This window comes from Dactylosporangium sp. NPDC049140 (genome assembly GCF_040648435.1).
This window is the reverse complement of sequence record NZ_JBEZDS010000013.1, coordinates 1-111,288: the sequence shown is the minus strand read 5'-3', so window position 1 is coordinate 111,288 and position 111,288 is coordinate 1. Positions and strand designations below refer to the sequence as shown.

At 71.1% G+C, this 111,288-nt stretch carries 111 protein-coding genes, 5 tRNA genes and 1 pseudogene (1 of these 117 only partly in view); 68 read left to right on the top strand and 49 right to left on the bottom strand.

The window, feature by feature from the left end; all coding sequences use genetic code 11:
* A protein-coding gene (locus AB0B76_RS22660) for a type II toxin-antitoxin system PemK/MazF family toxin (protein ID WP_360378306.1) crosses the window boundary here: on the bottom strand, positions 1 to 652 show its 5' portion. It extends 323 nt beyond the left edge of the window; the window shows 652 of its 975 coding nt (coding positions 1–652); the start codon lies at positions 650 to 652; the stop codon falls past the left edge of the window.
* A 703-nt stretch (positions 653 to 1,355) separates the two neighbouring features.
* Between AB0B76_RS22660 and AB0B76_RS22655 the strand changes: the two genes are divergently transcribed.
* Complete coding sequence (locus AB0B76_RS22655; RefSeq protein WP_360378303.1) at positions 1,356 to 2,555, top strand: FxsB family cyclophane-forming radical SAM/SPASM peptide maturase; 1,200 nt, start codon at positions 1,356 to 1,358, stop codon at positions 2,553 to 2,555.
* Between the two features lie 6 nt (positions 2,556 to 2,561).
* Here AB0B76_RS22655 and fxsT (AB0B76_RS22650) read toward each other — a convergent pair whose 3' ends face one another.
* Both fxsT (AB0B76_RS22650) and AB0B76_RS22645 read right to left on the bottom strand, forming a co-directional pair.
* Positions 2,562 to 6,437 (bottom strand): FxSxx-COOH system tetratricopeptide repeat protein, encoded by a 3,876-nt coding sequence (gene fxsT, locus AB0B76_RS22650; protein WP_360378301.1) that lies wholly within the window; start codon positions 6,435 to 6,437, stop codon positions 2,562 to 2,564.
* Between the two features lie 10 nt (positions 6,438 to 6,447).
* Complete coding sequence (locus AB0B76_RS22645; protein ID WP_360378299.1) at positions 6,448 to 7,710, bottom strand: TIR-like protein FxsC; 1,263 nt, start codon at positions 7,708 to 7,710, stop codon at positions 6,448 to 6,450.
* A gap of 462 nt (positions 7,711 to 8,172) precedes the next feature.
* Between AB0B76_RS22645 and fsxC the strand changes: the two genes are divergently transcribed.
* Complete coding sequence (gene fsxC / locus AB0B76_RS22640) at positions 8,173 to 9,465, top strand: FxsC protein (protein WP_360378296.1); 1,293 nt, start codon at positions 8,173 to 8,175, stop codon at positions 9,463 to 9,465.
* Positions 9,466 to 9,532: 67 nt separating this feature from the next.
* Positions 9,533 to 13,456: an FxSxx-COOH system tetratricopeptide repeat protein gene (gene fxsT, locus AB0B76_RS22635; protein WP_360378293.1), complete on the top strand. Its 3,924-nt coding sequence runs from the start codon at positions 9,533 to 9,535 to the stop codon at positions 13,454 to 13,456.
* 2 nt (positions 13,457 to 13,458) lie between these two features.
* On the opposite strand, the gene AB0B76_RS22630 is transcribed toward fxsT (AB0B76_RS22635), so the two are convergent.
* Both AB0B76_RS22630 and AB0B76_RS22625 read right to left on the bottom strand, forming a co-directional pair.
* Positions 13,459 to 14,976, bottom strand: a complete 1,518-nt coding sequence (locus AB0B76_RS22630) for an HEXXH motif-containing putative peptide modification protein (RefSeq protein ID WP_360378290.1) — start codon at positions 14,974 to 14,976, stop codon at positions 13,459 to 13,461.
* 364 nt (positions 14,977 to 15,340) lie between these two features.
* Positions 15,341 to 15,637 (bottom strand): muconolactone Delta-isomerase family protein, encoded by a 297-nt coding sequence (locus AB0B76_RS22625; RefSeq protein ID WP_360378288.1) that lies wholly within the window; start codon positions 15,635 to 15,637, stop codon positions 15,341 to 15,343.
* A 394-nt stretch (positions 15,638 to 16,031) separates the two neighbouring features.
* On the opposite strand from AB0B76_RS22625, the gene AB0B76_RS22620 reads away from it, so the two are divergent.
* Both AB0B76_RS22620 and AB0B76_RS22615 read left to right on the top strand, forming a co-directional pair.
* On the top strand, positions 16,032 to 16,292 hold the full coding sequence (locus AB0B76_RS22620) for a hypothetical protein (RefSeq protein ID WP_360378285.1): 261 nt from the start codon (positions 16,032 to 16,034) through the stop codon (positions 16,290 to 16,292).
* 141 nt (positions 16,293 to 16,433) lie between these two features.
* Complete coding sequence (locus tag AB0B76_RS22615) at positions 16,434 to 16,991, top strand: hypothetical protein (protein ID WP_360378282.1); 558 nt, start codon at positions 16,434 to 16,436, stop codon at positions 16,989 to 16,991.
* Here AB0B76_RS22615 and AB0B76_RS22610 read toward each other — a convergent pair.
* The 3 genes from AB0B76_RS22610 to AB0B76_RS22600 all read right to left on the bottom strand — a co-directional run bounded on the left by AB0B76_RS22610 (position 16,988) and on the right by AB0B76_RS22600 (position 20,233).
* Complete coding sequence (locus AB0B76_RS22610; protein ID WP_360378279.1) at positions 16,988 to 18,163, bottom strand: FAD-dependent oxidoreductase; 1,176 nt, start codon at positions 18,161 to 18,163, stop codon at positions 16,988 to 16,990. The genes AB0B76_RS22615 and AB0B76_RS22610 overlap by 4 nt on opposite strands.
* Before the next feature lie 92 nt (positions 18,164 to 18,255).
* Positions 18,256 to 19,203, bottom strand: a complete 948-nt coding sequence (locus AB0B76_RS22605; RefSeq protein WP_360378276.1) for an RNA polymerase sigma-70 factor — start codon at positions 19,201 to 19,203, stop codon at positions 18,256 to 18,258.
* A gap of 28 nt (positions 19,204 to 19,231) precedes the next feature.
* Entirely contained in the window at positions 19,232 to 20,233 is a 1,002-nt protein-coding gene (locus AB0B76_RS22600; protein ID WP_360378273.1) for an RNA polymerase subunit sigma-70, read from the bottom strand.
* Between the two features lie 40 nt (positions 20,234 to 20,273).
* Here AB0B76_RS22600 and AB0B76_RS22595 point away from each other — a divergent pair, with 40 nt between their 5' ends.
* Positions 20,274 to 21,065: an alpha/beta hydrolase gene (locus tag AB0B76_RS22595; protein ID WP_360378270.1), complete on the top strand. Its 792-nt coding sequence runs from the start codon at positions 20,274 to 20,276 to the stop codon at positions 21,063 to 21,065.
* Between the two features lie 12 nt (positions 21,066 to 21,077).
* Here AB0B76_RS22595 and AB0B76_RS22590 read toward each other — a convergent pair whose 3' ends face one another.
* Both AB0B76_RS22590 and AB0B76_RS22585 read right to left on the bottom strand, forming a co-directional pair.
* Entirely contained in the window at positions 21,078 to 22,058 is a 981-nt protein-coding gene (locus AB0B76_RS22590) for an aldo/keto reductase (RefSeq protein WP_360378267.1), read from the bottom strand.
* Positions 22,059 to 22,097: 39 nt separating this feature from the next.
* The gene (locus AB0B76_RS22585) at positions 22,098 to 23,054 is read right to left on the bottom strand and encodes an NAD(P)-dependent alcohol dehydrogenase (protein ID WP_360378265.1); all 957 of its coding nucleotides are present in this window, start codon (positions 23,052 to 23,054) and stop codon (positions 22,098 to 22,100) included.
* A gap of 64 nt (positions 23,055 to 23,118) precedes the next feature.
* Between AB0B76_RS22585 and AB0B76_RS22580 the strand changes: the two genes are divergently transcribed.
* The gene (locus tag AB0B76_RS22580) at positions 23,119 to 23,823 is read left to right on the top strand and encodes a TetR/AcrR family transcriptional regulator C-terminal domain-containing protein (protein WP_360378263.1); all 705 of its coding nucleotides are present in this window, start codon (positions 23,119 to 23,121) and stop codon (positions 23,821 to 23,823) included.
* Positions 23,824 to 23,890: 67 nt separating this feature from the next.
* Here the strand turns inward: AB0B76_RS22580 and AB0B76_RS22575 are convergent, their stop codons facing one another.
* Entirely contained in the window at positions 23,891 to 25,555 is a 1,665-nt protein-coding gene (locus AB0B76_RS22575; RefSeq protein WP_360378260.1) for an MFS transporter, read from the bottom strand.
* A 62-nt stretch (positions 25,556 to 25,617) separates the two neighbouring features.
* Here AB0B76_RS22575 and AB0B76_RS22570 point away from each other — a divergent pair, with 62 nt between their 5' ends.
* Genes AB0B76_RS22570 through AB0B76_RS22555 form a run of 4 tightly spaced genes read left to right on the top strand, consistent with a single transcriptional unit; the run spans position 25,618 to position 28,272 of the window.
* Positions 25,618 to 26,067: a MarR family transcriptional regulator gene (locus AB0B76_RS22570; RefSeq protein WP_360378257.1), complete on the top strand. Its 450-nt coding sequence runs from the start codon at positions 25,618 to 25,620 to the stop codon at positions 26,065 to 26,067.
* Between the two features lie 53 nt (positions 26,068 to 26,120).
* Complete coding sequence (locus AB0B76_RS22565) at positions 26,121 to 26,513, top strand: hypothetical protein (RefSeq protein ID WP_360378255.1); 393 nt, start codon at positions 26,121 to 26,123, stop codon at positions 26,511 to 26,513.
* Positions 26,514 to 26,531: 18 nt separating this feature from the next.
* On the top strand, positions 26,532 to 27,215 hold the full coding sequence (locus AB0B76_RS22560; protein WP_360378253.1) for a response regulator transcription factor: 684 nt from the start codon (positions 26,532 to 26,534) through the stop codon (positions 27,213 to 27,215).
* Positions 27,208 to 28,272 (top strand): HAMP domain-containing sensor histidine kinase, encoded by a 1,065-nt coding sequence (locus tag AB0B76_RS22555; protein WP_360378250.1) that lies wholly within the window; start codon positions 27,208 to 27,210, stop codon positions 28,270 to 28,272. Before AB0B76_RS22560 ends, AB0B76_RS22555 begins: the two co-directional genes overlap by 8 nt.
* On the opposite strand, the gene AB0B76_RS22550 is transcribed toward AB0B76_RS22555, so the two are convergent.
* Positions 28,208 to 28,990, bottom strand: coding sequence for an S-methyl-5'-thioadenosine phosphorylase (locus tag AB0B76_RS22550; protein WP_360378248.1), 783 nt, complete (start codon positions 28,988 to 28,990; stop codon positions 28,208 to 28,210). The genes AB0B76_RS22555 and AB0B76_RS22550 overlap by 65 nt on opposite strands.
* Positions 28,991 to 29,186: 196 nt before the next feature.
* On the opposite strand from AB0B76_RS22550, the gene AB0B76_RS22545 reads away from it, so the two are divergent.
* Positions 29,187 to 29,741 carry a YqgE/AlgH family protein gene (locus AB0B76_RS22545; RefSeq protein WP_360378245.1) on the top strand — a complete coding sequence of 185 codons (555 nt, stop codon included), beginning with the start codon at positions 29,187 to 29,189 and terminating at the stop codon, positions 29,739 to 29,741.
* A gap of 73 nt (positions 29,742 to 29,814) precedes the next feature.
* A tRNA-Ala gene (locus tag AB0B76_RS22540) sits at positions 29,815 to 29,890 on the top strand.
* A gap of 388 nt (positions 29,891 to 30,278) precedes the next feature.
* On the opposite strand, the gene AB0B76_RS22535 is transcribed toward AB0B76_RS22540, so the two are convergent.
* The 5 genes from AB0B76_RS22535 to AB0B76_RS22515 are packed head-to-tail and all read right to left on the bottom strand — an operon-like array spanning position 30,279 to position 32,475.
* Entirely contained in the window at positions 30,279 to 30,671 is a 393-nt protein-coding gene (locus tag AB0B76_RS22535) for a DUF1801 domain-containing protein (protein ID WP_360378243.1), read from the bottom strand.
* 10 nt (positions 30,672 to 30,681) lie between these two features.
* Positions 30,682 to 31,161, bottom strand: a complete 480-nt coding sequence (locus tag AB0B76_RS22530) for a hypothetical protein (RefSeq protein ID WP_360378241.1) — start codon at positions 31,159 to 31,161, stop codon at positions 30,682 to 30,684.
* 26 nt (positions 31,162 to 31,187) lie between these two features.
* Entirely contained in the window at positions 31,188 to 31,664 is a 477-nt protein-coding gene (locus AB0B76_RS22525) for a macro domain-containing protein (RefSeq protein WP_360378238.1), read from the bottom strand.
* Positions 31,661 to 32,161, bottom strand: a complete 501-nt coding sequence (locus AB0B76_RS22520) for a hypothetical protein (RefSeq protein WP_360378236.1) — start codon at positions 32,159 to 32,161, stop codon at positions 31,661 to 31,663. The genes AB0B76_RS22525 and AB0B76_RS22520 overlap by 4 nt, the downstream gene beginning before the upstream one ends.
* A gap of 20 nt (positions 32,162 to 32,181) precedes the next feature.
* Positions 32,182 to 32,475: a metal-sensitive transcriptional regulator gene (locus AB0B76_RS22515; RefSeq protein WP_360378234.1), complete on the bottom strand. Its 294-nt coding sequence runs from the start codon at positions 32,473 to 32,475 to the stop codon at positions 32,182 to 32,184.
* Positions 32,476 to 32,570: 95 nt separating this feature from the next.
* Here AB0B76_RS22515 and AB0B76_RS22510 point away from each other — a divergent pair, with 95 nt between their 5' ends.
* Together AB0B76_RS22510 and AB0B76_RS22505 are read left to right on the top strand one after the other, a co-directional pair.
* Positions 32,571 to 32,945 (top strand): hypothetical protein, encoded by a 375-nt coding sequence (locus AB0B76_RS22510; protein WP_360378231.1) that lies wholly within the window; start codon positions 32,571 to 32,573, stop codon positions 32,943 to 32,945.
* Positions 32,946 to 32,974: 29 nt separating this feature from the next.
* Positions 32,975 to 33,157, top strand: a complete 183-nt coding sequence (locus AB0B76_RS22505) for a hypothetical protein (RefSeq protein WP_360378229.1) — start codon at positions 32,975 to 32,977, stop codon at positions 33,155 to 33,157.
* Here AB0B76_RS22505 and AB0B76_RS22500 read toward each other — a convergent pair.
* Entirely contained in the window at positions 33,154 to 33,729 is a 576-nt protein-coding gene (locus AB0B76_RS22500; RefSeq protein WP_360378227.1) for a thymidine kinase, read from the bottom strand. The two genes, AB0B76_RS22505 and AB0B76_RS22500, sit on opposite strands and share 4 nt — an antisense overlap.
* An 81-nt stretch (positions 33,730 to 33,810) precedes the next feature.
* Between AB0B76_RS22500 and AB0B76_RS22495 the strand changes: the two genes are divergently transcribed.
* From AB0B76_RS22495 to AB0B76_RS22480, 4 genes are all read left to right on the top strand, one after another.
* Positions 33,811 to 34,119, top strand: coding sequence for a hypothetical protein (locus AB0B76_RS22495; protein WP_360378224.1), 309 nt, complete (start codon positions 33,811 to 33,813; stop codon positions 34,117 to 34,119).
* Positions 34,120 to 34,167: 48 nt separating this feature from the next.
* Complete coding sequence (locus AB0B76_RS22490) at positions 34,168 to 34,926, top strand: hypothetical protein (RefSeq protein ID WP_360378221.1); 759 nt, start codon at positions 34,168 to 34,170, stop codon at positions 34,924 to 34,926.
* Between the two features lie 204 nt (positions 34,927 to 35,130).
* Positions 35,131 to 35,331: a hypothetical protein gene (locus tag AB0B76_RS22485; protein WP_360378219.1), complete on the top strand. Its 201-nt coding sequence runs from the start codon at positions 35,131 to 35,133 to the stop codon at positions 35,329 to 35,331.
* Between the two features lie 4 nt (positions 35,332 to 35,335).
* Positions 35,336 to 35,986: an MOSC domain-containing protein gene (locus AB0B76_RS22480; RefSeq protein ID WP_360378216.1), complete on the top strand. Its 651-nt coding sequence runs from the start codon at positions 35,336 to 35,338 to the stop codon at positions 35,984 to 35,986.
* Here AB0B76_RS22480 and AB0B76_RS22475 read toward each other — a convergent pair.
* From AB0B76_RS22475 to AB0B76_RS22450, 6 genes are all read right to left on the bottom strand, one after another.
* Positions 35,969 to 36,832, bottom strand: coding sequence for a class III extradiol ring-cleavage dioxygenase (locus tag AB0B76_RS22475; RefSeq protein WP_360378213.1), 864 nt, complete (start codon positions 36,830 to 36,832; stop codon positions 35,969 to 35,971). The two genes, AB0B76_RS22480 and AB0B76_RS22475, sit on opposite strands and share 18 nt — an antisense overlap.
* Before the next feature lie 125 nt (positions 36,833 to 36,957).
* Positions 36,958 to 37,176 carry a hypothetical protein gene (locus tag AB0B76_RS22470; RefSeq protein WP_360378210.1) on the bottom strand — a complete coding sequence of 73 codons (219 nt, stop codon included), beginning with the start codon at positions 37,174 to 37,176 and terminating at the stop codon, positions 36,958 to 36,960.
* A gap of 132 nt (positions 37,177 to 37,308) precedes the next feature.
* Positions 37,309 to 37,971: a phosphotransferase gene (locus tag AB0B76_RS22465; RefSeq protein ID WP_360378207.1), complete on the bottom strand. Its 663-nt coding sequence runs from the start codon at positions 37,969 to 37,971 to the stop codon at positions 37,309 to 37,311.
* Positions 37,972 to 38,193: 222 nt separating this feature from the next.
* Positions 38,194 to 38,802 (bottom strand): response regulator transcription factor, encoded by a 609-nt coding sequence (locus AB0B76_RS22460; protein WP_360378205.1) that lies wholly within the window; start codon positions 38,800 to 38,802, stop codon positions 38,194 to 38,196.
* 272 nt (positions 38,803 to 39,074) lie between these two features.
* Complete coding sequence (locus AB0B76_RS22455; RefSeq protein WP_360378203.1) at positions 39,075 to 39,887, bottom strand: M20/M25/M40 family metallo-hydrolase; 813 nt, start codon at positions 39,885 to 39,887, stop codon at positions 39,075 to 39,077.
* Between the two features lie 357 nt (positions 39,888 to 40,244).
* Positions 40,245 to 40,763 (bottom strand): hypothetical protein, encoded by a 519-nt coding sequence (locus tag AB0B76_RS22450; protein ID WP_360378200.1) that lies wholly within the window; start codon positions 40,761 to 40,763, stop codon positions 40,245 to 40,247.
* Positions 40,764 to 40,839: 76 nt separating this feature from the next.
* Between AB0B76_RS22450 and AB0B76_RS22445 the strand changes: the two genes are divergently transcribed.
* The gene (locus AB0B76_RS22445) at positions 40,840 to 41,046 is read left to right on the top strand and encodes an RNA-binding S4 domain-containing protein (RefSeq protein ID WP_360378197.1); all 207 of its coding nucleotides are present in this window, start codon (positions 40,840 to 40,842) and stop codon (positions 41,044 to 41,046) included.
* A gap of 366 nt (positions 41,047 to 41,412) precedes the next feature.
* Here the strand turns inward: AB0B76_RS22445 and AB0B76_RS22440 are convergent, their stop codons facing one another.
* The 3 genes from AB0B76_RS22440 to AB0B76_RS22430 all read right to left on the bottom strand — a co-directional run bounded on the left by AB0B76_RS22440 (position 41,413) and on the right by AB0B76_RS22430 (position 44,010).
* Entirely contained in the window at positions 41,413 to 42,246 is an 834-nt protein-coding gene (locus tag AB0B76_RS22440) for an NADP-dependent oxidoreductase (protein WP_360378195.1), read from the bottom strand.
* The gene (locus tag AB0B76_RS22435; RefSeq protein ID WP_360378192.1) at positions 42,243 to 42,872 is read right to left on the bottom strand and encodes a transcriptional regulator; all 630 of its coding nucleotides are present in this window, start codon (positions 42,870 to 42,872) and stop codon (positions 42,243 to 42,245) included. Before AB0B76_RS22435 ends, AB0B76_RS22440 begins: the two co-directional genes overlap by 4 nt.
* A 139-nt stretch (positions 42,873 to 43,011) precedes the next feature.
* Positions 43,012 to 44,010, bottom strand: a complete 999-nt coding sequence (locus tag AB0B76_RS22430; protein WP_360378190.1) for a LacI family DNA-binding transcriptional regulator — start codon at positions 44,008 to 44,010, stop codon at positions 43,012 to 43,014.
* A gap of 253 nt (positions 44,011 to 44,263) precedes the next feature.
* Here AB0B76_RS22430 and AB0B76_RS22425 point away from each other — a divergent pair, with 253 nt between their 5' ends.
* The gene (locus tag AB0B76_RS22425; protein WP_360378188.1) at positions 44,264 to 44,599 is read left to right on the top strand and encodes a hypothetical protein; all 336 of its coding nucleotides are present in this window, start codon (positions 44,264 to 44,266) and stop codon (positions 44,597 to 44,599) included.
* Between the two features lie 130 nt (positions 44,600 to 44,729).
* Positions 44,730 to 46,463 carry a cytochrome c oxidase subunit I gene (gene ctaD / locus AB0B76_RS22420; RefSeq protein WP_360378186.1) on the top strand — a complete coding sequence of 578 codons (1,734 nt, stop codon included), beginning with the start codon at positions 44,730 to 44,732 and terminating at the stop codon, positions 46,461 to 46,463.
* Between the two features lie 388 nt (positions 46,464 to 46,851).
* Here the strand turns inward: ctaD and AB0B76_RS22415 are convergent, their stop codons facing one another.
* From AB0B76_RS22415 to AB0B76_RS22400, 4 genes are all read right to left on the bottom strand, one after another.
* Positions 46,852 to 47,226, bottom strand: a complete 375-nt coding sequence (locus AB0B76_RS22415) for an STAS domain-containing protein (protein ID WP_360378184.1) — start codon at positions 47,224 to 47,226, stop codon at positions 46,852 to 46,854.
* Between the two features lie 215 nt (positions 47,227 to 47,441).
* Positions 47,442 to 48,014, bottom strand: coding sequence for an isochorismatase family protein (locus tag AB0B76_RS22410; RefSeq protein ID WP_360378182.1), 573 nt, complete (start codon positions 48,012 to 48,014; stop codon positions 47,442 to 47,444).
* Positions 48,011 to 49,309: a nicotinate phosphoribosyltransferase gene (locus tag AB0B76_RS22405; RefSeq protein WP_360378180.1), complete on the bottom strand. Its 1,299-nt coding sequence runs from the start codon at positions 49,307 to 49,309 to the stop codon at positions 48,011 to 48,013. The genes AB0B76_RS22410 and AB0B76_RS22405 overlap by 4 nt, the downstream gene beginning before the upstream one ends.
* A 191-nt stretch (positions 49,310 to 49,500) precedes the next feature.
* A complete protein-coding gene (locus AB0B76_RS22400; protein ID WP_360378177.1) occupies positions 49,501 to 52,125 on the bottom strand; it encodes a LuxR C-terminal-related transcriptional regulator in 2,625 nt (874 codons plus the stop codon).
* Between the two features lie 198 nt (positions 52,126 to 52,323).
* Here AB0B76_RS22400 and AB0B76_RS22395 point away from each other — a divergent pair, with 198 nt between their 5' ends.
* The 6 genes from AB0B76_RS22395 (at position 52,324) to AB0B76_RS22370 (ending at position 56,529) form a co-directional block, all read left to right on the top strand.
* A complete protein-coding gene (locus AB0B76_RS22395; RefSeq protein ID WP_360378175.1) occupies positions 52,324 to 53,841 on the top strand; it encodes a hypothetical protein in 1,518 nt (505 codons plus the stop codon).
* Positions 53,842 to 53,856: 15 nt separating this feature from the next.
* Positions 53,857 to 54,153: an ATP-dependent Clp protease adapter ClpS gene (gene clpS / locus AB0B76_RS22390; RefSeq protein WP_360378173.1), complete on the top strand. Its 297-nt coding sequence runs from the start codon at positions 53,857 to 53,859 to the stop codon at positions 54,151 to 54,153.
* Positions 54,129 to 54,650, top strand: a complete 522-nt coding sequence (locus tag AB0B76_RS22385) for a DUF2017 domain-containing protein (RefSeq protein ID WP_360378576.1) — start codon at positions 54,129 to 54,131, stop codon at positions 54,648 to 54,650. The genes clpS and AB0B76_RS22385 overlap by 25 nt, the downstream gene beginning before the upstream one ends.
* A 55-nt stretch (positions 54,651 to 54,705) precedes the next feature.
* Positions 54,706 to 55,197: a M67 family metallopeptidase gene (locus AB0B76_RS22380; RefSeq protein ID WP_360378170.1), complete on the top strand. Its 492-nt coding sequence runs from the start codon at positions 54,706 to 54,708 to the stop codon at positions 55,195 to 55,197.
* A 66-nt stretch (positions 55,198 to 55,263) separates the two neighbouring features.
* Positions 55,264 to 55,575, top strand: coding sequence for a MoaD family protein (locus AB0B76_RS22375; RefSeq protein WP_360378168.1), 312 nt, complete (start codon positions 55,264 to 55,266; stop codon positions 55,573 to 55,575).
* A gap of 3 nt (positions 55,576 to 55,578) precedes the next feature.
* On the top strand, positions 55,579 to 56,529 hold the full coding sequence (locus AB0B76_RS22370) for a cysteine synthase (protein ID WP_360378165.1): 951 nt from the start codon (positions 55,579 to 55,581) through the stop codon (positions 56,527 to 56,529).
* Positions 56,530 to 56,535: 6 nt separating this feature from the next.
* On the opposite strand, the gene AB0B76_RS22365 is transcribed toward AB0B76_RS22370, so the two are convergent.
* Positions 56,536 to 56,883 (bottom strand): hypothetical protein, encoded by a 348-nt coding sequence (locus AB0B76_RS22365; protein ID WP_360378162.1) that lies wholly within the window; start codon positions 56,881 to 56,883, stop codon positions 56,536 to 56,538.
* Between the two features lie 262 nt (positions 56,884 to 57,145).
* On the opposite strand from AB0B76_RS22365, the gene AB0B76_RS22360 reads away from it, so the two are divergent.
* The 6 genes from AB0B76_RS22360 (at position 57,146) to rdgB (ending at position 62,480) form a co-directional block, all read left to right on the top strand.
* On the top strand, positions 57,146 to 57,898 hold the full coding sequence (locus AB0B76_RS22360) for an MBL fold metallo-hydrolase (RefSeq protein WP_360378159.1): 753 nt from the start codon (positions 57,146 to 57,148) through the stop codon (positions 57,896 to 57,898).
* 67 nt (positions 57,899 to 57,965) lie between these two features.
* Positions 57,966 to 59,114: a glycosyltransferase family 1 protein gene (locus tag AB0B76_RS22355; RefSeq protein ID WP_360378157.1), complete on the top strand. Its 1,149-nt coding sequence runs from the start codon at positions 57,966 to 57,968 to the stop codon at positions 59,112 to 59,114.
* A 64-nt stretch (positions 59,115 to 59,178) separates the two neighbouring features.
* Entirely contained in the window at positions 59,179 to 60,321 is a 1,143-nt protein-coding gene (locus AB0B76_RS22350) for a glycosyltransferase (RefSeq protein WP_360378154.1), read from the top strand.
* Positions 60,318 to 61,121 (top strand): SGNH/GDSL hydrolase family protein, encoded by an 804-nt coding sequence (locus tag AB0B76_RS22345; RefSeq protein ID WP_360378151.1) that lies wholly within the window; start codon positions 60,318 to 60,320, stop codon positions 61,119 to 61,121. The genes AB0B76_RS22350 and AB0B76_RS22345 overlap by 4 nt, the downstream gene beginning before the upstream one ends.
* A gap of 34 nt (positions 61,122 to 61,155) precedes the next feature.
* Positions 61,156 to 61,884 carry a ribonuclease PH gene (gene rph / locus AB0B76_RS22340; protein ID WP_360378149.1) on the top strand — a complete coding sequence of 243 codons (729 nt, stop codon included), beginning with the start codon at positions 61,156 to 61,158 and terminating at the stop codon, positions 61,882 to 61,884.
* The gene (gene rdgB, locus AB0B76_RS22335) at positions 61,881 to 62,480 is read left to right on the top strand and encodes an RdgB/HAM1 family non-canonical purine NTP pyrophosphatase (protein ID WP_360378146.1); all 600 of its coding nucleotides are present in this window, start codon (positions 61,881 to 61,883) and stop codon (positions 62,478 to 62,480) included. Before rph ends, rdgB begins: the two co-directional genes overlap by 4 nt.
* Positions 62,481 to 62,572: 92 nt before the next feature.
* Here the strand turns inward: rdgB and hutH are convergent, their stop codons facing one another.
* From hutH to AB0B76_RS22305, 6 genes and pseudogenes are all read right to left on the bottom strand, one after another.
* The gene (gene hutH, locus AB0B76_RS22330; protein WP_360378143.1) at positions 62,573 to 64,093 is read right to left on the bottom strand and encodes a histidine ammonia-lyase; all 1,521 of its coding nucleotides are present in this window, start codon (positions 64,091 to 64,093) and stop codon (positions 62,573 to 62,575) included.
* Positions 64,090 to 65,259: an imidazolonepropionase gene (gene hutI, locus AB0B76_RS22325; protein WP_360378140.1), complete on the bottom strand. Its 1,170-nt coding sequence runs from the start codon at positions 65,257 to 65,259 to the stop codon at positions 64,090 to 64,092. Before hutI ends, hutH begins: the two co-directional genes overlap by 4 nt.
* Positions 65,260 to 65,561: 302 nt before the next feature.
* Positions 65,562 to 66,878, bottom strand: a pseudogene (locus AB0B76_RS22320) (formimidoylglutamate deiminase); the annotation flags it as partial.
* Entirely contained in the window at positions 66,875 to 68,080 is a 1,206-nt protein-coding gene (locus AB0B76_RS22315) for an allantoate amidohydrolase (RefSeq protein ID WP_360378574.1), read from the bottom strand. The gene AB0B76_RS22315 and the pseudogene AB0B76_RS22320, both read right to left, overlap by 4 nt.
* On the bottom strand, positions 68,080 to 69,762 hold the full coding sequence (gene hutU, locus AB0B76_RS22310; protein ID WP_360378571.1) for a urocanate hydratase: 1,683 nt from the start codon (positions 69,760 to 69,762) through the stop codon (positions 68,080 to 68,082). The genes AB0B76_RS22315 and hutU overlap by 1 nt, the downstream gene beginning before the upstream one ends.
* Before the next feature lie 9 nt (positions 69,763 to 69,771).
* Complete coding sequence (locus AB0B76_RS22305) at positions 69,772 to 70,635, bottom strand: MurR/RpiR family transcriptional regulator (RefSeq protein WP_360378137.1); 864 nt, start codon at positions 70,633 to 70,635, stop codon at positions 69,772 to 69,774.
* 95 nt (positions 70,636 to 70,730) lie between these two features.
* Between AB0B76_RS22305 and AB0B76_RS22300 the strand changes: the two genes are divergently transcribed.
* From AB0B76_RS22300 to AB0B76_RS22270, 7 genes are all read left to right on the top strand, one after another.
* Positions 70,731 to 71,531, top strand: a complete 801-nt coding sequence (locus tag AB0B76_RS22300) for an MOSC N-terminal beta barrel domain-containing protein (protein WP_360378135.1) — start codon at positions 70,731 to 70,733, stop codon at positions 71,529 to 71,531.
* A 241-nt stretch (positions 71,532 to 71,772) separates the two neighbouring features.
* Positions 71,773 to 72,309 (top strand): hypothetical protein, encoded by a 537-nt coding sequence (locus AB0B76_RS22295; RefSeq protein ID WP_360378133.1) that lies wholly within the window; start codon positions 71,773 to 71,775, stop codon positions 72,307 to 72,309.
* A 137-nt stretch (positions 72,310 to 72,446) separates the two neighbouring features.
* Positions 72,447 to 74,021: a circularly permuted type 2 ATP-grasp protein gene (locus AB0B76_RS22290; protein WP_360378130.1), complete on the top strand. Its 1,575-nt coding sequence runs from the start codon at positions 72,447 to 72,449 to the stop codon at positions 74,019 to 74,021.
* Between the two features lie 12 nt (positions 74,022 to 74,033).
* Positions 74,034 to 74,981, top strand: coding sequence for an alpha-E domain-containing protein (locus AB0B76_RS22285; protein ID WP_360378127.1), 948 nt, complete (start codon positions 74,034 to 74,036; stop codon positions 74,979 to 74,981).
* Positions 74,978 to 75,817: a transglutaminase family protein gene (locus tag AB0B76_RS22280; RefSeq protein WP_360378124.1), complete on the top strand. Its 840-nt coding sequence runs from the start codon at positions 74,978 to 74,980 to the stop codon at positions 75,815 to 75,817. Before AB0B76_RS22285 ends, AB0B76_RS22280 begins: the two co-directional genes overlap by 4 nt.
* A 21-nt stretch (positions 75,818 to 75,838) precedes the next feature.
* Positions 75,839 to 75,911: transfer RNA gene (locus AB0B76_RS22275), tRNA-Leu, on the top strand.
* Positions 75,912 to 75,967: 56 nt separating this feature from the next.
* Positions 75,968 to 76,702, top strand: a complete 735-nt coding sequence (locus tag AB0B76_RS22270; RefSeq protein ID WP_360378121.1) for a hypothetical protein — start codon at positions 75,968 to 75,970, stop codon at positions 76,700 to 76,702.
* A 1,222-nt stretch (positions 76,703 to 77,924) separates the two neighbouring features.
* On the opposite strand, the gene bcp is transcribed toward AB0B76_RS22270, so the two are convergent.
* On the bottom strand, positions 77,925 to 78,398 hold the full coding sequence (gene bcp, locus AB0B76_RS22265; protein WP_360378118.1) for a thioredoxin-dependent thiol peroxidase: 474 nt from the start codon (positions 78,396 to 78,398) through the stop codon (positions 77,925 to 77,927).
* A gap of 138 nt (positions 78,399 to 78,536) precedes the next feature.
* On the opposite strand from bcp, the gene AB0B76_RS22260 reads away from it, so the two are divergent.
* The 3 genes from AB0B76_RS22260 to AB0B76_RS22250 all read left to right on the top strand — a co-directional run bounded on the left by AB0B76_RS22260 (position 78,537) and on the right by AB0B76_RS22250 (position 81,491).
* A complete protein-coding gene (locus AB0B76_RS22260) occupies positions 78,537 to 80,378 on the top strand; it encodes a copper resistance protein CopC (RefSeq protein WP_360378115.1) in 1,842 nt (613 codons plus the stop codon).
* A 345-nt stretch (positions 80,379 to 80,723) separates the two neighbouring features.
* Positions 80,724 to 81,362: an oligoribonuclease gene (orn, locus tag AB0B76_RS22255; RefSeq protein WP_360378112.1), complete on the top strand. Its 639-nt coding sequence runs from the start codon at positions 80,724 to 80,726 to the stop codon at positions 81,360 to 81,362.
* A 53-nt stretch (positions 81,363 to 81,415) separates the two neighbouring features.
* Positions 81,416 to 81,491 (top strand) — tRNA-His (locus AB0B76_RS22250).
* A 50-nt stretch (positions 81,492 to 81,541) separates the two neighbouring features.
* Here the strand turns inward: AB0B76_RS22250 and AB0B76_RS22245 are convergent.
* The 4 genes from AB0B76_RS22245 to AB0B76_RS22230 form a co-directional block, all read right to left on the bottom strand.
* Positions 81,542 to 82,051 carry a hypothetical protein gene (locus AB0B76_RS22245; protein WP_360378109.1) on the bottom strand — a complete coding sequence of 170 codons (510 nt, stop codon included), beginning with the start codon at positions 82,049 to 82,051 and terminating at the stop codon, positions 81,542 to 81,544.
* Between the two features lie 106 nt (positions 82,052 to 82,157).
* Positions 82,158 to 82,574, bottom strand: a complete 417-nt coding sequence (locus AB0B76_RS22240; RefSeq protein WP_360378106.1) for a globin — start codon at positions 82,572 to 82,574, stop codon at positions 82,158 to 82,160.
* 4 nt (positions 82,575 to 82,578) lie between these two features.
* Positions 82,579 to 84,087 carry an MFS transporter gene (locus AB0B76_RS22235; protein WP_360378103.1) on the bottom strand — a complete coding sequence of 503 codons (1,509 nt, stop codon included), beginning with the start codon at positions 84,085 to 84,087 and terminating at the stop codon, positions 82,579 to 82,581.
* Positions 84,088 to 84,360: 273 nt separating this feature from the next.
* On the bottom strand, positions 84,361 to 85,395 hold the full coding sequence (locus AB0B76_RS22230) for a mechanosensitive ion channel family protein (RefSeq protein WP_360378100.1): 1,035 nt from the start codon (positions 85,393 to 85,395) through the stop codon (positions 84,361 to 84,363).
* Between the two features lie 214 nt (positions 85,396 to 85,609).
* Between AB0B76_RS22230 and AB0B76_RS22225 the strand changes: the two genes are divergently transcribed.
* Positions 85,610 to 86,152, top strand: coding sequence for an HNH endonuclease (locus AB0B76_RS22225; protein ID WP_360378097.1), 543 nt, complete (start codon positions 85,610 to 85,612; stop codon positions 86,150 to 86,152).
* Positions 86,153 to 86,321: 169 nt separating this feature from the next.
* Here the strand turns inward: AB0B76_RS22225 and kynU are convergent, their stop codons facing one another.
* Entirely contained in the window at positions 86,322 to 87,572 is a 1,251-nt protein-coding gene (kynU, locus tag AB0B76_RS22220; RefSeq protein WP_360378095.1) for a kynureninase, read from the bottom strand.
* Between the two features lie 96 nt (positions 87,573 to 87,668).
* On the opposite strand from kynU, the gene AB0B76_RS22215 reads away from it, so the two are divergent.
* Both AB0B76_RS22215 and AB0B76_RS22210 read left to right on the top strand, forming a co-directional pair.
* A complete protein-coding gene (locus AB0B76_RS22215) occupies positions 87,669 to 87,977 on the top strand; it encodes a hypothetical protein (protein ID WP_360378093.1) in 309 nt (102 codons plus the stop codon).
* Positions 87,964 to 88,368: a DUF5130 family protein gene (locus AB0B76_RS22210; protein ID WP_360378091.1), complete on the top strand. Its 405-nt coding sequence runs from the start codon at positions 87,964 to 87,966 to the stop codon at positions 88,366 to 88,368. The genes AB0B76_RS22215 and AB0B76_RS22210 overlap by 14 nt, the downstream gene beginning before the upstream one ends.
* Positions 88,369 to 88,572: 204 nt before the next feature.
* On the opposite strand, the gene pepN is transcribed toward AB0B76_RS22210, so the two are convergent.
* Complete coding sequence (pepN, locus tag AB0B76_RS22205) at positions 88,573 to 91,116, bottom strand: aminopeptidase N (RefSeq protein WP_360378088.1); 2,544 nt, start codon at positions 91,114 to 91,116, stop codon at positions 88,573 to 88,575.
* A 185-nt stretch (positions 91,117 to 91,301) separates the two neighbouring features.
* Between pepN and AB0B76_RS22200 the strand changes: the two genes are divergently transcribed.
* From AB0B76_RS22200 to AB0B76_RS22165, 8 genes are all read left to right on the top strand, one after another.
* Positions 91,302 to 91,931, top strand: a complete 630-nt coding sequence (locus AB0B76_RS22200; protein WP_360378086.1) for a disulfide bond formation protein DsbA — start codon at positions 91,302 to 91,304, stop codon at positions 91,929 to 91,931.
* 15 nt (positions 91,932 to 91,946) lie between these two features.
* Entirely contained in the window at positions 91,947 to 92,309 is a 363-nt protein-coding gene (locus AB0B76_RS22195) for a hypothetical protein (protein ID WP_360378084.1), read from the top strand.
* A gap of 5 nt (positions 92,310 to 92,314) precedes the next feature.
* Positions 92,315 to 92,644, top strand: a complete 330-nt coding sequence (locus AB0B76_RS22190) for a DUF3817 domain-containing protein (protein WP_360378081.1) — start codon at positions 92,315 to 92,317, stop codon at positions 92,642 to 92,644.
* An 87-nt stretch (positions 92,645 to 92,731) separates the two neighbouring features.
* Entirely contained in the window at positions 92,732 to 93,145 is a 414-nt protein-coding gene (locus AB0B76_RS22185) for an ATP-binding protein (protein WP_360378568.1), read from the top strand.
* A gap of 134 nt (positions 93,146 to 93,279) precedes the next feature.
* Positions 93,280 to 93,549: a hypothetical protein gene (locus tag AB0B76_RS22180; protein WP_360378078.1), complete on the top strand. Its 270-nt coding sequence runs from the start codon at positions 93,280 to 93,282 to the stop codon at positions 93,547 to 93,549.
* 17 nt (positions 93,550 to 93,566) lie between these two features.
* Entirely contained in the window at positions 93,567 to 94,745 is a 1,179-nt protein-coding gene (locus tag AB0B76_RS22175) for a DUF1015 family protein (RefSeq protein WP_360378076.1), read from the top strand.
* Positions 94,746 to 94,799: 54 nt separating this feature from the next.
* Positions 94,800 to 94,994 (top strand): hypothetical protein, encoded by a 195-nt coding sequence (locus tag AB0B76_RS22170; protein ID WP_360378073.1) that lies wholly within the window; start codon positions 94,800 to 94,802, stop codon positions 94,992 to 94,994.
* Between the two features lie 13 nt (positions 94,995 to 95,007).
* Positions 95,008 to 95,475: a ribose-5-phosphate isomerase gene (locus tag AB0B76_RS22165; RefSeq protein ID WP_360378070.1), complete on the top strand. Its 468-nt coding sequence runs from the start codon at positions 95,008 to 95,010 to the stop codon at positions 95,473 to 95,475.
* Between the two features lie 4 nt (positions 95,476 to 95,479).
* Here AB0B76_RS22165 and AB0B76_RS22160 read toward each other — a convergent pair whose 3' ends face one another.
* Positions 95,480 to 95,950, bottom strand: a complete 471-nt coding sequence (locus tag AB0B76_RS22160; protein ID WP_360378068.1) for a hypothetical protein — start codon at positions 95,948 to 95,950, stop codon at positions 95,480 to 95,482.
* 87 nt (positions 95,951 to 96,037) lie between these two features.
* Positions 96,038 to 97,258, bottom strand: coding sequence for a GNAT family N-acetyltransferase (locus AB0B76_RS22155; protein WP_360378066.1), 1,221 nt, complete (start codon positions 97,256 to 97,258; stop codon positions 96,038 to 96,040).
* A gap of 106 nt (positions 97,259 to 97,364) precedes the next feature.
* Here AB0B76_RS22155 and AB0B76_RS22150 point away from each other — a divergent pair, with 106 nt between their 5' ends.
* Positions 97,365 to 99,035 (top strand): hypothetical protein, encoded by a 1,671-nt coding sequence (locus AB0B76_RS22150; RefSeq protein WP_360378064.1) that lies wholly within the window; start codon positions 97,365 to 97,367, stop codon positions 99,033 to 99,035.
* Positions 99,032 to 99,754, top strand: a complete 723-nt coding sequence (locus AB0B76_RS22145; protein ID WP_360378062.1) for a tyrosine-protein phosphatase — start codon at positions 99,032 to 99,034, stop codon at positions 99,752 to 99,754. The genes AB0B76_RS22150 and AB0B76_RS22145 overlap by 4 nt, the downstream gene beginning before the upstream one ends.
* Positions 99,755 to 99,839: 85 nt before the next feature.
* On the opposite strand, the gene AB0B76_RS22140 is transcribed toward AB0B76_RS22145, so the two are convergent.
* Positions 99,840 to 100,682 (bottom strand): SDR family oxidoreductase, encoded by an 843-nt coding sequence (locus AB0B76_RS22140; RefSeq protein WP_360378059.1) that lies wholly within the window; start codon positions 100,680 to 100,682, stop codon positions 99,840 to 99,842.
* A 120-nt stretch (positions 100,683 to 100,802) separates the two neighbouring features.
* Between AB0B76_RS22140 and AB0B76_RS22135 the strand changes: the two genes are divergently transcribed.
* The 5 genes from AB0B76_RS22135 (at position 100,803) to AB0B76_RS22115 (ending at position 104,723) form a co-directional block, all read left to right on the top strand.
* The gene (locus AB0B76_RS22135; RefSeq protein WP_360378056.1) at positions 100,803 to 101,453 is read left to right on the top strand and encodes a DUF2625 family protein; all 651 of its coding nucleotides are present in this window, start codon (positions 100,803 to 100,805) and stop codon (positions 101,451 to 101,453) included.
* The gene (locus tag AB0B76_RS22130) at positions 101,450 to 102,127 is read left to right on the top strand and encodes an alpha/beta hydrolase (protein WP_360378054.1); all 678 of its coding nucleotides are present in this window, start codon (positions 101,450 to 101,452) and stop codon (positions 102,125 to 102,127) included. Before AB0B76_RS22135 ends, AB0B76_RS22130 begins: the two co-directional genes overlap by 4 nt.
* 65 nt (positions 102,128 to 102,192) lie before the next feature.
* Entirely contained in the window at positions 102,193 to 102,600 is a 408-nt protein-coding gene (locus AB0B76_RS22125; protein WP_360378051.1) for a YciI family protein, read from the top strand.
* A 27-nt stretch (positions 102,601 to 102,627) separates the two neighbouring features.
* A complete protein-coding gene (locus tag AB0B76_RS22120) occupies positions 102,628 to 103,986 on the top strand; it encodes a sigma-70 family RNA polymerase sigma factor (protein ID WP_360378049.1) in 1,359 nt (452 codons plus the stop codon).
* 59 nt (positions 103,987 to 104,045) lie between these two features.
* Positions 104,046 to 104,723 (top strand): GntR family transcriptional regulator, encoded by a 678-nt coding sequence (locus AB0B76_RS22115; RefSeq protein ID WP_360378047.1) that lies wholly within the window; start codon positions 104,046 to 104,048, stop codon positions 104,721 to 104,723.
* 421 nt (positions 104,724 to 105,144) lie between these two features.
* Here the strand turns inward: AB0B76_RS22115 and AB0B76_RS22110 are convergent.
* A tRNA-Gly gene (locus AB0B76_RS22110) sits at positions 105,145 to 105,215 on the bottom strand.
* A gap of 145 nt (positions 105,216 to 105,360) precedes the next feature.
* Here AB0B76_RS22110 and AB0B76_RS22105 point away from each other — a divergent pair.
* From AB0B76_RS22105 to AB0B76_RS22080, 6 genes are all read left to right on the top strand, one after another.
* Positions 105,361 to 105,434, top strand: a tRNA-Pro gene (locus AB0B76_RS22105).
* Between the two features lie 62 nt (positions 105,435 to 105,496).
* A complete protein-coding gene (gene tig, locus AB0B76_RS22100) occupies positions 105,497 to 106,867 on the top strand; it encodes a trigger factor (protein WP_360378045.1) in 1,371 nt (456 codons plus the stop codon).
* Between the two features lie 131 nt (positions 106,868 to 106,998).
* Positions 106,999 to 107,649, top strand: a complete 651-nt coding sequence (locus AB0B76_RS22095) for an ATP-dependent Clp protease proteolytic subunit (RefSeq protein WP_360378043.1) — start codon at positions 106,999 to 107,001, stop codon at positions 107,647 to 107,649.
* Positions 107,650 to 107,660: 11 nt separating this feature from the next.
* A complete protein-coding gene (locus AB0B76_RS22090; RefSeq protein ID WP_360378040.1) occupies positions 107,661 to 108,320 on the top strand; it encodes an ATP-dependent Clp protease proteolytic subunit in 660 nt (219 codons plus the stop codon).
* 236 nt (positions 108,321 to 108,556) lie between these two features.
* Complete coding sequence (gene clpX / locus AB0B76_RS22085) at positions 108,557 to 109,855, top strand: ATP-dependent Clp protease ATP-binding subunit ClpX (RefSeq protein ID WP_360378037.1); 1,299 nt, start codon at positions 108,557 to 108,559, stop codon at positions 109,853 to 109,855.
* A gap of 10 nt (positions 109,856 to 109,865) precedes the next feature.
* Positions 109,866 to 110,660, top strand: a complete 795-nt coding sequence (locus AB0B76_RS22080; protein ID WP_360378034.1) for a carbon-nitrogen hydrolase family protein — start codon at positions 109,866 to 109,868, stop codon at positions 110,658 to 110,660.
* Positions 110,661 to 111,288: the final 628 nt, after the last annotated feature.

Sequence of the window (111,288 nt, the reverse complement as noted above, 5' to 3'; positions counted from 1 at the left end):
AGTGCCGTCCGTTGAGGGTGCTGTCGAGCTGCTGCCCGGAGGAGCCCACGTCGCTCGCGGCGATCGGCATGCGGTGCAGCGGGCGGTCGGCATCGTTGGATGCCTCGCTGTCCGAGCGGACACGGTCGAGCCAGGGGACCACGGTGGCGCCGGCGCATATCGCGACCAGGCCGACGACGGCGGCGACACTGCCGAGGGCGGTCAGCGCCCGGCCGGCCAGACGCGGGACCGAGCCGGGGCCCGGGTTCGCGACCGCAACGGTGCCGACCGGGTGGACCTGGAGCACCCGGTGCCAGGTCGCCGCGTCGATCGGGCCGGCGTAGTTGTGGAAGTCCTGGCGCCTCAGCTGGAACGAGGCGGACAGGTCGAGGAAGCTGTTGGTGGTCGCGCGCCGGTCCCAGGCGTGGGTCGGGATCTGCACGTGATCGTGGCGCTGGCTCTTGTCCTTACTGGTGATCTTCAGGACGTCGAAGTTCTGCCCGTCGCCGCGCAGCACCAGGCAGGGGCGGACCTTCTCGCCCTCGGTCTCGCGGAATGGCACCGCGGCCCACCAGATCTCGCCGGGCTGCGGGTACTGCGGCGTCCGCCGCGGACCGCGACCCTGCATCGACCGGCCGGCGAACCAGCCGACCACCCCGGCTACGAGCAGCACGATCCCGGCCGTCAGGACCCAGTTCGCGTGAATGTCTTCCTCCCCGTGGCGTACGTCGATCAGGGCGCCGAACCGGGATCATCGCAGAGCAGGCCGGAAACTGAAAGGTGTGGATTGGAGCACCTCTATGCGCCGGCCGGAGCTGAGACGAGTGGCTCGGCGCCGCCGGGACGGGCGCTTGCCGAGTAGGCCATTGTTGGCTCCACCATTGGCGCCCGTTTGCGCAGCGCAGGGGGCGCTTCGCTTTGTGGTTCCGGATTCTTCGTGCACGCTCCGCTTGCTCCCCAGCGCGGGGCTTCACCCACCCGCGTCCCCCGGGAATCTGCGCCGTTGTCTACGGCGGGCGTTGCCTGGCGTCCGGGCGGTTGTCGCCGTACGGCCCCTGAACTGCCGGTCTCCCTTCCGGGGGTGGGATTCGGCCCCGCTACGCCGGGAATGCGCTACCGTATCCGCGCGGAAGCCCGTTCTGGGTCGAGCGGTACCTCCGCAATTCTTGTGGTTGACGTCATCTCATCGACCTGGACACCCCTGTGACACGGTAGCCTTGTCGCAAGCATCGCAGCGGAGGACGAGTACGACATGAAAAGCAACGGTCCCGCCCCCGAGCCGCGGTCCCTCCGGGACGACGATATTCCGCTGCACCTTTTGCTTGCCGTGCGGGACGAGGAGTCGGCCCTGGCCAAGTCGATCCGGAGGGTGTCCGATGCCGCTCGACGGAATCCCGCAAACTCGGTCGCTGCGTTCAACAACTACATCTGACGCCGTCGAAAATGCTCGTGACCAGCCGATCAGTCAGGTTCTGCTGAAGATCCACAGTCGCTGCAATCTGTCTTGCGACTATTGTTACGTATACACTCATATCGATCAAAGCTGGCGAAATCAGCCGACCGTGATGTCGGATCACGTGATCGATCTGGCCGCCCGTCGCATCGCCGAGCACGTTGACGCCCATGACTTGCAAGCGGTGACGGTGATCCTGCACGGCGGCGAGCCACTGCTTGCCGGACCGGCCGTGATCGAGCGCGCGATCACCGCCGTGCGAGCGCAGGTGCGCCCCGAGACCCGCATCGCCCTGCACGTGCAGACGAACGGGCTGCTGCTGGACGACGAGTTTCTGCGCTTGTTCGCGCGCTACGGCGTGCGGGTCGGAGTGAGCCTCGACGGCGGCCCGGTGCACAACGACCGCCGCCGGGTATTCGCCAACGGACGGGGCAGTTACGCGGACGTGGCGGCTGCGTTGCGCAGGCTCGCCGCGCACCCGGAGCGGTACGGCGGTATCCTGTGCACCATTCATCTGGACAATGAACCGCTGGCCGTCTATCGGGAACTGTTGTCGTTCGCGCCGCCGCGCATCGATTTTCTGCTCCCACACGGGAATTGGACCACGCCTCCGCCCGGAAGGGACCCGGAAACCGTCGAAACGCCATACGCCGACTGGTTGATCCCAATCTTCGATGAATGGTTCGACGCGCCCGCCCAGCCCATCGGCATCAGGCTTTTCGAGTCGATACTCGATCTCCTTCTCGGCGGGCCCAGCGGCACGGAGGCGCTCGGCCTCGGCCCGATCGATCTCCTCATTGTTGAAACGGACGGATCGATCGAGCAGGGTGATGCTCTGAAAACCACCGAGTCCGGCATGGCGGCGACCGGGTTGCATGTGCGTTCGGCCACCTTCGACGAAGCGCTGGCCCATCCCGGCTTCCGCGCCCGGCAGGCCGGGATCAATGGGCTCTCGGCCACGTGCCGGACCTGCCCGGTGGTTCGGGTCTGCGGAGGCGGGCACTACGCGCACCGGTACCGGGCCGGCAACGGTTTCGACAACCCGTCCGTCTACTGCCCGGACCTGATGCGCCTGATCCGTCACGCGCAGCGGCGGCTGACGGCGCGGCTCACCGCGAGCTGATGTGGCTCACAGCTGCGACAGATCGATCTCGCAGTCCCAGCGCTCGAACCCGGCGATCGCCATGGTCATCGGATGGTCCCGGCCGAGTGATCGGACCGCGAGCGCATGGATGTCGGACCGGAAATCCTCGAGGCCGTCCGTGTCCGCAAGGGCGGCCCGGCTGGCCGCGATGTTGCAGCCGGCGACCAGCCGCTCCGGATGGGCCGTGCCCAGCACGCGCTCCATGCGGGCGAACGCGTCGAGCTCCAGCTCCAGCGCTCGAGCCGGCTCTCCGGCCGCGAAACGGGTGTTCGCCAGGATGATCATGCACTGCAGCACGTAGGGGTAGTCGGGCCCGATGATCGCTGTCAGTCGGCTCAACGTGTCCTCGGCGGTGAACCGTGCCGCGTCGATCTCGCCGGCTCGGCGGAGCACGACGGCCAGATTGCAGGCGGCCCCGAGCGAGAACAGATTCTGCGCGCCGAACTTGTCGCGGTGCCGGTCGACGCACTCCTGCTGCAGCCGAAGCGCCTCGGTCTGGTTCCCGAGTGCCGAGTACGTCATGGCGAGCGTGTTGAGGCAGTTGAGCCGGTCCGGGTGATCCAGTGGCCGATTCGCCACGAATGCATCGTGGACCAGGTCCCGGGCGATTCCCAGTTCGCCGAGGCGGCGATGGGTGGCGGCCAGCTCGACGGCCGACCGCAGCGTCGTCGGATCGTCCTCGCCGAGCAGGCTTCGGCAGCCGTTCAATGTGCTCTCCAGCAGCCGGCGCGAGGCGCGGTAGTCGCCGCTGAAGCGCATCGTGCGGCCGTAGCTCACCGCCGAGAACAGCGAGTCGGGGTGCCGGTCGGACAATGTGCGGCGTCGCCCCGTGTAGGCGCTGGTGTGGAGGCGGAGCGCCACTGTGTAGTCGCCCATCCGCTCCAGATGTACCGCAAGGTTGTTCATGGCCCGGTAGGTCCGCCGGTGCTCCACCCCGAACAGGTCGATCGAGTTGTTGAGCGCCTCCTCCAGCAGGGCACGGGTGCGTTCGAAGTCACCGCGCGCCCACAGGTCGGCGGCGAGGCCGGCCATGGACATGATGCTGTACTGGTTGCGCGGCCCGACCGTCGCCATCAACCCGGCGTACGCCTCCTCGCTGAGGTCGCGGCTGCGGTTCAGGTCGCCCGCCGCCCGCAGCGCATTGGCCAGGAAGACCTTGGCAATGAGCGCCTTCTCGTCCTCGGCGGGCCACTGCGACGACCAGACCCGCAGCGCCGCGTCGCCCAGTTCGGCGCTGCCGATGAAGTCCGAACGACGATAGAGGTATCGAATCACATCGAGGATCAGCTGGCGGGTGGCGTCGACGGTGGCGTGGAGCGCGTCCGAGGTCACGACGTGCGGCCAGAGGCCGTCCCAGCGGTCCCAGGTCTCGGGCCGGTCGGAGTCGCCCGGGGCCGCCTCCACCAGGATTTGGTGGACCTGGCGGCGGTACACGTCGGCGACCTCGATCGGCAGACTTTCACGGATGACCGCCAGCACCAGGCGGTGCATCTGCAGGCTCTCGTCGACCTCGTCGAAGCTCGCCAGGCCGAACCGGCGCACCTCCGTGATCAGGTTGCCGAACGCCACGTCGTCGCGCAGCGCCGGGTCCTCGCCGGCGACGAAGTCGATTAGGTCATGGCTGTAGAGCAGGGACGCGGGCACCGGCTCGGGGCCGAAGAAGGCCAGCAGCTCGACCAGCCGGGCGGCCCCGGGCGAACGTTCCCGCAGCTGGTCCAGCGACAGTAGCCAGGTGATCGCGCCGGCCCGCTCGTAGCCGGCCGGCGGGTTCTCGGCGAGCATGCGTGACAGTTGGTTGTCGACCAGCGTGAGGTAGCGCTCGATCGGCATCCGGGTGGCGGCCAACCACGAACCGGCCTGTTCGATGGCGAGCGGCAGGTCGCCCAGCCGCTCGGCGATGCGGTCGGCCTCGGCGGGGCTGAGCGCGGGCAGCCGCAGCCGCAGCAGGTCGATGCTCTCTTTCCGGCTGAACGGCATGATCTCGATGCTCTGCACGGGCACCGGCCAGGCCGGGCTGCGCGACGTGATGAGCACGTGACCCGAACCGTCCGGGATCAGGCCCTCGAGGTCGGCCGGATCGCGGGCCGAGTCGAAGATGACGAGCCAGCGGGCGTACGGTCGCCCCTGTCGCAGGGCGTCGAGCAGAAGACGAATCCGCTCCGCCGTGGTGTCGGTGGCGGGCACATGCAGTTCGTCGGCGAGGTCGACCAGGTTGGCGCGGACGATGCCGCTCTGGGCGGCCGGCACCCACCACACCGCGTCGTAGTCGGCGGCGAATCGGTGCGCGTACTCGGTGGCGATCTGGGTCTTGCCCACGCCACCGAGGCCGCTGATGGCCACCGGCACGGTCGAGTCCGAGCGGGGTGACAGCTGCTCGCGAATCGCGGCGAGCACCTCACGGCGGCCGGTGAAGCTCACGTTGCGCAAGGGCAGGCGTTGCACGGCGGGCGGGTTGCCCGGAAAACGGGGCTCGCCGAGCGCCCCGGCCCGCGGCTCGCTGGCCGGCCAGTTGAGCGCCGTGAGGAGGGCGGTGCGCGCCCGCTCGGCCGTCATGCCGGACAGCTCGATGGCGCCGAACCCCTCGAGTTCGGTCGGCGGATTGGTGCCGTCCAGCGAGATCGGCAGCACCGCCGGCCGGCGCGGGCCGGTGCTCGCCGAGCCCCGCAGCCAGCCCGTGCTTCCCGCCGGGATCTGATATGAGGCGGACACCAGCACCGCGATGAGGTCGATGTGCGGGTCGGACTCGGGCGCGGCCGCAATGGTCTCGCGGAGCACCGTCGGCAGACCGACCTCGTTCAACACGCCCGAGACCCACTCCGCCCACATCCGGTCCTCGGCGGCGTGGCTGATGAGTACCCGGGTCATCGCCCGCGGCCGGGTGCGCTCGAACTTCGCGAGCCAGAAGCGCCGTACCGACTCCTCCATGGGCGTGATGTCCGGCAGCCGAGCGGCGCCCGCTATCCGGCGGGCGAGCCGCTCATAGGCGGCGAGCAGCGTGGTGGGCTGGCCCGGCCGGTCGCCGAAGACGCTGAGGATCTCCTCGTACGCGTAGTACACCCGGTACGGGATCTCCATCTCCGCCCAGTACCGCGTCATCGCCTCGATGTCGAAGCCGTCGAGGAACTGGGCGAAGCGCAGCCAGGCGTAGTCGCGCCCGGCATCGAGCTTGCCCTTCTCGCCGTCCTCCACCCGCATGGGCACGGGGAGCTGGCGGACCGGTGTGTCGACGCGCTGGTTCTGGATCGATCGGGCCACCGTGACGGCCCCGTCGATGCTCTGCGTACTGAGGGTGAAGCAGTTGACCACGAGATCGGGCAGCAGGACGGTGCAGATGCCGGCGCTGTCACTCAGCCCGGTGCGGCTGTCGATCAGAACGAAGTCGTAGAGCTCGCGCATGTTGTCGCGCAGCGCGGTGAGGAACGCCGCGCCGCCGAGCCCGTCGTAGAAGCTCGGCCAGTCGAACGTGCTCACCGTTGCCGAGTACGCCGGGCCTTGCCGGCCCGCGGGCAGCAGGTCGAGCTCCCCCTTTCCGCCGGCGAACCGCCAGTCCAGCGAGACCGCATAGCGCCGCACATCGGCGGCCGGCAGGTCGCGGGGGTCCGGCTGATGGGCGGCGACGTCGGCGTACTCCCGGATCAGGTCGATGACCCCGTCGGACGTGTGCAGCTGCGGGTCCTTGAGGAACGGATGGAAAAACCGGTGCACGCCGGGCGACTCGAGGTCCCAGTCGACGACGAGCACCCGGTGTCCGGCGCTGGCCAGGATCCAAGCCACGTTGGCCACGGCCATCGTGCGCCCGGTGCCGCCCTTGTAGGAGTAGAAGGTGACGACCTGGCCGCCGCCGTGCTGGTCCTGGGTCATCGTTCCCCTCTCAGGGTCCCTCGAGGATCGGGCGGGCCATTCCAGAGCCCGCCGGTGGGGACGGCACGCCGCCCCGGGCGGCGAACACGCGGTTGCGTGCGGTCTCAAGGACGATCTGCAGGTCTTCGTCGAAGGCCCGGTGCGACAGGATGTCCTGGCGGTAGGCGAGCGAGTCACGGGTGGCGATCCGGTCGAGGAAAACGCTGCGCAACCCGTCGGACAGCAGCCGCCAGCGCTCCTCGGTCTCGGAGTCCTCGGTGTTGCGGGGCACCAGCGCGGCGGCGGCCGTGCGGCGTTCCTCGTGCCGCTCCAGCGCCTGCCGGTACACGTCCATCTGGCTGGCCCAGGCGTCGACGAGCAACACGATGATCCGGGCGCCGCCCTCTGAGTCCCCGGCCCCCGCCGAGTTCAGCGATATCGACGACGCGCCGGCCGTAAGACCACGGCGGGCGGCGATCTCGCGGGCGTATCCGGCCAGCGGCACGGTGTGCGTCGACGCGTACGGTATCCAGTCCACCGACCGCTCGCCGTAGAAACTTACGTCCTGGCGCACCCGGCGAGCCTCGTCGCGGTTCGGCGCGGCGACGATGAAGTGCACATCGTCAGGCTTCGGAGGGCTGGGCGGCCTCTCGGCCTCCGACTCCGGGTGGAACGCGCTCGGGGCGGATGCGAACTCGGTGCGTTCCGAAATGGAAAGGGGCGGCAGCCGGTTCACCTCGGCGTTGTCGACGACGTGCTGGGCCAGCAGGGAAATGGCCTCGAGGTACTCGTCGCGGTAACGGGTCAGCCGCATCAGCTGGCGCAGGCCGTCGCGCCGGTACGCGGCGCTGAAGTGCTCCTGGTCGTACTGGACCCGCTGCACGGCCGGCGGCATGCGTCGCGGCGGCAGCCACAGCGCCGGCAGCAGCGCGGTCGAGCGGCGGCCGGACCGCTGCTCGAACTGGTCGCACCGCTTCGCGAAGAGGTGCCACTCCTGGCCGCACGGCTCGCTCAGGATGTACCGCGGCGAGCACAGGCCGATGAACGTGGTGCACGTCGCCAGCGCGTCGACCAGCTCCTTGGACCAGATCGTCCCCATCTCCATGTTGCGGTCGAAGAAGCCGACGTTCTCGCCGCTGTGCAGCCCGGCGCGCACCCGCACCTCGCCGGACAGATCTTGGAAGAACTGCTCGACGTACGGGTCGTCGTCGCTGCGGGCGTAGCTCAGGAAGAAGTACGGCGGCGCCGCGGCTGGGCGGGCCGGTGGTGAGGCGGGCAGGCCGATTGAACTCATCGGACGGCTCCGCCGTACGAGTGACCGTACAGATGACGCAAGAACACGCCGAAATTGACATTTGCGGGAAAACCCGCGACATACGGACCGCACACCATTGGGCGCCCTGACTGGTCGTCGCCTGGCGGTGCGGACATGGCTGGAACACATCCCCGAAACGGTGGTCAGCAGACGGCGGTGCGGGCCCGGCGATGGGCTCGAGTCGGCCCCGCCGTCTCATCATGCCTGGCGGCCGCCACTTTTGGTAGAACGCGTGTTCAGCGATCGGGCGATGAGGCTATGGCTCTTTGCGTCGAGATCTATTACCCTGAAGGTCGAATATTGTTTCCATTGACTCAGTGGCGAGAACTCTATTGGCGTACGCAAATATCGAATGTTAGGCTCCTGCGACTGAAGCGTCTCGGTTGAAGGTCGCAAGCGCCACCATTGCCGTGCCTGTGTAGCAGGAGGACGTATGTGCCCTTGCCTGCGGGCCCGATCTCACCGAGCGGTCCGGACCTCGACGGGTGCGGCGGCCGGTGGCACGAAGGTGGCCGTTGGGTCGGCGCCGCGGATCGGCCCCTTCGGCGTCGCCAGACACCCTCGGGCGAAGACCGGTTTCCGTGCCCGGCCGAGGAGGGGTCGGTGCCACAGTTCTTCCTGAGCCGGGCGGTCGGCTACGACGACCGTTACGTCACCCGATTCTTCCGTGACCTCTCGGCCAAGGTGGGGGAGCTGACCGGCGCCCATGGCGAGATCGGGTACATGCGCCCTCCGGGCGGGCCGCCGTGGCCGAACGAGGTGCTGGAGGCGCTGAGCTCGTGCCAGGTGTTCGTCGAGCTGCGCTCGCCCGCGTCGGTCCTGAGCCGTTGGTGCGTCGGTGAGCGTGCCGTCTTCGAGGAGCGGCTCCGGCGGCACACCGCCCGTACGGGGCAGGTCGTCAAGGCCCTGATCCCGCTCGTGTGGGCGGATGATCCTCTCGGCCCGTACAGCGACGCGGAGAAGATCGGCGAGATCGTCCGGCACCATGCCGAGCGGAACCGCTACGAGGCTTGCGTCACGGCCGTCGGGCAGCGCGTCGCCGACCTGGTGAGCCACGACCGGCTGCCCAAGGGCGACACCGACCTGGACCCCGCCGGCTTCGTGGCCGACGAGGCAGTCCTGGGCACGGCCCGGCGGGTGCACTTCGTTGTCGCGGCGGCGAGCACCGAGGAGATGGCGCTGGCGCGGGTCCGCCGGGATCTGCGCTACTACGGCGAGCAGGCGCGGGACTGGCATCCCTACGATCCGGCGACCTTTGCCTCGCCGCTGGCCGAGCTGGCGCGCGCCATCGCCGCCGATCAGCTGTTCGGTTCGGATGTCACCGATCTCCGGCAGCTCACCGAGCGGCTCGAGGCGGCGCGCGCGAACAACCACATCGTCGTTCTGCTCGTGGACCTGTGGGTGACCCGGCTGCCCGGCCGCCACCAGCAGCTGTCGACGCTCGCCAGGACCGGCGAAGCGACCGTGGCGGTGCTGGCCCCGCTGAGCGCCATGGATGCCGAGACGGTGCGGCACCGCGACGATCTGCGCTCCGAGCTGACGCGAGCGGTGCTGGCGGACATGACCGAGCGGGATGCGCCGACCCGGCTGGCGATCGAGAGCAGCGAAGCCTTTGTGGAGAACCTGATCTCGGCCCTCGAAGAGGCTCAGAACCGATTGTTCAGCCGCGGCAGGGTGTTTCGCCGACCGGCGGTCGAGTCCGCGACGAGCCGTCCGATCCTGCAAGGCCCTTGATCGACGTCCGGCAAAGAGTTGCCCGCCTGTTGCATAGTCGAACCGAGTAGGAAGGTGAGTGGCTGTGATGACCGACGCTGATGAGCCGGGTCTGGATGGTCGGATCATCACCTTCTACTCGTACAAGGGCGGCGCCGGGCGCACGATGGCCCTCGCCAATGTGGCGTGGATTCTCGCCAGCAACGGGGCTCGGGTGCTCGTGGTCGACTGGGACCTCGAGTCGCCGGGTCTGCACCGGTATTTCCACCCGTTCCTGGAGGACAAGGAACTGCGCGGGTCGCCCGGCGGGGTCATCGACATGATCCGGGCGTTTGCGATGGCCGCCACGCATCCGGGCGACGACCCGAGCGCCGAGCTCGGCCCGGACGAGGTGGACCGGCTCGCTCGAGTTGCGGCGTACTCGACTTCGCTGAACTACACCTTTCCCGAGGACGGCCGCATCGAGCTGCTGTCCGCCGGCCGGCAGGTTCCCGAGTACTCGACCCGGGTGAGCACCTTCAACTGGGACGACTTCTACGACCGTCTCGGCGGGCAGGCGTTCCTGGCCGCGCTACGCCGCAACATGCGCCGTGAGCACGACTTCATCCTCATCGACAGCCGCACTGGTCTCAGTGACAACGCCGGTATCTGCACCGTCTTCCTGCCGGACGTGCTCGTCAACTGCTTCACCATGAGCACGCAGAGCATCGACGGTGCTGTGGCGATCGCCCGCTCGGTCCGCAAGCTCCGCACCGCGCCGATCGACATCTTTCCGGTGCCGACCCGCGTCGAGGACGGCGAGCAGATCAAGCTTGAGCGCAGCCGCACCCTGGCGCGCCATCGCTTCGAGCCGTTCATCCCGGTGAGCGTTGCGGAGGCCGAGGAGTACTGGGGCTCGGTCGAGATTCCCTACAAGATCTACTACGCCTACGAGGAGATTCTTGCCGCGTTCGGCGACCGCCCCCGCCAGGAGGGCACCCTGCTGTCCGCCTACGAGCGCCTGGCGAGCAAGCTCACCGGGGTCGAACGCGAGCTGGGGGCCGTCGCCGAGGCGACCCGGCTGCAGTGGCTGGCCGAATTCGAACGTACCGCCGCCGCCACGGCGCCCGGCGACCCGATCGTGATCAGCTACGCGCCCCGGGACCGGATCTGGGCTGAGTGGATCAGCGCGGAGCTGCGGCTCGTCGACCAGCCGTACGAGCTTCGCGAGCTGCGTACGTCCGGCGGCGCCACGGAGGGGGCGAGCCGGGTCGTGGCGCTGCTGTCCGAGGAGTATCTGCGCTCGTCCGCGGCCGAGCGCACGCTGCGGAACGCAACCGCCCGGCCGTACCGCGGGCGCGGCCAGTTCCTGGTCCCGCTCCGGCTGGACGGCACGGAGCTGCCCAAGGCCTTGGTGGGCAGCACGGTGCCGAACCTCCGGGATCTGACCGCGGCCCGGGCCCGGGAGGTGCTGCTGGCCGCGTTGGACCTGGCCGACGTTGCGGTTCCGCTCGTCGGCGAGAACGGCCCGGGCCCGCGCTACCCCGCGACGATGCCGGGCATCTGGAAAGTTCCGGCCCGAAACCCGGTGTTCACCGGCCGTGAGGGGCTGCTCGACCGGCTCCGCGGCCGGTTGATCGACAGCGCCTTCACCCGGCCGGTGGCGCTGACAGGCCTGAGCGGGGTGGGTAAAACACAGATCGCGCTGGAGTACGCCCACCGTTTCGCCGCGCACTATGACCTTGTTTGGTGGATTTCGGCGGATCAGCCGGCGATCGTCCGGGTGGAACTGGCGCGGCTGGCGGGTCCGTTGCGGTTGAACGCCGGCGCGGACACCACCGGCCAGGTCGATGCGGTGCTGCAGGCCCTGCGGCAGGGCGACCGGCTGCGCCGGTGGTTGATCATTTTCGATAATCCCGACGACCCCGAGGGGATCGCGGAGTTCCTGCCGGCCGGCCCGGGAGATGTCGTGATTACGACAAGGAACCCGGACTGGGCCCAGCACGCGGAACGGATCGAGGTCGGCGTATTTGCCAGGCGGGAGAGCATCGAGCTCATCGCCAGGAAGATCGTCTCGTTGTCCGAGGTGGAGGCCGATGCCGTAGCCGATCGGCTCGGCGATCTCCCCTTGGTGGTGGAGCAGGCCGCCGCGTGGCTGCAGGAGACCGGGATGCCGGTCCGCAACTATCTCGAGCTGCTGCAGTCCCGCCCGGCCGCGGTGCTGGCCGAGTCGTCCTCGGGCTACGGGGCCTCGGCCGCCGCGACCTGGACGCTGTCGATGCAACGACTGGAAGAACGGCAGCCCGCGGCCGCCCGGCTGATGGAGCTGCTTGCCTTCTTCAGCCCAGAACCAGTCCCGACTTGGTTGCTACAGACCCCGGCTATGACCGAGGAGCTTGCTAGAGTCGACCGGTCCATGCGTGACCCCCTGCTGCACGGCTCCCTGATCCGGGAGATCGGCAGGTTTGCCCTGGCCAGGGTTGATCCCTCGATAAGCGCTGTTCGCGTCCACCGGCTGGTGCAATCTGTAATCAGGGACGCGTTGAGCGAAACTGATTCGGAGACAACGAGGGTGCAGGTTCAGGAGATCCTCGCCGCGGCCGCAGCGGCCAGGCAGGGTGGGGCGGACGACCAGGACAACTGGTCGATCTACGACGAACTGCGCCCGCATCTGGTTCCGTCGGGCGCACTGCGCTCGCGCGAGGACGCCGTCCGTCAGCTGGTCATCACCATGGTCCGGTTCCTGCGACTGCGCGGCGACCTCGCCGGCAGCGAGGAACTCGCCAAGCAGGCCCTCGACGAGTGGTCCGCGACGGGTGACGAGACCGACCGCGAGATGACCCTGCGGTTGAAGGTGCAGCTGGCCAACGTCCTGCGCACCGCGGGTCGTGACGACGAGTCCCGGCAGCTCAGCCACGAGGTCACGGAGGAACTCACCGAGCTCGTGGGCCCGGATCACCCGTACCGTCTGGAGGCGGCCGGTGGGCTCGCCGCCGACCTCTGGTCGGCCGGGCAGTACCAGGAGGGCCTGGTGCTCAACCGCGAGCTGCTCGACCGCTGGCGCGAGGGGTTCGGCGAGGACCACCCTCGCACGCTGATGGCGGCCAACAATCTGGCTCACGCGGAGCGCCTGTGCGGCAACCTCGCGGAGGCGGTGCGGCTGGACGCCGACACGCTGCGCCGCCGGACCAAGACGCTGGGCACGGACGACATCTGGACGCTGTGGTCCGCCATCTACTACAGCCTCGGCGTGCGTGAGGTCGGCAGCTACGAGGAGGCCCGGGACCTGCTGCAGCGCACCGTGGAGGAGTGCAACCGCACGCTCGGCCGGGAACACGAGCAGTCGCTGCGGGCGTCCCGCATCCTGGCCGGAACGCTGCGCCGGATGGGCCGGGCGGCGGAGGCGGAGCGGCTCGCCGCGGAAACGTATGCCGGGTACAAGAAGACCCTCGGTGCGAAGCATCGCGAGACGATGCTCGCCGAACTCGAGGTCGCCTGCAACCGCTCCGCGGCCGGCGATCACGGGCAGGCCGACGAGCTGGCGGCCGAGGTCCTGGACTACTACACCGACCAGTACAAGAGCGACAACCCCTACAGCCTGGCCGCTGCCAATGACCGCGCCATCTTCAAGATCCGAGCGGGCGACGGCGCAGGCGCGCTGGCCATCCTCGCCGACGTGTTCGAGACGTACCAGGCGAAGCTCGGCGACGAGCACCCGTCGACGCTCATCTGCTGCCTCAATCTCGCCAACGCGTGCTTCCTCACCGGCGACACCGCCCGCGCTCACCGGCTCGACGAGCGCACCCACGCCCGGCTGCGCCAGACGTTCGGCGCCGAGCACCCGGTCGTCATCGCCGCCACCAACAACCTGGCGCTCAGCCTGCACGCCACCGGCCAGGAGCGTGACGCCGAACGCCTGTTCACGGAGGCGGCACGGCTTGCGCGGGACGTGCTGGGCCCGGAGCACCCCAACACCCTCGCCATCGGCGAGCGGACCCGTATCAACACCGACATCGAGCCGTTCACGCCATGAGTTCAGCCGTCCAGGACGGCGCTGATCCAGGCTGACACGTCGGCCGGAGCGACCGTCCGGTCGGACGCCTCGTACAGCCGGCGGACGAGCCGCGGACGGCCCACCGGGTCGCTGCGGCGGCTGGCGACGCACAGGCCGACCCAGGCCTCCGGAGCGCCGCCGTCGATCGCCGAGCGGAACTCGTGCGCGGCCCGGTCGGCCTGCCCGTCCACGTGTGCGGCGACGGCGTCGACCAGCCGTGGATCGGCACGCGCGGGCGCGTCACCGGTCACGATCGACCGAATGAGTGCCGCCACCATCGGCTCCGCCGCCCCTGCGGCGGACTCGGTCCGGACGGCGCCGGGGGCCTGGGTCCACGCCGCCGGCAGCCAGGACGGCCGGGGTGCGCTCGCCAGCCGGTTCAGGTCACGGTCGGCGGACGCCTCGTCGTGGGTGAGGTCCCAGCGCACCTGGTACGCGTACGCCACATCGTCGGCGGCGTGCTCGATGTGAGCCGGGACCGGCTCGGCCCCCCAGTCCAGCAGGGTGCGGTACAACGGCTCGACGAACTGCCGGCCACAGGCCGTCAGCTCGTCCGAGTCGAGCAGCGTCTGCACGGCGTGCAGGGTCAACCGCCGCCACAATGCGAATTCGAAATGCGCGGAGCGGTCACCGTCCGCGCCGCGCCGCCGGCGCCAGAATTCACACACTCCGAAGTGTGCATAGGTGCCGTGAAGCAATGCGGAAATCGGTCGCGGGTCGGGACGCCAGGGCGCGAAATACAACCGCCGGTCAGTCGTGTGCAGGTCATACTGGTCCAGAATCGCCACGAGTTTCATGTGCATGAACTCATGAATGAGAGACAATGCCATGGCCTCGGCCGGCGTGTCGAGTGATACGGCCAGCGACCCGAACGCGCGGAATGCGGTGGCGCCCTGGCTTTCGGCATCGTCGGAGTGGGTGAGCGGCACCAGTGACGCGAGCGCGGTGCGCATGCCTCGGGCGTGGTCGGGGAAGTCCGTCGCGATGATGGACCACGCCGCCCGGCAGGTGTCGCCGAACCGGGCCGCGGCCGCGTCGTCCAGCCGTTCCTGGGGAGGCCACGGATAGCAGTCGCGCTGGGAGTCGAGGTCCTCGACCGCGATGGCGTACCGGCCCTCCAACTCGACCCGTCGCACCGGCATCCAATGCGCGCCGGCGCCGGTGAACGGCCGCGGCACATCGGCGTGGCCGTCCGTGCCGTGCAACGTGATCCGGTCGGCGGTGCCGGTGATCCGCACGAGGCCGGAGCCCAGGCCGGTGCCCGCGCCGAGGGTGGGCAGCACGACCGTCCCGTCGCCGGTACGGACGTCGACCGCGAACGTCATCCGGGCCCGCGCGGCGGCGGCGGCGGCCAGCGCGGACAGGTAGTCGGCGGCCTCGTCGAGGTCGCCCCTGGTCCGCAGCCAGTTGGACGCCCACTGGTCGAGGTACGGGTGGCCGAGAACGGCCAGCGCGGCGCGGCCGCCCACGGACTCGGCCTCGGCGAGGAGATCGATCATCCGGTGAATGGTGTCGGCCGGGGCGTTGTTGGCGTTGCTCGTCTCGTGGCGAATGGCAGTAAGAAGAAATTTTCGCTTCAGCACCTGGCTCATGGCGAGTTTTTCTACCGCCGCGCCGCTCCCACCGGCAGTAGTTAAGCTGGTGAATTCGGCCTGCGTCAGCGCAAGCCGTCCGAGCTTGGGCGTGTTGACACTCCGCACGGACGCCGAGCGTAATCGTGTGGAAGGCGGGCGCCAACGCGGCACGACAAATTCGGTTACGCCCGTTTGGGAAGTTCACCCCGGGAGGGGACCGTATAGCACACAGTAAGTTCGGAACCACGCAGCGGCGAATGTCGCGCGAATTGAGGCCGGGGGCAGGGTGTCACAACGGGCGGCCCGGGTCGTTCGGGTGGGGTGACAACGGGGTGACCGTGTCGTGTCGCCAGGCGCGCAGCGGCATCGACGCCAGCGTCGTTTCCAGCTGATCGGCATCGTCCGCGCTGAACAGGCCCCACGTGCGCCACTCGCCCGGTGCCAGCGGGGGGCGCCAGAGCCGCAGCAGGCTCCCCTGGGCCGCCAGTTCGGCCGCCCGTGCCGCCTCGCGCCGGCGCATGCCGGCGATCTCGTCGTCCGTCGTGCCGGCCGGGACGGTGGTGACCATGTCCACCAAGTACTCCATCGGCCGATCATCCCGCACCGCGCGGGGCGGCCGGTATAAGATCTACGGGTTTCACAGTTATGGCATTCGATATTGTCGCCGTCGGCCGCGGGGAATTTGCGTGTACGCCGCAATTGTCAGCGCCAGCTGTGAGGTGGCGCTCGCGCGGCGGGACGAGCCCGAGGTGCTGACCGGTCATCCCGGGGCCGCCTTCGTCGAGTACGTTCGCAGCACTTTTGCCGACCTGAGGGCGAGGCAGGCCGCTCTACTCGACTCGATTGGATGACTGGCCAACCATGATGGCGGACGCAATTCAGGGCGACGGGAAGACGGTCGCCATCGTGCACGGGCGGGACCGCCGGGCGTACGACGTGACGACCCGGCTGCTGGTTGCGCTGGGCGTTTCATGCCCCTCATGTACCCGTTCACGAGCGTCATGATCGACGGTGACCTGGAGGCCGCGCCGTCGTCGGACTTCGAGCGGCCGGACACCGATTTCGCGCCTCATGCGGAGATCCGGGTGCAGCCGGCCGGATACTTCATCACGCAGCACGTCGGGCCGGTGCTGCAGTTCGTGGCGACCGACAAGGTCGGGCCGTTCCACCATTTCGCCACCGACGTCCGGCGGCAATGGGCCGGCGCCAAGCGGCTGGAAGAGCTCGAGGCCGGGCAATGACGTTCGCGGGGGTCACCGTCGCCGCCTTTTACGGCCCGAAGAGCCCGCCCTTCGCGTCATTTCTGGCCGGGCTCCAAGGGGATCGCCGGTGACCTGCTTCCGGGTTTTGCGCCGCGGAGCATCGAGCAGATCCACGCGACGGTGCTCGGCCTGGAGTTTCCGATCCGGCCGACGACCCGGCAGGACGTGCGCGATGTCCTGGCGCACCTGCACGCGCAGCTCGGGGCGGCGCCGGTGCTGATGCGGTTCGGCGGGTTCGGCCCGGGCGAGGCCGGCTTCCGGAGCCGCAACCAGACGCCGTACGAGCGGTCGTTCTCGGTGTCCCGCCGCCTGGCGGTGCTTGTCGGATGGCCCGCGGACGCCGTTCAACGGCTGGCCGAGCTGCGGTACGACGCCGAGCGCTTCGGGTTCCGGCACCGGTACCACGGCCTGGGTCTCGATCCGGACCCCGACTGTTACCTGGTCATCGGCGAGGTGCCGCCGGAGGCCGGCGACGCCGGGCTGGAAGAAATGCGCTCGTACCTCTCCGCGCACCCGTTCACCGTGCCGCTGGGCGCTGCGGACGCGAGTGTCGTCCTCTACCGGTCGACGGAGCTGCCCCGGGCCACCAGCGTCGCCATTCCGCTCGCCGAGGCCGGCGAGCGGAACGACGGTACCGATGCGATTGCCGCAGTTGTCGGAGGGCACCGGCCGGACTAGGGCAGGACGGGCTGCGGCGCGGCCGGCGCCGGCACCATCGACCGGCGGCGGGTCGGCACGCCGAGCGTCGGGTTGGCCACGCCCCACACGGCGCCCTTGCAGACCAGCTCCTTGTACACGGCGGCCGTCCGGCCGGTCAGGACCGCGGACTTGGCGCGGTCGTCGGCGGTGACGTACTGGATCAGGCCCTCCTTGCGGCCCAGCGAGATGCACTGGTTGAAGTACCGGATCGGCGCGTTCGGAAGCTTGCCCCCGGTGAGCCGCGCGGCGATCGCGTCCGCGGCCTGCCAGGCGGACGGGGTGCCCGAGGCGCACGACATCCGCAGCGGCTTGCCGCCCGGGCCGATCGCCAGGGCGGAGTCGCCGATGGCGTACACGTCCGGGTGCGAGAGCGAGCGCATGTACCTGTCCACGGCGATCTGCCCCGTGTCCGAGACCTGGAGCGAGGTCGCCGCGGCGATCGGGTGCACCGCGAAACCGGCCGTCCACAGGGTCACGTCGGCGGCGATGTCCCGCCCGTCGGACGTGGCGATGCGGTCGGACCCGACGGCGTTGACCAGCGCGTGCTCGTACACCCGGATGTGCAGCCGGCCGATGACCTTGCGCAGGTGGTCACGGCCCTTCGGGGAGAGCCAGTCGCCGAGCTCGCCGCGGACGACGAGCGCGACGTCCAGGTCGGGCCGGGACTCGGCGATCTCGGTAGCGGCCTCGATGCCGGTGAGGCCGCCGCCGACGATCGCGACGGGGCGGCGGGCCTCGAGCCGGGCCAGGCGGTCGCGCAGCCGCAGCGCGCCGGGGCGGCTTGCGATCTCGTACGAGTGCTCGGCCGTGCCCGGCACGCCCTGCGCGTTCCAGCCGCTGCCGAGCGCGTAGACGAGGGTGTCGTACCCGAGCTCGCCGTCGCTGAGGCTGACGACCTTGCGTTCGGCGTCGACGGCGGCGACCTTCGCGATCCGCAGCTCGACGCCGGTGCCGGCGAACATCTCGCGCAGCGGCCGCGGCTTGAGGGTCTGGCCGGTCGCGAGCTGGTGGTTGCGAACCCGCTCCACGAAGTCGGGCTCGGCGTTGACGAGGGTGACGGTGGCGTCCTCGCGGCGGAGGCGCCGGGCCAGACGGCCGGCGGCGGTGGCTCCGGAGTACCCGGCCCCGAGAACGACGATGCGGTGCGACATGGTGTGCTCCTGTCCTGCGCGGGTTTTGCCCTTTGAGCCGGACAGCCCGCCGTTTCATGACAGCCGCACGCTGTGAAGCACCTCACAGGCGCTCAGAATGTGATCGTGGCCAGCGGCTCGCCGTGGTCGAGGGCGGCCCACTTCGCGGTGGCGCGCTCGAGCTTGTCGGGGTTCACCTGGTTCATCAGCGCGGTGATGCCGTCCGCCGTCACCTCCAGGCACATGATCCCGACGACGCGCCCGTCCACGACCGCGACGACCGCCGGGTCGCCGTTGGCCGTCCAGGCGTACACCTCGGGCGAGCCCCCGACGGCGGCCCGCTTGCCGGCGCCGGGCTTGAACAGGCCCCAGATGAACTTCGCCACCGCCACGGCGCCCTGGAACGGCTTGGTCCGGGCCGGCACCTTGCCGCCGCCGTCGCCGATCGACACGGCGTCGGCGGTGAGCAGGCGCACCAGCGGCTCGGTCTGCCCGCTGGCCGCCGCGGCCAGGAACTCCTCGACGATCCGCCGGGCCGCGGCCGCGTCGACCGCGGTCCGGGTCTTGCCGTCGGCGACGTGCTGCTTGGCGCGGTGGAAGATCTGCTGGCTGGAGGCCTCGGACAGGTCGAGGATCTCGGCGATCTCGCGGTGCGGGTAGTCGAAGGCCTCGCGCAGGACGTACACGGCCCGCTCGTTGGGCGAGAGCCGCTCCATCAGGGTGAGCACCGCGAAGGAGACGGACTCGCGCTGCTCGGCGGTGTCGGCCGGGCCGAGCATGGAGTCGCCGGCCAGCAGCGGCTCGGGCAGCCACTGCCCGACGTACGTCTCGCGCCGCGCCCGGGCGGACGTGAGCTGGTTGAGGCAGAGGTTCGTGAGCACCTTGGTCAGCCAGGCCTCGGGGACCTCGATCCGCTCGATGTCGGCGGCCTGCCAGCGCAGATAGGTCTCCTGCACGGCGTCTTCGGCCTCGCCGGCGGAGCCGAGCATCCGGTACGCGATGGCCTCCAGCCGCCCGCGGGCCGCCTCGAACCGTTCCACGTCCCCGATGGCCACGCTCATGGCCCGATGCTAACGCGCTCGTCCGGCGTTACAGGGACGGCGGCAGGCCGAAGCGGGCGAAGATCTTCGGGTCGATGAACGAGGTGATCTCGGCGATGCGGTCGCCGCGCAGGGTGAGGACGTTGAGGGCCCAGGCCTCGTGCAGGCCGTCCGGGGTGCGGCGCAGGTAGCTGGCGATCGCGGGCTGGGCGTTCGCGGACGCGGCCAGGTTGCGCCAGCTGCCGCAGGTGCTCAGCGGCATGCTCTCGGCGAAGTCGCGGACCGTCGGGAGGCCGCGGTACCAGGCCGGCAGCGGTGGCATCGACCATGTCACGTCGTCGGTGAGCAGGGCGACCAGGGCCGGGGCGTCGCCGTCCTCGAGCGCGGTGGCGAACGCGGTGACGGTCTCGCGGACGCGCTCGTCGCCGATTCGGCGCAGGGTGGGCTGCTGGTGCTGCGGCGGTACCTTCTCGGCGAGCGTGCGCCGCGCGCGGGCGATGGCGGAGTTGACCGAGCCGGCCGTGGTCTCCATCATCGCGGCGATCTCGGCCGCGGCGAAGCCCAGCACCTCGAACAGCAGCAGGGCGGCGCGCTGGTTGCCGGGAAGGTGCTGCAGGGCCGCGACGAATGCGAGCTCGACGGTCTCGCGGCGCTCGTAGACGACGTCGGGGTAGGGCTCCAGCCACGCGACATCCGTGCGTGGCTGGACGCCGGCGGCGGGCGCCTCGGCGGCGGGGCCGAGGTCGATCGGCAGCGCGCGGCGGCCGCGGGCGGCGACGAGGTCGAGGCAGGTGCGGGTCGCCACGGTGAAAAGCCAAGAGCGCAAAGAACCGCGGCCTTGGTATCCGGACAAGCCCAGCCAGGCCCGCACGAGCGCGTCCTGCAGCGCGTCGTCGGCGTCGTGGACCGATCCGAGCATGCGGTAGCAGTGTGCGTGCAGCGCCCCGCGCAGCGGCGTGACCAGTCGCGCGAAGGCGTCGTCGTCGCCCTTGCGCGCGCGGGCGAGGTCGTCGGCGAAATCGGGCTCGAGCAGCCGACGAGTCTGGGGCACTTCGTCAGTCTCCTTTCGTGAGAGAAGGAGGTCATCCACCATGCGACACGACACTCTGCGCGTCCCGGACGCCGCGCTGCACTACGAGCTGCGCGGCCGCGGACCGCTCCTGGTGCTGGTCGGCGCCCCGATGGGCACCCGGTTCTTCGCCGCGGCCGCCGACCTGCTCGCCGCCGACCATACCGTGCTCACCACCGATCCGCGGGGGATCGGCGCGAGCATCCTCGATGTTCCCGAGTCCGGCTCGACCCCGCAGGCGCGCGCCGACGACCTGGCACGCCTGATTGCGCACGTCGATGCGGGTCCGGCCGCCGTCTTCGGCTCCAGCGGCGGCGCGGTCACCGGCCTGGCCCTGGCCGAGCGCCACCCCGGCGTCGCACACACCGTGATCGCCCATGAGCCGCCGGTGACCGAGGTGCTCGAGGACCGCGAGGAGCGCCGGGCCGCGATCGAGGACATCATCGCCACCTACGAGTCGGGCGACCCGGCCGGCGCCTGGAAGAAGTTCATGGTCAACGCGAACATCCACGAGGGGCCGCCGGCGGGTCCGCCGCCGGACGCGCAGCAGATCGCGGACGAGCGCTTCTGGTTCCGCCACGAGATGCGCGGCACCACGGTCTTCCGGCCCGACATCGCCGCGCTGCGCTCCGGGCCGACGCGGGTCGTGGTCGCGCTGGGGGAGGACTCGGCGGGGCAGCTGCTCGACCGGACGTCGCACGCCCTGGCCGCGCTGCTCGGCACGGCGCCGGTGCCGTTCCCCGGCGGGCACATCGCCTTCGTGATGGACCCGCCGGGGTTCGCCGCGCGCCTGCGTCAGGTGTTGTCACCGTGAGGCGCTGTGACCTCAGCGGCCCATGAGCCGCTCGACCTCGGCCAGCTCGGTCTCGTTCAGCGGCCCGTGCTCGAGGGCGCCCGCGTTCTCCTCGACCTGGGCGACCGTGCGGCACCCCGGGATCGGGACCGTGCGCGGGTCGTAGGCCCACAGCCAGGCCAGCGCGCCCTGCGCGAGGGTGCGGCCGCCCGACGTCAGGATCTCGCGGATCGCGTCGATGCGCGTGAGGAACTCCGGCGTCGGGCGGCCGTCCTTGAAGTACGTCATCCACTCCGGGCTCAGCCCGCGCACGTCGTCGCGGGGCAGTTCCGAGGTGGCCGAGTAGCGCCCGCCGAGCAGCCCCATCGCGAGCGGCCCACGGATGATGACGGCCAGGTCGTGCTCGGCCGCCACCGGCAGCACCGCGAACGAGCCGCGCAGGACCGACAGATCCGCCTGGATCGTGGCGCACCGGACCCCGGCGGCCGCGAAGGCGTCCGCGCGCTCGGGGAAGTCGGTGCTCCAGCCGTACGCGCGGATCAGACCCTGGTCCACGAGGCCCTCGAGCACGGGGACGAGGTCGAGGGCCTCGGCGATCGGCAGCGAGTTGATGTGCAGCTGGTACAGGTCGATGTGGTCGGTATTGAGCCTTCTGAGCGAGTCGCGGACCGAGCGCCCCACGTTCGCGGGCGTGCCGTCGTCGGGCCCGACCTGCCGGGTCTGCTCGTCGAAGGTGCCCCCGAACTTGGTGGCGATCACCGCCTCGTCGCGGCGGCCTTCGAGCGCTCGGGCGAGGACCTTCTCGCTGTGCCCGGCCCCGTACACGTTGGCGGTGTCGAAGAACGTCACCCCGAGCTCGAGCGCGCGGCGGACCGCCCGCACCGACTCCTCGTCGTCGACCTCGCCCCACCCGAGCGGCTGCTCACCGGCCCAGAACGGCCCGCCGATCGCCCAGCACCCCATGCCGAGCGCGCTGACCTCGATGCCGCTGCGTCCCAGGAATCGCTTGTCCATGAGGAGGAGCCTGTCACCTGGAGCGCGCTCCAGGTCAACTCAGGCCGTGATGACGATCTTCCCCCGTGCGTGATGCCCCAGCATGTGCGCGACGGCGCTCGCCGCGTGGTCGAGGGGGTAGGCCTGGTCGACGACCACCCTGACCTTGCCTGTCTCGAGGAGTTCGAGCAGCGCGGTCAGGTTCTCGCGGTCGTACGCCGGCTTCACCAGCCGCACGTTGGCCATCAGGGCGGCCCGGGCGGTCCGGGGCAGGCCGGCCAGGAGGCCGCCGGTGTTGCCGATGCTGTTCGGCATGAGCACCCCGCCCGGGGCCAGGAGCCGCGCGGTGGCCTTGGGCGGGTGGTTCAGCACGTTGTCGAGGACGGCGTCGAACCGCGGCCCGCTCCGGGTGAAGTCCTCGCTCGTGTAGTCGACGACGTGGTCCGCCCCAAGGGACCGGACCAGTTCGGCGTTGCCGGGTCCGCACACGGCGGTGACCTCCGCGCCGAGCGCCTTGGCGATCTGTACCGCCATCGTCCCGACGCCGCCCGAGGCGCCGTTGACCAGGACGCGCGTGCCGGCGCTCACGTGGGCCACGTCCCGCATGGCGGCCAAGGCGGTGAGCCCGGCCATCACCGACGCCGCGGCATCGGTGAACGTGAGCCCGGCCGGCTTCTTGACGAGCCGGGCGGCCGGCGCGGCGACGTACTCGGCGAAGGTGCCCTGGGCGGACCCGAACACCTCGTCGCCGGGTACCAGGCCGGCGACGCCCGCGCCGACGGCCTCCACCACGCCGGCGACGTCGCTGCCCCGGATCCGGCGCCGCGGGCGCCGCGGCCCGGCGCCGAGGCGCAGGATGGACGGCTCGCCGGCGACGGTGGCCCAGTCAGGGGTGTTGACGCTGGTGGCCCGCACCCGGATCAGGACCTCGTCGGGGCCGATCGCCGGCGCGTCGATCTCTTCGATGCGGAGCACCTGCTCGGGGGCTCCGTAGCCGGTTTGGACGATGGCGCGCATGTCAGTATCCTTACGCAGTAAGGGCCTGTGCGTACGCTGTAAGGGTAGGCCGTACGGTGTAAGGGTGTCAAGGGAGGGCGACGTGAAGATCTCCGCGCTGGGCGACCCCGGCCCCGAACGCCGCACGCAGCTGACCCGGGCGCGGGTGATGGAGGCCGCGATCGAGCTCGCCGACCGGGACGGCCTCGAGTCGATAAGCATGCGGAAGCTCGCCCAGGAGCTGGGCGTGGAGGCGATGTCGCTCTACACGCACGTACGCAACAAGAAGGACCTCCTCGACGGCATGACGGATGCCGTGCTCGGCCAGATCCCGACGGCGGTCGACGGCGCCGGATGGAAGGCGTCGCTGCGGCAGCTGGTGCTCGCCGCGCGCGGTGTCATGCTGCGCCATCCGTGGGCGCCGGGCGCGGTACAGCAGCAGAGCACCCCCGGCCCCGCCGCGCTGACCTACGTCGACACGGTGCTCGGCATCCTCCGCGAGGGCGGCTTCTCGGTCGCGCAGACGCATCACGCCCTGCACCTGCTCGGCAGCCGCCTGCTCGGGTTCACGCAGGACGTGTTCGACGATTCCGGGGACCTCGCCCCGGAGGCGGTCGCCGGCCTCGTCCGCCAGCTCGGTGCCAGCCATCCCTACGTCGTGGAGATGGCCGTCGCGGTCACCCACGACGGCGCCCTCGGCGGCTGCGACGACGGCGCCGAGTTCGCCTTCACGCTCGACTTCATTCTCGACGGCCTGAGCCGGCTGCAAGGAGGACCGGCCGAGTCATGATCGAGGGCGCGGCCGGGCCGCCGCGATGTGGGGCATCGTCGGCGGCACCGGCTCGATGGTGCTCGCGCTAGCGCTGATCGCCGCCGGCCTCGCCACGATTCCCGAGCGGGACGGCCTCAACTACGTCACGGCGTTCCCGGTCGGGCTGGGGCTGCCGCTGCTCGCCGCCGGGCTGGGCCTGCTGCTCGCGGCCGGCGTCCGCGCCGTCGCCGTGACGTCGGCGCCCGGCCGCGCGGAAGGCGAGCAGCAGCAGGACCGCGCCCAGGAAGGCGACCAGCGCGGCCGTCGCGGCGGTGACGTGCATCGCCGCGACGAACGCGTCGTTCGCCCGCGTGGCCAGGTCGGGGCGGTGCAGGGCGTCCGCGACCGCGCGGGTGTGCTCGGCCGACGGGGCCGCCGCGTCCCGGGCCGCGGGCGGCAGGTCCCGCAGGGCCGGCTCGATGCGGTCGCGGTACGTGGTGGCCAGGACGGTGCCGAGCAGTGAAATGCCGAGGACGCTGCCGACCTGCCGCACGGTGTTGTTGACCGCCGACCCGGCGCCCATGCGGTCCAGCGGCAGCACGGCGATGACGGCGGCGACCGTCGGGGCGATCGTCATGCCCATCGCGGTACCGCTGACCAGTCCGACGGCGCAGAACCACACCAGCGGCGTGTCGACGTCGAACCACAGGTTGGCCAGGAACGCCGCCGCGACCACGAGCAGGCCGCCGCCGCTGACCAGGCCCACGCCGTGGCGCTTGGCCAGGCGCGCGCCGAGGCCGGAGCCGAGCGCGACGCCGAGCGCGCCGGGCAGGAACGCGAGGCCGGTGTCGAGGGCGCTCATGCCGCGGGCGCCCTGCAGGTAGAAGTTGCCGTAGAACATCTGGCCGGTGATGGCGAAGAACAGCGCGGCCAAGGCGACGTTGCCGGCGCTGAACCGGCCGTTGCGGAACAGGCGCGGGTCGAACGACGGCTCGCTCGAGCGCCATTCGAAGACGGTGAACAGCACGAGCAGCGCCAGGCCGAGCACGATCGGGCCCCACACCGGCCAGCGGGTCCAGTCGGTGTCCTGGCCGGCCTCGATGAGGCCGTAGGCGAGCGCGGCGAGGCCCGCGGTGGACAGCAGCAGGCCGATCGGGTCCGGCCGGCGCTTCCGGGCAAGCTTCGGGTTCGGTACCTCCGACGCGATCCCGATCAGCGCGATGGCGACGAGTGGCAGGTTCACCAGGAAGACCGAGCCCCACCAGAAGTGGTCGACGAGCACGCCGCCGAGCAGCGGGCCGAGGGCGACGCCGACGCCGCTGGAGGCCGACCAGGCGGCGATCGCCCCGGCCCGGCGCTCGGGCGGGAACGTGGCCCCGATGATCGCCATCGAGGTGGGCATCATCATCGCGCCGCCGACGCCCATCAGGCCGCGGGCGAGGATCAGGCCGGTGGCGTCGCCGGCCCACGCGGCCCAGATCGAGGCGCCGCCGAAGCAGGCCAGGCCGAGCACCAGGATCGTGCGGTGGCCGTAGCGGTCGCCGAGCGCGCCGGCGGCGAAGAGCGCGGTGGCGAACAGCAGGGCGTAGGAGCCGACGGCCCACTGGAGCTGGCCCGGCGTGGCGCCGAGGCCGGTCCGCGGGTCGGCGATGCGCTCCAGCGCGATGCCCAGGATCGTGGTGTCGATCCAGATGAGGACCGCGGCGAACACGAGGACCGACAGCACACGGCGCTGCCGGGGTACGTTTATTGACAGGTCCCTGACGGTCATGCCTGCCACACTCGCAGGATTGGCAGGTTCCTGTCAATTGTATTCCGGCGCACAATGGGCGGGTGACTCCCGGAGACGCCTGCTCGACCTTCCTCGTCCGCCACGCCTGGCTGACTCTGCGCGGCGTCGTCGCCGAGGCCCTGGTGCCGTTCGAGCTGTCGGTCGCGCAGTTCGCCTCGCTGCTGCTGCTCGACGAGTCGCCCGGAATGTCGGTGGCCGACGTGGCGCGCAAGGTGTCCACCGCCCGCCAGTCGGCGAACGAGATGCTCACCGGCCTGGAGCGGGCCGGCCTGGTGGAGCGTCGCCAGCACCCCTCCGACCGCCGCTCGCAGCAGATCCTCCTGACCGACGCCGGACGGGCGCGGCTGGGCGAGGCGGTGCCGGCCGTGCAGGCCGTGGAGGCCAGGCTCTCCAACGGGTTCACCCCGGAGGAGCTGGCCGTGGTGAACGCCTGGCTGACGCGCATGACCGCGGCCGACGCTCCACCGGGCGAGGAGATAACTACGCTCTGAGCTGGACAGAAGTGTGTCCCGCATCACATCATGGAGTGGGCGGGAGGTGCGGCATGGAACTGCTCGGCGGTATACAGCGCATGGAGCACGCCATCCAGACCCCGGTCGGTGATCCGGCGTTCGGGTCCCGGGTAAGTCACGCGGTGGCGCAGCTCAAGGCCGCTTTCGCGGTCCACGTGGAACAGACCGAGGGGCCCAGCGGCCTCTACGCGGAGGTGGTCGACGACGCGCCGCGGCTGGCGCCGTACCTCAACACCCTGGTCGGCGACCACCGCTCCGTGTGGACGGCCCTCGACCAGCTCGAGGGGCACCTGACCGACGAGCACCCGCCCGAGGCCGTGCGCCGCGACGCGGACCGGCTCATCCGCGAGGTGTGGCAGCACCGGCAGCGGGGCGCGGACCTGCTCCACGAGGCGTACGAAACCGACCTCGGTGGAGAGACCTGAGCCGACTACGCTCGAGCGATGGGGCAGCATGTGCTGGTCGTCGACGACGACCCGACGGTCAGCGACGTCGTGCGACGCTACCTGGAGCGGGCCGAGTTCGGCGTCCGGCTCGCCCGTGACGGGCAGGCGGCGCTGGACGAGTACCGCCACGAGCGCCCCGACCTCGTCGTGCTCGACCTCATGCTGCCCGGCATCGACGGGCTCGAGGTGTGCCGGCGGCTGCGCACCCAGGACCCGGGCCTGCCGATCATCATGCTGACCGCGCTCGGCGAGGAGTCCGACCGGGTGATCGGCCTGGAGGTCGGCGCCGACGACTACGTCACCAAGCCGTTCTCCCCGCGCGAGCTGGTGCTGCGCGTGCAGTCGGTGCTGCGCCGCGCGGCCCCCGTCCCGGCCGCCGGCGGTGAGCTGGCCGACGGCGACCTGCGGGTCGACGTCGCCCGCCGGATCGTGACCCGGCAGGGGATGGAGCTCGCGCTGACCGTGCGCGAGTTCGACCTGCTCGTGTTCCTCATGCGCAACCCCGGCCGGGTGCTGCGCCGCGCCGAGCTGCTGGAGCAGGTGTGGGGCTGGACCTTCGGCGACCAGTCGACGGTCACCGTCCACATGCGACGGCTGCGGGAGAAGGTCGAGGACGATCCCGCCGAGCCCAAGCGGATCCTCACCGTGTGGGGCGTCGGATACCGGTACGAATATGCCTGACGTCATCTCCACGTTCCTGATGGCCCTCGGCGGCGCGCTCGCCGTCGCGCTGGCCGGCCTCGTCGCGCTGCGGGTCCTGCGCGGCCGCTCGGTCACCGCGCACATCGTGGTCATCCTGCTCGTCACCGTGTTCAGCGTGCTGGCCGGCATCCTCGGCGCCGCGATGCGCATGTTCATCTCCGACCACGATCTGCACGTGCTGCTCATCGTCGTTGGCACCGCCGCATCCGTCTCGCTCGCCGTCGGGCTGTGGTCCGGACGACGCCTGGCCCGCTCCAGCATGTGGGCGGCCGAGGCCCGCGATCGCGAGCGCGCCGCCGAGGCCCGCCGCCGCGAGCTCGTCGCCTGGGTCTCGCACGACCTGCGCACGCCCCTGGCCGGGCTGCGCGCGATGGCCGAGGCGCTCGACGACGGCGTCGTTTCGGACCCGGACACCGTCGCGGAGTACCACCGCCGCATCTCCGCCGAGACCGACCGCATGGCCGCGCTCGTGGACGACCTGTTCCAGCTCTCGCGGATCAACGCCGGGGCGCTGCGCCTGTCGCTGACGGACGTGCCGCTCGGCGACGTGGTCTCCGACGCCATCGCGTCGGCCACGCCCCTGGCCGCGGCCGAGCACATCAGGATCGTCGCCGAGCCCTCGTCCGGCTGGCCGGTCGTGCGCGGCTCGGTGCCGGAGCTGTCGCGGGTGGTGAACAACCTGATCGGCAACGCGATCCGCTACACGCCGCCGGAGGGCACCGTGACGGTCACCGGCGGTCAGGACGACGGCGGCGGGTGGCTCGCGGTGTCCGACACGTGCGGCGGCATCCCGGATGCGGACCTGCCCCGGGTCTTCGATGTGGCGTTCCGGGGAGCTCCCGCGCGTACACCCGAAAAAAGCGCCGGAGGCGGGTTCGGGCTGGCCATCGTGCGCGGTCTCGTCGAGGCCCATCAGGGCGAGGTCGCCGTGGACAACTCGGGCGACGGCTGCCGGTTCGTGGTACGGCTGCCTAGTGCAGACCGTCCAGTGCGTGCCGGCACGGATCGTCCGGCCGCTCCGGCAGTCGCGGGATGACGTCGAGCAGCACCCGCCGGAGCCGGTCGGTGTTCTCCCCGAAGACCCGGAAGACCTCCTCCTGGGTGACCCCGTGGTCGCCCTCCACGCCCGCGTCGAGGTCGGTGACCAGGGCGATCGAGGTGTAGCAGAGCGCCAGCTCCCGGGCCAGCACCGCCTCGGGATGCCCCGTCATGTTCACCACCGCGCCGCCGATCGAGGTGTACCAGCGCGACTCGGCCCGCGTCGAGAAGCGCGGCCCCTCCACGACGACCATCGTGCCGTCCCCGGCCGCGATCCCGTGCTCCGCCGCGACCTTCTTCACCACGTCACGCCCGGTCGCGCAGTACGGGTCGGCGAAGTTCACGTGCACCGCGCCCTCGTCGTAGAACGTCTGCACCCGCCCCGAGGTCCGGTCGATCAGCTGGTCCGGCACCACGAACGTGCCCGGCCCCAGCTCGGGCCGCAGCCCGCCCACCGCGCAGGGCGCCAGCACCTGCGACACGCCGATCTCCTTCAGCGCCCACAGGTTCGCCCGATAGGGGATCCGATGCGGCGGAAAACGGTGATCCTTTCCGTGCCGGGGAAGAAAAGCGGTGCGCCGCCCGCCCACCGTGGCGACCGTGATCGGGTCGGACGGTGGGCCATAAGGCGTGTCGACCACGTGTTCCTCGGCGCCGTCGAGGAGGGCGTAAAGCCCCGATCCACCGATCACGGCGACGTCCGCGAGTGAGGTCACGGAACAGACCCTAACCGGGACGCGCGGGTCAGGCTATGGTGCGAGACATGACCCTCGCACCCCGCTTCCTTGTTTGCTGGTGGGACTGATGTCGATGCACGGGGAACTCGGTGAACCACCCACGGGCCGTGGGTCACCGAGACCGGGAAATTCCGGCACCGGCCGGGGTACGTCCAGGCAGCGTCGAGGGAGGGCGATGGAGTCGTTGACCGGGCGGCTGCTGGTGGCGACCCCCGCGCTCCGCGACCCGAACTTCGAGCGCACCGTCGTGCTGGTCGTCGCGCACGAGGAGGGCGGCGCCCTCGGCGTGGTGCTCAACCGTGCGACCGAGGTCCAGGTGGCCGATGTCCTCGGCGGCTGGGGCGCCCTGGCGGGTGAACCACCGGTGGTCTTCGAGGGCGGCCCGGTGCAGCCCGAGGCCGCGATCTGCCTGGCCCGCACCCGCCCCGGCGTCGAGGACCTGGCCGGCTTCAACCGCGTCTCGGGCGCCGTCGGCACCGTCGACCTCTCCGGCGACCCCGACCTCCTGGTCGCGGGCGTCCTCGGCGTCCGCGTCTTCGCCGGCTACGCGGGCTGGTCCCCGGGCCAGCTGGAGCGCGAGATCGAGGGCGGCTCCTGGTTCGTCTTCGACGCCCTGCCCAGCGACGCGTTCGCCCCGCGCCCCGACGACCTGTGGCAGATGGTCCTGCGCCGCCAGGGCGGCCTCATGGCGGCGGTGGCCCACTACCCGTCGGACCCGACCCAGAACTAGGCATACCCGATGTGACCCCAACCCCGGATATGTGTACTATTCCGTGAGTGCCCGCGAGAGCGAAGCACAAGATGGGGCCGTGGCGCAGCTGGTAGCGCACCACACTGGCAGTGTGGGGGTCAGGGGTTCGAGTCCCCTCGGCTCCACCATCGATAGGCGCTCCCTGCTCAAAGGCGGGGGCGCCTTTTTTGCCGTTGCGATGGCGGTGTTCCTCGCGTTCGCTTCGCATCACTCCCCAGTGGGGGCTTCGCCACCCACACCCCCCATTGCGGTCCTCAGGTTGCGGTCGTTGGGGTGGCCTTCCTTCCTTCGGCTCGCTTCGCTTTGCCTCTGCGCTTTGGTGGTACGGCTTGTGCGTGCGCCGGTCCGCTCCTCGCTCGATCTGGGCTGCTTCTGCCGTCAGCGCTCCTTGAGGTGGATTGCGTGGTCGCATACGTCGGCCTGACCGGGCCTGCCACCGCGGCCAACATGTCTTGCGGTATCGGCCGCCCAGCCTGGTGATGCCAATCGTCAAGATCAGGAGAGTTCCTCAAAAGATCAGTCCTTCTTCAGCCGGCGCCAGCCGCCGGCTCGGTTGTTCGCGATGATCTGGCGGAACATGGCCAGGAGCGGCTCGGCCGGAACCTGGGCGCCCTCGTATACCGCCACGGTGCGGGCCGTTTTGTTCGCGTGGCCCGCTGTGATGATGCCCGCCGGGTCGGGGACCATCGCGCCGTCGTAGAGGAACACGTTGACGTGGGTTTTCGCGGCCAGCAGGGCGCAGATGTTGCCGTCGAGGACGAAGTAGGGCTGGACGGTGCGTTTGATCGTCTCGGTCACCGCCGGGTCGGCCTCGTGTACCAGGTCACGGACCCGGCGGCAGACGGTCTGCTGCCACTCGGGGAGCGCGTCGATGTACGCGTCGACGCGCTCGTCCTTCTCGTACGTCATGTTCCAGAACCTAGAGCGGCTCGTCCGAGGAGTAGCACGGCGTCGCGATGTTGACTCGCAGGGTGTCGGTCCCCTCGGGGGCCACGGAAATGTTGACCCGGTCGGGGGCGGTGGCGTTCAGGGATCCGTCGGCGCCGGTCGAGGCCACGGTGTACTGCTCGCCGGTGTAATGGTCGCGCAGCTTCTGCAAGGCGGCCGGCTGCTGGGCGGCGGGCACGGGCACGTCGCCGTAGGTGATGGCGGTGAAGGTGTGCGGGCCCTCGCACGCCGCCAGGCTGCTCGTCGGCGGGCCGGTGGGCGTCGCGGCCAGGGCGGCCACGGCCTCGGCGCGGTACCTGTCGGCCAGCGCCTGGGCGTCGGCGTGCTTCATGGTCTTGACGGGGCCGGCCGAGGGCGTGCCCGACTCCGGCGTGCTCTTATCGCCGTCCGAGCACCCGGCCAGCACCACAAGGGCAAGCACCAGGCTCAGCGGACTCAGGATGCGCCTCACTGCACACTCCCAGAGGACATGGGTTCTCAGGCTAGGTCGTAGACGGTCGTGGCGATGTCGCGGGCACAGAGCCGGTCGATGATCAGCGGTTCGATCTGCTCCCATCGGCCGCCGGCCAGCCCGGCGCCGATGCGCGGCATGTGCACCGAAGCCTGCAGCCGCACGGCGTGATCCGCAACCGCACCGAGGCAATGACCGAGTGCGTCGTACCGGATCGGGGGCCCCTTCGAACCGGTCCGCATCCCGTGCTGGCCGATCATGTTCGCGACCCAGGTGTCGGCGCGTACCTGCACCACCCGGACCGCGCCCAGGGCGAAGTCGTTGTGGGCGCGCTCCCGGTGCCACGCACGGTAATCGCGCTCCGGCTCCGGCCACCGGCGGGACACGGCGACCACGAACCCCTTGCCCCAGCCGCCGAGGTCGTTGCAGACGTGCGCGATGAGCTTCGGACCCGCGGCCTGGGGGCTTGTCGCGTCGCCCCGGACGTAGCGCAGGGGGGTCACGACGTCACGTGCCGCGGCAGGACCAGGGCGAAGGCGCGCGGGAAGCCCAGCGGCTCCAGGCGGCGGGCGGCCACGTCGGCGACCGGGATCGTCGTCTCCACGCCCCGGGCGGGGTTGAAGCAGTGCAACTCGCCGTCGGTGTGGCCGACGATCAGGACCCAGTGGCGCGGTATGGCCGCGCCGATCAGCATCGCGACCGGCCAGTCGCACTCCACGGCGGCGATCGCCGGGGCCAGGTCGCCGCGGAAGAGGCGCCAGCCGTACCGGACCCCCAGGGCCGCGGTGTGCGCCGAGATCACGCCGGCCACGCCCCACGGCGTGGTGCCCAGCTTGCGGGGCCACAGGCGGTTCGCCTCGGCGTGGATGCGGTGCTGCTCGGCCGCCGCGTCGGTGACTGTCGCGCCGTAGTCCGGGTCCAGCGCCGCCACGGCCACCAGAGCCACCGTCGGGCCGCAGGTGAAGCCGTCCGTCTGCCGTACGTACGCGTAGTCGGGCACGCACCGACAATAAGGAACGATCAGCCCCGGCGCAGGAGGCGTCCCACGGCGGCCATCATCTCGGTGGCCATCTCCTCGCCCTTGCCCTCCTGGGAACCGTTGTGCATGCAGTGGCGGGCGTGGTCGTCGAGCAGCCCGAGCGCCACCTTGTCCAGGGCGGCCTGGATCGCGCTGATCTGGGTGAGGACGTCGATGCAGTACCGGTCCTCGTCGACCATCTTCTCCACGCCGCGGACCTGGCCCTCGATGCGGCGCAGGCGGCTCTGGAGCTGGTCCTTGGTGGCGGTGTACCCGCGCGGCGTCGGGGCGGTCATGGCGACAAGCATACCCGCATCGCGATGAACCCCCTGGGGGTATAAAACCAGGTCACAAGCCTCACGCGGGGCGGGGCGGTGCCGATAACCCACCCGTGGGAGAGTGGCTGACCAGGCGCCTCTGGCTCGTCTGGTGCGTAGTGGGCGGCATCGTGGCCGCGATCTACCCGCTGCTGACCCTGACCGAGCCCGTCACCGAGGCGGCCACGACGCTGTCCCGGGGCCGCCTGGTCGTGCTCGCGGTCAGCTCGCTCATCGCGCCGCTGCTGCTGCTCGGCCAGGGCCTGGCCCGCGCGGAGCACCTGGACCGGCTCGCCGTCGGCGTCGTCGTCGGGGTGCTGTTCGTGCTGGTCGTGGTGCGGATGGCCGGGCTCGTGGGCAAGGTGCAGTCGCAGGCCGACCAGCTCAGCGAGCTGGCCATGCGCGACGACCTCACCGGCCTGCCCAACCGGCCCTGCTGGAGGAGCTGATCCGCTGGCACCATCCGGAGCTGGGGTTCATGAGCCCCGCCGACTTCATCCCGGTCGCCGAGCTGGGCGCGTGGATCCTGCTCGAGGCGTGCTCACAGGCGGCAGCCCGGATGGCGAGCCTCGGGGCCGCGGCGCCGCGCAAGGTGAGCGTCAACGTCTCGGCGCGCCAGCTCGCGGAGCCCGACTTCGCGGAGGAGCCCGCGGTCGCCTAGGCGGCCGCGACCGTGACCTTCTCCGGCAGCACCGCGCAGATGCGGCAGCGGGCCTCGTACGTGTACGTGCCGTCGTCCGGCAGCGCGGTCGACGGGGCCAGCGTCCGGAGCATCGGCTCGCCGTGCTCCAGCACCTGCGTGTACACGGCGGAGAACGAACGGCAGCGGTCGCACACCGCGCGGCGGTAGGTCACGCTCGCGGGCCCGAGCTCCAGCAGCGCCCGCACCGGCGCGAACAGCTCGCCGCGGTGGTCGAGGTCGATGCCGGCCGCCACCACGCGGGTGCCGCGCTCCAGCAGCCGCCGCACCACGAGCATGTCGGCGATCGTGAACATGTGCACCTCGTCGATGCCGACGACGTCGAGCTCCTCGTCGAGCGCCGAGGCCAGCGAGGTCGCCTTGACTGTCGCGAGGGCGGCCCCGCTGCGCGAGACGACACCGGCGTCGCGCACGTGCCGGGCGCTCTGGAACACGCGGTGCCGCGCGTCCGTGTACTGCAGCGGCGAGAGCAGGCTCACCAGCTCCAGCGACTTGCCGCTCTTCATCGGGCCGAGGATGACGGTCAGATCCACGGCGACACGGTACTCCGGCCGGAGTGTAGGAATCTTCACCCCAGCTTGCGACAAGCGTCGCAAGGGGGCATGTTTGATGGCATGCAGGTCGTCCCGCCGCCCAGCCGTCTGCGGCGTGGTGTGCGACGACTCGCGATGGCCATCTGTGCCCTCATCCTCGGCGCCGGCTTCACCCCCGCCGTGCCGTCCACAGTGGAGCCGTCTCGTCCGGCGCCGGTGTCGTTCAACGCGACCGCCGCCCCCGCCCCGGCCCGGCAGTCCACAGTGGACGAGGCGGCCCCGGTCGCCGGGTTCGCCGAGCCGGTGGCGATCACGGCCGCGCGGGCCATGCCCGACGGTCGATCCGCGGGCGCCGTGGCGGGCCGGGCCCCACCCGCGCACCCGGCGTGAGACGAACCCCTCCCTGACCGGTCTCGCCCCATCCGAGGTGCCCCCGCCATGCAGAACTTCTCCCACGGCATGCAGCAAGCCCTGACCATCTGGCTGGCCCTGCTCGCCGCCGCCGTCATCGCCTTCGTGGTCATGTCGTTCATATCTCACCGCGGCTCCGGCGGCCCGTCCTGGTGGTCCCGCCTGCGCAAGGCGATCCACGACCCCGACGCCGCGCGCGAGAAGCTGGCCAAGGCCGAGCGCAGTGCCAAAGAGATCGAAGAGCTGCGGCGGTACTGCGCGGAGGTCGCCATCGCCGACGAGCGCGCCACCGCCATGGCCGACCGCCGGCGCAACGAGTGGGAGGCCGCGCAGCGCACGCAGGAGGCCGCCTGGCGCGCGTTCGAGGAGTCGGAGCAGGACGTGCACCGCCTCCGGCGCGCGAACGCCTTCCGGCTGACCGAGGACGACCCGGAGAACCGCCGCCGCCACCTGGTCCGCATGGTCAACGCGGCCCACGACCGCGGCGAGATCTCGGCGGCCGACCTGGCTGACGCGCTCATGCACCGCAACGGCTGGGACCCGAAGGCACATCCGTTCGCGCAGCAGCTCATGCTCCGCAAGGCCATCCGGGACCGGAAGTTCCGCGCGTACCAGGAGGCCTCGGAGCTGGAGCGGAAGACCGCGAAGGCCGCCGACCTCGCGATGGCCGCCAAGCGCAGCCTGGACGACGAGGCGTTCGACGCCGAGCTGCGGCTGCGCAAGGCGACCGCGGTGGCCCCGGAGCAGGCCGCCCCGTCCTTCCGTACGGCCACGGCCGGTTCCTGAGTTTCGGGCGGCGCTGCGCGCCGCTCTGGTAAGGCGATAAGTCGGGCGCTCCGCGCCGCGACTTATCGCCTATATCCGCATTTTTCGGGGCCTGCGGGCTTCGTCCGGTCTTCGGGGCGGATCGCGGCTGCGGCGTTTCAAGGTCAAGACCGTTCGGCCCGGCGTGACTTGTACCTAACATTGCGTGATCCCGGGGGGCCGGTCATGGGCATTGAGCTGTCGATCGTTGCGGGCCAGTGTTGTGCCTCGTCAAGCGTCAATGCCCACGGGCAGGACCGCCATGCGACGAACCAGGCCGAGGTGGAGCTGTTCGGCCTGGGGGAGGACGGGCTCGCCGAGGCCGTGGCCGAGTGCCTCGGGCGCGCGGACCTGGCCTTGATCAGCGCCGGAAATTCGCTACGTTGACGGGGTGGCCTACCTCCTCTCCGTCAACGTGGGCACGCCCATGCACACGCAGCACTCCGATATGCAGCACACCGGCATCGACAAGCGCCCGGTCGACGGGCCGGTGGCGATCGCCGAGCCCGGGCCGCGCGGGTCCGAGCCGACCGGGGTCGAGGGCGACCGGGTCTGTGACACCCGGCACCACGGGGGGCCGGATCAGGCGGTGTACGCGTACGCCCGCGAAGATCTCGACAAATGGGCCGCCGAGCTCGGCCGGAACCTGCCCGGCGGCGTCTTCGGCGAGAACCTGACCACGGTCGGGCTCGACGTGACCGGCGCCCGCATCGGCGAACGGTGGCTGATCGGCGACGAGACCGTGCTCGAGGTGTCCGCGCCGCGCATCCCGTGCCGGACCTTCGCCGGCTGGCTGGGGGAGCGGGGCTGGATCAAGACGTTCACGCAGCGGGCGATCCCCGGGGCGTATCTGCGGGTCGTCGTACCGGGCTCGGTGCGCGCCGGGGACGAGGTGCGCGTCGTGCACACTCCGCCCCACGACGTCACGATCGGGCTCACGTTCCGGGCGCTGACCGCGGAGCCGGAGCTGTTGCCCCGGCTCGTGGCGGCCACGGCGCTGCCGGCCCGGACGCGCGAGAAGGTGCTAGGCCGTCTGGAGTGAGCGCTTGGACAGGCCCATGAAGTATCCGTCGATCACCGAGCGCACGGGCGCGTCGGGCTGGTCGGCGGCGCCGAGGGTGACGAACAGCGGCGTGTAGTGCTCGGCCGTCGGGTGCGCGAACGGCATGCCCGGCGCCTGGCTGGCGTACCGGCTCAGGGTGTCGACGTCACCGCGGGCGAGCGCGTCGGCGGCCCAGGCGTCGAACTCGGCGGACCAGCCCGGCGGCCGGCCGTGCCCGGTCCAGTGCTCCCGGGTCAGGAACGGCAGCCCGTGCGTCATGAACCCGGAGCCGATGACCAGGACGCCCTCGTCGCGCAGGGGGCGCAGCCGGCGGCCGAGCTCCAGCAGCCGGTCGGGGTCGTGGGTGGGCAGGCTGAGCTGGAGCACGGGCACGTCGCCGAGCGGGTACATCACCATCAGCGGTACCCACGCTCCGTGGTCGAGCCCGCGGCTGGTGTGCTCGTGCAGCGGCTCGCTGTCGGGCATCGCGGCCGCGATGCGCCGCGCGAGCGCGGAGGCGTCGGGCGTGTCGTACTTCAAGGTCCAGAACACGGGCTTGAAGCCGCCGAAGTCGTACACCAGCGGGGTGTTCGCGTCCGTGGCGGAAACGCTCAGCGGCGCCTGCTCCCAGTGCGCGCTCACGATGAGGATCGCCTTGGGCTTGGGCAGTTCGAGCGTCCAGTCGAGCAGTTCGCGCATCCACTGCGCGTCTTCGAGCAGCGGCGGGGCGCCGTGACTGATGTACAGGCTGGGCAGCGCCCCGTCCTCGGGCGTCCATACGCGCTGCTCGCGACTGGCCGGAACGGCCGCGGCGAGGTGCTGCTCGAGAAGGGGAAGCTGGTTCATGTTTACGAGCGTAGCGCGTTAGTTGAGCGCTCAACAAGAGGGAGTGACGATATGTCGGGCGCTGGCCGCCGCGACATATCGGATTTATACCCCGACGGGGCTTAGGTCGGTCTTTTTCGGGGTTCTCAGTCGGTTGCGAGCTCGGAGGCGCGGTGGAGGGCTTCGGCCACGGCCCGGGTCTCGGCGGCGCCGTACACGAGGAGGAGCTCACGCTCGCGTCCGCCGCGGCGGTCGGTGGCGGTGGCGCGCTCGACGACGACGCGGGTGGTGGTGAGCCGGTCGTCGACGTGGATGTCCATGTCGGCCACGCCGATGTCCACCTGCCGGACGAAGAGTTCTTCCATGAGGGAAAGCGTGGCGCCCCCTCGACGCGCGGACGCCGCCCCGATCGGGTTATTCGCCGCTCGCCCTCTGTCGCCCGCGTCGGGGCTTGCCTTCGATGCCGCGCGGCTGATGGACCCTCTCCCGGGCTCGCCTCAGAAGTGTGCGCGGGCGGCGGTGGTGACGAGGAGCTTGGCCTCGTGCAGGTGCGTCTTCTCCTCGGCGGTGACGTTGGGGTCGGCGTGGCGCCGGTGCACGGCGGCTTCGAGCTGGGAGAGCGGGTTGTCGCGGGTACAGCTGAGGAAGGTGTCCAGAAAGTCCTCGGCCCGCTCGGCGAACTCGTGTCCCGGCACGACGGCGACCGTCGCGATCAGCAGCGCCGTCGCCGCCACGTCCAGCTCCGGCGGCCCCTCGCAGCTGTTGCGCCAGTCGATCACGACGGGCCCGCCCTCGGTCATGACCACGTTCTCGGGGTGCAGGTCGAGGTGCAGGATGCGCGTGCCGGGATCGGTGGCTGAGCGAACGCGCACTTTGTGCAACCGTTCGAGCAGATCGGCGAGCACGGTGGCGCCCGAGTGCAGATCGAGCGCGCCCTCGTCGAGCGCCTGCAGCATCGTTGGTCCTTCGAGGCGCTCCATGACCAGGTCGGCGCCCTCGGCCTCATAGACGCGCGGCACCGGATATCCATGATCCGAGACGTACCGCATGATGACCGCCTCCGCCGCCACGTCCCCGCCGCGCCGGTACCGCCGGAGCACTCGCCGCTCGTCAAGGGCATAGACATCCGCATCGCGGCCGCTGGCGAGAAGTGCGGTCATGCCGCGACTCTACGTCCTCACCCGCAATCATTCAGCCCTCAGGTGGAGGGGCACCCACACTTGTGAGCGACACCCGTTCGCGGCTCACATTTCGCTCAGTCGCGCGCTGCACGAACGTGCACGAGCTGCCGTAACGGTATGTAGCTGCTTTGCGGTGGGCACCGTTGCCGGCTGGGCACACACGGCACGCCGATGCGCAAGGCTTGTATTCTCTCCGAGTCTTCAGAGCCAGCCGTTCTCGTCGGCGAGGCGGACGGCTTCGGCGCGGGTGCGGGCGCCCGTTTTGCCGATGGCCGCCGACAGGTGGTTGCGCACGGTGCCCTCGGACAGTCCGAGCTGGCCGGCCACGTCGGCGACGGTGCCGCCTTCGCGGGCCGCCCGCAGCACGTCGGCCTCGCGCGGGGTCAGTGGACTGTCGCCGCTGGCCAGCGTCTCGGCGGCCAGGGTCGGGTCGACGACGCGGAGGCCTTGGGCGATGCGGCGTACGGCATCGGCGAGCTGCCTGGCCGGTGTGTCCTTCACGACGAAGCCCGACGCGCCCGCGGCCATGGCCCGGCGCAGGTATCCGGGCCGGCCGAACGTGGTCACCATGAGCACCTTGCACGACGGCAGCGCCTTGCGCAGCGCCGCGGCGGCCGCGATGCCGTCCAGCCCGGGCATCTCCACGTCGAGCAGCGCGACGTCGGGCCGGTGCTCCCGCGCGGCCGCGACGACCTCGTCCCCGCGCCCGACCTCCGCGACGACGGTGAGATCGGCCTCGAGATCGAGCAGCGCCGCGAGCGCGCCCCGCACGAGGGCCTGGTCGTCGGCGATCAAGAGTCGGATGGACACCGGAGCATCGTGTCATGGCCGAGTCGCGCGGTCGCCGAGCGGAGATGGACAGGAACCACTGCGCGTTTGCGCAACGGCGGGGCGTCTCGATGCACTGGCCGGCGCGAATCGTGCAACTACCCCGAGCGGACGTTGTGCATGAGCGCGCACCGAGCGGTGAGCCGGCGCGGCGCGGCGCGCGTGCACCGAGCGGTGAGCGTGCGCCGTGCAGGCCCAGCACCCCGAACACGAAGATCAGGCGGGTCGCGCAGAAGCCGGGGTAGTGATTTGAATCACTGGGCGAGATCAGTGATCGTCCGCACGGCGGCCTTGACGATGCCGGCCGCGAAGTCGTAATTGAGCGTGTCCGCGGTGTCGTCGGCGCGGTGGTAGTGCTCGTTTCGATAGTCGGCTGTGTCCGTTACGAGCAACGAGCGGCGGCCCGCCTCCCAGTACGGCACATGATCACTGCGCAGCGCGACGTCCTGGGCGAACTCCGGAAGAACCAGAGGCAGCGACGGTACCTCCAGATGCCTGGCGAACCGGGTCAGCAGCTCCTGGGACCGCTCGTCGGCGACCAGCGCGACGAAGTCCCCGCGCTCGGGCGGCTCCAGGAAGCCCGCGAGCTCCTCGGGCAGCCGCTGGTGGGCGGCGGTGTACCCGATCATTTCAAAAACGATCGACTCCGTCTGCGCGGTGATGAACGCTTGGTGCGCGGCGCTGCCGTCGAATCCGGCCTCTTCGCCGCCGAACAGACAGAACCGGATGGTGCGCGCGGGCAGGTCGGCCTCGCGCAGCACGCGCGCGGCCTCGAGCACGCCGGCCACGCCGCTGGCGTTGTCGTCGGCCCCGGGGCTGCCGTCGACCGTGTCCCAGTGCGCACACAACTCAACGGCGTCGTCGGAGGTGCCGCCTTCGATGTCGGCGACGAGGTTCACCTGGTGCAACTCGCCGCCGTAGCGTTCGACGCGCACCTTCAGCCCTATGGCGGTGAGCTGATCCGTCACGTACCGCAGGCAGGCCGGCACCCCGGGCAGGTCCTCGAACCGCGGCCCGTGCGCAGTGAGCGCTTCGACATGAACGCGCAGCCGTTTCGCGGAGATCACGGCCACAGGATAGGGAATGGGCGATGCGCCGGGGAACGCCGGAACGGCCACCGTTTCCGTCCACGGCTGCGACCCCGAACGATTGCCCTGGTCACGGCCCGCGGAGGCCGCCTCACGGTGATTCCTGATCGGGCGACGCCGGACATGGAACAGCCCCCGAGGTTCCCGCGCTCTGCGCGGACCGGTCGGACTAAACCGGAAAGCCTCGGGGGCTGGGTGGCTGTCTCGTATTCGCCTGCCGCCATCCGGGCGGACACACGAAGTGCGAGTCCAGAGGACGGCGACTAGCGGACAGTCACCTCACGAGTCCCATTGCTACACAACTTTGGACCACCTCCTTTCCCGTGTACGCCCAAACTAGCCAGCTCCGTGGATCACCTGCAACGGTTTTTCGGGAGCAGTTCGGTCAGCGGCGTCGGAGGCGGCGAGGCGCTTGATCATCCGCCGTACGACCAGCAGCGGGATGATGCCGAAGACCCCGAACGACATGTCGATCAGCGACCACCAGAAGGGGATGTCGCGCACGGGTCCGGCGAACAGGGCGAGCGGCACGATGCCGAGGCAGGCGATCATGCCCCACTCGATCACCCAGATGTTGCGCACCGGGTCGCGCAGCGGGCCCCAGAAGGCAACGGCGATGACGAGGTGGGCGAAGGCGAGCCAGTCCGTGCCGTACATGATGAAGGGGTACCTGTCGTTGGTCTCCGTGATGCCACGGTCCACCCGGGCGATCCAGTCGACCAGGCCCTGCGGCGCGGGGGAGCCGTCGAGCAGGTGGTGCAGCCAGCGGACCTCGTGCTCGAGCGGGAACGCGGTGACGCCGCTGGCGACCAGGCCGACGATGAAGATGACCAGCCAGACCCGGATCTTCGTCATGCCCGCAGCGTAGGACCGCGCGCGGCGCTGCGGCGTTGTCCGTCACGAGATCTGCACAACAACTACGCTGCGCGATGTGAGAGACATCGAGATCCGCGGCGACATGATCCGCCTGGGTCAGTTCCTGAAGCTTGCCGACATCATGGAGTCGGGCGGGGAGAGCAAGGAGCTCATCCTCGACGGCGAGGTCAGCGTCAACGGCGAGGTCGACACCCGCCGCGGTCGGCAACTGCACAAGGGCGATGTCGTACGCGTCCTGGGCGAATCGCTGCGCGTCGCCTAGAGGCACGGCGCGCACGCCGGCCGTTCGGTACTCAGGAACTTCACAGCGCCGTTTGGGCCTCTCCCCAGGTCAGCGCCGCATAGTTCTTGTTGTGACCGGCGCCGGAAAAACCGGAAGCCTCCCTGGATGGTCCACCGGCGCACGGTCACGCCAAACGTTGCTCACGACGTTGCCGGGCTGGGGTGGTCAGCGAGGGCAACAGTGAATGCGGTCGAGGTCGGGGCACCACCTGCCGGGGGTGCGCCCGGCCTCGACTGTATTGCGCCCGGCAAGCGGCGTACCGCCCGAAACCGGCGAATACCCCGTCAGGCGATAAATCCGAAAAGTCGAGGCGCGGAGCGCCCGACTTTTCGTGCCCCCGCCCAGCTACGGCGTCAGCACGAGCTTCCCGCGCACATGGCCCGCGCCCAGCAGCCGGTGCGCATCCGCGGCCTCCGCCAACGGCAGCTCGCGGTGCAGGGCCACCCGCAGCCGGCCGCGATCCGCGAGGTCGGCCAGCCAGCGAAGATCCTCCGCCGACGGCGCCGGCGGCACGTACCGCCCGCCCGCCGCCGCGATCGCCGGGTTCACCGTCGACACGGCCCGGGCCGGGTCGCGCACCTCTCGCAGTACCGCCGCCGTCGTCTCCCCGCCGTCCAGGTCCAGGGCCACGTCCACGAGCTCGGGCGCGAGAACCGGCTCGGCGCCCAGCTCGCGCAGGAAGTCGTGGTCGACCTCGGCCGCGGTACCGAGCACGCGCTCGGCGCCCAGGGCCAGCGCGATCTGCACCGCGAAGTGCCCGGAGCCGCCCGCCGCGTCGTGGATCAGGACCACGTCGCCCTCACCGGTGCCGGCGGCGCGCAGGGCCTGCAGGGCGGTGACGGCGGCGCGCGGGACGGCCGCCGCCTCCACGAACGTGAGGCCGGCCGGCTTGTGGGCCGCGGCGCCCTCGGGCACGGTGACGCGCTCGGCGTAGGCGCCGTCGGTCCAGGCGTACACCTCGTCACCCACGACGAAGCCCGTCACCTCCGGGCCCCGGGCGACCACCACGCCCGCCACCTCCCGGCCGGGCACGAGGTCGGCCTCCGCGGGTGCGTCCAGGTCGGCGCGGTCGACGCCGGCCGCCCGGATCGCCAGGAGCAGCTGGTCGGGGGCCGGGTTCGGGTCGGGCAGGTCCCGCAGGGTCAGCGTGTGCTCTGCGGTCAGCGTGATCGCCTTCACGCCTCCATGTCTAGCGGCTCCGGGACCCGCGCGCAGGCGGATACGGCCAGGTCGAGGGAGGTGAGATGGGCAAGTCCCGCCCGGGTGAGGCGCGGTACCACCCCCGCCGCGAGCCAGCCGGGGCCGCCGGCGTTGAACGCGGTGGCGGGGAATTCGGCGGCGACGGCGAGCAGGCCCGCGGCGTCGGCGGTGTCCGCGGTCTGCGACCAGATCACGGCGGCACCGGGCGACGTCCGCTCCGTCGCCGCGTGCAGGGCCCGCCACGGTACCGCCGCGCCGAGCGGGAAGGTCCCCAGCCGCCGTTCGAACAGCGCAGCGGACAGCGCCTTGAGCGGCAGGTCGTGCTGCTCGCCGGGCGCGCAGGCCAGCAGCACGTGGTTGCTGCGGATGTCGTCGTGGCGGGGGAGGCTGGCCAGGTCGAGGCCGCGGGCGATGCCCTCGGTGAGCGTGTGCTCGACCGCGATGTCGATCGGTCCGTGTACCGCGGCGACCCGGCGCAGGGCCGGCACGCACGCCCCGGTCCAGGTCGCCGCGACGCCGTACCGCGCCGTCAGCGTGACGACGAGGCCGGCGACGGCGCCGCTGTCGAGATCCCGGGCCGCGTCCAACAGGTCCAAGAGCCGCATACCCAGTGATTCGCGCGGATGACGGCAAATGGATGCAGCCCCGCCCGCCCGGGGCGGCGGGCGGGCGGGGCGGACCCGAGCGGGGCTGTGGCGCAGCCCCGCCCGCCCGGGGCGGCGGGCGGGAACGGGTACGACATCCTCAGGCGCTTTGGCGGCGCACCAGGATCGTGGGCAGCACGGGCGGCTCGTCCCACGGCTCGTTGCACATCTGGGCGAGCAACTGGCGGGCCGCGGCCGCGCCGATCTCCTCGACCGGCTGCTTGACCGTCGTCAGCGGCGGCTGGGTGAACGCCGCCAGCGGCAGGTCGTCGAAGCCGACCAGGGCCACGTCCTCCGGCACCCGCCGCCCGGACTGGCGCAGCGCGTGCAGGGCCCCGACCGCCATGAGGTCCGAGGCGCAGAACACCGCGTCGAGGTTCGGGCGGTGATCGAGCAGGCGGGTCATCGCGTGCACCCCGGCCGGGCGCGTGAAGTCGCCGTACGCGATCGGGCCCGGGTCCAGGCCCGCCCGCTCGAGCCCCTCGCGGAACCCGGCGAGCCGGTCCACCCCGGCCGACACGTCCGGCGGCCCGGCGATCGTGACGATGCGCCGGCGGCCCGTGCGGGCCAGGTACTCCACCGCCTGCCGGGCGCCGCCGCGGTTGTCCGCGTCGACGTACGACAGCGCGCTGCCCTGCAACGGCCGGCCGATCAGGGTGACCGGCACGCCGAGCGCGGGGAGCGTGACGACGAGGGGGTGGCTGCTGCGGCAGTAGATCAGCATCACGCCGTCGATGTGACCGCTGCTGAGGTACCGCTGCAGCGACGCGGGCCGCTCGCCCGCGGCCAGGAGCATCGGCATGTCGCGCTCGGCGAACGCGGCACTGGCCCCCGCCAGCACACGGGAGTAGAACGGGTCGGCGAAGAGGCGTGCGTTCGGCTCGCACACCACTGCGGCGACGGATCGGGGGCGGCGGTCGACAGCGCGGGCGGCACGCTGTCGGACGTAACCTAGCCGGTCAACGGCGTCTCGGACCTGCTGGCGGGCGGCCGGCGACACCCGGGCGGAGCCGTTGAGCACGCGCGAGGCAGTTGCGGAAGAAACACCGGCGAGGGCGGCGACGTGGGCGAGGGTGGGGTGGTCAGCACTGTCACGCATGGGGTCGTGCGTGGGATCCTGCGTTTCTGGAGCGGCGGTAATCGACATCGCGACCTCCTTAGATAGCAAGTCGTCGATTTTGGGAGCGCTTCCATATCGGAGCGTCATACACGGTTTCCGCGGTGTCAACACGAGATTGCCGCAAGGTTTCGCTACCGGGCTTCTGGCTGTAAATTTCAGCGCCGGACCGTGAGCCGGGTCTCGACGCGCACCCATCGGGTTCTCTAGCCTCGCTGCATCGAAGGAGGCAAGGATGCGTGACTGGATCGCTGTGATCGTCGCCGTGCTCGGGGTGCTGTTGGTCCTGGCCGGTGCCGTCCTGATCGTCCTGCAAGCCCTCGGCGAGACCCGCCCGTCGTCCGGCGCGGCCGGCCGGGTGGCGCCGGTCGCGGATAATGCCGACACCGTCGTGGTGGAGGCGGTGCCGGCCGGGCCGCCGAGCGAGCCGATCTCCAGCCGGCTCCTGGGGGCGGTGAAAAGCCCGAGTCCGGCCGATCGGCTGATCTTCTGGGGGATCATCTTGTTGGTGCTGGCCGCGATCGCGGCGGGCGCCATCAGCTTCGACTTCGGGGCCAAGGGCGGTAGCTGAACCCCAGCGATTTCGCCTCGGGCAGTAGGACTATTCTGCCTGCGGGGTGACCTGTTGATCGCTTTGGCGATCGCTCGACGCCTCGCGGAGCTGGCTCGCCAGCTGGTTCAACAGCCTCAGGAGGCCTTTCGTGACCACCGTCGCACCGAAGCCGATCGTCACCAGGCCTTGGCCGGTGCACAAGCCGGTCAAGGGCTCGGCGTTCGCTCGGCTGCTGCGCACCACGGACGCCAAGCAGATCGGCCTGATGTACCTCACCACGTCGTTCGTGTTCTTCATGATCGGCGGGTTCATGGCTCTGCTCATGCGCGCCGAGCTCGCGCGGCCGGGCCTGCAGTTCCTCTCCCCTGAGCAGTACAACCAGCTGTTCACCATGCACGGCACGATCATGCTGCTGTTCTTCGCGACGCCGATCGTCTTCGCGTTCGCGAACTACATCACGCCGCTGCAGATCGGCGCCCCGGACGTCTCGTTCCCGCGGCTCAACTCGTTCGCCTACTGGCTCTACGCGTTCGGCGGCTCGATCACGCTGATCGGCTTCATCACGCCGGGCGGCGCCGCGGACTTCGGCTGGTTCGCCTACGCGCCGCTGAACAGCATCATCAACTCGCCCGGCGTCGGCGCCGACCTGTGGATCGTGGGCCTGGTGCTCTCCGGCCTCGGCACCATCCTCGGCGCGGTCAACATGATCACCACGATCCTGACCCTGCGCGCGCCCGGCATGACGATGTTCCGGATGCCGATCTTCACCTGGAACATCCTGGTCACGAGCGTCCTCGTGATCATGGTCTTCCCGATCCTGGCCGCCGCGCTGCTGGCCCTGGAGGCCGACCGGCGGCTGGGCGCGCACGTGTACGACGCCTCGACCGGCGGTGCGATGCTCTGGCAGCACCTGTTCTGGTTCTTCGGCCATCCCGAGGTGTACATCGTGGCGCTGCCGTTCTTCGGCATCATCACCGAGGTCATCCCGGTCTTCAGCCGCAAGCCGGTCTTCGGCTACAAGGGCCTCGTCGGCGCGACGATCGCGATCGGCGCCCTGTCGATGAGCGTGTGGGCCCACCACATGTTCGCCACGGGCCAGGTCCTGATGCCGTTCTTCTCGTTCCTGAGCTTCGTCATCGCCGTGCCGACCGGCATGAAGTTCTTCAACTGGATCGGCACGATGTGGCGCGGCCAGATCACCTTCGAGACGCCGATGCTCTTCGCGATCGGCTTCCTGGTGACCTTCCTCTTCGGCGGCCTCTCCGGCGTCCTGCTGGCCAGCCCGCCCATCGACTTCCACGTCTCGGACACGTACTTCGTGGTCGCCCACTTCCACTACGTGCTGTTCGGCACGATCGTGTTCGCGGTGTACGCCGGCATCTACTTCTGGTTCCCGAAGATGACCGGCCGGATGCTCGACGACCGCCTGGGCAAGGTCCACTTCTGGCTGACCACGATCGGCTTCCACACCACGTTCCTGGTGCAGCACTGGCTGGGCACCCAGGGCATGCCGCGCCGCTACGCCGACTACCTGGCCTCGGACGGCTTCACGACGCTGAACACGATCTCCACGATCGGCTCGTTCATCACCGGCCTGTCGACGCTGCCGTTCATCTGGAACGTGTGGAAGTCGTACAAGACCGGCCGCGTCGTCGAGGTCAACGACCCGTGGGGCCACGGCATGTCCCTGGAGTGGGCGACTTCCTGCCCGCCGCCGCTGCGCAACTTCGACAGCATGCCGCGCATCCGTTCGGAGCGGCCGGCCTTCGACGCCCGCTACCCGGCCCACGCCCCCGGCCACTCGCTGGAGGCCCCGCCGCCCGGCGGTGCCCGTCCGCTGAGCCACGAGGCCGACGGCGGCGCCAGCTACCAGGACTCGTGACGGCCGTAAGGCTCTGAACGCCCTCGCACCGCTTCGGCGGGCGGGGGCGTTCCCCGTTTCGGGGCGCGGAGATCTGGACCGCGAGGGGCGCCCTGGGGGCGGTTTCCGGGGGTTTTCGGAGCTACCGCGGTGGTCGGGACCACGGGTGGTCGCGCTACTGCTGGCGCGGGGCCTGTATGACAGTTTTGTGAAAAAACGGGCGTGGTCACCCGACCGGGTGATTGACTTGATCCGCAGTCACGCTGCGTCGAAGCGCTGACACGCGCCGTGACTAAATGTGACGATGTCTGAGCGCGGGGCGCCGCCACCCGGGGTGTGGGGTGGGGCGCTCCGCGCTACGTCGTCGAAAGGGGCGGCCGGAGCCGGGAGAGACTGCGCTCCGTAATCGTCAGGCCGGTTGGGTCACCCCGCCGCGAGGGGCGGGGAGGCGGCCGGACACGGTGCCGGGCGGGATCGGTACGCCGAGGATGTCGCTCACGCCCACCACCGCGAACAGCCGCGCGATGAAGGGGTTGGGCCGGCGAATATCGAGCTTGACGCCCATGCTGTGGCAGATGCGCTTGGCAACGACGAGGGTGCCGATGCCGGTGGAGTCGAGGAAGGTGACCCCCGCGAGATCAATGACGAGGAGATCGATGCTTCCGTCGAGCACTGAGCTCACCGAGGTGCGGAGCTCTTGAGCGGTCTCATAGTCGATTTCGCCACTCAGGGTCAGCACTGACTCCCGCTGATCTGAGGGGCGAGTCTCGATCGACAACTTCACGTGACCCTCCTGGTGCTGAGCCGTCCACCATGGACGACCCTCTGAGGTCCCGCAAGCGTAGCGAAGTCCAGCCATTTTCGCCACGCTCCGTGTAGGGGTTCCTTACGTAGTGACGTGAGAAGTCCTCACATCGGTGTTGCGGAACCGCTTGCCCGGATGACGGTACACGTCGGTTGTTACACGGCAAGTCCAGCCATGTGCCATCCGCCGGACGGTCAACTCGTGGTCACGATCGGTTCACCGACCAAGGTCACCCCGGCCGCACGCAGCTCTACCAGCGCGGATTCGGTCGTCGCCGGTGCGACCCCGGCCGTGAGGTTCAGGAGCACCTTCGTAACAAAGCCCTCACGCACCGCATCGAGAGCCGTCGCGCGGACGCAGTGGTCGGTGGCGATGCCGACCACGTCGACCTCGGTGACGTCCCGCTCGCGCAGCCACTCGGCCAGGCCCTGGCCGCCGGCGGAACCCTCGAAGCCCGAGTACGCCGCGGCGTACGCGCCCTTCTCGAAGACCGCCTCGACCTTCGCGGTGTCCAGCGACGGGTGGAAGCCGATGCCGCCGGTGCCGACGACGCAGTGCACCGGCCAGGTGCTGACGTAGTCGGGGTGTTCGGCGAAGTGCGCGCCCGGGTCGACGTGGTGGTCCTGGGTGGCCACCACGTGGTCCCAGGGGCCGTCGGCGAGCGCGGCCGAGATCTCCGCGGCCACGCCGGCCCCGCCGGCGACGGCGAGGGAGCCGCCCTCGCAGAAGTCGTTCTGCACGTCCACCACGATCAACGCCCGCGTCATGCGGTGCCTCCAGAGATTCCGCCGGACATGACGACCGGGACCGCGGGGTCGCCGGCCGAGAGCTTGAGCCCCTCCCAGGGGATCGAGATCAGGCACTGGCGCAGGTGCTCGCGCGAGTCCTTGATCGTCGGCAGGCCGTCGACCGGCTCGCCGCCGCGCAGCAGGGGCCGCTGCAGCGCGCGGTCGTGCGGCTGCGGGTCGGGGACGCCGAGGGAGACGACGAGTTCTTCGGTCGCGGTACCGGTGGGCTTGTGCCGCCGCACCGCCGTCTTGCGCCCGCCGACCGTGCCCTTGTTCTCCGAGCGCTTGACGACCGGGCGCCCCTCGACCTCGACGAGCTTGTACACCAGCCCGGCGGTCGGCGCGCCCGAGCCGATGACGACCGCGGTCCCCGCGCCGTAGGCGTCGACGGGCTCGGCGGCCAGGGCGGCGATCGCGTACTCGTCGAGGTCGCCCGACACGACGATCTGCGTGTCCGTGGCCCCCAGCGAGTCCAGCAGCGCCCGCGACTCGGACGCGAGGACGCTCAGGTCGCCGGAGTCGATCCGCACGGCCCGCAGCTCGGGGCCGGCCACGGCGATCGCGTTGCGGATGCCCTGGGCGATGTCGTACGTGTCGACCAGCAGCGTGGTCTGCTTGCCCAGCGTCGCGACCTGGGAGGCGAACGCGGCCTGCTCGGAGTCGTGCAGCAGCGTGAAGGCGTGGGCGGCGGTACCCGTGGTCGGGATGCCGTAGCGCCGCCCGGCCTCGAGGTTGGACGTGAACGCGAAGCCCGCCAGGTACGCCGCGCGGGCCGCCGCGACCGCCGCCTCCTCCTGCGTGCGGCGCGAGCCCATCTCGATCACGGGCCGCCCGCGCGCCGCCGTGACCATCCGAGCCGCGGCCGCCGCGATCGCGCTGTCGTGGTTGAGCACCGACAGGATCAGCGTCTCCAGCGCCACGCACTCGGCGAACGTGCCGCTCACGGTGATGATCGGCGAGCCGGGGAAGAACAGTTCGCCCTCGGTGTAACCGTCGATGTCTCCGCCGAACCGGTACTTCCCGAGCCACTCGGCCGTCGCGTCGTCCACGATGCCCCGGCTCTTGAGGAACTCGACCTCCTCCGCGCGGAAGCGGAACTCGGCGATCAGGTCGACCAGGCGCCCGGTGCCCGCGACGACGCCGTAGCGGCGACCGGTCGGCAGCCGGCGCGCGAACACCTCGAACACGCAGCGCCGGTCGGCGGTGCCGTCCCGCAGCGCGGCGGACAGCATCGTCAGCTCGTAATGGTCGGTCAGGAGCGCGCTACTCGTCACATGAACAACATATTCCAAGGGCTATAGGACGGCGATCACTCCGCCGGTCGGCAACCGACGAGCGAGAACGAGCCGCCGAACTCGACGAACCAGATATGTCGCCTGTCAGGGTATAAATCCGAAAAGTCGCGGCGCGCAGCGCCCGACTTTTCGCTACCAGCCGGGCGTCCACTGCACCGGGAAGGCCGCCGCTAGTCCTCCGGCGGCAGGGAACGCAGCGCCGCCGCCAGCTCCGCCCGGCCCGTCACGCCCAGTTTCGCGTAGACGCGCATGAGGTGGTTGTCGACGGTACGCGAGGAGAGGTAGAGCTGATCCGCGATCTCCTTCGACGGCACCCCGGCCGCGGCCAGGCGTGCGATCTGGCGCTCCCGCCCCGTCAGCATCGGCTGCGGCACGACCAGGGCCGGGGTCACCGCATGCGGGCACTCCACGCGCAGCTCGGCCAGGCGCTGGGCCGCCCGCGGGGTCTGGGGCGAGCGGATGCCGCGCAGGAGCGTGACGGCGCCCGCGGCGGCCTCGGCGGCGTAGAGGTACAGGCGCATCTCGGCGAGCTCCTCGGCCACCGAGAGCAGCGCGCCCCCGTCCTCCTCGGCCATCGCGCGCACGTGCCAGGCCATGACGGGCGCGAGGCGGCCCTCGACCGTCGTGGCGAGGGCGCCGATGCGCTCGTTGACCTCGGCGGCGAAGCCGAGGCGGCCCAGGTCGTACAGCGCGAACATCTCGTGCGCGGCGAACCCGTCGCTGCGGTTGCGTGCGGCCAGCAGGCGGAGCACCTCGGCGGCCGTGGTCACGTCCCCGGCGGCGACGGCGACCCAGGCGCGGGCCTCCTCGAGCCACGGGTACAGGACCTCCATCGAGCGGTAGTGCGCCTCCTCGGCCAGGGCGAACGCCGCGGCGGCGCCGGCCGCGTCGCCCTGCAGGGCGGCCACGTGGGCGCGCTCGGCGTGGGCCAGGGCGACGAAGATCCGCCCGGTGGCGAGCATGGCGCTGGCCTGGCTGGCGGCGCGGCTGCCCTCCTGGAGGTGCCCGCGCATCCGGGCCGCCTGGGCGCGGACGATCTGCAGGTATCCAGAGCCGAGCAGGAAGTTGCCGGCGTCGGCCATGCCCGCGAACTCGGTGGCCACGATCGCGTCGACGGCCTCGAGGTCGGCCGCGAGGATCATGGCCGTGCCGCGGGCGAGCTCGATGCCGAGCTGGATGTACGGCACCTCGGCCCGCCATTGGGCCGCGTCGGCGTCGAGCAGGGCCATCGCCTTGACCGTCTGCACCGGGGTGCCGCGCATGGCCTGGAGGTGGCCCATGTTGCTGCGGGCGAGGGCGCGCGGCCCGGGGGCGGAGGCGGGGCCGTCGAGCACGGTGCGGGCCAGGGTGAGCGCCTGGCCGTAGTCGCCGCGGTGCAGGCGCATGGTCGACTCGACCGCCAGCACGAGCGAGCGCTCGCGGAGGTCGCCGATCTTGTGCGCCTGGCGGCCCATCTCGTCGACGGTGGAGGAGACGCCGATGCCCCAGTGCGAGGTGATGTGCCGGATCGCCAGCCACCGGCTGCGCTGGGCCTCGTCGGTGATCTGGTCCTCGTTCTGGTCGAGGAGCAAGGCGCCCTCGTCGGGGCAGTTGGCGAACATGAGGATCGTGGCCAGCGTCTCGGCGGCGTTGAACCCGCCGCCGGCGGCGACCGCGGCCTTGCCCAGGCGCATCGCCAGCGCCATGTCGTAGGTGGCGAACGCGAGCCGGCACGCGTTGAGCAGCAGCACCGGGTCGCGGGCGGTGTCGGAGTCCAGCCGCCACACGGCCACGCGCAGCAGGTCGTCGCGGCGGCGGGCGCCGCTGGCCTCGACCAGGCTCGCGAGGTCGGCGAGCAGGCGCCGGAACCGCGTGACCGGGCAGCGGCGGCGCACGACCTCGCCGTACAGCGGATGGGCCAGCCGCACCGTCGTGCGCCGGTCCTCCACGACGACCCGGACCAGCTGCCGCTCCTCGGCGATCTCCACCGTGGCGAGGTCGGTCGCCTTGACCAGCAGCGGCAGGCCGATGGGCTCGCCGAACGCGACCAGCTCCAGCACCGCCCGCTCCTGCGGGGTCAGCTTGCCGATGCGGGCGTCGACGACCTCGGTGAGGGTCGGGGCCAGGTCGACCTTGCCGGTCCAGCGCTGCATGCCGTAGCTCTCGATGATCTCGCCGGCCGCGTGGGCGGCGATCACCAGCTCGCGCAGCAGGAGGGCGTTGCCCTGGGAGAGCTGCCACAGCCGGTCGACCGAGGCCGAGTCGACCGGGCCGCCGAGCACCTGCTGCAGCAGGTCGGAGGTCTCCTGCAGGGTGAGCGGCCCGAGCTCGATCCGCTCGACGAGGTCGTCCTTCCACAGTGCGCTGATCGGGTCGTGCACCGACTCACCGGTGCGCACGGTGCCGATCACCGTCGCGTTCTCGGAGCGGGCGACGTAGTACACGAGTGCGGCGGACAGCGGGTCGAGCAGGTGGGCGTCGTCGATCGCGACCACGATCGGGCGACCCGCGGCCTGGCGGTGCAACGCGTCGACCGCCCAGCGCAGCAGACCGGCGGGCGAGCCGCCCGCGGGTTGGTCGGGCGGGAGCACCTGGGCCAGCCCGCCGAGCGGGAGACCGGCCGTCGCGGCGTTGGCGGTGGCCGTCCAGACAGCGAGTCTGTCCTGGTCCAGCGTGTTAACGCTCTCGCGCAGCAATCGGCTCTTGCCGATGCCGGGCGGGCCGCCGAGAATCAGACCGCGACCGGTCGAACCAGAGGCCGCCTCGGCGACTCGAGTGAGTTCTGCGTTTCTGCCGACAAAGCTCCAGGGAGGCACCGTCGCAGCATATCGATACGTTGATTACTGCGCGTACCCGCGGAAGCACGAACTTGAGTAGTGCGTTCGGCCCCAGTGAGTAGCTTGAGCACTGCTGCCGTAAGTGTCCGTTCACGTAGCGTTCCGATGCCCCGCCCAGCCGCGCCGCCCGCCGGCGCCCGGAGCGGGCTTTCCCGAGCGTGCACAAGGAGGTCGCACATGGGCTTCGGGGTCATGCAGGCGCCGCTGATCGATCTGGCAATCACGTCAGCGCCGAGCTTCGGCGTCCCGACGAGCGAGAGATCAGTGGCCGCCATGCCGGTTCGCGGCAGCCGGAACCAACGGCAACCCGTCACCCCGTCGCAGCCGTCCCACCGGTACTGCGCGATCGTCGCCGGCACCGCCGGTTCGGGCAAGACGGCGCTGATCAACGCGCTGATACGGCGCGGCGCCGAACCGCTGGAGGCCGGCGACGCCTGGGTGGTCTTCCGCCACGGCGAACGCCCCGAGGCCTGGGCCTTCGTGCCCGGGCATCGCGAGCCCCGGCCCTTCCCGGACCTCAGCACGATCAAGGGCCCGGTGCGCCCGGCCCGCCGGATCGAGGTCGCCCACCCCTCACCCCTGCTCAAGCGGGTCGCCTTGATCGACACGCCCGGGCGCGGGGACCTGGACCCGGCGACCGCCGAGATCTCCCTCGACGCGGCCGCCGACGGCCTCGGCCTACTCTTCGTGGTCGACGCCGCGGCCCCGCTCGGCCGCGCCGACCTCGACCTGCTCACCGCCGCGGCCGAGCGGCTGGAGCGCATCGCCTTCGTGCTCACCCGCATCGACCAGCACGACGAGTGGCCCGAGATGCTCGCCGCCAACCGGGCGCTACTCGCCCCGCGAGGCCCCCGGCTGGCCACCGCGCCGTGGTTCCCGGTCTCGCTCGACCCGGCGTCCACCTTCGGCGTCGCCGAGCTGCGCCACCAGCTAGAGGCTTGGGCCGACGAGCGGGCCGCGGCCGGGGCGCGCGCCGGGGGAGTCGCGGCCGCCACGGTCTCGGCCACCGGCGACGCCTGGCAGGAGCACCTGGAGCGGGAGATCCGCACCCGCCGCCTCGCCGCCATCGAGCGGGTCTCGATCGACCTGGCCACCATCCACGTGCGCTGCGTGCAGGAGCTCGGCTCGGGCAAGGGCTGCCCTGAGCTGCCCCGGGTGCTCGACCGGCAGCTGCACGCCCTGTCCGTGCGCAGCACCCGCCAGCTGCACACCGACACCCGCGAGGTGATCGGCGCGGTCTTCGGCGCGCTGCTGGACACCCCGCCGGACGAGTTCGTGCTGGCCCGCATCGCCGGCGCCGCCCGCCGGGCCAATGACGGCAACCGCGACGACGGCCCCGAGCGCGACCGGGCGCTGCTGGTGACCACCACCTCCGGCGTCGCCGCGCTCACCGGCACGGGCGCGCTGGACAGCCTCTCCGCGACCGGCGCGGCCGGCGACGACCCGGTCCGGGTGCTCTCGGCGCTGGGCATCGGGCTCAACGCGGGGTCGTATGCGATGTGGCAGCCCCGGCACGCGCCGGGCGGCCCACCGAAGCTGCCGGACAAGAAGGACTGCCGCCGCTGGCTCCAGCACGCGCTGCGCGAGATCGAGGTCGAACTCGGCCACGAGCTCAGCGAGCGCTACGCGGAGCTGCGCCAGACACTGTCGATCATCGCTGGGGACGCGGTCGACCATGGCGTGCTGCTCGCTTGATGGCACCATGTTGGTATGGCGGCGCCGCAGGTCCTACCGATCGAAGAGACCCACGTCGAGGTTGATGAGGTGCCCCAGACCGACCGTCCGTGGGTGACTGTCGTCTGGAACGATCCCGTCAACCTCATGAGCTACGTGACCTGGGTCCTGCAGAAGCTGTTCGGGTACAGCAAGGAGAAGGCCGAACGCCTCATGCTCGACGTGCATACCAAGGGCAAGGCGATCGTGACCAGCGGGGTGCGCGAGAAGATGGAGTACGACGCCTCACGGCTGCAGGCCCACGGGCTCTGGGCGACGGTGGAGCGGTCGTGACCATGTTCGTGCGCGCCGGCACGGTGTGCGTCGCCCGGTTCGGCCCGGGCGAGGCGGCCGTGCTCAACGAGGTCATGCTCGAGGTCATCACCCTGCTCTCCGAGGGCTTCGACCGCACCGATCCGGTGATCGAGCGCCTGTTCCCCGACGTGTACCGCGACGACGCCGCCCTTTCGGCGGAGCTGCGCCGGTACACCGAGGACGATCTGCGCTCGGCGAAACTGGAGCAGGCCGCCCTGCTCCTGGACGCCCTGCCCGTCGAGGGCGGCGAGGTGGCCCTCGACGAGGAGCAGGCCGAGGCCTGGCTGCGAGCGCTCACCGACGTCCGGCTCACCCTGGGCCTGCGCCTGGGCATCGCCGACGACGACGTGGACATCGAGACCGAGCTGGATGAGGCGATCCTCAAGGACCCGACCTCGGCGCGGGTCGCGCAGCTCTCGGTGTACCAGTACCTGACCTACCTGCAGGAATCGCTCGTCGGCGCCCTGATGGGCTGACCGTGAGATGCCCGTCACGGGCGAGGGTCGCCCGGGCTTCGGTAGGCTGTGAACCGTGCTGACCCTCGACGCCGCGATCCTCGACGCGATCGTCGCGCACGCCCGCCGGGATCACCCCGACGAGGCGTGCGGGATCGTCGCGGGCCCGGCCGGCTCCGACCGTCCGGTGCGGCACGTGCCGATGGAGAACGCGGCCCGGTCCATGACCTTCTACGAGTTCGACTCGAAGGAGCAGCTGCGGCTGTGGCGGGAGATGGACGACGCCGACGAGGAGCCGGTCGTGGTCTACCACTCGCACACCGCCACCGAGGCCTATCCGTCCCGCACGGACGTCTCCTTCGCCGGCGAGCCCAACGCGCACTACCTGCTCGTCTCCACCCGCGATCCGGAGCTGACCGAGGTCCGCTCGTTCCGCATCGTGGACGGAGCCGTCACCGAAGAGCCGGTTCAGGTAGTTAATGCAGTCGTGGATCCGAACGCCGTCCAGAAGTACCTCTTCGGGCAGAGCCCGGCGACCGTCGACTACGAGTGTCAGTCCGGCAGCTGAGGCCGCCCGGTTGCACGAGTACGTCCGCACGTCGTCAAAGGCTCATGCCGTACCAGAGGAGAAGAAATGGCTATCGAGGTCCGTATTCCCACCATCCTGCGCAGCTACACCGGCGGCGCCAAGACCGTCGAGGGCGCCGGGGACACCATCGCCGACCTGCTCACCGACATCGACTCGCGCCACGCGGGCATCAAGGACCGCCTGATCACGGGCGAGGGCGGCCTGCACCGGTTCGTCAACGTGTACATCAACGACGAGGACGTCCGCTTCCTCGGCGCGCTCGACGCGAAGCTCAACGACGGCGACTCGGTGACGATCCTGCCCGCGGTCGCGGGTGGGGCGTTCGCGTTCGCCGCCGCTCACGCCCTGCGCGGCTGATCCGTGGCGCGCTACGAGTCCCTGCTCGACGCGTGCGGCAACACGCCGCTCGTCGGACTGCCCCGGCTCTCGCCGAGCGCCGACGTGCGGCTCTGGGCCAAGCTCGAGGACCGCAACCCGACGGGGAGCGTCAAGGACCGCGTGGCGCTGTGGATGGTGAAGGCGGCCGAGGAGTCCGGCCGCCTCCGCCCCGGCGACACGATCATCGAGCCGACCAGCGGCAACACCGGCATCGCGCTGGCGATGGTGGCGAAGCTGCGCGGGTACCGCCTGGTGTGCGTGATGCCGGAGAACGTCTCGTCCGAGCGCACCACCCTGCTGCGGATGTACGGCGCGGAGATCATCACGTCGCCGGCGGCGGGCGGCTCCAACCGCGCCGTCGCCGTGGCGAAGGAGATCGCGGCCGAGCATCCGGACTGGGTGATGCTGTACCAGTACGGCAACGAGGCCAACGCCCGTGCGCACTACGAGACGACCGGCCCGGAGATCCTGCGCGACCTGCCCACCATCACCCACTTCGTGGCCGGCCTGGGCACCACCGGCACGCTCATGGGCGTGGGGCGGTACCTGCGCGAGAAGGTCGAGGACATCGAGATCATCGCGGCCGAGCCCCGCTACGGCGAGCTCGTCTACGGGCTGCGCAACCTCGACGAGGGCTACGTGCCGGAGCTGTACGACGCGTCGGTCCTGACCCGCCGCTTCTCCGTGGGCACCCAGGACTCCGTGCTGCGCACCCGGCAGCTGGTCGAGGTCGAGGGCATGTTCGTGGGCTTCTCCACCGGCGCCGTGCTGCACGCCGCGCTCGCGGTGGCCCACCAGGCGCTCAAGGCCGGCCGGCGGGCCGACGTGGTGTTCCTGGTGGCCGACGGCGGGTGGAAGTACCTCTCGACCGGCGCCCACGGGGGCACGCTGGCCGAGGCCGAGAGCGCCCTCGACGGCCAGCTCTGGGCGTAGACAGCCCTACAGCCCGGTCACGACCCAGCCGAGCAGCAGGCTCACCGACGCCGCGCCCAGCAGCGCGTAGGGGAGCCTGCGCCGGTGCACGCTCGCGAACGCGGCGATGGTGCACGCCAGACCGAGCAGGCCGATGGTGACGACGACGGGGCCGTACCAGACGCGGTACTGCGCGATCAGGCCCACGAAGGCCCGCAGGGCCACCGCCATGCCCCCCAGGCCGAGCGCGGCCGCCCAGGCGCACACCGCGGCGATCTGCCGGTTGTCCGGGCGCGGGTCGGCCTCGGTGGGCAGGCGGAACGCGTCGGGGAGCTGCCGGCGCAGCCACTTGGCTCGGGACATGTCAACCGACACAGTCGCCTCCTCTGTTACCGCCTCACCGCGTGCAACGAGCGAGGCAGTTGACCGTGACGCGACCCTGTCACGTTGGCGACATCCGCCCCCGGATCTTTCGGCCTCGGCTGTCAGTCCGGCGTAGGCTGCGCAGCGTGAACGGGCCAAGCCGGGCCTTATACCGGCGGGTTCGTGGATTGGATCTATCCTCACCCTGACCGTTCCTAGCAATGCGATCCACAGTTCGTTCGAAGACGGGAGACGGCGGGTTGAGGGCAGCATCATGAGGCTCACGGTTCTCGGCTGCGCCGGCAGCTTCCCGGGGCCGGAGGCGCCCTGCTCCGCCTACCTGGTCGAGGCGGACGGCTTCCGTCTGCTGATGGACTTCGGCCCGGGCTCCATGTCGGCGCTGCAGCGCTACGGCAGCCTCTACGCCGTCGACGCCATCCTGCTGTCGCACCTGCACTGCGACCACATGCTGGACGCCTGCTCGTACGTCGTGGCCCGCCGCTACGCCCCGGCCGGCCCGTTCCCGCCCCTGCCGGTCTACGCGCCCGTGAACGCCCCCGAGCGGATCACCGCGGCCTACGGGGGGGAGAACGAGCCGATGTCGATCGGCGACGTGTACACCTTCTACGCCCTGCAGCCCGGCAGCTTCCCGATCGGGCCGCTGTCGGTGACCGTGGACCGCGTCAACCACCCCATCGAGACGTACGGCGTGCGCCTCGAGCACGACGGCAAGGTGCTCGCGTACTCGGCCGACACCGCCCCGTGCGAGGCGCTGATCCGCCTGGCCCAGGGGGCCGACGCGTTCCTGTGCGAGGCGAGCTACCTCGACGGGGTGGACAACCCGCCCGACCTGCACCTGACCGGCCGGGAGGCGGCCGAGCACGCCACCAAGGCGGGCGTCGGCCGGCTGCTGCTCACGCACCTGGTCCCGGCCTGGGGGAGCGAGGCGCTGACGGTGGAGGCCGCATCGAGCGCCTTCTCTGGCCCGATCGACGTGGTCCGGCCTGGGGCCAGGTACGACATTTAGGACCCCGTTTGCCGTCTGGCCAACAAATGGTGGCCGCATGCATGGACGACGCCCTCATGGTCATGGCATGCGGATCGCGATCGTCACCGAATCGTTCCCGCCCGATGTGAACGGCGTCGCCCACTCCGTCGTCCGGGTCGCCGAACACCTCGTCGCGCGTGGCCACGAGCCGCTCGTGATCGCACCGCAGCCGTCGTCAGCGGCGCGCTCGGTCACCGGCTCGTTCCCGTACCAGATCATCCGCGTGCCCTCCGTCGCGACGCCGGGCTATGGGAGCTTCCGGCTGGGGCTGCCCAGCCGCCGCCTGGCCGCCGCGCTGAGGGCGCACCGCACCGACCTCGTCCACCTGGCCAGCCCGTTCGTGCTCGGCGCCCGCGGCATGACGGTCGCGGCGTCGCTGGGCCTGCCCACGGTGGCCGTCTACCAGACGGACGTCCCCGCCTACGCCCGCCTGTACTACAAGTCGAACCTCGGCGAGCAGGCCGCCTGGCGCTGGCTGCGGCACATCCACAACGCCGCCGACCGGACCCTGGCGCCTTCCACCGCCGCCGCCACGGCCCTGCACAGCCACGCCATCGAGCGCGTCTGGCTCTGGCGCCGCGGGGTCGACGCGGCCCGCTTCGACCCCGGGCACCGCTCCGCGGCCCTGCGCCGCGCGGTGGCCGCCGAGGGGCAGGTGATCGTCGGGTACGTCGGCCGGCTCGCCGTCGAGAAGCGCGTCGACCTCCTCGCGCCGGTCAGCCGCATCCCGGGCGTCCGCGTGGTCGTGGTCGGCGACGGCCCCGCCCGGGCGAACCTCGAGCGGGCGATGCCCGACGCGGTGTTCCTCGGCGAGCGGCGCGGCGACCAGCTGGCCCGGATCTTCGCCAGCCTCGACCTGTTCGTGCACACCGGGCCGTTCGAGACCTTCGGGCAGACCATCCAGGAGGCCCTCGCGAGCGGGGTGCCCGTGGTCGCGCCGGCCCAGGGCGGCCCGCTGGACCTCGTCGACGACGGCCGCACCGGCTTCCTGGTGCCGCCCGGCGACGCCCCGGCGCTCGTCGCGGCGGTGACCTCGCTGGTGAACGACGACGAGCGGCGCCTGGCTATGGGCGTCGCCGCGCGCGTGGCGGTGGCGTCGCGCACCTGGGCCGCGGTCGGGGACGAGCTGATCAAGCACTACGTGGACGTGCACTCGGGAGGCGTCGCCGCCCGGTCTGTGCCCATTCCGGCATGAGCGGTCCGGAGCGGAGCGGAGGGGCCGCTCATCGGAACAGCAGGGTGCGTTGTGCCTCGCGTCGATGCCGGAGCGCAGCGGAGGCACCGGCGTGAGTGCGCGAATAGTACGGCTGGCGAACTTCGTCATGCCGCGCTCCGGCGGGCTGCGCACGGCCCTGCACGCCCTCGGGGAGGGGTACCTCGCCGCGGGCCACGAGCCGATCCTCATCGTCCCCGGGGCCGAGTACTCCGACGAGATGACCAAGCAGGGCCGCGTGATCACGATTCCCGGCCCGGTCGTGCCCGGTACCGGCGGGTACCGCGTCCTGCTGGCCCGCCGCCGCCTGGTCAAGCTCCTCGCCGACCTCGCGCCCGACCGGCTCGAGGTCTCCGACCGCTTCACGCTGCGCTGGACCGGCCGCTGGGCCCGGGAGCGCGGCATCCCCGCCGTGATGGTGTCCCACGAGAGCCTCGCCGGCCTGCTCACCTTCGCCGGCCCGCTCGGCAACCCGTGGGCGAACCTGCTCAACGCGCGCAGCTTCCGCTCGTACGACCGCATCGTGTGCACGACCGGCTGGGCCGCCAACGAGTTCCGCCGCATCGGGGCCGGCAACCTCGCCCAGGTGCCGCTCGGCGTCGACCTGGAGCTGTTCAACCCGTCGCGCTACGACGACACGCTGCGCGCCCGCTACGCCCGGCCGGACCAGGTCCTGCTCGTGCACTGCGGCCGGCTCTCCTCCGAGAAACGGCCCGAGCGCTCCGTCGACGCCCTGGTGGCGCTGCGGAAGCGGGGCATCGATGCGGTACTCGTGGTGGCCGGCGACGGCCCCCTGCGCGCCCGGCTCCAGGAGCAGGCCCGCGGGCACGAGGTGCACTTCATGGAGTTCGTGGCCGAGCGCACCGCCGTCGCGTCGCTGCTCGCGACCGCCGACGTCGTGATCGCGCCCGGCCCCATCGAGACGTTCGGGCTCGCCGCCCTGGAGGCGCTCGCGTGCGGTACGCCCGTCGTCGTCGACGCGGCATCCGCGCTGCCCGAGGTGATCGGCGCCGCCGGCGTCGCCGTCACGAACGATTTTGCTTCCGGTGTACTGCGGGTGCTCGAACGACCCGCCGCCGCCCGACGCGCCGAGGCGCGCGCCCGGGCGGAGCAGTTCTCCTGGCCGGCCGCGGTCGCCGGCTTCCTCGCGGTACACCACTCGCTGGTCCTGTCGGGGGTGGCTCCGTGACTGTCTTTGCGGCTCTGGGTGATTCGACGACCGCCGGCTTCGGCGACCGGGTCAAGGGGAAGTGGCGCGGCTGGGCGCCGATCTTCGCCTCCGCCCTGGGTGTACGTCTCCACAACTTCTCGCTCAGCGGCGCCCGGGCCGCCGACCTCGAGCGCGACCAGCTCCCGCGCGCGCTCGCGGTGCGCCCGACCCTCGCGGCCGTGCTCATCGGCACCAACGACACGCTGCGGGACCCGTTCGACGGCGTCCGCTTCGCGGGCCACCTCGAGCGCACCGTCGCCGCCCTGCGCGGGGCCGGCTCCGAGGTGCTCACGATCCGCCTGCCCGACCCCGGACGCATGTTCGGCCTGCCCGGCCCGCTGGCCCGCCCGCTCGCCCGCCGCATGGCCGAGATCAATGAGGCGGCCGACCGCATTGCCGCACGGTACGACACCATCCATTTCGACGCGGCCGGCAACCCGGACTCGTACGACCGCCGCATGTGGAGTGTCGATCGCCTCCACCCGAGCGAGCGCGGGCACCGCTTCCTGGCCTGCTCGTACTTCGACCTCCTCGACCAGCGCGGCGTCGTCAAGACCCTCCGCACGGACGGCCCGGGCCCCGCCCGCCCGTCGCCCGAGCCGAGCAGCCCGCCGCCGTCGCCGCTGGCCCAGGCCCTGTGGATCTCGACGGCCGGCACCCACTGGGTGATCCGCCGCTCGACCGACCTCCTGCCGGGCCTGTTCCGGCTCGCCTGGTCGGAGTGGCGGCACGGCTCGCCCGCCGCGGACCTGGACATGGTCCCGGGCAAGGTCGCCTGACCTCGTGCGCCGCCCCTTGTCTAGGGTGGTTCTCATGGCTCGACCCGATGGACGCGTCCACGACCAACTTCGTCCCGTATCGATCACCCGCCAGTGGAGCACGCACCCGGAGGGGTCCGTGCTCATCGAGTTCGGCGCCACCCGCGTGCTGTGCACCGCCAGCGTCACGGAGGGCGTGCCCCGCTGGCGCAAGGGCTCCGGCCTGGGCTGGCTGACCGCCGAGTACGCGATGCTCCCGCGCGCCACCACGACCCGCAGCGACCGGGAGAGCGTGAAGGGCAAGATCGGCGGCCGTACCCACGAGATCTCCCGCCTGATCGGCCGCAGCCTGCGCGCCTGCATCGACCTCAAGGCCCTGGGCGAGAACTCGATCGTCCTCGACTGCGACGTCCTGCAGGCCGACGGCGGCACCCGCACCGCCGCCATCACCGGCGCCTACGTGGCCCTCCACGACGCGGTCGGCTGGCTCGCCGCCCAGCGCAAACTGGCCGGCAAGCCCGCGGACGTCCTGCACCGCTCGGTGGCGGCCGTGAGCGTGGGCATCATCGCCGGCGACCCGCGCCTCGACCTCTGCTACGAGGAGGACGTGGTGGCGGACGTGGACATGAACGTCGTCTGCACCGGCGCCGGCGAGTTCGTGGAGGTCCAGGGCACCGGCGAGCAGGGCATCTTCACCCGCGCCGAGCTCGACACCCTGGTCGACCTGGGTGCCCGCGGCTGCGCCGACCTGACCGCGCTGCAGCAGAAGGCCCTGGCCGGATGACGAACCTCCTCCTGGCGACCCGCAACAAGAAGAAGCTCGTGGAGCTCCGCCGGGTCCTGGATTCCTCGGCGCCGCACATCGAGCTCCTGGGCCTGGACGACGTCGACACCTACCCGGAGGCCCCCGAGACCGGCCTGACGTTCGAGGAGAACGCCCTCCTGAAGGCCCGCGAGGCGGTCCAGTACACCGGCCTGCCCAGCATCGCCGACGACTCGGGCCTGGCCGTGGACGCCCTCAACGGCATGCCCGGCGTGTTCTCGGCCCGCTGGTCCGGCCTGCCGGGCGGCGCGCCGGACCGCGACGGCGCCAACCTGCGCCTGGTCCTGGCCCAGATCGCCGACGTGCCCGACGAGCACCTGGGCGCGGCCTTCGTCTGCTCCGCCGCCCTCGTCCACCCGGACGGCCGCGAACAGGTCTTCCGAGGCGAGATGCGAGGCCACTTGATCCGAGCCCCCCGCGGCGACGGCGGCTTCGGCTACGACCCGATTTTTGTAGCCGACGGCCACACCCGCACGACGGCCGAACTGACCCCGGACGAGAAGGACGCCATCAGCCACCGCGGCAAGGCCTTCCGAGCCCTGGCCGCGGCCCTGTAACACGGCAGCCTTTCGTTTCAGCTCCCGGCGGCCGCCCGCACCTTGGTCGGCCGCCGTTCGAGTCCTTGGCTGGTCTGCCCCCTTGCTTTTGGTCAGGCCAGCGATCCCGCCACCCGCTCGATCTCCCTCCGGAGGTCCCGCGACCACACCACTCCCCGAGCCGCCTCCATCACCGGCGCGAGGAACACATCCGGCCCCGGCCGTCCCGCGAACCGCTCCACGATCTCCACCGCGAGGGTCCCCGCCGGCGAGGGCTGCAGCGGCTCCCGGAGCTGAATCCCGCGCACCCCCGAGATCAGTTCGACCGCGAGGATGCTGCACAGGTTGTCCAGCACCGTCCGAAGCTTCCGCGTCGCCGCCCACCCCATCGACACGTGGTCCTCCTGCATGCCCGACGTGGGCAGCGAGTCCACGCTCGCGGGCGCCGCCAGCCGCCGGTTCTCCGCGACGATCCCCGCCGCGGTGTACTGCGCGATCATCAGCCCCGAGTTCACCCCCGCGTCCGGGGCCAGGAACGGCGGCAGGTCCCGCGACCGGGTGACGTCCAGCAGACGGTCGACCCGCCGCTCGGCGATCGCCCCGACCTCGGCCGCCGCGATCGCGAGGAAGTCCGCCGCGAACCCGAGCGGCGCCCCGTGGAAGTTGCCCGTCGACTCGACCCGCCCGTCGGTGAGCACCACCGGGTTGTCCACGATCGACCGCAGCTCCCGCCCGGCGACCGCCGCCGCGAAGTCCAGCGTGTCCCGCGCCGCCCCGGCCACCTGCGGCGCGCACCGCATCGAGTACGCGTCCTGCACCGCATGCACCAGGTCGTCCCGGTGCGAGTCCATGATCGGCGAGCCCTGCAGCAGCCGGTGGATGTTCGCCGCCGAGGCCGCCTGCCCCGGATGCGGCCGGATCGTGTGCAGCTCCGGCATGAACGGCCGGTCCGACCCGAGCATCGCCTCGATCGACAGCGCCGCCGTCACGTCCGCCATCGTGAACAGGTGCCGCGCGTCCTCGATGGCCATGAGCAGCATGCCGAGCATGCCGTCGGTGCCGTTGATGAGGGCGAGCCCCTCCTTCGACGACAGCTCGATCGGCGACACTCCCGCGTCGAGCGCACTGACCCGCGTACCGTCCTTCGCCAGCACCCACCCCTCGCCGATCAGCACCAGCGCGCAGTGGGCCAGCGGCGCCAGGTCGCCGGACGCGCCGAGCGACCCGTGCTCGGGCACCCACGGCGTGATGTCCGAGTTCAGCAGCTCCACGAGCGCCTGCGCGACCTCGGGCCGCACCCCGGAGCGCCCCATGGCCAGCGAGCGGATTCGCAGCAGCATCATCGCGCGTACGACCTCCCGCGACACCGGCGGCCCGACGCCCGCCGCATGCGACCGGATCAGCGCGTGCTGCAGCTCCGCCCGCCGCTCCGGCGCGATGAACGTGTTCGCGAGCGCCCCGAACCCGGTCGACACCCCGTACACCGGGCGCCCGTCCCGCTCGATCGCGTCCACGATGGACCGGCTCGCGCGCATGGCGTCGAGCGCGTCCGGCGCGAGGGCCACCCGCGCGTTGGCCCGGGCGACCGCGATCAGGTCGTCAGGGCTGATGCCAGAGGCGGTGATGGTGATCAAACCAGCTCCCCATTGAGCACGACGTTATTCATCAGCGGCACCCCGGGCCGGTAGGCCAGGTGCACGTACGAGGGGGCGTCCAGCACGACGAGGTCGCCGCGCGCCCCGTGCGTCAGCCGCCCGATGTCTTCCCGGCGCAACGCCGCCGCCCCGCCCCGCGTAGCCGCGAGTACGGCCTCGGCCGGCGTCATCGCCATCTCGCGCACGGCGAGCGCGATGCAGAACGGCATCGACGTGGTGTACGACGACCCCGGATTGCAGTCCGTCGCCAGCGCAACGGTCGCCCCCGCATCGAGCAGCGCCCGCGCCGGCGGATACGGCGACCGCGTCGAGAACTCCGCCCCCGGCAACAGCGTCGCGACCGTGCCCGACCCGGCGAGCGCCGCGATGTCCGCCGCGGACAGATGCGTGCAGTGATCCGCCGAAGCGGCATTGAGCTCAACCGCCAGCTGTACCCCGGGCCCCGCCGTCAGCTGGTTGGCGTGCACCCGCACACCCATCCCCGCGTCCGCGCCGACGGTCAGGATCGCCCGCGAATGATCCGCGTCGAACGCCCCCCGCTCGCAGAACACGTCGATCCACCGCGCCCCGGCCCCGCGTGCCGCGCTCAGCATCGGCCCGCACACGAGGCTCACGTAGTCGTCCGTCCGATCCGCGTACTCCGCCGGCACCACATGCGCCCCGAGAAACGTCGTCTCGCTGCTGAACTCCCGCGCGATCCGCAGCGACCGAGCCTCATCGGCGACGCTCAGCCCGTACCCGGACTTGATCTCCATCGTCGTCGTACCCTGCCGCAGCGCCTCGTTCCGCAGCCGCGCCACGTTGGCCCGCAACTGCTCGTCATCGGCGGCCCGAGTGGCGCCGACGGTCGTCCGGATCCCCCCACCCGTGTACGGCTGCCCCGCCATCCGCGCCGCGAACTCCGCCGCCCGATCGCCCCCGAACACCAGGTGCGAGTGACTGTCCACGAACCCCGGCAGCACCGCCGCCCCGTCGGCGTCGAGCCGCACATCGGCCGCGGGCGCATCGCCGGCCCGCCCGATCCACTCGACCCGCCGATCGTCAATGACGAGCGCCGCGTTGCGCCGAATCCCGAGCGGCCCCTCACCCCAGTTCGGATCGCCCGTGACGAGCTCCCCGACGTTGGTGACCAGCAGCGACCTCATAGCGCCGCCCCGATGCGCCCGCCATCGTCAACACCTTCACGCCAAACGCCAACTCCAACGCCACTCTCCCCGACGGCCGCGTCCCCGCCATTGCCCGCCACATTCCGCGCCCCGTCACCGCTCGTGCCGTTTCGAGACCCGTCGCCGATGCCCGCCACGTTTTCCGGTCCATCGGCCCTCGGTGCGTCGCTCAATCCGTCGCCGCCGGCCGTCGCGCTGCCTGTCTCGCTGCCGCCCGCCACGCTCCCTGGCCCGGTGCTCGGGTCCGGCCGTCCTCCACCGCCGGACCGGCCTTCCTTCGCGACCTCTCCGAGCGCACTGGTCAGGGCAGCCCCCACATCGGGGACGCCGGCGTGAACCCCGTCGCGCACGACGACCCGCCCGTCGACCACCACGTGCCGCACGTCCGCCGCCGTCGCCGCGAACCCGATCGCCGCCGGGTCGCAGCCCGCCGTCCGGGCCGTGTCGAGCGCCACCGTGACCAGGTCCGCCCGCCCACCGACGGCGATGGAACCGGCGTGCATCCAGCCGAGCGCCGCGTGCCCGGCCACCGTGGCCGCGGTGATGAGCTCGGCGCCCGTGAAGTGCCCGCGGTGCTCGGTGTGGAGCCGCTCGTGCATCTCGACGCCGCGTGCCTCCTCGAACAGGTCGATCACCGCGTGGCTGTCGCTGCCCAGGCTCAGCGGGCTGCCCGCGTCGACCAGCGCCCGTGCGTGCCCGATGCCGTCGGCGAGATCCCGTTCGGTCGTCGGGCAGAAGCACACCCCGGTGCCGTTGTCCCCGAGCTCCGTCCGGTCCGTGTCCGACAGGTGCGTGGCGTGCACCGCCGTCAACCGCGCGCTGAGCAGCCCGTTATCGGCGAGCAACTCCGTCGGCGTCCGGCCGTGAACCGCCAGGCAGGCCTCGTTCTCCGCGCGCTGCTCCGAGAGGTGCACGTGCGTCGGCAGACCGTCGGTGCGCGACGCGAACGCCGCCAGCACCTCGGCCGGCACCGCCCGCACGCTGTGCGCCGCCGCCCCGATCCGCGCATGAGGCCGCGGCCGCAGCCGATCCAGCCGGTTCGACCAGGCATCGATCGACCCATCCCCGAACCGGAGTTGTACCCCTTCCAACGCTCGCCCATCGACCCCCGCGGTCAGGTACAGCGTGTCGAGCAGCGTGATCCTGATCCCCGCATCGGCCGCCGCGGCGATGAGTGCCTCGCCCATAGCGTTCGGGTCCGCGTACCTGACTCCGCCCGGCCCGTGATGCAGGTAGTGGAACTCGCCGACGCAGGTGATGCCGGCCAGCGCCATCTCGGCGTACACGGCGACCGCCAGCGCGTGGTACGAGTCCGGGTCGAGCGCGCCCGCCACCGCGTACATCTGCTCGCGCCAGGTCCAGAAGGTGCCCCGGCCCCGCTGCGTCCGCCCCCGCAGCGCCCGGTGGAACGCGTGGGAGTGCGCGTTGGCCAGGCCCGGCAGCGTGAGCCCCGCCAGCCGGACCGCCCCGGCCGCCTCGGGCGCGTCGACCGGCGTCTGCGCCCGTACCGCGACGAACCGCCCACCGGCGATCTCGACGAGCACGTCGTCGGCGACGCCGGACGGCAGCCAGGCGTGTTGGCAGTGGTACCGCGTCATTGACATAGCCGGGCCAAGAGGTCGGTGAGCTTCTCCACCCCGACGGCGCAGTCGGCGTCGGAGGCCGACTCCTGCGGCGCGTGGGAGATGCCGGTCGGGTTCCGCACGAACAGCATGGCCGTGTCGACGTGGGCGGACAGCACGCCCGCGTCGTGCCCGGCGCCGGTCGGCAGCACGGGCGCCTGCAGCTCGAGGGCGGCGAGCCGGCTGACGTCACCGGCGAACCCGACCTCGCCCGTGACCGACTCCGCGGTCATCGTGACGTGCGTGCCGTCGCGCCGCGCCCGTTCCTCGGAGCGGTGGTGGATCGACTCGACGAGCTTCTGCAGCGTCTCGCCGTCCGCGGCCCGGGCGTCCAGCCAGGCGGAGGCGCGGGCGGCGATGGCGTTGGTGGCGTTCGGTGCGACGTCGACCCGCCCGACGGTCGCGTGCGCACCGTGGATCCGGGCGACCTCGTCGGTCGCCAGCACCGTATACGCGAGCGTCAGCATCGGATCGTGCCGGTCCGACATGCGCGTCGTGCCGGCGTGGTTGCCCTCGCCGGTGAAGTCGAACCGGTATCGCCCGTGCGGCCAGATCGCGCTCGCCACGCCGATCGGCGCGTTCAGGTGGTCGAGGGCCCGCCCCTGCTCGACGTGGAGCTCGACGAACGCCCCGATGCGCGCGAGCCGCTCCGGATCGGGCCCGAGCCGGTCCGGGTCGAGCCCGGCCCGCCCGATCGCGTCGGCGAGCGAGGCACCCTCACGGTCGCGCAGCCGGAGCGCCTTCGCTGGGTCGAACGCGCCGGTCATCAGCCGTGATCCGAGGCACGGTACCCCGAACCGGGCACCCTCCTCCTCGGTGAACACCGCGACCGCCACCGGCCGCACCGGTTTCACGCCCCGCTCGCGGAGCCGGTCGATGGCCAGCAGCCCGGACACGACGCCCAGCGGCCCGTCGTAGGCCCCGCCGTGCGGAACGGAGTCGAGGTGGCTGCCGGTGACGATGGCGCCCTCCTGCTCCGGCTCGCCCCACCAGGCCCACAGGTTGCCGTTGCGGTCGATCTCCACCTCGAGGTCGCGGTCCAGCGCCTCCTCGATGAACCACTCCCGGCACACCAGGTCGGTGTCGGTCCACGAGTGCCGGACGTACCCACCGTCCTCACCGACCCGGCCGACGGGGCTCAGCGACTCCCACAGCGCGGCGAACCGCTCGGCGCTCATCATGCCCGCTCACCGGCCTCTGCGCCGTCGGCCGGCGCCTCCCGCATCGGCACCCGCAGCCCGTTCGCCCCGGCCACCTCCGCCGCGTCCTCGTACCCGGCGTCCACGTGCCGCAGCACGCCCATCGCCGGGTCGTTGCTGAGCACCCGCGCCAGTTTCTGCGCCGCCAGCGCGGTGCCGTCGGCGACCGACACCTGCCCGGCGTGGATCGACCGTCCGATCCCGACGCCGCCGCCGTGGTGGATCGACACCCACGAGGCGCCCGACGCCGTGTTGACCAGCGCGTTGAGCAGCGGCCAGTCCGCGATCGCGTCGGATCCGTCGCGCATCGCCTCAGTCTCGCGGTAGGGCGAGGCGACTGATCCGGTGTCGAGGTGGTCGCGCCCGATCACGAGCGGCGCCTCCAGGGTGCCGTCGGCGACCATCTCGTTGAACCGCAGCCCGGCCCGGTCGCGCTCGCCCTGCCCGAGCCAGCAGATCCGCGCCGGCAGCCCCTGGAACGCGACCCGCTCCCGGGCCATCGTGATCCAGCGGTGCAGCGACGCGTTCTCCGGGAAGAGGTCGAGGATCGCCCGGTCGGTGGCGGCGATGTCGGCGGGGTTGCCCGACAGTGCGGCCCACCGGAAGGGGCCCTTGCCCTCACAGAAGAGCGGGCGGATGTACGCCGGGACAAACCCCGGGAACGCGAACGCCCGGTCGAATCCGCCCAGCTGGGCCTCGCCCCGGATCGAGTTGCCGTAGTCGAACACCTCGGCGCCGCGGTCCAGGAAGCCGACCATCGCCTCCACGTGCCGGGCCATCGATTCGCGGGCCCGCTCCGTGAACTCCTCGGGCTTCTTCGCCGCGTAGTCGGCCGCGTCCTCGGGCGCGACACCGCTCGGCACGTAGGACAGTGGGTCGTGCGCCGAGGTCTGGTCGGTCACGATGTCGGCCGCGACGCCCATCCGCAGCAGCTCGGGCAGCAGCAGCGCCGCGTTGCCCACGACCCCGACCGACAGCGGCCTGCGCGCCGTCTGCGCCTCGACGGCGAGCCGGACCCCGTCCTCCAGCGAGTCGGCGACGACGTCGAGGTAGCGGGTGGCGACCCGCCGCTCCAGCCGGGCCCGGTCGACGTCGATGATCAGGCAGGCGCCGCCGTTCATGGTGACCGCGAGCGGCTGCGCGCCGCCCATCCCGCCGCACCCCGCGGTGATCGTGAGCGTGCCGGCCAGCGACCCCCCGAACCGCTTCTCGGCCACCGCCGCGAACGTCTCGTAGGTGCCCTGCAGGATGCCCTGCGTGCCGATGTAGATCCACGACCCGGCGGTCATCTGCCCGTACATCGTCAGGCCGAGCGCCTCCAGCCGCCGGAACTCCGGCCAGTTGGCCCAGTCGCCGACCAGGTTGGAGTTGGCGATCAGCACCCGGGGCGCCCACTCGTGCGTCTGCAGCACCCCGATGGGGCGGCCGGACTGCACCAGCATCGTCTCGTCCGGCCCGAGGGTCGTCAGGGTGCGGACCAGTGCGCGGTAGGACGGCCAGTCGCGTGCGGCCTTGCCGGTACCGCCGTACACCACCAGGTCCTGCGGACGTTCCGCGACGTCGGGGTCGAGGTTGTTCATGAGCATGCGCAGGGCGGCTTCCTGTTGCCAACCTCGCGCCGTCAACTGGGTGCCCCGAGGGGCACGGACTGTTTCCATGATTCTCCTCGGTTAGGGCAGGAATACCTGACGGGTGGCGGCGGAGCGCTCGAACGCCTCGAGCCGCTCCTGAGTTTCGGCCGGTGCCGAGTCGCACATCGCCTGGAGCAGGATCGTCACCATGGCCATCGGCGCGGTGTGCATGTCGAACACGAGCCGGGAGCCGACCGGCGCGGGCAGCACCACGTCGGACTCGGCGGCCGCCGGGCTGACCGGCGAGTCCGTCACGGTGACGACACGAAGCCCCGCGGCCCGTGCCTCGCGTAGCGCGTCGACCGCCTCGCGTGGATATCGGGGCAGCACAAACGCCAGCATCGCAACTGCACCGGCCGCGCGTGCCTGTTCCAGGCGATCCGCGAGCAGACTGCCCTGCTCTTGCACCAGCCTTACGTCCGGATGAACCTTGGCCGCGAAGTAGGCGAAGGCGCCCGCGAGGGCTGCGGCCGCCCGCAGCCCGAGGACCGGCAGCGGCCGGCTCGCCATCAGCAACCGGCCCGCCTCAGTCAGCGGCCCGGGGTCTTTGAGAGTGTCGGAGAGCCGTTGGAGGTTGGCGATCTCGTCACCGAGCGCCTGCTCGAACTGGCTGACCGGGGCGGTCTCATCCGGGTCGTCCACTGTGGACGGGCCGTGCCGGTAGCCGTCGATGGTCACGCGCAATTCGTCGCGCAGCGCGGGATAGCCCTCGAACCCCAGCGCCGTCGCGAACCGGGTCACCGACGGCTGGCTGACGCCCGCGAGGGTCGCCAGGTCGCCGCTGGACAGGTAACCGGCCCGCCCGGCGTGCTCGACCAGGATGCGCGCGATGCGCCGCTGGACGGGCGTGAGTCGCTGTCCATCGAAGAGGTCGAGTATCCGCTGGCGCGGTGTTGAGGTCATGGGCTGACTGTAAGTCGACTTTCAGGGTTGCGTCAAGTGCATGGGATCATTCAGAATGTTGGCGGAAAGGGGGACGTCCATGCGACTCTCAGAACGTGCGCCTGAGCTACCTAGCTACCTACCCGATCAAGAGCTGTTACCGCGTCGAGGCAGGCATCGCGGAGGTGGAGCCCTGGGGTCTTGCGGGCGATCGCCGGTGGATCGTCGTCGACGAGGCGGCCAAGCTGATCACCCAGCGGGAGTGGCCGGCAATGGGTCGGGTGCGGCCGCGGTACAACGACCGGGGCCTGGTGCTCGAGGCAGAGGGCGCGGCGCCGGTCGAGGTTCCGTACCCGTCGGCCGAGACGACCGACATCAGGCACTTCCACCAGTGGATCGCCGCGACGTCCGCGGGGGACGTCGCGAACCACTGGGTGTCGCAGGTGATCGGGCGGCCGGCGCGCCTGTTCCACCTCGACGATCCGACCCGGCGGGCGCTGGACGCCGGGTACGGCACCCCGGACGATCGCGTCAGCTTCGCCGACGGCTTTCCGCTGCTGCTGGCCAACGAGTCCTCGCTGCACGCGGTCAACGACTGGCTGGTCGAGGACGGCGACGAGCCGATCACGATGACCCGGTTCCGGCCCAACGTCGTCGTCTCCGGCGCCCCGGCCTGGGCGGAGGACGACTGGATCGGCCGCCGGATCGTCATCGGCGATGTCGCCTTCCGTGTGCCGAAGTCGTGCGACCGATGCGTGCTGACCACCATCGACCCCGAGACCGGCGAGAAGGGCAAGCAGCCGCTGCGAATCCTGGCCAAGCACCGGCGGTTCCCGGACGGGCTGATGTTCGGCGTCAACCTCATCCCGGACGTGCGGGGCAAGGTCGCGGTTGGCGACGAGGTCACCGTCGCCTGAGGACGTCGGGCGCGAGCGGTGGGCGGGCGCCGGCCGGTCGGGTCGGGCAGGTCGGGCAGCACGGGCCTCTGGGGATTCTGGCGCGAGCGCCGGCCGGGTGGTCGGGCCGTGGAGGTCGTTGACGCGTTCGAGCGCGAGCGATGGCAGCGACGGTCAGGCCGCGTAGGGCCTTGACGAACTTCGGCGCGAGTGACGGCGGGCGGCGGGGCCGCGGAGGTCTTTGACGAACGCGGTTCGAGCGATGGCGGCCGAGGCAGGTCTCTTGGGAGGAGATCGGCGGCTGCGCGAGGTGTCGGAGGAGGTGGGGCGCCGGGCCGAGCAGCTGATTCACGACGCGGAGGTGGACGCGGCGGACTGGGTGCCCGTGACCGCCGGATCGGCCGAGTTGCTCGAAGCGTGCCGGGCGACTGGGCGGTCGGTCGCCGTGTATGCGCCGCACAGTGAGTCGGCGGTTGGGCGGTACCTGCATCGGCTCGGGATGCGCAGCCTCGTCGGGCCGGCGTTGGGGCGCGGGTTCGCGATGCGTAACCCGGCGGTCCGGACGCTGGCGCCGGTGTTCGAGGCGATCGGGGTTCGCGCCCAGGACACGGCGGTGGTGTGCGCGACCTTCTCGGCGATGTCGGCCACGCAGCGGGCGGGGGGCATGCGATCGGGGTGGAGCGGATTCGGGAACCGCGGAAGGTGCTGCACGGCGGGGAGGGCGAATGCGGTGGTGCGGTCCTTGACGGCGCTGGCCGAGGCCGTCCAGGAGTGCGGACCGCCGCCCGAGGTGTGGTGACGGCATCCGGGGATCGTCGGGAAGAGGTATTGAGGTTTGTTGTTGGCGTCGGCTCGGCTGGAGTCGGGCTAGGGCAAGATCGGTGGCCAAAACACATCGGTAATGTGAGCGAAACGGTTCCTGCCTAGGCTCCCTCCATGGCGGACATCTTCGATGAGTACTCGATGTCCGGGGGCATGTTCGAAGCTTGGGACGAGATGTTCGAACGCCCCGGACTGCCGCGGTCTCCCTATCGTTCGCTGTTTGCCGCGCTTCAGCCGTTGGCCCCGTCCGACCTGCGGTTTCGGGCCGATCAGCTGGCTCGGGTCTTCACCGATCGCGGGGTCACCTTCGCGTACGCGGGGGAGGAGCGGCCCTTTCCGCTCGATCTGATTCCGCGCATTCTCGACGCCGCCGAGTGGGACCTGCTGACCGCCGGGGTGCGGCAGCGGGTCAAGGCGCTCGAGGCTTTCCTGGCCGACATCTACGGGGCCGGGCGGGTGTTCGCCGATGGAGTGGTACCGCGGAAACTGATCACCAGCAGCGCGCACTTCCACCGGCAGGCGTACGGGATCGAGCCCCCCAACGGGGTGCGCGTACACATCAGCGGCGTGGACCTGGTGCGGGACGAGCAGGGGCGTTTCCGCGTGCTGGAGGACAATCTGCGGATTCCGTCCGGGGTGTCGTACGTCATCGAGAACCGGCGCGCCCTCGCGCACACGATGCCGGCGCTGTTCGCCGATGCTCGGGTGCGGCCCGTCGACGACTACCCGGCGCGGCTGCTCGCGGCGCTGCGGGCCGCCGCGCCCGAAGGGGTCGACGATCCGACCGTCGTCGTGCTGACGCCGGGGGTGTACAACGCCGCGTACTTCGAGCATGCGCTGCTCGCGCGGCTCATGGGCGTCGAGCTCGTCGAGGGGCGTGACCTGGTGTGCAGCGGCAACCGGGTCCGGATGCGCACGACGCAGGGGGAGCGGCCGGTGCACGTCGTGTACCGCCGGGTCGACGACGACTTCATCGACCCGCTGCACTTCCGGCCCGACTCGGTCATCGGCTGCCCGGGGATCGTCAACGCCGCGCGGGCCGGGCAGGTCACGCTGGCCAACGCCGTGGGCAACGGGGTCGCCGACGACAAGCTGGTGTACACGTACGTGCCGAACCTGATCCGCTACTACCTGTCGGAGGAGCCGCTGATCGACAACGTGGAGACGTACCGGCTGGACGACCGCGAGCCCGAAGTGCTCCACGACGTGCTCGACCGGCTCGACCAGCTCGTGCTGAAGCCGGTCGACGGGGCCGGGGGCAAGGGCATCGTGATCGGCCCGCAGGCCTCCGCGGAGACCCTGGCCACGCTGCGCCGGACGGTCGAGCGGGACCCCCGGGGCTGGATCGCCCAGCGGCCGGTCGCGCTGTCCACGTCGCCGACGCTGCTCGGCGACCGGGTCGCGCCGCGCCACATCGACCTGCGCCCGTTCGCGGTCAACGACGGCAACGAGATCTGGCTGCTGCCCGGCGGCCTGACCCGCGTCGCGCTGCCCGAGGGCGCGCTGGTGGTCAACTCCAGCCAGGGCGGCGGCTCCAAGGACACCTGGGTGCTGGCGGATCCGGGCGATCCCGCGCCGGCGCCGCGGGCCCAGGCCGGGGCCGAGCGTGACAGCGGTGCCGTCCGGGCCGAGAGCGGCCCGCGGGACAGCGGCCCGGCGGCCGCGCAGATGGCCGGACAGCAGCAGTAGGGAGGAGGGCTGATGCTCAGTCGTATCGCGGAGTCGCTGTTCTGGATCGGCCGGTACGTCGAGCGTGCCGACGACACCGCGCGCATCCTCGACGCTTTCCTCGGCCGGCTGCTCGAGGACCTGTGGGCCGACGAGGACGCGGCCTGCCGCACGCTCATGTCGATCCTCGGCGCGCCCGCCCCGCAGGACCGCCGGCTCACCACCGGCGACGTGCTGGAGCTGCTGGCCTTCGACGCCGAGGACCCCAGCGCGATCTCCGGCGCGATCGTGGCCGCCCGCGACAACGCGCGGGGCGTACGCGAGACGATCTCCAGCGAGATGTGGGAGTGCCTCAACGTCACGTGGCACACGCTCGCGTCGCGGCGGGGCGCGGCCGAGCGGCTCGGGCCGACGGTGTTCCTGAGTTACGTACGTGAGCGGTCGGCCGTGCTCGCGGGCCTCGCCGAGTCGACGATGAGCCGCGACGACGGCTGGCGGTTCCTGGTGCTCGGGCGCAGCCTGGAACGGGTCGACATGACCGCACGGCTGCTGTCGATCCAGACCAACACGCCCGACGAGGTGACCGGGTGGCGCACGGTGCTGCGCTCCTGCGGCGCCGACGAGGCGTTCCTGCGCACGCACGGCGGCACGTTCGACCCGCAGCGGGTCACCGAGTTCCTGCTTCTGGACCGTCTGTTTCCGCGATCCGCCCTGCATGCCCTGGGTACCGCCGAACAATGTCTTATCGATCTTGCGCCCACGATCGAGCGCGCCGGCGTGACCGACGCCGCGCGCCGGCCCATCGGGCAGATCCGGACGCGGCTGGAGTACGCCGACACGACCACGCTGCTGGCCGAGCTCCCGCAGCACCTGCACGCGCTGCAGCTGACCTGCGCGACGGCGAGCGCGGCGATCACCGCCCGGTACTTCCCGCAGTCCACGCCCGTCACGTGGGGCACCGTCGCTTGGGGTGGATCATGAACTGGCGCCTGAAGATCCGCCACGTCACCGGTTACAAGTACGCCGGTCCGGTCTCGGCCTCGTACAACGAGGCCCGGCTCACGCCGCTGACGCTGCCGTGGCAGACGACCCTGTTCAGCCAGGTCGAGGTCACACCCGGCGCGACCACGTACCGGTACCACGACTACTGGGCGACCCAGGTCACCGCGTTCGACCTGCACCGCCCGCACCAGCAGCTGCGCGTCGTCTCCAGCAGCCTGGTCGAGGTGTCGCCGCCCCCGGCCCCGGCCGTCCGTCTCGGCTGGGCCGACCTCGGCACGGGCGCCGTGCACGACACCTACGCCGAGTTCCTCGCGCACTCGCGGCTCACGACGGTCGCCCCGGAGCTCGTCGCCGACGTCTGGTCCGCCGTCGCCGGGTCCCCCGCGGAAGCGGCCGAGGCCCTGTGCCATTGGGTTCGCAATGAGGTGGCGTACGTCCCCGGCTCGACCGGCGTGCAGACCAGCGCCCAGGAGACATGGGACCTGCGCAAGGGGGTCTGCCAGGACATCGCGCACCTGACCGTGGGGCTGCTGCGGGCGAAGGGCATTCCCGCGCGGTACGTCTCCGGGTACCTGCACCCCAAGGTCGAGGCCGAGGTCGGCGAGACGGTCGCCGGGCAGAGCCACGCCTGGGTCGAATGGTGGGCCGGGGAGTGGACCGGGTTCGATCCCACCAACGGGGTGCCGGTCGGTCCGCGGCACGTGGTCGTCGCCCGCGGCCGGGACTACGACGACGTGCCGCCGCTGCGTGGGGTGTACCACGGGGCGCCGAGCAAGCACCTGGGCGTCACGGTGGAGATCACGCGACTGGCTTGAGTATTGTGTCTCTCTGTTACTGGGGCCGTAGCCCAATGGCAGAGGCACACGGTTTAGGTCCGTGCCAGTGTGAGTTCGACTCTCACCGGCCCCACTTCCGATTTATCGGGTACTGCAAGTGCTTTACGGACTCGTACACTCGTCCGCATTATGACGAAGCTGAATCAGATCATCGCGGTCGAGAAGGGCGTGAAGTCCCGCTCGTTCCAGGACCTCACCGAGGCCCACCACGTCCTGCAGAAGCCGGCGCTGCTGGCCGGGATCTCGCGCACATACCGCCCGAAGGACGAGGAGGGCGAGCAGCTCCCGCCCGAGTCGACGCGCGTGCAGGTCAAGGCCGAGGAGGTCCTGCGCCAGACGGCCACGATCCTCACCCGCCTGTTCGACGTCACCGCGACCAAGGACTGGACGAACTGCGTCGCCCGCGCCGACGTGTCGGTCGACGGGGAGGTCCTGCTGCGCGAGGTGCCGGTGTCGTACCTGCTCTTCCTGGAGAAGCAGCTCGCCGACCTCCTCACGTTCGTGCGCAAGCTGCCGATCCTCGACGCCGCCGAGACGTGGGTGTACGACGCCTCCGCCGACACGTACGCGACCGAGCCCACGCAGACCACCCGCACGAAGAAGATCCCGCGCAACCACGTCAAGGCCGAGGCGACGGAGAAGCACCCGGCGCAGGTCGAGGTCTACTACGAGGACGTGGTCATCGGCTATTGGAAGACCGTGAAGTTCTCGGGCGCGCTGGCGGCCAAGCGCGTGAACGAGCTCGTGGAGCGCGTCGAGAGGCTGCAGGCCGCGGTGAAGTTCGCCCGCGAGGAGGCCAACGGCGTGGAGGTTGTGGGGCAGGAGGCCGGAGAGAAGGTTTTCCGGTACCTGTTCGGCGCCTGACGGCGGCGGTGCCCGGCGCTGGAGCAGGAATGCGCGGCGCCGGGTGTCGGATGGGTTGAAGTGTGCCCCGGGCGGCGGGGGCGGTCGATATGCGTGATGCGTGACGGTCCGAGGGTGCGGGGCGTGTTTGCGTAACGCGTGACGACCCGAGGTGCGCGGCCCGCGCGGGCGTGGCATGAGGGTGCGCAGTGCCGGCGGGAGACGTGTGCGGCTGGGTCCCGCCTATGAGGTGCGCGACCTCCTGCGTGTGGCGGTGGCGGTGGAAAGCGGTTTCGCGTTTTGGGGTGGCGGCTTTAGGATTGGGGTGCGCAAGGAGCGCAGGCTGAACCTGAGGCTCAGTTTGACAGGTGCGCGCGGTGTCAAGGTGGAGGTTCGATTCCTTCCGCCGCCAGTACTCGAGGCGGCGTAGCCCAATGGCAGAGGCGGCCGCGGGAGCCGAAACACAAACTCAACTTCTCGCTCCAGTCTGAGCATTCGCCGCCGAACGCCGGATCAAACGAACGGGACGCCAGTCGTCGAGGTTGCGGGTTCAACTCCCGCTCGGTCCTCTCCATGGGCCGATAGCTCAATCGAAGAGCGCGACGTCATAACTTGATCTTCGTTCTTCAAACGTCGCCGGTGTGCGCAAATGGGCGGCACGCCGAAGCCCGGTGGATGGATACTCCGCCGGGCTTCACCATGTCCGCGGCAGGACGTCGAGACTTGGGAAAGAGCGGCGTGAGTGGAGTGCCCGCGGGGACGGCAGGTTCGCGGGATCGGGTGCCGTCGGGGCCGCGTGAGTGACGGTGCGAAATGGGTGCCGTTGCGCGGGCGGAGCAGTCGTGCCGGAGTCGCTCCCACGGTCGGTCGCGCGTGGATGTCGGGGCATGCGTGCGCGACGGTGCGAAGGTCGCGCCGAATGCGAGCTCGCACTGATGTGAGACTCACGGCAGGGCCAGCGCGGACCCGGGGCCAGCGCGGACCCGGCGAGCGCGAAACCTGGGCCAGCGCGGACTCGGGGCTCGTGCGGATCCGGCGAGCGCGGACCCTGGGCCAGCGCAGACCCGGCCAGCGCGAAACCGGGACCAGCCCGGATTCGGGCGAGCGCTAACTCGGCGAGCGCGAAACCTGGACCAGCCCGGACCCGAGGCGAGCGCTAACTCGGCCAGCGCGAAACCTGGGCCAATGCGGACCCGGGCCTGTGCGAGGAGCTGCACCGACGTCCGGCCGTCAGCGGGGCGGCTCAGTCGAGGCCAAGGTCCTTGCGCAGCTTTGCCACGTGGCCGGTGGCTCGTACGTTGTACATCGCGCGCTCGATCTGGCCCTTCTCGTCGATCACGAAGGTGGAGCGGATCACGCCCAGGACCGTGCGGCCGTAGTTCTGCTTTTCGCCGTAGGCGCCGTAGGCGCGCAGGACGGCGCGGTCCGGGTCGGAGACCAGGGGGAAGGTGATCGCGTCGCGGTCGCGGAACTGGGCCAGCTTCGCGGGGGCGTCGGGGGAGATGCCGACTACCTCGTAGCCGGCCGCCTTGAGCGAGGCGATGTTGTCGCGGAAGTCGCACGCCTGCTTGGTGCAGCCGGGGGTCATCGCGGCCGGGTAGGCGTAGAGGACGACCTTTCGGCCGCGGAGGTCGGCGAGTGACAGGGGCTCGTCCCGGTCGGTCTGTAGCGTGAACTCGGGGGCCGTGTCACCCGGCTCCAGGCGCGTCGTCGTCATGCCCAGACTCTATCCCCGGGTACGACAAACATGGACGCCGATCGCGGAGTGCCTTGGCGGCACTACTCGAAGTGATCGGGAACTTTTTGCGGGTGACCCGCGACCAACTCAGAATGACCGGCGCGAAATCATGAGCTCATGACCCGACGCAGATGGTCCGTCCCTCTGGCGATGCTCCTCGGGGCCCTGGCCATCCTCGTGCTGCCCGCCGCGCCCGCCAGCGCGCACGCCGAGCTCGAGCAGACCGCGCCGGTCGCGGGTACGGTGCTCGACCAGATGCCCGGCGAGGTGACGCTGACCTTCAGCGAGCAGGTGCGGCTCGTCGCCGACAAGATCAAGGTTGTGGCCCCGGACGGCAGCCGGGCGGATACCGGCAAGCCCGCGGTACGCGATCAGGAGCTGGTGATTCCGCTCAAGACCGGCGGGCCCAAGGGCACGTACCTGGTCAGCTACCGGGTCATCTCCGCCGACAGCCACCCGGTCAGCGGCGGCTACAGCTTCTCCTTCGGCCAGCCCTCGGCCACCCCGAACGCCGACGACGGCAAGGACGTGCAGACCGACGGCGTCGTCAAGAACGCGATGTCCGTCGCCCGGTTCCTCGGCTTCGCCGGTCTCGTGCTGCTCGTCGGGCCCGCGCTGATCCTGCTCGCGCTCTGGCCGCGCCGGCTGTCCACCCGCGACCCGGGCCGCCTCGCGCTCGGCGGGGCCGGGCTGCTTGCGCTGAGCACGATCCTGGAGTTGTACATCCAGATCCCCTACACCGCCGGGACGTCCCTGTTCGACGTCTCCGGCACCGCCGCCCGCGAGGTCCTGGGCACCCCGTTCGGGGCCGCGCACCTGGTGCGGCTCGGCGTCGTGCTCGCGACCGCGATCCTGATCCGGCCCGTGCTGACCGGCCGGGCCGGCAAGTTCGACCAGACCATGCTCGTCATCCTGGGCATCGTCGGGCTCGCGACCTGGCCGATCTCCGGGCACCCGAGCGCCTCGCCGGTGCCCACGCTCACCGTGGTCGCCGACGCCGCCCACCTCGCGGCCATGTCCATCTGGCTGGGCGGGCTCGTCATGCTCTTCGGCTTCCTGCTGCGCCGGGCCAACACCCGCGAGCTGAGTGCGATCGTGCCGGTGTGGTCGGGCTGGGCGCTCTTCGCGATCACCGTCCTCGTGCTCGCCGGGACCGCGCAGGCGCTCGTGGAGATCGGCACCCTCGATGCGCTGACCGGCACGACGTACGGCCAGATCGTCATCGCCAAGGTCGCGCTCCTGGCGGTCGTGGTCGGCGTCGCGGCGTACTCGCGCAGCATCACGAACCGCCGCTTCGCTCCAGCCGTGGCGGAAGCGGAGCCGGCGGAACTGGCAGCGGCGGAAATAGGAGCGGCGGGAATACCGGCAGAGGCGGCGGAACCGGGCGCGGCAGAAGCGGAAGCCGAAGCGGCGGATTCGGACGCGGCAGAAGACGCGACAGAAGCGGAAACAGAAGCGGCCGAAGCGGAACTGCAGGAAGCGCAGGTCCAGCCGCCCCGGATCGAGGACGCCGACCGCCGCCGCCTGCGCGCCGCGGTCATCATCGAGGTCGCCATCGCCGTGGTCGTCCTCGCGCTGACCTCGGTGCTCGTCCAGACGAGCCCGGCCCGCAGCGGTACCAGCGACACCCCGCCCGGCCCGTTCGACACGGTGGTCTCCACCAGCCTGCTCAAGCTCCAGGTCGACATCTCCCCGGCGACCGTCGGGCCGAACTCCATCCACCTGTACGCGGTCAAGCCCGACGGCTCCGGCCCGCAGACGGTCGTCGAGTGGAAGGCGACGGCCGCGCTGCCCGCCAAGGGCATCGAGCCGCTCACCGTGCCGGTCCTCGCCGTCGGCGACGACCACTCGCTCGGCCAGGTCACGCTGACCTCCCCGGGCACGTGGGAGTTCAAGTTCACGGCCCGGGTCGACGACCTCAACCAGACGACGGTGACGGTGCAGGTACCGGTCAAATAGTCCCGGAAGAAGGCCCACACGGCCGCTGCCATGGTCGTGCGTCTGGTTCGGGCGGGCGTCGGCCTCATGCTCGGCGGTCGTGGAGGAGGCGGAAAAGGACGAGGCCGAAGCAGCCGGGCCGCAGCCGGGCCGCAGCCGGAAGCGTCGACCTCCCGCCGCTCCCGGCGATGCCGAACATCGAGCTGCAGTTCACCTGGGCGCCGATCGCGGCGAGCGAGGAGCAGGACGCCGCCGAGCCGAGCACCGCCGCACGGTGAGTGACGCAGACCACATTGAGCCGGGATTTGGTAACGACAAGGCGCACTCCGAGTGGTTGCCTGCACCGAGGAGTGAGAAGTCGGCCGGATGAACACTAGGCTGTCCGGTGTGGGTGATCTTTTGGTCTGGATCGACTGTGAGATGACAGGGCTCGATCTGGGGAAGGACGCGCTGATCGAAGTCGCAGCGCTGGTGACCGACCCCGATCTGAACGTGCTCGGCGAGGGCGTCGACGTGGTGATCCACGCCGACGACGCGGCGCTGGACGGGATGCTCGAGGTCGTGCGGGACATGCACGGCAAGTCGGGCCTCACCGAGGCGGTGCGGGCCTCCGCGGTCACGGTCGCCGAGGCCGAGGACCTCATCATGACGTACATCACCGAGCATGTGCGCGACCCGCGCACGGCGCCGCTGTGCGGCAACTCGATCGCGACGGACCGCGGCTTCCTGGCCCGCGACATGCCACGCCTCGACCACCATCTGCACTACCGGATGATCGACGTCTCCTCGATCAAGGAGCTGTGCCGGCGCTGGTACCCGCGCGTGTACTTCGGCCAGCCGCCGAAGGGCCTCGCCCACCGCGCCCTCGCCGACATCCGCGAGAGCATCCGTGAGCTGGAGTACTACCGCCGCACGCTCTTCGTGCCGCTGCCCGGCCCGGACGTCGACACCGCCAAGGCGATCGCCGCCGAGTTGAGCCGGGAAGGCGACACGAACGCGTCATAACCCTGTCGACGAATCCCGCACCCCATGCCCTACTATTAGCGGGCGAGTTCATGGTGGCTGTAGCTCAGTTGGCAGAGCACCGGGTTGTGGTCCCGGGTGTCGTGGGTTCAAATCCCATCAGTCACCCCATACGAGAACGGCCCCCGTCGAAGGACGGGGGCCGTTCCGCTTGAGCGGGGTCACGACGTCGGCATCAGGGCCAGACGGCCGTGGTACTCGTTGCCGATCCGCTCCGTGTCCGAGCCCACCAGGAGCCCCTGCGGCGTCGCCAGCAGGGCCCGCGCCCCGACACCGCGCGGGTTGCGCTGCGGGTTCCAGGTCGTCGCCTTGCCCGACAGCGGGTTGAGCGCCGCGATACCGGGCCGCGACTTGTGCATCCCGGTGCCGTGCAGGTCGAAGCGCGCCGCCGTGTCACACATCAGTTCGGCGCCCCCCTTGCGGCCCGTCGCCACGATCGTCGCGTAGGTGCCGGTCGGGTCGAAGTCAGCTTCAGGTCGAAGGCCGGGTCGACCGCGCCGGTCGTCACCGACCAGCGCGAGCGCGCGCACCTCGCCGCCGAGGACGTTCGGCGTGAAGTCGGCGGGGTTGGTGGACACCTGGCTCGGCTGGTTGAGCGCGGCGGAGGCGGGAATGGCGACCGCGAAAGCGGCCATTGCTGTGGCGGCAGCGGCGATCAGGCGTCGGCGCATGCAGGCGTCTCCTCGGTCGGTTCACGTGATGCCAGACCGTGCCGCCGGAGACGGCGGCACATAGCCAGGACAACGCGAAACGTGGAGAAAGGAAACGAAAAGTACGCTAAAGCACCGAAATGGTCGTGGAGTCCGATTCTTCCGGGTCGTCGGCGTTGACCATGAAGTGGGCGGCGCGCTCCAGATAGTCCCAGAGCACCGCCTCCTGGTCGGGCGGGAGCGCGATCGCGTCGACCGCCCGGCGCATCTGCCGCAGCCAGGCGTCGCGCTCGGCCGAGGCGATCCGGAAGGGCGCGTGGCGCATCCGCAGGCGCGGGTGGCCGCGGTTCTCCGAATACGTCGACGGGCCGCCCCAGTACTGGATCAGGAACAGCCGGAAGCGCTCGTTGGCCGGGCCGAGGTCCTCCTCGGGGTACAGCGGACGCAGGATCGGATCCTCGGCCACGCCGGCGTAGAACTCGTCGACGAGCTTGTGGAAGGTCGGCTCGCCACCGACGAGCTCGTAGAAGTTGGGGGACGTCACGCCGTCAACTATGCCGCGCGGCCTGGGAGGGTGGCGCGGGCGGGAGGCCGCCGAGCTCCGTGGTGCGCTCGGTCAGGTCGACGGTGCGCTCGGCGGGGTCGGCCATCGGCGGCTCGCGGCGCGGGCCGGGGGAGGGGCGGCGGCGGGCCGGCAGGGCCACCCGGGCCAGGTCGATCGTGACCTCGCCGAGGTCGTCGATGCCGCCGTGCGCCGCGGCGTACTGTGCGGCCGCGGCCCGGACCTTGTTGGCCGCGATCGCGTCGGCGATGGTGGCCTGGGCCGGCCAGGAGGCGATGATCAGCACGGTGGCGGCGAGGCCGGCGATGCCGAAATACCCCACGACGTCCGGCAGCGGGTAGTAGGTCGCCAGCCAGCCGGTGAGCACGATCGCCCCGCCCTGCAGCAGGTGCACGCCGCTCTGCATGACGCCGAACGCGCGGGCCCGGTACGCCGGCGGGAGCACCTGCACGAAGAGCCCGTTGCCGGCCGGGAGCGTGATGGCCAGCGAGGCCCCGGCAACCACGGTCATGACGACGATCGCCGGCAGGCTCGGGTCGAGCAGCGCCGGCACGAGCGCGAGCGGCGTGATGATCGCCAGCGGCCGGATCAGCGCGACCCGCCGCTGGGGCGGCAGCAGCCAGGTGATCAGCGCGCTGCCGATCACGAACCCGGCCGCAGCCGCGGTCATGATGACGCCGAAGCCGAACGCGTCGGAGTGCCCGGCGAGGTGGGCGGCCCAGGCCGCGGCCAGGCCCTCGGGAACCACGCCGAAGCACACGCCGCAGAACACGACGAGCGCGATCGAGCGCATGACCGGCGAGCGGAACACGACCCGGTAGCCGTCGGCCGCCTCGCGCAGCAGGTTGGTGTGCTGCTCGGGCTTGAGCTCGGGCTGGCGCTCGCGCACCAGCAGCGAGATCACCAGCGCCGAGACCGCGAACGTGAGCCCGTTGACGAGCAGGGCCAGCGAGCCGTTGACCGCCACGAGCACGGCGCCCAGCGCGTAGCCGGCGATGAGCGAGACCTGGCCGGTGGTGCGGTTGAGCACGATCGCGGTGACGTACTGCTCGCCGTGCAGCAGCTGCGGCATGAGCGCCGAGCGGGAGGCGTCGAACGGCGGGCTCAGCAGCGCGTTGCCGAACAGCAGCGCGATGATGAGGCCGGTCGGCAGGCCGGGGAGCGCGGCGAGCGCGAGCATGATGCCGGCGCGCAGCAGGTCGCAACCGATCATGGTGCGGCGGTACGGGTGGCGCTCGGCCCAGGCCGCCAGGAGCGCCCCGACGCCCAGCCACGGCAGGTAGCTCACCGCGAACGCGGCGGCGGACAGGATCGGGGAGTTCGTCTGGCGGTACACCAGCGCGACGACCGCCGCGCGGGCCACGTTGTCGCCGAGGCTCGACTGCGCCTGGGCCGCGAAGACCGCGGCGTACTCGCGGTTGGCGAGGGTCTCGCGGATCGTCGCGGGGCGCTGGGCGGAGGCGTCGTTCGGCACCGGCAGAGCCCCCTTCCCCATGGTCGCGACGGCGGCGGAACGTTCGCGGGCGCGGCCGAACCGGTCAATCCGCCCGAGAGGGGTCAACGGCGGCGGACCGGGACACTGTGCAGCGATGCACCTGAACGAACGGACGATAACCGACTGACCACCCGACGCGCGACCCTACCCTCCGGGTTGATCACAGATGACCGCGAGATTGGACAAATACCCCCGATCGGTACAGGAATGGAGGTATGGCCACTTCTGCCGGGTGGCGATTCGCAAAGGGGCAAGCGGGTGGGTCGCCCCGGATCAGGTGGGGCCGGCCTGGCCCGTCTCGCCGCCGTCGCCGTTGGCCGGGCGGATGTACATGCGCGCCGCCGTCAGCTGGGCCGTGATCCCGGCCCGCTCCAGCGACTCGGTCAGCCGCCGGCGCAGCTCGCGCCCGATGCGCCACTGCGCCTCGTTCGACGTCTTCACCGTGGTCCGCAGCACCGCGCCCTCGGCGGTGAGCTGCTCCACGCCGAGCACCTTCGGCGGGTCCATGAAGTCGTCGGCGTAGTCCGGGTCGGTGCCGAACTCGTCGGCCGTCGCCTGCAGCACCGCGGTGGCCTGCTCGACCGAGACGAACCCGACCGGCACGTCGATGTTGACCACGGCCCAGCCCTGGCTCTTGTTGCCGACCCGCACGATCTCGCCGTTGCGCACGTACCAGACCACGCCCCCGGCGTCGCGGATCGTGGTGATGCGCAGCCCGACCGCCTCGACGGTGCCGGTGGTCTCGCCGACGTCGACCACGTCGCCGACGCCGTACTGGTCCTCCAGGAGCATGAACAGCCCGGCGATGAAGTCCTTGACCAGGTTCTGCGCGCCGAAGCCGATGGCCAGGCCCGCGATGCCGGCGCTGGCCAGCAGCGGGGCGAGGTTGATGCCGATCTCGCCGAGCACGAGCATCGTGGCGATCGAGAACACGACCGCGGAGGCGATGCTGCGCAGCACCGAGCCGAGCGCCCGGGCGCGCTGGTTGCGCCGCTCCGAGGGGGCGGCGAGGGTCGGGAGCCGCTTGCGCAGCGGCCGCAGCACCGAGCCGCCGGCCTCGTTGTCGCTGATCGTGTGCCGGATCAGCCGGTCGATGGCCCGGTGGACGAGCGCACGGATGATGAGGGCGATGATGATGATCACGATGATCGTCAGCGGCTTGACCAGCGCCCAGTAGCTGCTCTCGGCCAGCCACTTGTTCTTGGTCTGGTCCCAGACGAAGTCGCAGAAACCGGATTTGTCCGCACAGCTCGGCAGGCTCGCGGGCTTCGGCGTCTCCTCCAGCGGCATCGCGATGGGGCCGATCACGTCACTCCTCTAGCAGCAAACCGGGGCGAACCGGGGCAAGTCCGCACAAACGCCGGGGGTCACGGGCGAAGGTTCACCCGCCGGCCGCAAATAGTACGTGCAATCCGAGGATCTATCAGGGACGATTAGCCCACGGGCCACCGCCGGTGGGCTCGCAAGCAGACGTTACGTGGCCATTTCCAGGGAGACTTCCTTACGTTTTAGGGGGACGGCGATGCCTGACATACGACCCGCACGAGTATCGGGTGCGCTGGTGCTGAATGCCACCTACGAGCCGTTGTGTGTCGTGTCTGTCAGACGTGCCACCATCCTGGTCCTGACGTCGAAGGCCGTATGTGTCGCCGACGGTGACGGGATCCTCCACAGTGCGATGAACGAGCTGCCGGTGCCGTCCGTGGTCCGGCTCACCCGCTACGTGCGGGTGCCGTACCGCACGCACATAGGCCTCTCCCGCCGCGGAATATTCGCCCGCGACGGATGGCGTTGCGCCTACTGCCGCGGCCCGGCCGAGACCATCGACCACGTGATGCCACGCAGCCGGGGCGGGCGGCACGCCTGGGAGAACGTCGTCGCCGCCTGCGCCCGCTGCAACCACACCAAAGGTGACAAAACGCCAGCCGAACTCGGCTGGCGTTTGCATGCCAGCCCCATCGCGCCCAAGGGCGTGGCCTGGCGGGTGCTCGGGCACCGCACGCCCGACCCGCGCTGGGCCGACTGGCTGGACCTGCCCGTCGACGGCGTGCCGCAGGCGGCCTAGGGGCTGTGTCGAAGTGGATGGCCGGGCTGCGGCGGACTCAGGCGCCGCCGGGAACCGTAGCGGTCACACCCCGATACAACCCAGGTATCGGGGCGCGCCCGGCGCGGCCCCAGCCGACGCCTGAGCCTCGCCTCGCTCCGACCCCCAGTTCGACACAGCCCCTAGAGCCTCAGGTCACCCGGCCGAGCTCCGCCGTGAACGCCGAGTAGGCGCCGGACGTCACGATCTCCCGCAGCCGTCGCATGCCCTCGTGCACGTCGGCGAAGCGGGTGTACAGCGGCGCCAGCCCGATCCGCAGCCGCTCCGGCGTGCGGAAGTCCGGGATCACGCCGGCCGCCTTGAGCGCCTGGCAGATCGGCCAGGCCTCCGGCGCGCGGAACGTCACGTGGCTGCCCCGCCGCGCGGCGTCCCGCGGGCCGGCGAGCGTCAGCCGGTCGCCCAGCCATGCCTCGGCCAGCCCGATCGCGTAGCCGGTCAGCGCCGCACCCTTCGCGGCCAGGGCGTCGATGCCGGCCTCGGCCGTGATGCGGACGCCTTCCAGCGCCGCGTACCCGCCCAGCACCGGCGGCGTGCCCACCAGGAACCGGTCGATCGAGTCCGCCGGGTCGTAGCCGTCCCCCATCGCGAACTGGTCCCGCCGGCCGAACCAGCCCCAGATCGGCTGCCGCAGCGAGGCCTGCAGGTCCTCGCGCACGTAGAGGAACGCGGGCGCGCCCGGGCCCGCGTTGAGGTACTTGTACGTGCACCCCACCGCGAGATCCGCCCCGGACTCGCGCAGCGGCACCCGCACCGCCCCCGCGGAGTGGCACAGATCCCACAGTGTGAGGGCGCCCACCCGGTGCGCCGCAGTGGTGATCGCCACCATGTCGGCGACCGCGCCGGAGCGGTAGGCCACGTGGGACAGGCAGACCAGCGCGACGTCGTCGTCCAGCGCCGCGGCCACCCGCTGCGGGTCCACGCCCGCGTCGATGTCGGTCGCGACCACCCGCAGCTCGAGGCCGCGCGCCTTGGCCAGGCCCTCCAGCACGTACCGGTCGGTGGGGAAGTTGTCGTCGTCGGTGACGATCACGCCGCGGCCCGGGCGGGCATCGAGCGCCGCGGCGGCCAGCTTGTACGCGTTGACGCTCGTGGAGTCCGAGAGCACCACCTCGCCGGGAAGCACGTGCAGTACCGACGAAGCCAGCAGGTCACCGACGGAGCGGGCCAGGTCCATCCACGTGTCCCAGCCGCGGATCAGGTCGTTACCCCACTCGCGGTCGATCGCGTCGCGGAGCCGCTCGCGCGTGGCCAGCGGCAGCCGGCCCAGGGAGTTGCCGTCGAAGTACACGAGCTCGCTGTCCGGAATGTAGAATCGCGCCCGGAAATGTCCGATAGGGTCGTGGGCGTCGAGCGATTCGGCATGCTGGCGCGAGAGGTCCATGTCAGTGACGGTAGGCCCCCGGCAACCGGCTGGTCATTGCCGCCCGCTAACGTGAAGCCGGTCTTTTAGTCCCTTCGACGCCTGGGGGCGTTGAGCTTGTCCATCATCGAGACGACGCTGATCTTTGCCGGGATTCCGGCTGCGGTCATCCTGCTCATCGCGGGCGCCGTCTACGCGGGGGGTTCCCGCCGTAGCCGGCGCTACCGGCCCGGACGGCCGTTCGATTTCACGCCCGTCTGGTTCCTCTCCGCGCCCGAGCAGCAGACCGAGGCGGCGCACGCCCGCGAGCTCACCGGTGTGCGGCGGGCGGAACTGACCGCAGGCGGCAATGCCTCCGGCACGACCGACTGGTCGGGCGACCGGACGCAGCCGCAAGTCATCGGAGGCGCAAGTGACCGGTGGTAGCCCGGCCGGCCTGACCGGTCGGCCCGAAGTCCTCAACGGCCCGTTCACCACGCGCCAGCTGCTGCGCCTGGACGAGGCGCTGCGCCTGGCCGACTCGTCGACCGGGCTGACCTTCAGCATCTACGTCGGCGACCTCGAGGAGCCGGGGCGGGCCTACGCGGAGAAGCTGCACGGGCAGCTCGCCGACCCGGCGAACACCGTGCTGATCGCCCTGTCGCCGAACCAGCGCGTGCTGGAGATCGTGACCGGCGGCGAGGCGCGGCGCCGGCTGCCGGACCGCGCGGCGAAGCTGGCGGCCCTGTCGATGGCGGCGTCCTTCGGCGGCGGGGACCTGGCGGGCGGTCTGGTGTCGGGCCTGGCCCAGCTCGCGGACCACGCCGGCAAGCACTGAGTTTCGCGCTGCGCTCCCCACTTGGGGGAGCTCCGCTCCACCCAAACCCCCTCCCACACGCGGGTCGCCCGTTCGGGGGCGAAGGGGCCGGGTTCGTTCGGCTCCGGGCCTTCACGGACCGCACCTGGTCCTACCGGACATAGCTAAACAGAGAAAGGCGGCGCGCTCTCTTCGAGAACGCGCCGCCTTTTTTGCCTTGGGTCGTCAGGAGGCTTCGGCGTCCTTGGCCCTGGCCTTGAGGGCTCGCACGATGCCGTCGCGGCCCTCGCCGACGAGGCGGCGCAAGGGGGCCGGCTTGTCCGGGGTGGCGAGCCAGGCCTCGGTGCGCGCGACGGTGTCCTCGCTCACCTGGTAGGCCGGGTAGGCCATCTCGACGAACTCGGCCGCCGGCTCGCTGTCGCGGTTCTCCCACACGGGCAGCAGCGCGTCGAAGTACGCCGGCACGAACGAGGCCGTCAGCCGCGTCTGCGCCGAGTGCTGGAAGCCCTGCAGCATCGAGCGCTGCAGCCAGTTCGGCAGGGCGTGGTCCTCGGTGAGCCGGCGCCAGGTCTCGTCCTTCGACTCCGCCGTCGGCACCAGCGCCCGGGCCAGCGCCGCCTGCCGCTCGCCGCTCGCGGTGCGGTCGCGGTCCAGCTCGGCCTCGATCTGGGCCGGGTCGGCCGCGCCCGCCGCGATCAGCGAGTGCAGGATGCCCCAGCGCAGGTCGGCCTGGATGGTGAGGCCGGGCGGCACGTCGTCGCCGCGCAGCCAGCCGGCCAGCACCGCCAGGTCGGCCTCGCTGCGCGCGGCCGCCGCGAACGAGCGGGCCCAGGCCAGCTGGAAGCCGCTGCCCGGCTCGGCGGTGTCGAGCGCCGCGCGGGCCGTGCGGGCCAGCTGGGCCCAGCCCTGCGGCGCCCACGCCGGGTCGGCGTAGAACACCAGCGCCGACTGGGCCTGGCGGATGGTCGCGGTGACGAGGTTGATGTCGCGCTCGGCGGCCAGGCCGGTCCCGACGAGCTTCACGTAGTCGCGCGCGGCGAGCTCGGCGTCGCGGACCATGTCCCACGAGGCCGACCACACCAGCGCCCGGGCCAGCGAGTTGTCCAGCCCGTCGATGTGCTCGACGACGACCGACATCGAGGCCGGGTCGAGGCGCAGTTTGGCGTACGTGAGGTCGTCGTCGTTGAGCAGCAGCACATCGGCCGCACGCACCCCGGCGAGCGCGGCGATCTCGGTCTGCTCGCCGTCGACGTCGGCTTCGACCAGGGCGCGGCGCACCAGCGCCCCGCCGGACAGGTCGTACAGGCCGATGCCGATGCGGTGCGTGCGCAGCGTCGGGTAGGCGGCCGGCGCCTCCTGGCGCACCACGACGCGCTCATAGGTGCCGTCGGCCGCGACCGTGATCTCCGGCCGCAGCGTGTTCACCTGGGCCGTCTCCAGCCACTGGGCGGCGAACTTGCGCAGCTCCTTGCCGCTGGCCGACTCGAGCGCGCTCAGCAGGTCGTCGAAGGTGGCGTTGCCCCACTGGTGCTGCTGGAAGTAGGCGCGCAGGCCGCTGCGGAAGGCGTCGATGCCCACGTACGCGACCAGCTGCTTGATCACGCTGGCGCCCTTGGCATAGGTGATGCCGTCGAAGTTGACCTCGACCGCCTCGACGTCGGGCATCTCCGTGTAGACCGGGTGCGTCGAGGACAGCTGGTCCTGCCGGTAGCCCCAGTTCTTGCGCACCGACAGGAACGTCGTCCACGCGTCGGTGAAGCGGGTCGCGTGCGTGTTGCACCAGTGGCTGGCCCACTCCGCGAACGACTCGTTCAGCCACAGGTCGTCCCACCAGCGCATGGTCACGAGGTCGCCGAACCACATGTGCGCGAGCTCGTGCAGGATCGTGTTCGCGCGCTGCTCGTACTCGAAGTCGGTGACCGGCGAGCGGAAGATGTAGTGCTGCTCGGCGTGGACCACGCAGCCGAAGTTCTCCATCGCGCCGGCGTTGAACTCCGGGGAGTACACCTGGTCGTACTTCGGCAGCGGATAACGGATGCCGAACTCCTCGTGGAAGAAGTCGAAGCCCTGCTTCGTCACGAGGTTGATGTCATCGGCGTCGAGGTACTGCTTCATCGACTGCCGGCAGAACACGCCCAGGTCGATGCCGTCGTGCGTGTCGCGGACCTCGTGGTAGGGCCCGGCGCACACGGCGGTGATGTAGGTGCTCATCCGCGGCGTGGCCTGGAAGTGCCGCACGAGGCCCTCCTGCCGCTCCAGCGGCATGTTGGAGATGACCTTCCAGTGCGCGGGCGCGGTCACGCGGAAGGTGAACTCCGCCTTGAGGTCCGGCTGGTCGAAGCAGGCGAAGGCGCGCTGGGCGTCGGCCGTCTCGAACTGGCTGTAGAGGTACACCTCCTTGTCCACGGGGTCGACGCTGCGGTGCAGGCCCTGGCCGGTCGCGGAGTACGCGAACTCGGCGTTCACGACGAGCACGTTGTCGGCCTGCAGCCCGGACAGGACCAGGCCGCGCTCGGTGGACCAGCCGCTCGCGTCGACGGGCGCGCCGTTGAGCGTGGCACCGTGCACGGCCACCGCGGCGACCTCGATGAAGGTCCCCGCCCCCGGCTCCCGGCAGGTGAAGCGCACCTCGGTGGTCGACCGGAACGTGCCCTCCCCCGGATTCCCGGCGCCGTCGGTCAGGTCGAGGCTGATGTCGTACGCCGTCACGCCGAGCAGGCGGGCCCGCTCGACGGCTTCGACCTGGCGTAGGTTGCGTACACCGGCCACGTGTCGTCTCCTGTCGTTTCGCTGTTGCCGTCCCCGTCGACGGCGTCACCCCGAGTGTTCCATGCTCGCGGAGGAGACTGGGGGAGTGGCTCAGGTCACTCCTGCCCGAAGTGGTGCCTCGCGCGCGGGTTGCGTAAGGATCGGATCGGGTTTCCGACTCTTTCACTAGTGAGGTGGTCACCGTCATGGCCGAAGACCGCGTCATCGCCGACATGTGGTTCGACCCGCGCTGCCCGTGGGCCTGGATCACCTCCCGCTGGCTGCTCGAGGTCGAGCAGGTACGCCCGGTCGACGTGCGTTTCCACGTAATGAGCCTCTCGATTCTCAACGAGGGCCGCGACGAACTGCCGGAGAAGTACAAGGAGGGTCTGGCAAAGGGTTGGGCGCCGGTCCGGGTGGCCATCGCCGCGGAGCAGAAGTTCGGAAATGATGTACTTCGTCCGCTTTACACGGCCCTGGGCAACCGCATCCACCACGAGAAGCAGGAGCTCGGCGACGAGCTGTACCGCGCCGCGCTCGTCGAGGCGGGCCTGCCGGCCGACCTGGCCGAGTACGGGGAGTCGACCGAGTTCGACGCGCAGCTGCGGGAGAGCCACTTCGCCGGGATGAACCCGGTCGGCATGGACGTCGGCACGCCGGTCATCCACGTGCCGGGCCCGGACGGCAACCTCATCGCATTCTTCGGCCCCGTCGTCACCCCGCGCCCGAAGGGTGAGGCCGCCGGCCGCCTGTGGGACGGCACGCTCCTGGTCGCCGGCACCCCCGGCTTCTACGAGATCAAGCGCACCCGCGACGTGGGTCCGGTCTTCGACTGAGTAGCCTGGCTACTTGTGCGGCAGTTCTTCACTCCCCGATGGGTGCTCGGGCATGTCCTGACACTCGTCGGGGTGGCCGTGTGCATGGCCGCCTGTGTGTGGCAGTACCAGAGGGCCACCGCGGGGAACATGCTCAGCTGGGCGTACACCGTCCAGTGGCCGCTCTTCGCGGTCTTCGTCGTGTTCCTCTGGGCCCGCGCGATCCGCGACGCCCGCGGGACCGGCGCGCCGCCGAAGCCCGGCCCGGCCCCGCTGCGGCCACGCGTGCCGGTCGCCGCGCCCGTCGACGACGACGATCCGGAGCTCGCCCAGTACAACCGGATGCTGGCCTGGCTCGCCGCCAACCCCGACCGCCGCTCGAGCGACTTCCCAGGATGAAGCAGATGAACCTCAACCCCGCCCTCACCCGCTACCGGGTCGTGGCCTGGATCGTCGGCGTGCTGCTGATCGTCCTCACGGTCGGCACGGTGCTGAAGTACACCAGCGACGACGAGACGATCGTCGCGATCGTCGGGCCCGCGCACGGCTTCCTCTACATGGTGTACCTGCTGCTCGCGGCCGACCTGGCCCGCCGGGCGCGCTGGAAGATCGGCTTCACCGTGCTGGTGCTGCTGGCCGGGACGGTGCCGTTCCTGTCGTTCGTGGCCGAGCGCGTGGTGACCCGCCGGGTGCGTGCCGCCGCGGCCCCCGAGCCGGTGCGCACCGCCGCCTGAACGCGAGCTGTAAGTTTCCTCCTCTTCCGTGCGGGGCATCCTTACGGTGCAACCGAATTGGCGGCGCGAGGGGAGTTTCCCGTGGGCATGGAAGTCCGGCTTTCGCTTTCTCTGCCCAGGGATACCACCACCGTTCCGCTGACCCGGCGGGTGCTCGACGCGGCGCTGGCCGTCTTCTCCGTGACCACGGACTGCCGTGAGGACATCGGCCTGGCCGTCGGCGAGGCGTGCGCCAACGCGGTCCAGCACGCCGAGACCGGGGCCGACTACGAGGTGACGGTCACCATCCACGAGGATCGCTGCATCATCGACGTCGTCGACGAGGGCGCGGGCCCGGACAGCGTGACCCCCAGGGACGTCGGGCCCGACTCCGAGAGCGGCCGCGGCCTGAAGATCATCCATGCCCTGTCCGACATGGTGGAGCTGCGCCGCCATCATCCGCGCGGGATGGCTCTTCGGATCGTCAAGCTGCTGACCCGTACGACGCCGGTCTTCTCTTAGGGCCCGCGCCTTGTCCTAACGTCCCTTTTTCGTGCCGCGCCGCCGACAGAACCCTTGCCGCGGCGGATCCGTGTAGTTCTCTGGAAGTCGCACATCGAGTGCGGCAACCGCACGGACGGGTGCCGTTGCACCCGGTGACGACGAAAGTTCTGGAGAAGGCCGAGACCATGTCTGAGACCCGCTGCACCGTCCAGGAACGGACCTGGAAGGACGAGCTGCCCTCGCTGCCCGACGACGTGAGCGCGCTCCTGGCGCCGCCCGTCGTCGTGCGCTTCGACACGGTGGCCGCCGGCGCCCCGCGCCGCACTTCGATCCACCCAAGTCGATTCATGGACGCTTCGCCGGCAGAATCGTCTCGGGGCCCGGGACGGGCAAACCCCCGTGCCGCGGCCCACGTCGGCTGACCTATAGCGTCGTACGCATGACGGTTGCGCACCCGATCGCCCACGCCTGGCTCTCCACCGGAGGGACCGGCGCGCAGAACTACGACGAGTTCGCCGACGACGCGGAGATCACCGCGATCATCGCCGCCAACCCCGCCAGCGCCCTGGCGGTCGAGATGCCGCACCGGGCCCCCGACAGCGTCGGCCGCCCGTTCCTCGACTGCCTCCCCGACGCCGTCGAGCGCCTGCGCGCGGCGAAGGAGGACGGCCACTACGCACCCGCCGACGACGTCGTGGTGCTCTACCGGATCACCGCGCCCGACGGCGCCCGCGCCTACGGCCTGTGGTGCATGGTCGCCACCGACCAGATCTCGACGAGCGCCGACGAGCCCGGCTCGGTCATCCGCAACGAGGACGTCTTCATCGAGAAGGTCCGCGAGCGCGTCGCCCTCGCCGAGGCCACCGGGCACCTGCTGTCGCCGGTCCTGCTGCTGCAGACCGCCCACGGTGACGCCCTGCACGCCGCGCTCGCCCAGGCCGTGGCCGACGCCGGCCGCCCCGCCGTCACCGACACCGACCCGTCCGGCCGCGCCCACGAGATCTGGGCCGTCGGCGCCGGCACCACCCGCGACCGCCTCCTGGCCCTCGCCGGCGGCGGCGAGCTCGTCGTCGCCGACGGCAACCACCGCAGCCTCGCCGCGCAGACCGCCGGGTACGAGCGCTTCCTGGCCGTCGTCACCACCCCGGAGTCGGTGGCCATCCAGCCGTACAACCGTCTCGTCTCGGAACTGCCCGGATCGCTCGACGACCTCGACCGGCAGCCGCTGTCCGGCCCGGCCGGCGTTCCGGCCACCGGCGGGCGCGTGCACCTCTACACCCGCGACGGCGCCTGGTCGGTGAGCCTGCCGCGGGCCGCCGACCAGGGCGTCGTGGACAACCTCGACCACGCCCTCGTCGAGCGCCGGCTCTTCGCCGAGGCGTTCGGCCTGGAGCCGGGCGACAAGCGGATCACGTACGTCGGGGGCGACTACCCCGCCGAGTGGCTACGTGGCGAGGTCGACGCCGGCCGTGCCGAGCTGGCCGTGCTCATCGCCCCCGTGACGGTGGACGAGTTCGTGGCGGTCAACCTGGCCCGCCAGAAGATGCCGCGCAAGAGCACCTGGTTCACCCCGAAGGCCCGGGCCGGTCTCGTGGTGGCGCAGCTCGATTCGTTCTAGTCACCCGATCGTGGTACACACTAGGCCGCTGTACTTCAGGCCTGGGGTGTGTACATGCAGATGCAGATGTTCATCGCGGCGATGATCGCCGCGTGCGGAATCGGCGCGTTCGCCGCGGCCGCGCTCGTCTGGGACCGCCGGCGGATTCTGCGGCTCAAGACGGGCGCGACCGCCGGCTGGGTGTTCGGGCTCGTGCTGCTCGGCGGCGGCTTGCTGGCGGGTTCGTGCCTGGGGTTGATCCGGCTCTGACAGACTGCCGGGTATGCGCGTCTACCTTGGTTCGGACCACGCCGGCTATGAGCTGAAAGTGCACCTGGTCAGCGCCCTCGGGCTGCAGGGCTACGAGGTCGTGGACGTCGGACCGGCGAAGTACGACCCGGACGACGACTACCCGGTCTTCTGCTTCCACACGGGCGCCCGGGTGGTCGCCGACCCCGCCGCCCTCGGCGTGGTGATCGGCGGCTCGGGCAACGGCGAGCAGATCGCCGCCAACAAGGTCCCCGGCGTGCGGGCCGCCCTGGCCTGGAACGTCGAGACCGCTCAGCTCGCCCGTGAGCACAACGACGCGAACGTGGTGGCGATCGGCGCGCGCCAGCACACCCTGGACGAGGCGACCACCCTCGTCACGACGTTCCTGTCGACGAAGTTCTCGGGCAACGAGCGCCACGCCCGACGGATCGCGCAGGTCCTGGAGTACGACAACTCCCGCGTCCTGCCGCCGCTGCCCTAACCCGTCACGACGTCGGTGAGCGGCGGCCGGGCCGGGTCAGCTCCTCGCGCGGCACCCAGCCCCGGCGGATGATCTGCAGGTCGCGCTCCGCCGCGGCCAGATCCGCGTCCGTCGGGCGCGCCGCATCCCGCGCGCGCAGGGCCGCCGACACCGAGACCTGGGACGCCCCGCCGCCGACCAGGCCGCGCAGGCCCCGCTCGGAGACCACCTCGTCGTGGTGCTGGTGATGATGGTGGTGCAGGTGGTGGTCGTCCTCCGGGGCGGCCGCGGCCGGCGGCGCCTCGACCGGCTCCGGGTCATGCACGGCGGCCGTCATCGCGAACGTCCCCGACAGCTCGGCGAGATGGTGGGGCGAGGGCCGCGGCGCGGCCGGCGGCACGGCGGGTGGCGCGGCCGGCGTCTGGGCGGGGGGCTCTTCGACCGGTGGCGCGGGCTCGTCCGGGACCTCGGGCTCCGCGGGGGTCTGGGTGGTCACCGGTTGATGCTGCCGCATGCGGCGCCGCCGGCGCTGAATCCCACCCATCCGCCGAATCTACCGCCTGCGGCCGCAGCATCCGAGAAATCAGAAGATTTCGATCGAGTACGGGGCGACGGGCCAGCCGAACGCGGTGCTCGCGGCGGCCACGGCGCCCGGGCGGCGCTCGTCGATGCGGCCCGCGAGGTGCAACGCGCCCAGGCGGGTGCCGCCCAGGTAGGCCGCGCCGAGCTCGGTGATGCCGAGCGTGAAGTCGGGCTCGCCGTCGGCGGGCGTGCAGGTGACGAGCGCCCCGCCCGCGCCCGCGCGCAGCCGCCAGCGGCCCGCGTTGCCCGGGACCAGCGCGTCGGTGACTTCGAAGACGACGTCGAGCGGGGCGGCGTACCGGCGCGCCGTGAGGGCCCGCGGCACGTCGATGATGCGCAGCCAGAGCCCGTCGCCCGCCTTGGCGCCGAGCTGGCGCGGCTCGTCGACCAGGTGGAAGAGCGGGTCGTCGGCGCTGGTGCAGCCCTGCACGAGGGTGCGGGCGAGGTCGATGCGCAGCAGGAAGCGGTAGATCTCGGCGTAGGCCGCGGGCGTGCCGGCGACCACCTCGATGACGTTGACCTCCTGCTTCGGGCCGTTGTCGTCCCAGCCCGGGCCGATGCGGAAGCGCGCGAAGCCCTCCACCACCCCGTCCGCGTTCTCGTACAGCACCGCGCGCGCCTTGGTGCCGCCGCCGCGCTCGCGCTCCGGGTCGGCGGTCAGGTGCCGCCACCAGGTCTCGTCGCGGCTCGACCAGCCGGGCTTGCCGGGAAGCACGCGCGAGTACACCTCGGAAAGCTCTTTGACGAGCTCCGCCGGGTTGCCCGAGCGCAACGTCCCGGGCGCCGGCCGGGCCGTGACCTTGAGGTCCCGGCGATCGGCGCGCATGGTGACGTTCTGGGCGGCGAGGCCGTATCCGAACCGCGGGTAGATGCGTCCCTCGGAGGCCCACAGCACCGCCACGGCCTCGGGCGCGGCCGTCAGCTGGGCCGCCATCAGGCGGCTGAGGAGCCCCTGGCGGGTGTGCACCGCGGAGACCGACACGCCGGTGACGTGGGCCGCCGGGATCACCGCGCCCGGCACCGCCAGGTCGCGGGTGAACGCGCCCGCGACCGCCACGACCTGCCCGTCCTGCTCGGCGACGTGGGTGCGGCCGGCCTCGAAGACGGAGCGGTACGTTCCCTCGGGTTTGTACTCGCCGGTCGCGCCGAACGCCTCGCGGCGCACGCGCGCGATCGCCTCGAGGTCGGCTTCCGTCGCGGTGCGCAGGACATAGTCGCTCATCGGTTGTGTCTACCTCGTGACCTCCGGTCGGCGCGACCGATTTGCGCGCTCGTTACTCTCGAAACCGTATGGGGGCGGCAACACGAATGCTGGGGGGAGCGACACGATGACGCAGGGTGCGTTGCTGGACCTCGTCTGCGGTCCGGCGAGCCCTTTGGCCGAGACGTTCCAGCGGTACCGTCTGGTGGCCCACCTGGGCTCCGGCGGTCAGGCTGACGTGTACCGCGCGGTGCGCGTCGCCGGCGGGGTGACCTCGGCGCCGATGACCGTGAAGGTGTTCCGGGTCGACCCGCAACGCCCGATCGCCGACGAGCTGCGCTCGTGGGACAAGGGCGACGCCGTACTCATGGATCTCAACAACCGCGGGGTGCCCGGCATCTGCCGGCGCGCCGACGGCTTCTACGGGCCGCCGCCCCACCGCCCGGGGGAGCGCCCGGCCCCGGGCGACGCCGTTCCCTACCAGGTGTACGACTACCTGCACGGCGTCAACCTGCGCGAATACGTGGTGCAGCGCTCCGGGTCGGCCGCCGCCGGCCGCCGGCTCAACGCCGTCGTGGCCCTGAAGACCCTGGCCGTGGTCCTGCAGCACCTGCACAACCCGCAGGAGTCCGGGGCGACGCCGGTGCTGCACATGGACGTGAAGCCGTCCAACCTGATGGTGCTGGCCACCGGCGAGGTGCGCCTGATCGACTTCACCGGGGCGCGGTACTTCCGCGAGGAGGAGATCACCCAGATCGCCTACACCCCGGAGTCGGGCGGCCCGGAGGCGTTCGGCGGGGTGAAGTACGTCGGACCGGCGTACGACGTGCACGGCTTCGGCGCGGTCGCGTACTTCATGGTCACCGGCGCCTACCCGCGCGTCGACGGCCGCAGCGACCAGGGCGGCCCGCCGGACGCGTCGCCGCCGCCGTGGAGCGTGCTGCGCCGCCACCCGCTGCTCGAGCGCCTGCCGGCCCTGCGCGACCACCTGCACCTGCCGCTGGCCGACCGGCCGTCGGACCGCCCGCAGACCCGCGACCTGCAGTCGTGGCTCGCGCACCTGGCCGACCTCGTACGCCGCTCCGGCCTGCCGGACGTGGGCTGCGACTGGCACGAGGCCGAGCCGGGCGAGACGGGCCGGGTCGTCGGACGGGCACGGCCTTCCGTCAGCGGTACCGAGACCGACGCCTACCAGCGCATCGAGCGCCTCGAGCGCGAGCTCGTCGCGCTGCGCACGGGGGCCGCCCCGCCGACCGCGTTCCAGCAGGAAGTACCGCCGGTCCCCGCACCCCCCGTGTCGGGTGCGCCGGTCTCCAGTGGAGGTGTCGCCGTGAATGCCGACGGAGTGCCGCAGATGCGCGGCCGGGCCAAGGTCGTCCCGCGCCCCGCGCCGGAGCCGACGGGCATTATGGACATCGAGCCGGAAGAGCAGCGGCCGCGGTACTCCCCACCGCGCGGCGAGCGCGCCCGGCAGCTCAAGCTCGGGTGGGAGTACACCGGCACCGGCGCGATCATCGCGTTCATCTGCTGGGGCCTGTGGGCGCTGGACAGCGAGGGCAGCCTCAACGGGCCGTTCATCGCGTTCCTCGTCGTGCTCGGCGTCGCGGTGGGCGTGTTCGCGCTGTCGCGGCTGCTGGGCCGCCTCGTCCTCGAGCAGCGCCTGGGCCGCCCGCGACGCAGCGCCCGCGGCGCCCACGCGATCACCGGCCTCTTCCTGGCCGCGGCGGGCATCGCGTACCTGCGTGAGGTCAGCGGGGTGGTATCCCTCTACCACTGGGTGAAGGACCTCATCGGGTGAGATTCTGGCGCCGGCGCAAGCCTCTGGAAGGGCTCGTCAACTTCCGCGACCTCGGCGGCCTGCCGGCGGAAGGCGGCACCGTGCGCCCCGGCGTACTCTTCCGCAGCGACTCCCTCGCCTACGCCACCCCCGCCGACGCCGACCGCCTGGTCCGCGACCTGCGCCTGTCCACCGTGATCGACCTGCGCGGCGAGTACGAGGTGTCGCAGCTGGGCCGCGGCCTGCTCTCGGGCGCGGCCGTCGAGTACTACCCGGCCCCCATCGCGGACGTCAGCGGGGCCGAGGACCTCGTCGGGCACTACGTCGCCATGCTCACCGAGAAGGGGCCGGTGCTGGCCGACACCGTGCGGCTGCTCTCGTGCGCCGGCACGCTGCCCGCGGTCTTCCACTGCGAGGCCGGGTGCGACCGGACCGGGGTGCTGGCGGCGGTGGTGCTCGGGCTGCTGGGGGTGCCGGAGGACGCTATTGCGGCGGACTATGCGGCTACGGCCAAGGCCATGCCGACGATTCATGAGCGGGTGGCGGTTGTCGTGGACCGGCTGGGGTTGCCGCCTCGGCCGGTGGTGTTGCCGGCTTGGGAGCCTGAGGCTGCGCTGATGGCTCGGATGCTTGATCTGGTGCGGGAGCAGTGGGGCGGGATGGAGGGGTGGGCTCGTTCTTACGGGCTTACGGCTGATGAGCTGGCCGCTCTGCGTCGGAATCTCATCTTGACGTCGTAGGCCGGTGCGATATCTCGGGGTGTATGTCGGCTGTGCATGCCCGGCACCAGTCGTCCATTGTTCAGACGGAAACGGCCATGCGGGTCTACGCGGGCACCGCGGCCGGCGCCACCGGGGTCGAGACCGGGCGTGCGTTCAGCAGGGCCGTGTAGTCCCGCTGGGCGGCGTCCAGCAGGGCCGCCCACGCGTCCGCGCCGACCGGCAGGCGTACCGGGCGCTGGTCCGACGCGATGTACCGCAGCACCTCGGCGGCGAAGGCCGTCGGCGGGCTCGCTACCGGGAGGGCCTTGAGCGCGCGCACGCCGGCACGGACGGGTTCGGTTACGCCGGCGTAGGCGGGTACGTGCTCGGCCGACTCGGTCAGGGACGCACCCCACTCGGTGGCGAACATGCCGGGCTCCAGCGCGGTCACGTGCACGCCGCTCCCGGCGAGCTCGAGCGCCAGGGTCGCCACGAGGCCCTCCAGGGCGAACTTCGCGACCGCGTACGCGCCCAGGCCCGGCATCGCCACGCGGCCCGCCATGGAGGAGACCATCACGATGTCGCCGAAGCCCTGGGCGCGCATGAGCGGCAGCACCATCCGGGTCAGGCGCCACGGTGCGACCAGGTTGACCGCCAGCTGGGCCTCCAGCTCGGCGTCGGTGACCTCCTCGACGGCGCCGAAGTGGCCGCTGCCGGCGTTGTTGACCAGTACGTCCACGCCGCCGTAGCGGGCCAGGGCCGCGTGTACGGCGTTGTGGCAGTCGTCGGGGTCGCGTACGTCGAGGACGCAGGTGGCAAGCGTTCGGGGGTACCGGTCCTGGAGGTCCTCGAGCGTCTCGGGGCGGCGGGCGGTGGCCAGCACCTGCTGCCCGGAAGCGGCGACCGCCTCCGCCAGTGCGCGTCCCAGGCCGGTGGAGCAACCGGTGATCAACCAGCGACGAGTCATGTTCGACATAGTGACTCTCAGTATCCGCCGACCGACAGTCGGAGCAACGTGAATGACAACCATTCAGCGCCGATTTTCCGTCGTTCGTGTCCGGCGGAAGGCGGCCGTACAGTTGGGCGGGTGCGCTCGCTGGCGGAGCTGATCTCCGACGACCGGTCCGCCTGGGCCGAGATCGAGGCGGCGGTGTCCGGCTCTCCGTACGCGGTTGAGCTGCTGCCCGCCGACCCCGACCGGGCCGCCGACTGCCTGCGGCGGCTCCAGGTTGCCACGAGCTCGTGGCTCGGTGCGCTGGTGTACGGCACCGGCGGCCTCATCCTCGACGACGGCTGGCTGCGCGTGCTCGGCTCCGGCCATCCGCGCCGCCGCCTGGCCGACATCCACGAGGTCAACGAGCGTTTCGAGCCCGCGGGGCTGGTCGTGGCCCAGGACATCCTCGGCGGCGAGTTCGTGTGGCGTCAGGGCGAGACCGACGGGCGGCCGACGATCCACTACTTCGCGCCCGACACCCTGCGCTGGGAAGATCTCACGCTCGGCTACACCGACTGGCTGTACGCGATGCTCGCCGGCGCCGCCGACCAGTTCTACCTCAGCTGGCGCTGGCCCGGCTGGCGCGACGAGGTCGCCGCCTGCCCGCTCGACGCCGGGATCAGCACCGCGCCGCCGCTGTTCGCCAAGGACGGCCGCGACCTCGACACCGTCGACCGCCGCCCGGTCTCCATGTCCGAGCTGCTCATCGTCAAGCACGACATGGCCGACCAGCTGGGCGCATGAGGCTGGCGCGCAACGACACCGGGGGAGACGGCCCGGCGATCGTCCTGCTGCACGGCGGCGGGAGCGGCCGCGGCACCTGGGACGCCTTCACCCGCGAGCTCACCGGCTGGCGGGTCGTCGCCCCCGACCTGCGCGGGCACGGGGACAGCCCGCGCTGCGCGGAGTACACCCTGGATGATCACGCCGACGACGTGGGCGGGCTGCTGGACGAGCTCGGCCTCGACGCGCCGGTGCTGCTCGGCCACAGCCTGGGCGCCTTCGCGGCGGCGACGGTCGCGCGGCGCCACCCGGACCGGGTCGGCCGCCTCGTGCTCGAGGACCCGCCGGCGCCGCCCCGCGACGGGGTCCGGGCCGGGGGCTACTCGCGCGCCCGGCTGGCGCTGTCGGCCGTGGCGGGCGGGTTGTCCCGGCGCCGCTTCGACCGCAATGCGCTGATGTCGGCCGTCCACGGGCTCCGGGAGCCCAATCCGTCCTGGTGGGCCGGCTTGGAAAAGATCCAGGCGCCGGCATTGGTACTGTCGGGAGGCCCCCGAAGCCACATCCCGCCCGCCCGCGTCGCGTCGGTGGCCGCGGCGATCCCGGGCGCCGAGCTGGTCACGATTCCGGTGGGGCACCGCATCCACAGCACCGCCGGGCCCGAGTTCGCGGCCGCGGTCAAAGAATTCCTGGGCTGACGGTCCGGATGCGGGCGGCGGCTCCGACGTAGCCCGCGAAGGCACCGAACCGAAGGGGCACGATCGTGAAGTACATCATCCTCAGCTATGCCTCCCAGCGCGACTACGACGCCATGGCGGGCAAGGCCGGCGAGTCACTCTGGAAGCCGGCGGACTTCGCGGCGATGGGCGAGTTCATGGCGACGTTCACCGCGGAGCTCGAGGCGAGCGGCGAGCTCGTCGAGACCCGCGCGCTGGACGCGCCGGTGCACACGCGGCGGATCGGGGGCGCGACGGGGCTGGTCACCGACGGGCCGTACGCGGAGACGCAGGAGGTCCTCGCCGGCTACTGGATCGTCGAGTGCGACAGCTTCGACCGCGCCACCCAGATCGCCCTGCGCTTCCGCGAGTGCCCGGCGCCGCCCGAGGTGGCCGCGACCGCGTACGCCGACGTGCGCCCGATTGTCGAACACGCCGCCGACGCGGGCTTCTGACGTGGCCGCCGCCGGCGCGGGTCTCTGATGCGGCGCACCGCGCTCGAGGATCTGCTGCGCACGCTGGCGCCGCAGGTCCTCGGCGCGGTGGTACGCCGCTACGGGCACTTCGGCACCGCCGAGGACGCCGTCCAGGAGGCCCTGCTCGCCGCCGCGCGCCAGTGGCCGGACGACCCGCCCGCCGACCCGCGGGCCTGGCTCATCGCGGTCGCCGCGCGCCGTCTCACCGACCTGCTGCGCGCCGAGCAGGCCCGCCGGCGCCGGGAGGCGGCGGTGTTCCGACTGGCTCATGAGGTACACCCGGAAATTGCGCAGACCGACGACTCGCTGGTGCTGCTGTTCATGTGCTGCCACCCCGCGCTCAAGCCCGACGCGCAGGTGGCGCTCACCCTGCGGGCGATCGGTGGCCTCAGCACCGCGGAGGTGGCGCGCGCGTTCCTCGTCCCGGAGGAGACGATGGCCCGCCGGATCGGCCGCGCCAAGCAACGGGTCAAGGCCAGCGGCCTGCCGTTCGCCCTGCCGCCCCCGGCGGACCGGCAAGAGCGTTTGGCGGTGGTACTGCATGTGCTGTACCTGATCTTCAACGAGGGCTACGCGGCCACCCGTGGCGACGCCCTGCACCGCCCCGACCTGGCCGCCGAGGCCATCCGCCTGACCCGCCTGGTCCACCGCCTGCTCCCCGGCGACCGGGAGACGGCCGGCCTGCTCGCCCTGATGCTGCTGACGGACGCGCGCCGCGAGGCGCGGACCGCGCCCGACGGCTCGCTGGTGCCGATGGCCGAGCAGGACCGCACCCGGTGGAACGCGGAGCAGATCGCCGAGGGCATCGCCCTGATCACCGCGACCCTCCCGCGCGGCGTGCCCGGCGCATACCAGCTGCAGGCCGCGATCGCCGCGGTGCACGACGAGGCCCCGAGCGCCCCGGAGACGGACTGGCCGCAGATCGTCGCCTTGTACGAGCTGCTCATGCGCCGCGCCCCCGGCCCGATGGTGGCCCTGAACCACGCGGTCGCGGTGGCCATGGCCCGCGGCCCGGCGGCCGGCCTGCCCCTGCTGGACGACCTGCCCGAGCTGGAGGGCGACCACCGCCTGCACGCCGTGCGCGCGCACCTGCTGGAGATGTCCGGCGACCTCCCGGCCGCAAGCGAGTCCTACCGGCGAGCGGCGTCCCTGGCCGGCGCGCTGCCCCCGCGCCAGTACCTCTTCGGCCGACTGGCCCACATTAGCACTGATGTTCGACTAGTCTCGTCGATCATGACGACCTGCGCCGCGACGAAGACCACGACCACCGCAACGGGCGAGCTGGAGGTCCGCTGCACCAAGCCCGCCGGCCACGAGGGCCCGCACGAGGTCAAGCTGGGCGCCTTCCCCATTCGGTGGCATTAGTACTAATCTGTGCGAAGGCGGCTCGCAACCCCTGTATCCCGGAAGGGTCAGCCGCCGCCGTGGAGCCGAAGTACGCCGAGATCATGACCGTCCTGCAGGACCGCATCGACCGCGGAATCCTGGCCGTGGGCGATCTCCTGCCGAGCGAGGCCCAGCTCACCCGCGAGTTCGGAACGTCCCGCTCCACCGTCGTACGCGCCCTGCGGCAGCTGCGCCAGCAGGGCTGGGTCCGCGGCGTGCAGGGCAAGGGCCGCATCGTCCTGGGCCGCCCGGTGGCGACCCTGTCGACCTTGCCGCGCCGCGTGCAGTACCTCCTGCAGGCCGACCGCCACGCCGAGTGCCTGGGCGCCCGCCGCATGCTGGCCCCGCCGCGCATGTCGGTGCTCCTGAACCTGCCCCCGGGCGACACCGTGTTCGCCGCGCGCTACCGGGTGACCCGCCTGGACGCGACCCCGCTGGCCCTGACGACGGTCTTCACGCCGTTCGGCCTGGACAGGTCCCGGGGCCTGCTGGACCAGCTCGAGAACTGCCACGGCCGCCGCCCGCACCACGTGATCGAGCGCCTGGGCGCCCGCCTGTCGACAACGGCGGAGACGACGGCACTGTCGTTACCCCACCGCCGCAGCGTGGCCGTGTCGTTGATGACGGTGCACGACGCGGCGGGCGAGGCCTTCCTGGGCGTGGACGCGGTACTGTCCCGCGAGGCGTCCGAACTGAACGAGACGTACGACATCTGATCCACCGTGCAGCGTTCGTCCTGCCCCGGCGCCGGGGTTATTTTTTTGCCCTTGCTATTGCCGGAGCTGTACACGCCCGGCGAGGCCCGCATTCAGGCGGTCTGGCTGGAGCCTCGTGTTGCCGGCCCGCCGGCCGCGCGTCTCCGGTCACGCGGAGGTGGGCTGTTCGGCCATGTGTTCGACAGTACTCACGGCGGCGTCGGGCGGACTGTCGCCGCTGTTCGCGTCCGCTCGGAGGAATCGGCCCGCAAGATCTGGGGTTCTGGGCGTGTGGATCGGGTGCTCATGGGGACCGTCGCAGGCACGTGGGGTACACCCGACGCTGCGTGAGCCAGAGGGCCTTTTGGCTGCTGGACGGGCCCGGCGCCGCTTTTGAGGGGGTCTGGGTGGAGCGAAGCTCCCCCAGGAAAGGTGAATCCAGAGCGGGCGATGAGAATCGAACTCACACCGTCAGTTTGGAAGACTGAAGCTCTGCCATTGAGCTACGCCCGCGTGCGCCCCGTCCACCGGGGTGCGCTCACCAGCCTACCGAATCATCCGTCCGAGCGTCGGGGGCGGGGGGTCCACGGTGTGCGACACCGGTATACCGAGCGGCGACGTCTCCGGCGGAGCGCATACACTTGCCGACGCACACCACCGGGGTGTAGCGCAGTTTGGTAGCGCACTCGCTTTGGGAGCGAGGGGCCGTGGGTTCAAATCCCGCCACCCCGACCGGGAACAACGAAGTAGCGCAGCTGTCAGTCCACAGCCGTAGTAACGAGGGAGAAAGTTCTGTGAAGAGCACCGTCGAGACCCTGAGCCCGACTCGCGTGCGGCTCGAAATCGAGGTGCCGTTCGCCGAGCTGGAGCCGAGTCTCAAGAAGGCGTACCGCGAGATCGGCTCACAGGTCAACATCCCCGGGTTCCGTCGGGGCAAGGTGCCCACGGCGGTCATCGACCAGCGGGTGGGGCGCGGGGCGGTGCTGAACGAGGCCGTGCAGGAGGTCATCCCGACCCAGATCCTGGCCGCGGTGCGCGAGCACGAGGTGAAGACGCTCGGCCGGCCCGAGGTGGAGATCACCGAGTTCGCCGATGGGCAGCCGTTGAAGTTCACGGCCGAGGTCGACGTGCGGCCGGAGATCAACCTGCCGGACCTGGGCGAGATCACCGTCACGGTCGACGCGCTCGCGGTGTCCGAGGATGACGTCGACGAGCAGCTCAAGGGGCTGCGCGACCGGTTCGCCACGCTCAAGACGGTGGAGCGGACCGCGCTCGTCGGTGACTACGTGCAGATCGATCTGGTCGCGACCGTCGACGGCGAAGAGGTGCCCGGCGGCAGCGCGACGAACGTGTCGCACGAGGTCGGCTCCGGCCAGCTCGTGCCGGGCCTCGACGACGTGCTCGTGGGCATGGGCGCCGGCGACTCGACGACGTTCACCACGCAGCTGGTGGGCGGGGAGTTCGAGGGCCGCGACGCCGAGGTGTCGGTTTCCGTGAAGTCGGTCAAGGACAAGCAGCTGCCCGAGGTCGATGACGAGTTCGCGCAGCTCGCGAGCGAGTTCGACACCCTCGAGGAGCTCAAGGACGACCTGCGCACCCGGCTCACCCGGGTGAAGCGGATGGAGCAGCTTTACTCCGCGCGTGACCTCGCCCTCAAGGCGGTCATCGACGCGACCGAGGTACCCGCGCCCGAGGGTGTGGTGAAGGACGAGGTCGAGTCGCGCAAGGAGTCGATGAACGACCAGCTCCAGCGGATCGGGGCCTCGTTCGACGACTACCTGCAGACCGAGGGTAAGTCCGAGGAGGAGATGGACGCCGAGCTCAACGAGGCGGCCGTCGAGGGCGTGAAGGTGCAGCTGGTGCTCGACACCCTGGCCGACGCCGAGGACGTACAGGTCAGCGACGACGAGTTCGGGCACGAGATCGTGCACCGGGCGCAGCGGGCGGGCCTCGGCCCCCAGCAGTACTACGACCAGCTGGTCCAGGCCGGCGTGGCCGGAGCGGTCTTCGGCGACGTGCGCCGCGGCAAGGCCCTGGGGATCGTGCTCGAGCGGGTGAAGATCGTCGACAGCGAGGGGACCCCCCTGAGCCTCGAGGACCTCCGCGGCGCGGTCGACGAGCACGAAGGTCACGATCACGGGGATCACGAGGGTCACAACCACTAACGTTGTAGGCCGGGGCAAAAACCCCGGCCTTCACCACGGTGCGCTCATAGCGAAATGCGGTGAGCACGGGAAGCTGAGGCTCCTTGCACCGGTTAGGGTCGGCAAGTACAAGACTCTTGCGAAGGGCTGCCATGACCGACCTGCATATTCCAGCGTCGCCAGTCAGTCCCGCGCCCCACGGGCGCGGTCGGGGCGCGGACACGAGCCTGACGCTCGACGACTCGGTTTTCAACCGGCTGCTCAAGGAACGCATCATCTTCCTTGGCAGCGAGGTCAACGATCAGGTCGCCAACCGGATCTGTGCCCAGATGCTGCTGCTCGCAGCTGAGGACGATGAGCGGGACATCTGGCTGTACATCAACTCGCCCGGTGGCTCCGTCTACTCGGGCATGGCGATCTACGACATCATGCAGTTCGTCACCAACGACGTGGCGACTGTGGCGATGGGCATGGCCGCCTCGATGGGCCAGCTCCTGCTGTGCGCGGGGGCGCCGGGCAAGCGCATGGCGCTGCCGCACGCGCGGATCATGATGCACCAGCCGTCCGGTGGCATCGGGGGCACGGCCTCCGACATCGCCATCCAGGCCGAGCAGATGCTCTACACGAAGCGCATGTTCCAGGAGCGCGTGTCGTTCCACACCGGTCAGTCGCTCGAGCAGATCGAGTCCGACTCCGACCGTGACCGCTGGTTCACCGCCGAAGAGGCGCGGGACTACGGCTTCATCGACAAGGTGATCACCGGGGCCCAGCAGGCTCCGGAAGGCGCCGGAACTCTGGCCTGAGGAGCGAAGCCATGACCGATCTGAGCCTGCCCCCGGCGCTGCGCGAGGTGCACAACCGTTACATCCTGCCGTCGTACGTCGAGCGGACGTCCTACGGCATCAAGGAGACCAACCCGTACAACAAGCTGTTCGAGGACCGGATCATCTTCCTCGGCGTGCAGATCGACGACGCGTCGGCCAACGACGTGATGGCGCAGCTGCTGACGCTGGAGAGCACGGAGCCGGACCGGGACATCACGCTGTACATCAACTCGCCCGGCGGCTCGTTCACGGCCATGACGGCGATCTACGACACCATGCTGTACGTCCGGCCCGACATCCTCACGGTGTGCCTGGGCCAGGCCGCGAGCGCGGCCGCGGTGCTGCTGGCGGCGGGTACGCCCGGCAAGCGTCTCGCGCTGCCCCACTCGCGCATCATCATCCACCAGCCGGCCACCGAGGGCGGCTACGGGCAGGGCTCGGACATCGAGATCCAGGCCCGGGAGATCATGCGCATGCGGACCCAGCTCGAGGACATGGTGTCGCGGCACAGCGGCCAGCCGGTCGAGAAGGTCCGCAAGGACATCGACCGCGACAAGATCCTCACGGCGGACGAGGCCAAGGAGTACGGCCTGGTCGACAACGTGCTGGTCAGCCGGAAGAAGTCCAGCCTCGTGGCGTCGGGCAGCTGACGACTCGCGTGCAACACCCCATCGGCTCGCCCTAACCTGGAGGTTGGGCGGGCCGATGGGGTCTCCGACGGGTGGCGTCGGGAGGCCGGCCAAAAAGACACCCCCGCGTAGGGGGTCGGAATACGGGCGACCACCAGGTAACGTCGAGGCAGTAGCCAGCGTGGGTGCGCACCAGGCCCGCAGGCGAGCAGATGCGATCCGGACGTCGGGTCCGGCCGAAGGCAGGGAGATCGTAGGTGGCACGGATCGGCGACGGCGGCGACCTACTGAAATGCTCCTTCTGCGGCAAGTCGCAGAAGCAGGTGAAGAAGCTGATCGCCGGCCCAGGCGTTTACATCTGCGACGAGTGCATTGATCTCTGCAATGAGATCATCGAGGAAGAGCTGGCGGAGTCGGGCGACGTCAAGTTCGACGAGCTGCCCAAGCCGATGGAGATCTGCGCCTTCCTCGACCAGTACGTCGTCGGGCAGGACCAGGCCAAGAAGGCGCTCGCGGTGGCGGTCTACAACCACTACAAGCGGGTGCAGGCGGAGTCGGGCGGCAGCTCGGGCGGCGACGGCGTCGAGCTGGCGAAGTCCAACATCCTGCTCATCGGCCCCACGGGCTGCGGGAAGACACACCTGGCCCAGACGCTCGCGCGGATGCTCAACGTGCCGTTCGCGATCGCCGACGCCACGGCGCTCACCGAGGCCGGCTACGTGGGCGAGGACGTCGAGAACATCCTCCTCAAGCTCATCCAGGCCGCGGACTACGACATCCGCCGCGCCGAGACCGGCATCGTGTACATCGACGAGGTCGACAAGATCGCGCGCAAGTCGGAGAACCCGTCGATCACGCGGGACGTCTCCGGCGAGGGTGTCCAGCAGGCGCTGCTGAAGATCATCGAGGGTACGGTCGCGAACGTGCCGCCCCAGGGCGGCCGCAAGCACCCGCACCAGGAGTTCATCCAGATCGACACGTCAAACGTGCTGTTCATCTGCGGCGGGGCCTTCGCCGGCCTCGACCGGATCGTGCAGCAGCGGGTCGGCAAGGGCGGCACCGGCTTCGGGGCCAACCTCCGCTCGATCACCGACCGGACGGCCGACGACTCGTTCGGCGACGTCATGCCGGAGGACATGCTCAAGTTCGGCCTGATCCCCGAGTTCATCGGGCGCCTGCCGGTCATCACGAGCGTGAAGAGCCTCGACCGCGACGCGCTGGTGAAGATCCTGACCGAGCCACGGAATGCGCTCGTGCGGCAGTACCAGCGGCTGTTCGAGCTGGACGGCGTGGAGCTCGAGTTCGACGCCGAGGCCCTCGAGTCGATCGCCGATCAGGCCATCCTGCGCGGCACCGGCGCCCGCGGACTGCGGGCCATCATGGAGGAGGTTCTGCTCTCCGTGATGTACGAGGTGCCGAGCAACCCCAACATCGCCCGGGTGCTCATCACCCGCGAGGTGGTGCTGGAGAAGGTCATCCCGACGATCGTGCCGCGGGACCTGGCCGCGCATCGGGTCGGCCGGCGACGGGCGGACCGCGAGGAGAAGTCGGCGTAGCCTGGCGTCTATGCGCGTAGCGGTATGTCAGCTCAATGCCCGCGACGACCGGGCTGAGAACCTCAAGGCGGCCCGTACGCTGCTCCAGCGGGCATCCGATGGGGGAGCGGATCTAGCGGTCCTCCCGGAGTACGTGGACTACCTCGGGCGGGCGCATTCGGCGCCCGCGCCGGAGTCCGTCGACGGGGAGTTCGGGACGTTCTTCGCCGACGCCGCGCGCGAGCTCGGGATGTGGGTTCACGCCGGCTCGTTCCACGAGACCGGACCCGATGACGAGCACACGTACAACACAACGCTCGTCTTCGATCGATCGGGCGCCCTCGCCGCGACCTATCGAAAGATCCACCTCTATGACGTCGAGATCCCCGGCCGCGTCTCCTACCAGGAGTCCACGACGGTCGCGCCCGGAGGGTCGACGAGCATCGTCGATGTCGAGCGGGTCCGACTAGGCCTGTCGATCTGTTACGACCTGCGTTTTCCCGAGTTGTACCGTCAACTGGCGATCGACGGCGCCACGGTGCTCGTGGTGCCGGCCGCGTTCATGCTCCACACCGGACGGGACCATTGGGAGGTCCTGCTCCGCGCGCGAGCCATCGAGAACCAGTGTTACGTGCTCGCGTCCGGGCAGATCGGCAACCACGATCCGGACCGCACCTGTTTCGGGCGGAGCATGGTCGTGGATCCGTGGGGGACGGTCGTCGCCCAGGCGCCGGACGTCGTCGGGGTGACCTTCGCCGAGCTCGACCTCGAGCGCCTCGCGGACATCCGCGAAACGTTGCCGAGCCTCGCCAATCGTCGGCTGTAGTGCCGATTTGACTCGGGCCGCACCCGGTCCGTAAGGTTCTCCAAGTCCGAGGGGATGGGCGGAAACGCCCGGTTCGTCGGATTGGTACCACTGGGCGGTGCGGGAAGCGATTTGCGAACGCGAAGCCGACCGGGTAAGGTACTCCAGCCGGTAGGGAACCGGGCGAGCTTGCAAGAGCTGGCCGGCCTGCCGAAACCCCGAGCAGATCTGGCGCCGGAAACGGCGCGGATGAACTGTGCGGGGGAAACGCTCCAGACGGTCAACAAAGCGAAAAACGCGGAGTTGACAGAACGGAACGAGCTGGTAAGGTAGTAAAGCCGGTAGCGAGCCGGGCGGGCCAAGCGAGCGACAAGCTCCCAAGTGCCGGCCGGTGCGGCCGGATCTTCCGAAACAAGATCACCGGGAACGGTGGCCTTGCTATGCTCGGAAAAACCGCTCGAAGTCTTAGAGTTCGGACACGGACTTGACAACGGCGAGCGACCTGGTAAAGTAGAGAAGTTGCCCCGGATGCGGCGAGCGAGCGATCGCGGACCCGGCGGTGTGTGTTGGTTGTTTGAGAACTCAACAGGGTGCTTGTTAAGCCAGTGCCAATTGAAATTTACCCCGTGGCATGGGCGCGCTTCTTTGG

Bases quoted from the DNA above. Each gene is read 5' to 3' on its own strand.
- AB0B76_RS22655 (WP_360378303.1), top strand. From the start codon at position 1,356: ATGCCGCTCGACGGAATCCCGCAAACTCGGTCGCTGCGTTCAACAACT.
- fxsT (WP_360378301.1), bottom strand. From the start codon at position 6,437: ATGACCCAGGACCAGCACGGCGGCGGCCAGGTCGTCACCTTCTACTCC.
- AB0B76_RS22645 (WP_360378299.1), bottom strand. From the start codon at position 7,710: ATGAGTTCAATCGGCCTGCCCGCCTCACCACCGGCCCGCCCAGCCGCG.
- fxsT (WP_360378293.1), top strand. From the start codon at position 9,533: ATGACCGACGCTGATGAGCCGGGTCTGGATGGTCGGATCATCACCTTC.
- AB0B76_RS22630 (WP_360378290.1), bottom strand. From the start codon at position 14,976: ATGATCGATCTCCTCGCCGAGGCCGAGTCCGTGGGCGGCCGCGCCGCG.
- AB0B76_RS22625 (WP_360378288.1), bottom strand. From the start codon at position 15,637: ATGGAGTACTTGGTGGACATGGTCACCACCGTCCCGGCCGGCACGACG.
- AB0B76_RS22620 (WP_360378285.1), top strand. From the start codon at position 16,032: ATGTACCCGTTCACGAGCGTCATGATCGACGGTGACCTGGAGGCCGCG.
- AB0B76_RS22610 (WP_360378279.1), bottom strand. From the start codon at position 18,163: ATGTCGCACCGCATCGTCGTTCTCGGGGCCGGGTACTCCGGAGCCACC.
- AB0B76_RS22605 (WP_360378276.1), bottom strand. From the start codon at position 19,203: ATGAGCGTGGCCATCGGGGACGTGGAACGGTTCGAGGCGGCCCGCGGG.
- AB0B76_RS22595 (WP_360378270.1), top strand. From the start codon at position 20,274: ATGCGACACGACACTCTGCGCGTCCCGGACGCCGCGCTGCACTACGAG.
- AB0B76_RS22590 (WP_360378267.1), bottom strand. From the start codon at position 22,058: ATGGACAAGCGATTCCTGGGACGCAGCGGCATCGAGGTCAGCGCGCTC.
- AB0B76_RS22585 (WP_360378265.1), bottom strand. From the start codon at position 23,054: ATGCGCGCCATCGTCCAAACCGGCTACGGAGCCCCCGAGCAGGTGCTC.
- AB0B76_RS22575 (WP_360378260.1), bottom strand. From the start codon at position 25,555: ATGACCGTCAGGGACCTGTCAATAAACGTACCCCGGCAGCGCCGTGTG.
- AB0B76_RS22565 (WP_360378255.1), top strand. From the start codon at position 26,121: ATGGAACTGCTCGGCGGTATACAGCGCATGGAGCACGCCATCCAGACC.
- AB0B76_RS22560 (WP_360378253.1), top strand. From the start codon at position 26,532: ATGGGGCAGCATGTGCTGGTCGTCGACGACGACCCGACGGTCAGCGAC.
- AB0B76_RS22555 (WP_360378250.1), top strand. From the start codon at position 27,208: ATGCCTGACGTCATCTCCACGTTCCTGATGGCCCTCGGCGGCGCGCTC.
- AB0B76_RS22545 (WP_360378245.1), top strand. From the start codon at position 29,187: ATGGAGTCGTTGACCGGGCGGCTGCTGGTGGCGACCCCCGCGCTCCGC.
- AB0B76_RS22535 (WP_360378243.1), bottom strand. From the start codon at position 30,671: ATGACGTACGAGAAGGACGAGCGCGTCGACGCGTACATCGACGCGCTC.
- AB0B76_RS22515 (WP_360378234.1), bottom strand. From the start codon at position 32,475: ATGACCGCCCCGACGCCGCGCGGGTACACCGCCACCAAGGACCAGCTC.
- AB0B76_RS22505 (WP_360378229.1), top strand. From the start codon at position 32,975: ATGAGCCCCGCCGACTTCATCCCGGTCGCCGAGCTGGGCGCGTGGATC.
- AB0B76_RS22495 (WP_360378224.1), top strand. From the start codon at position 33,811: ATGCAGGTCGTCCCGCCGCCCAGCCGTCTGCGGCGTGGTGTGCGACGA.
- AB0B76_RS22490 (WP_360378221.1), top strand. From the start codon at position 34,168: ATGCAGAACTTCTCCCACGGCATGCAGCAAGCCCTGACCATCTGGCTG.
- AB0B76_RS22485 (WP_360378219.1), top strand. From the start codon at position 35,131: ATGGGCATTGAGCTGTCGATCGTTGCGGGCCAGTGTTGTGCCTCGTCA.
- AB0B76_RS22475 (WP_360378213.1), bottom strand. From the start codon at position 36,832: ATGAACCAGCTTCCCCTTCTCGAGCAGCACCTCGCCGCGGCCGTTCCG.
- AB0B76_RS22470 (WP_360378210.1), bottom strand. From the start codon at position 37,176: ATGGAAGAACTCTTCGTCCGGCAGGTGGACATCGGCGTGGCCGACATG.
- AB0B76_RS22465 (WP_360378207.1), bottom strand. From the start codon at position 37,971: ATGACCGCACTTCTCGCCAGCGGCCGCGATGCGGATGTCTATGCCCTT.
- AB0B76_RS22450 (WP_360378200.1), bottom strand. From the start codon at position 40,763: ATGACGAAGATCCGGGTCTGGCTGGTCATCTTCATCGTCGGCCTGGTC.
- AB0B76_RS22435 (WP_360378192.1), bottom strand. From the start codon at position 42,872: ATGCGGCTCTTGGACCTGTTGGACGCGGCCCGGGATCTCGACAGCGGC.
- AB0B76_RS22430 (WP_360378190.1), bottom strand. From the start codon at position 44,010: ATGCGTGACAGTGCTGACCACCCCACCCTCGCCCACGTCGCCGCCCTC.
- AB0B76_RS22425 (WP_360378188.1), top strand. From the start codon at position 44,264: ATGCGTGACTGGATCGCTGTGATCGTCGCCGTGCTCGGGGTGCTGTTG.
- AB0B76_RS22410 (WP_360378182.1), bottom strand. From the start codon at position 48,014: ATGACGCGGGCGTTGATCGTGGTGGACGTGCAGAACGACTTCTGCGAG.
- AB0B76_RS22395 (WP_360378175.1), top strand. From the start codon at position 52,324: ATGGGCTTCGGGGTCATGCAGGCGCCGCTGATCGATCTGGCAATCACG.
- clpS (WP_360378173.1), top strand. From the start codon at position 53,857: ATGGCGGCGCCGCAGGTCCTACCGATCGAAGAGACCCACGTCGAGGTT.
- AB0B76_RS22375 (WP_360378168.1), top strand. From the start codon at position 55,264: ATGGCTATCGAGGTCCGTATTCCCACCATCCTGCGCAGCTACACCGGC.
- AB0B76_RS22360 (WP_360378159.1), top strand. From the start codon at position 57,146: ATGAGGCTCACGGTTCTCGGCTGCGCCGGCAGCTTCCCGGGGCCGGAG.
- AB0B76_RS22355 (WP_360378157.1), top strand. From the start codon at position 57,966: ATGCGGATCGCGATCGTCACCGAATCGTTCCCGCCCGATGTGAACGGC.
- AB0B76_RS22350 (WP_360378154.1), top strand. From the start codon at position 59,179: ATGCCGGAGCGCAGCGGAGGCACCGGCGTGAGTGCGCGAATAGTACGG.
- rph (WP_360378149.1), top strand. From the start codon at position 61,156: ATGGCTCGACCCGATGGACGCGTCCACGACCAACTTCGTCCCGTATCG.
- rdgB (WP_360378146.1), top strand. From the start codon at position 61,881: ATGACGAACCTCCTCCTGGCGACCCGCAACAAGAAGAAGCTCGTGGAG.
- hutI (WP_360378140.1), bottom strand. From the start codon at position 65,259: ATGAGGTCGCTGCTGGTCACCAACGTCGGGGAGCTCGTCACGGGCGAT.
- AB0B76_RS22315 (WP_360378574.1), bottom strand. From the start codon at position 68,080: ATGAGCGCCGAGCGGTTCGCCGCGCTGTGGGAGTCGCTGAGCCCCGTC.
- AB0B76_RS22305 (WP_360378137.1), bottom strand. From the start codon at position 70,635: ATGACCTCAACACCGCGCCAGCGGATACTCGACCTCTTCGATGGACAG.
- AB0B76_RS22295 (WP_360378133.1), top strand. From the start codon at position 71,773: ATGGCGGCCGAGGCAGGTCTCTTGGGAGGAGATCGGCGGCTGCGCGAG.
- AB0B76_RS22290 (WP_360378130.1), top strand. From the start codon at position 72,447: ATGGCGGACATCTTCGATGAGTACTCGATGTCCGGGGGCATGTTCGAA.
- AB0B76_RS22285 (WP_360378127.1), top strand. From the start codon at position 74,034: ATGCTCAGTCGTATCGCGGAGTCGCTGTTCTGGATCGGCCGGTACGTC.
- AB0B76_RS22280 (WP_360378124.1), top strand. From the start codon at position 74,978: ATGAACTGGCGCCTGAAGATCCGCCACGTCACCGGTTACAAGTACGCC.
- AB0B76_RS22270 (WP_360378121.1), top strand. From the start codon at position 75,968: ATGACGAAGCTGAATCAGATCATCGCGGTCGAGAAGGGCGTGAAGTCC.
- bcp (WP_360378118.1), bottom strand. From the start codon at position 78,398: ATGACGACGACGCGCCTGGAGCCGGGTGACACGGCCCCCGAGTTCACG.
- AB0B76_RS22260 (WP_360378115.1), top strand. From the start codon at position 78,537: ATGACCCGACGCAGATGGTCCGTCCCTCTGGCGATGCTCCTCGGGGCC.
- orn (WP_360378112.1), top strand. From the start codon at position 80,724: ATGAACACTAGGCTGTCCGGTGTGGGTGATCTTTTGGTCTGGATCGAC.
- AB0B76_RS22245 (WP_360378109.1), bottom strand. From the start codon at position 82,051: ATGCGCCGACGCCTGATCGCCGCTGCCGCCACAGCAATGGCCGCTTTC.
- AB0B76_RS22235 (WP_360378103.1), bottom strand. From the start codon at position 84,087: ATGGGGAAGGGGGCTCTGCCGGTGCCGAACGACGCCTCCGCCCAGCGC.
- AB0B76_RS22225 (WP_360378097.1), top strand. From the start codon at position 85,610: ATGCCTGACATACGACCCGCACGAGTATCGGGTGCGCTGGTGCTGAAT.
- kynU (WP_360378095.1), bottom strand. From the start codon at position 87,572: ATGGACCTCTCGCGCCAGCATGCCGAATCGCTCGACGCCCACGACCCT.
- AB0B76_RS22200 (WP_360378086.1), top strand. From the start codon at position 91,302: ATGGCCGAAGACCGCGTCATCGCCGACATGTGGTTCGACCCGCGCTGC.
- AB0B76_RS22190 (WP_360378081.1), top strand. From the start codon at position 92,315: ATGAACCTCAACCCCGCCCTCACCCGCTACCGGGTCGTGGCCTGGATC.
- AB0B76_RS22185 (WP_360378568.1), top strand. From the start codon at position 92,732: ATGGAAGTCCGGCTTTCGCTTTCTCTGCCCAGGGATACCACCACCGTT.
- AB0B76_RS22175 (WP_360378076.1), top strand. From the start codon at position 93,567: ATGACGGTTGCGCACCCGATCGCCCACGCCTGGCTCTCCACCGGAGGG.
- AB0B76_RS22170 (WP_360378073.1), top strand. From the start codon at position 94,800: ATGCAGATGCAGATGTTCATCGCGGCGATGATCGCCGCGTGCGGAATC.
- AB0B76_RS22165 (WP_360378070.1), top strand. From the start codon at position 95,008: ATGCGCGTCTACCTTGGTTCGGACCACGCCGGCTATGAGCTGAAAGTG.
- AB0B76_RS22155 (WP_360378066.1), bottom strand. From the start codon at position 97,258: ATGAGCGACTATGTCCTGCGCACCGCGACGGAAGCCGACCTCGAGGCG.
- AB0B76_RS22150 (WP_360378064.1), top strand. From the start codon at position 97,365: ATGACGCAGGGTGCGTTGCTGGACCTCGTCTGCGGTCCGGCGAGCCCT.
- AB0B76_RS22140 (WP_360378059.1), bottom strand. From the start codon at position 100,682: ATGACTCGTCGCTGGTTGATCACCGGTTGCTCCACCGGCCTGGGACGC.
- AB0B76_RS22130 (WP_360378054.1), top strand. From the start codon at position 101,450: ATGAGGCTGGCGCGCAACGACACCGGGGGAGACGGCCCGGCGATCGTC.
- AB0B76_RS22120 (WP_360378049.1), top strand. From the start codon at position 102,628: ATGCGGCGCACCGCGCTCGAGGATCTGCTGCGCACGCTGGCGCCGCAG.
- AB0B76_RS22095 (WP_360378043.1), top strand. From the start codon at position 106,999: ATGACCGACCTGCATATTCCAGCGTCGCCAGTCAGTCCCGCGCCCCAC.
- AB0B76_RS22090 (WP_360378040.1), top strand. From the start codon at position 107,661: ATGACCGATCTGAGCCTGCCCCCGGCGCTGCGCGAGGTGCACAACCGT.
- AB0B76_RS22080 (WP_360378034.1), top strand. From the start codon at position 109,866: ATGCGCGTAGCGGTATGTCAGCTCAATGCCCGCGACGACCGGGCTGAG.